The following is a 115343-nucleotide window of genomic DNA, read 5'->3' as shown; positions in this document are numbered from 1 at the left end:
GCTCCTTTTCTAAATCGCTGGGGTAAAAGAAATCCGGTCCCTCCCACTTTCGGGGAATCAACTTACCATCCGCTATCCGGCGATAGTACGTTCGTTCGCTGACGCCCAGATACTTCAACACTTCGGGCAGGTGCATTTTAGGTTCATCCTTCGGAAAAGTTCGGCGGATGAAGGCAATGAGTTCTGGCAGGTATTCGGTCATTTGTTCCAGCAGGCCACTTTCGATCAGCATTCGGGCTGCTTGGTCGAGGTTTACAAGGTGAAAGTTAATGTTGCTGAGATTACTATTCAGATTTTCAACTAAATTTTTCATGAGGTTTGGTGTTTTGCACCATCTCCATGACAGAAACCCGGCAGCCCGATAGGGGTACCCTTCTAATGTTCAGCCAAACAGTTCCCGTACATTGCTACCCTGCCAAGCATTGCGCTTCCACGCAGATGGCAACCGTAAAACAATTAGTACCACAAAGATATACTTAATCACTAATATGAATACAGACCTCCACACGGTAACGGCCGGAATCGTCCCTGCCGTACCGGAATTGATACTGATGGGGGTATTTATGTGCCAGCCGGGATTCGATAAGTTTCTGGCCGAGTCCGGTGCTGATCGTTTCGCGTTCGGCAGACGATTCGGTTATGTGATTAAGCGTAATAATATGCAAACCATCCGAATTTGCACAGGGTGATACCCGGAGCAGCGCCGGTGCCGTAGGATCGCCTAACACACCGTGTTTCACCTGGTTTTCCACCAGCATGAGCAGCAACATGGGAACGATCCATACAGACAATGCCTCCTCGGCAATGTGTACCTGGATGTAGAGTTTCGACCGCCCCAGTTCCTGTAAGGCCAGGAAATTCTTTACCTGCACAACTTCTTCCGCCAGCGGTACCGCTGCTGCGGTGGGCGGAATGGAGCAATAATACTGCATGATGGCGATGACCCGGTTTATGGCCTTCCACAATTCTTCCGGATCCCTTTGGCTCATCAGCCGGATGCGCGATAACAATCCGGCTATCAGATGCGGATCCAGCTGAAGACGGAGCCACTCCAGCTCCAGTGCCTGTATCGTTGTGCGCTTCCGGTCCAGCAACTTGCGGAAATTTTCCCGATGCCTGTACAAGACGATACCCTGCGCGACCAGTTGGTACGTGATACCAGCCAGGCCGGCTAGGTAACAGGTAGCTACCGCCACGGCAGAAAGGTTGATGATATCGCTGACCCAGTATCCCCGTTCATCCCAGTGAAATCGCAAGGCGCCCGATCCTAGGCTTATGGCCAGCAGGAAGCACGAAACCAGCACAAAATCAAGGACAAGGTAGGCAATCAGCCACCCGCCCGTGGCCCACGGCCCCCGTCGATAGCGAAAAGCGCGGGGAAGCAAAAACAGGATGGCCAGGTAGAAACAGAGAAATTGGGCCGCGACGATGACCACCCTGGTGGCCAGGTCGGGAGCGGCCATGGCATCCAGCCCCAACAGAAACACATATCCCGGCACAAAAGCCGCCACAAATGCCAGATGGGCCCACAACGGCACGGGATGCCGCCGTTTGAAGCGCCTGTACCAACGACGTATCCGCGGCACCGCCGCCATCATCCAAGTTGGTTCAGGTACAACTTGAATGCCTCTTTGTACGGTCCGCTGATGGGAAAATGGTGACCGGATTGTACCTTTACCAGCCCTTCGTGTTCTGATACAATCGCATCCTTTGCTACCAGGGCACTTTGGCTGAGCTGAATAAATCGTCCCGAATACTTTATACGTTTGTACATCGCTTTCAGACTACCATAAACAACGTTAACCGTACCATCTTTGCGGATCACTTCGAGGTGATTTTTTTCAGTTGAATGCGTACATAAACAACAGATCGCATCCATCTCCACGAATACCAACGCACCCGATTTGACGTCACGTATCAATAGGTGGCTCGGGATTTCCTTCTTCTCCTTCCGTAGCCGTGTCATCCACGTCAATCCCTCTGTGATTTTCTCGGGTTGAACCGGCTTTAAGAGGTGACCGGCAACCATCGTATCGATGGCTGCAATGCGGTATTCCGGATGGCCTGTAAAGAAATAAAACAAGGTGCACCACGCTTTGAGTTCCGTAGCCATGCGGATCCCCTCCAGGTCATCGGGATTACCTGTCCCTTTCAGGTCCAGGTCGCAGAAAATTACATCCACCGGCCCATGAAGATGCAGGTAGGCCAGCGCCTCAATGGCTGTCAGGTATGTTTTAATCAATACAAGGTCCGGTATGTGTTGGATAACAAGTTCAAGGTCATCCAGCGCAAAGCGCTCATCATCTATAGCAATTGCTGTGTAGGTCATGGCAGTCGGTTTGTGAATGTAACGAATTGTAAAATTAACAATAATTCCTAAAACGATTAAACCAATTTCCTGCAAAACGTACCGAATTTCCCGCAATACCCCTCCGAAAATCCCGATGCCATTGGCCTCCCGTGCCGTATTGTCCATTTTTAGGCAAGAAATCAACACATCACAAATCATGAAAAAGATCACGAATTTCACCCCTGCAATCGCATTTGCGCTCTTACTATCGGCCGCCCTGATGGTGGGAATCCCCCCGGTACAACCGGTAGCCAAAGCCACTGTGTATGCGAAAGACAAAGAAAAAGACCCGGAGGAACCTAAGCGGATTTTTGACCGACGCATCGCCTGGGGGCCCATGCCGGAAGCGGCTGCCACCTGGAATCATGTGTTGGCGCGGTATGGCGAATAACAAATTTACCGGCCGGGTGCGGCTGGCGGCAGCTGTCGCCATCCTCTTTCACCTGACCGTGATCGGCATCCACAATATGTGGGCTTCGCTGGAGGGGTGGTGCCGCATCCGGGAGGCCACGAATGTACCGGCGATGGTTACAGCCGTGCGGGAGGCATTGCAACAGGCCGCGCTTTCTCCGCTTATCCACGGTTATGCCCGGATAACCGGGCTGAATACGGGATACACGTTTTTCGCCCCGCAGGTAGGCAGCTTCTATCACTACGAAGTGGCGTGTCTCTCTCCCGATGGCTCGGACGGCCGTGTGGTTTCCCGCCCACCGTTATCCGGCGCCCAGGGGTACCTCCGGTATCAAAATTTTCTGGAACTCTTTCATGTGTTTCACTCCGACGACCCCGCCGAAAATGCCGACAGGCGCTACGCACGGGCTGTCGCTAAGAGTATGGCCAGGCACTTGCTGCCTGCGCCTTGCTCCCGCTACCGCATCCAGGTAGGCGTGTATACGCCAAAACAAACGGTATATACGCTCTATGCCGACACCCTGACCGCCAAGCCTTTGCCATGACCCGTTTCTACCGGTTTTTATTCCATTTTCATCCGAGCCCTATCTGGACGGATGCACTCCGTATTGGCGTATGCACGACCCTTTTGGTTGATATGCTGCTGCTGAAGGCTGATTTTCCGGCACTCTATGGTGCAGACCACTTCGTGGATATGCCCCTGCTGGCCCTGAAGCAGGACTTCCCTGCCATCCAATTGGATCCGCTGTCGCAGCACCTCGTGTGGGTGGCCTACGTGGGAAGTTGCCTCGCCGTGATCTGCCGCTACCGGCCGCGGATGGCACTTGTGCTGCTGCTTATCCTGCACCAACTTATCTTTACCGGTCATACACTCTTTGCTTATGGGTTTGACTATCTGGCGGCCAGCGCTTTGTGGTATGCCGTGTTCGCACCTACCACCCGCAAAAGTCCCTGGCACAGCCCCATCCTCCGTACGCTGCAAATGCACCTATGCGCGGTATATGCCGTAGGCGGCATCAACAAGGCTTTCGGTGCCGGGTGGTGGGATGGCCATGCGCTTTGGAAAGCTGTGGTACAGCCCGGTTATCCCACCGGCATTCCGGTTTCCCTGCTGGAGCAGTTGCCCGAACCTTGCTGGGCAGTGGGCGGCTGGCTGGTGATTGCCCTTGAGCTTACCTATCCGGTTTTCATCTGGTGGCGCCCCACACGGCGTTTTTCCCTTTGGGGTATCATCGCGATGCATACAGGTATTGCGCTGATGATGGGCTTGTATCTGTTCTCGGCGCTGATGATGGTACTCAATTTAGCGGCGTTTTATTACCCCTATCTTCCTTTTTACAAACAGTTGTTACCCCGTATACCCTTCATGGTTAAACCCCTCCGCACGCATGCCCCCCGTAGTGAAACCCCTGCCCAAGCAAGCGCAGCGGATACAAAACGTACGGAAAATGCATGCTAATGTACATGCGATCTCCGGCCCCATCCGGCCACCCTGAATAGACAGACCATGAACCGATTCATTAATTACATCCACCAACGCATCCCGTTATCGGCCCCTGCCAAAGCTTTTATACGGCGACACAGCCGGGTATTGGTGTATGACCGCTTCGCCCATTTCATGACGCCCGAAGTACGCATGCCTTATTGGTGTGTGGTATTGGACGGGTTGGCGTGCGGATACACGCTGGATGCCGATGGTCAACGGCACATCCGTTGGTTTGCCAAGGAAATGCAGGGCTTTGCGGGCCTACGACACCTGTACACGCCCAAACAAGCCGAGCATTACATTCAGTTTACGGAAGTGACGACCATTTTATGTATTCGCGCGTCGCATATGCGCGAGGGCAAGGAGCGCTTCACCGAGGTGAGCGAATTGCTACACTTGATGAATCAGCGCTATAAGGAAAGACAGGATAAGCTGATTAACGTATTGCAACAGACCTTAGCTTATGACCGCTATGTCCGTTTCCTGACTGACTTTCCGGAACTTGCCAAACGCATAACCCCTGAACAACAAATGGATTTTATCAACATTGCCCGACCGACTTACTTTCGGGTGCAAAAGCAGTATCTGACTGATAAGTAAAAGTGGATTATTGATTTTTTGGGTTGATATATTCCAGCGAAGGAACTTTCAGAAAATCTTTATCATTATCTGCTATTAACACCAAATCATTCACGATTGCCGTCGCAGCAATCAGTGCATCGGGAAGCTTGATTTTATGAATTTTTCTCACTCTTATTGTTTCGGCTATAATATCATCATCAACTCCAATAACAATTGAATTGGAAACAAACTGCTCGTATATCAATAGGTCATCGGGATTTTCGGGTGTCCAAACCTGAAGCTCGATTTCGGAAACAAATGAGAGGTTACTCTCCACATCAACAATACCATCGATAAAATCCAACGCAGGTTCCGGAAACGTACCGTTCAGATATTTGATTACGGCTGATGTGTCTATTAAATATCCCGATGCCATTCGCTACGCAGTTCAGCTAATTGTTTATCAATTGCCGTCTCAACCATGGGAGTTTTTACGTTTTTGCGTAATGAAGACATTTTCACCGGCGTTTTCACCACACGAATCAGCTGTAAGTCTTCCAGCTCTTTGAGAAGCCTATAAGCCTTTTGGTTCGTTAATTCGATAACTAATGTTTGCATGCCTTTGTATTTTTGCACTTAAGACAAAGATACTAATCCTTTTCCACTATTCATTCTGAGGACCACATAAAACCCAAAATTTCATTTTGTCTCATATGAGATTGTGGGCGTTTGGCGAATGTCGGTCCTTTGCTTTATGAATACAGTAACACACGAAACACCGCACGGTATTCCGCTCGTCGTCCAAGTGATCGCTTATGTCGCTATTGCGCTTTCCGTAGAACGACAGGTTGAGTCCTTCCCTATCCGAGCCTCCGTTTACATACCCTGTTCGTGTCCTCCGAGCAATCAAGTACCTGTCTTGATTGCCGCTTTACGGAAAAAGAAAGATTGCGCCCAAAAGGACGCACTACCGAACCGACCGGACCCGCGCGTCCTGAAATATCCGATCGGCATGGCAGCAGACGAACTAGAATCGGGAGGATATCGTTATGGCTAGTCGATTGGCTGTCCACATCTCCACGCACAACCGCAGAAATGCCCTGTTTCGGCGCAGGGCCGTGGGAATTAGCTTTTGGATGTTTCCGCGCCAGATACCGGGGCATTCGCGGTGTAGTCAACCGATGACCGACTAACAAACGGTTATTTAACAAACAGTTATTTCAAACATTAAACGGTAAGCATTTCCGTATCGAAAAATGCCTTTACGATTATGGAAAAGATGAAAAACATAATCACAGGAGTATTGTCAGTTGCGGTGCTCTTCATTGCCTTTCAAGTGGGTGTAGCTAACGAATCGTCCACAAACAAATCAACGTTTCTGAAGAAACACACCCAGTCATTCCTTACCGATTTTACTATCCAAGGGGATACCCTGTGGTTTCCGGTAACGATTAATGGACTGGATGATATGGATCCTGCCAGCCAACAGGTATCCGATCAGCCAACCGACCAGCGGCCGAGCGGCGATTGTGACCCGGACAATTCCGGAAAAGTATGCTCGGTGAAATTGGACATTTCGGGTATAACCGACGAAACCGCTTATAATGAATTAAAAAGTCGGATCAATGATTCCACAAACCCAGCCACCATCCAGGATTTCCTGGATCTGGGAGCAACGGCTGAGGAATACTCTCACGAACTTGCGCCCTAACCAAATTTGTAACCCGGCTGGCACATTGTACCAGCCGGGTTTGCTTTATCGTTCATTCTGTTCGTATCCGCCTACCTGGATTGCTTCCAACGGAATTGGCCAGATGTACCGATTACTACCTGGCTCGAGCGTAAACGTACGATCTCCCAAGACCCGCGTCAGTGTTTTTGCATATTTGGTTTCCTTATTCAGTCGTCTCAAATCTTCCCAACGCACCCCCCTGAATACCAGTTCCCGCCTGCGTTCCGCCAAAATTCGATCGAGCAATTCATCGGCATCCCGAACATCCCATGCCACGAATGTGTCTGGCAAAAAGCGGTGTTTTCGTAGGTTATTCACCGCCGCCAGCGCCGTTGGAATGTCCCCTAATCTTACTGCACACTCCGCCTTGGTCAGATATACTTCATCGGTAGCCATCCCCGTAAAATAAGAATACGACGTTGCATCATAGCTCCCTTTAAAATTGAAATTTTCGTCGCTGTTTTTGAGGAAATAAGCCTCACGGCGAATGTCCCCATCTTCGTAGCTGTTATACAGATCATTATCTACGAGCATATAAGTGGTAGTCAGCATGCGTAAATAAATAGTCATTTGACCGGAAAGAGTAGTCAAAAACAGCACTTCGGGATTGCCTACTGCCAGGGGCGTAAATGTCAATGGCTTGTTTACATCTACCGTATTGTAATCCAACAATTCGTTGGACAGTGCAAGGCATTGGTCAGCATATTCATACGCATGCTGATAATCATCCATTTGCAGGTAAATACGGGAAAGCAGTGCAAGTACAGCTGCCTTATTAGGTCTATAGGTGGTAACGGCGTTGACCGGAAGTAATTCCTTGGCCACATCCAGGTCTTTGATAATTTGCCGGTACGTATCCTTCAAACTCGAACGCCCAATCTTAAGGGTTAAATCAGGCTCCAGCCTGAGCGGTAAACCCAGCGATTCCGAAGCCGAACTTTCCTCATATACCGGGCAGAACAACTGTGCCAGGTTATAGTAATTCCATGCCCGGTGGAAGAGAGCCATTCCTCTCGCCTGTTCCGCAACCGCTTTGTCACCCGCAGACAGGGATAAATTACCGATTCCATCCAGTACCAGATTCGCCCACAGGATGCGCTTATACCCGTCGTTCCAGTCCAGCTTAGACGATTCATTCCCTTCAAATATTTGCTTCTCCCACGTGTAGGCTCTTTTTTGGTAATTGTGATTGACCCCCGTTGGGAACGTATTGTAAGACGGTTCGGTGAGGTAAAGTTCGTCGCTACCTATCATACCCAAGGCATGGGAAGACACACTCATTGTGCCCGTATTATCCAAGAGCGCGACGTAGTCTGCTAGAGACTGAGGGACGCGCTGCCTTACCGAGGGTCTGATATCCAGAAAACTTTCCCCGCAGGCACACAGCAGGCACGCGGATAGCGTAAAAAAGAAATATTTCATTTTACAATTTTATTAAGTTGATGTTCCATTAAATCGAAAACTGTAAACCCAGCGCAAAGCTTCTTGGGGCAGGATAGTCTGCAGACGGAAACTCGGGGTCGACGCCCGATTTGTTGGCACGCCAGAGAATACCGAGGTTACGCGCATAGAGTGAAAGGCTGATACTCCGGAACGGCAATCTGCTGAAGGTGTTTTTATTCAGCGTGTAGGAAACACCGATATCCCGTAGCCTGATCACATCCCCCTTATCGATCAGTGCAGCAGAATAACGGTAATAATCAGATATCCCCAGGTCGCTTACCCCAATCGCGGCGGGCACATCGGTGAAGCGTTCATCCCCGGGCTTTTCCCAGCGCTTGAAATAATCCATGTGGTAACGCGGAATAAGTAAGTTAAGATATTCGTCGCCCGGGCTCATCGACGTTCGGCGGAACACGTGTCCAAAGTTGTAGGTAATCAGGAAATCCAGTTTGATCCCTTTCCATTGGATGTTATTCCGCAATGAGCCGAAAAACGGCGGCACGGTCACTCCAACCTTAGCCAGTTCATCATAGCTAAGCCCTAAAACGTAATTTGTATACGCACTGACTTCCGTTGTCGGCTTGCCATCCACATACACAACCGGCAGACCATTATCCGCGCTTAAGCCATTCCACGGCGTAGCATACAGCAGATCAACCGACTTTCCCACTTCGGGAATAGACTTCGTGACGAACTCATATGCATAGCGCAACACCGGCCTCGTGAGGTGCGTGATCTCATTCCGGCTGTAGCTTAGCATGGCTGTCGTATTCCACGATAGCGCCCCTGTCAGGTTACGGGTATTCAACTGGATGTCCCACCCTACCGTTTTCAGGCTCCCATAATTTACTTTGTAACTTTGGGAAGTCGGTATGCCCAAAGTAGGGTCTACCAGATCCGAACCCAGCAGGTGATTGGCCCATTTGGTGTAATACTCAATACTGCCATTGACCCGCTGCTGTTTGGTCCGCCAATCCAGCCCTACGTTCAGCGTATTTACGCGTTCCCACCGAAGGGATGGGTTTCCCGGGCTGGTGAGGTTTGCATACGTGAGCGAGGTATACCCATTGGTGTTCAGGGAAATGGTTGGGTAATGACTTTGTGTTTTATCGATGTTGCCCGCGCTTCCGTAGGTAGTCCGTAGCCTAACATAGGGGAAAGCCGACAGCCGGTAAAAGGGTTCCTGGCTAATCTCCCAACTGCCACCTGCCGACCAAAGCAGCGTGCCCCGCTGGTTTGCTTTCACGCCCAGCAGATTGCTTCCATCCCACCGCATGCTGGTGCTCATTGTATACCTTTCCAGGAAGGTATAACTGCCATTCCCGAAATAGGACAGATACCTATTGGTTGTCTTATCGGGTAGGCCGACGCCCGCGGCAATCGACGAGGAACCGCTGGGTCTGGTCGGAAACCATGTGCTGTGGTCCAGTTGGCCTGTGCCGGTCCATACATCCTTGTCAAAATTGTACAGCGTTACCCCGGGTGTCAACCGGGTGATTGTTTGCCTCACTTCCGCACCACCCAAAACCGATACCGCATGCTTATCCCTAAACGATTTGCTGTAATTGAGCTGCAACCGGCCCGAATGGGCCTGACCGCCAGACGTTGCGTTGTAGTCCATGATGCCATTATAGGGAATAACGCGGTTTCCTGCCTCACCGGTAAACCGGTTCACCAAATCGCGCACATAGTAGCTTTCCTTATCGTGATATTCAGAGCCACCCGATTCACTTACCAGGTATTGATAGCTAAGCGCTGCCTTGACATCCCGCAAAAAGGTGTAGTTGACAGCGCCGTTGAAACGTACCGTTTGCGCGCTCGTCCGGCTATCGTTCAGCCTGATCTCGTCAAGGGGGCGTTCCATCCAATCGAGCAGCCCCGACTCTTCGGCCCTTTCGTGATAACTGCTGCGGTACCTGCTTATGATGCTGCGAGGGTTGCCGTTTTCATCCACAAGACCTTCGTAAATGGAGGCTGCTTTCAAATGCCCCCGGCCATTGTTTTTATCGGACTGCTTGGTATACCAGATGGCACCTGTTATTTCGAGGCCTTCAAGCGCCTTGTAGCTATTCTGCATCCCCACGTTGATCCGCTCATCGCCATTCCCCACGCTGACGCCCCGGTTGCGGTTGTAGCCGCCCGAAAACGAATAGCTGTAGCGCTCACTGCCACCCCGCACGCTCAGGCCGTACTGCTGGGTTATGGCCGGTTGATACAGGTATTGAAGCGACTGGCGGCGGAGATCCGTCTGTTTCATCGCGTTTTCAGCAGCATTAAAATCGTTGTCCGCGATCAAGCCATCACGCTGTTTGATCAGCAACTCCACGTAGCCGGGCAGGAAGGTACGGTCATCTTCCCGGTAAGCCCCGCGCTCGAAGAGTTCCTTTTGGATATCCATCACCGTGGCGGCGGGCAGATATTGCTGGCTGTAAAATAGATCCGGCTTGGCAACCACATTGATGTTGCTGTTGAACGAAATGCGTGCCGGCTGGTTGTACCGTCCGTGTTTGGTGGTGATCACGATGACACCGTTGCCTGCCCGGGCTCCCCAGATGCTGGCCGCCGCAGCGTCTTTCAGCACGGTGACGCTCTCCACATCATTCGGATCAATGGTGTTCACATCGCCCTCAAACGGGAAATTATCCACCACGATCAGCGGTTCCGAATCGGCCTCGATGGTGCTCAACCCCCTTACCCGCAGCCTCGGTTTGCCGTTGATGTCCTCGCCGGACAGGTTGCTGCGGTCAAACAGCAGGCCGCTGGTTATCCCTTCCAGCCGGTCGAGTATGTTGGGGCTTACGCTGCGGTTGAGCAATTCGTTATCAATGTGCGTAAACGAACCGGTGGCACGTTCACGCGGCACGGCGTAATAGCCGGTGTTCACTTCGACTTCCTGCAGCATGCCGGGATCCACTTCCAGCACGATCCGCAGGGTTTTGGTGCCGGCATCGATGGGCACTGTTTTGCTGAGATATCCCACGTGGGTAAACAGCAGGGAATCCGGTGCCTGCGGGCGGCGGATGGAGAAGTTTCCGCTGGCGGTTACCCGGATGGTCCTGCCATTGCCCAATAGCTGCACAGAAGTCTGGGGCAGCGGATCGCCCTCTTTATCGGTCACGTTTCCGCTGAGCAGTTCCTGCGCCGCAACCGGGCCGCAGGAAAATAAAATGAATAGGGTAAAAGTTATCGCTGTCTTCATATGAAAATGGTTTAGTTTGGTTACCGGGTTGGCTGGTTACCGGCACGCTGCGGTTGCCTGGCTTCCAGGGGAAACGCTTCGCGATGACCCGCCAGGACCTTCCGTATGTTTTCGGCCGTGAGGAATTTCGATTCGGGGGTTGCATACACCCGTCCGTCTTTAATCCAGGCCGTATTCCGGAAACTGCGGCCCGCGAATGCTTCATACAGCACACTGTCTGCAATGATGGAAGTCATGTTCCATTGAAACCGCCTCAATATCCGCTGCGTGGTTTCCAGGGTTTGGTAAGTAAATGGAATGACCACGTAATTCTCCCCCTTCAGCAGGGGCTGTATGCTATCGCATTTGATGAAGGAGCGGATGCAGGGACTGCATCCATTAAACCAGAAATAGAGGATGACCAGTTTATCCCGGTAATCCTCCAGCTTGACGGTAGTGGATTCGCCGGTTGTCAGGTCCATGGCCGGATGCACGGTACTGAAAAATTCCTCCGGCAGGCTATCGCCCACCGAGTAGGTTTGCGCATGCGTGTACCCTGCCTGAAACAGCAGCAACAGCATGACCATACTGAGTTTGATTTTTTTCATCATACATTAAAAGATTTGGTGTTGTAATTGATTAATAAGCAGTTCATCGCCCTCCCGTTGCAGGAGGGTGCATAGGTTTGAAATCGTTTCCCGGGCAACGAGCTGTTGCGGTGTGGGTGCCTCCCCGGCCTTCGTGTTTTCAGGGAACGCGATCTTTTTGAGCTGCATGGCGAACGTCCACCGGAGGGATGTACGGTACCGGTTGTCCGGTTCCGGATTGCCTATCGGTTGCCCGAAAATCCATCGGCAGAGCCGGTCCGGGTGATCCGGGCTGCCATCCGCAACCGCTTTCACCAGCAGCGTCTCCATCAGCCGTTCGTGTAGTTTGGTGATGTCTGCCATGGGGTCCAGGCCGATCCGTCCGGTTGCCGGGTTATCCAGCAGCCATCGGGGCGGGGTGATGAACCTGTCGCGCAGGAACTCCAATGCCCGGGTCTGGTCATCGGTTGATACCCGTACATTATTCCACTCCCCTTCCGCCGTGCGGATGCGGTGGTACCTCCCACCGATCCATGCGGTTACGGAATTCAGGTAATTGCCGTATTGACCGATGACCTCACGGTACACTTCGGTGGCCTGCCCGGGATGGGGATACCATACGGTCAGGCTGTCCACCATCCGTTGCAGGTTGTTGATGCCATACGTGGCTGCAAGAATGGGATCGTCCCCCAAATCCTCAGCCTGGCAGCGGGGATCGGTGGATTGCCGTTCCTCTGCGCCGAACCAGCGCATGCCGCTGTCGCCCGTTTCCGCTGTCCAGTTATTCAGCCGTTGGCGGTCGGCTTGGGTATCGCCGGATGAAGGCCGGTAGCGGTACCCCCATTCGATGGCCCACCGGTCATACGGGCCGATGCGGGGAATCAATCCCGGTAGCGGCACCTTATCCCCGGGCTGCGCCACGTAATTGACGCGCACGTAATCCATAATGGACGGGCTGATGGGGTTTTTGGCCAACCAATCGGAATCCCGGAGGTTTTCCACGGGCACCACGGACGACGCCCCGAAATTGTGCACCAGACCGAGGACGTGGCCCACTTCATGGGCAATGATTTTTCGGATCATGGCGCCCATAAAGGCCGTATCCGTTTCATTGCCCCGCAGCATGGGCCGGTGTACTGCGCCCATCATGCGTCCCCATTTGATGATGTTCCGGATGTGCCCATGATGCCAGGCGATGTGCGCGTTGAGTATCTCCCCGCTTCGGGGATCGGTAACGAGTTCGGCCGTCGCATTCCGTACACGGCTCGGTTTATAGCAGATCATCGGATAGCGCGCATCGCCCACCATCCGGCTTTCCATTCCGGGGGGCACACGCTCGCCGCGGATGGCGTTTTTGAAGCCCGCCTGCTCCAGGGCAGGCTGCCAATCGTTAATGCCCTGTATCATGTAGGGTACCCACTCCTCGGGCATGGCCGGATCGATGTAGATGACCACTGGTTTGGCGGGTTCGACCGATTCGCCCCGGAAATAGGCTTCCCGGTCCTCCGGGCGTGGCTCCATGCGCCAACGCTTTACCATCCGCAAGTCTTGTTGCGGGGTGTAGGGATTGCTGTAATCGGTGGCCGACTGCGTATAATACCCAATGCGATGATCGGGCTGCCGGATTTCATAAGGGATGATGGGCAACAGGAACCATACCGAACGCATGCCCAACCGTACCCTTTCGCTGTTGTAGCTATAGGTTTTGATGCTGCTTGTAATCAGATGGCTATCGGTTACTTCCACTTCCGAAATTGCGGAATGCTGCGGCTGCATGGCTCCTACCTTAAATTTGCGGCGCAGCGAACTGGAAAAGGTCATGATGGTATTATCCCCGGATAGGAAATCCGTGGCATCCACCAGTGAGCCGTCGTCTGCGCGATTGCGGCATAGCACCGGAAAGCTGTGGAGAATCGGTAAAACATCGGCGTTAGCGGGCGCCGCCAGTTTGCCATCATCTGCGTGTACCCGGTTTGAATAATCGAGCGGATAGATGACGATGGCGTCACCCGATTCCCTATCGAACCGGAACAGGCTTTCGTTCGCGAGATCGCCACTGTAACCGATGAAATTGAGGAATGGGTCGAAGGGTTTGTCGCCTGCCCAACCCTTCGCCAGGCGGTTTATCGTCAGGATATCGCGGCCAAGGAGTGAGTCGGGAATCTCCAGATAGATCTTCCCTCCCATTTCATGCACTCCCAACATGCCGTATTGGGATTTCGCATCGGAGGCAACAATCTCTGTAAATGATTTATTGCCCGACGGCACAGGCCCCGAAGATTCGGGGCGCTGTGCGTGGGCTTCCAAACACATGATCGTTGCTAAAGCCAACAGGCTGAAATGTCGTATATACGTGCGTTTAAGTTTATGTTTGGAAAAGGCATACCCCTCCCTTATGCGTAAAATTCGCTCCATTTAATTGCTTGATTTTAGGTGTAAGAAAATTCTCTAAAAGGTGTCTTAACCCAATTCAAGCTGGCTTAGCAATAATTGCTTTATAAAGATTGGCAGTGGAAATCTTCCACGCTTTGGAAAAAGCGGCTTCCCCCTTCCCTATTTGAGATCGGAAGCCATTGGGGAGACGTAAAAATAAAAAACTCGTTTTCATATGGTTAGTTGAAAACGAGTCTCGTAATATATTAGGACGGTGCTACTATAGCGAGCCCTAAGATACCGTCGTGCAGGCTTCCGAGGGCCTTAGGAACAGTACAATAGGGCCCATAATGCTATAGCGCATACCAAAGGTACGCAAAATATCACTATGGGCATTGATCCTATTGCCTCGTCCGTCAAAGCAAACTCGGAATTCGCACGCGAGACTCTATGTCAATACCAATGCTTAAACAATATCGAGATAAGCATCCTAACAAAGATACAAATAAATATTACAATAAAAGTAAATTAATGATAATTTTTAGCGTAAATTGATTTATCCCTTTGCGGGATGAACACCGATAACCAAGAGTATTCTAAAGCGATAGCTGGCAGAATACAAACTATTATGAAAATCACCGGTTTAGATATTGCTGGATTTGCTGAATTTTTCAAAAAATCCACTTCCCACATTTATGGAATATTAAACAGTACGAGGGCACTTAGTGAAGTCTTTGCAAGAGAAATTGGAGACAAACTGGAATTTGATGGTGCTAAGATTTTTAACCTGAATTCAAAGATACCTCCTTCTATCTCAAAAGCTGAAGCTCTGATAAAATTTAAGATCGATCACAGAGATAACCCAGAATATTTTCTAAGTACGAAATCTAAAAGAAGTCCTAATTCATTCGTTACGGATGTGCTCCTTAAATCAGATTGTTTTAAGGACGGTTATAAGTATTTAAACGAAGTTGCGGAATACTGTAAGATTGAACTAAACAAAGAGTTTGTTGATGACCAATTATCAAAAGCACTCCAGTACGCTGTGAAAACAAAAGTCCTCAAGTCAATTAAAAAGCCGATAATGCTAAAGGGTGGAGGTTTTGGCAAACGCCTGGTTGATGTTTACTACCTTTAAGTCTGAAAAAAAGACAAACACCTATAGCCAACATTTCGATCAAATTCAAAAATCTTTGCGGTCAAATAGGTAAAATCCTCTGATAGGAGTGTTGATAATGACTATTGACCGTAGCCCCATGAAGTAACTATTTGTCCCTGAATAATGCATTTCGTCCCTGAAGCCGGTCGCACGTTGGTCATTCGTCCCCATATATGGTCTTTCGTCCCACGAAGTAACCATTTGTCCCTGAATAATACATTTCATCCCTGAAGCCAATCGCACGTTGATCATTCGTCCCCATATATGGTCTTTCGTCCCATGAAGCACCCATTTGTCCCTGAATAATGTACTTCGTCCCTGAAGCCGGTCGCACGTTGGTTATTCATCCTCATATATGGTCTTTCGCCTCATGAAATAACCATTGTCCCAGAATAAGAGTTTTCGTGCCTAGACAGGATTTACTTATCCATTCGAGCCTTAAAATAAACAGTAGCAGCGATGGCGAATAAACGAAATCGGAAAGTGTACTGAAAAAAGAAACCCGTTACCTCGTAAGACAACGGGTCCGCCCCAATGGGGTTAGGGGCTATCAACCTAAACCTAGTACCTAAACGTCGAGATCCCCTATTTGTTTTATTGGGAACCTGATTTATGAAATAAAAAAGATTTCCGTATACATCGGCTACCTATAAACGCCGTTGCCTATTAGCCACTTTAGATGCAGTGGACGCGGGATTTTCCGTTAACGCTGACGGACTATTGATAATACGGACCGAATGGTTTACCTTTATCGGGATTGTAGTAATCAACTAACAGTAAAACGTAACCGAACCAGGATGATAAACCGGACATTAACAAAATAATAACGAATACGCGGCCGGTGCGATGCCGAAACGGCACTGGTAACCACCCGTTTTAACTTACGGGAAACCGTATGGGACCGTGGCTGGGTTTGGCTAGTTTTGGCAGGCAGGAAGGGAGAATTATCCGAAATGCGCAGTGCGCATATTGGATAACCAAAGAGGCAGCGCATGAAAAACTAATACGGAATGCGCAGTATGGGAGCGAAACGTAAATTGCTGATTTAAATACGAATAACAAACAATTGATTAAAAACCTTAAATAAAGGCAATTGCGCATATTAAAGAGTTGGCAGCAAGTGTAAAGGACGACCCGACAACAACAAACAGACAACTAAAAACAGAAAAAAGTAAACCATTTTGACAGGTGACCAAAGACATAGAAACGATATTACAAACGGACAACGAGTAAGCCGACACTCATTGCCGACCCAATGTTTTTTATTTTTTTCCCATTGCACATTTTTTAAAAACAATTTTAGCCAGCCCGCAAGTGGCACATTTGGCTTTGCCCCACCCGCAAGCCGACCTTTCGCAAAGCCAAAATAGCCACTTTTTTGCCTACGCACACTTCGTGACAATGTGTTATACTTGTATAAAGCAGAAAAATTAAAATTAGATTGAGACCTAATACAGAAATATCAGGATTTGAATTAGAATTCACCGAAAAATTCGGAAGGGGATCTGTTATTGAAACTACAATAATAGCTATTGTGAACCCCTCTCAAATTATAACGGACTTTTATCAAGACTTTATTGGTCGTTTATCAATTTTAAATTTGTCTTGGTGCCTCCCTTCAGGAGAAGCAGAATTCAAGAAATTTAAAGTTGGTGACCGGATTCAATGTGTTGTATTAGATATTGATTTTCCAAACAGACAGGTAATTCTCAGCCAAAAGCACCTTGCAAAACCAATAAGCGATACACTAACTTGGGAAAGAATAGAAAGAGGGGATGAATTTAATGTTGAGATTGTTGAATCTTATAACAATACCACTTTAGTAAAGACCAAAGAAAATTTATATGGTATTATAAGTAACAACTTCATTAATGGCTCCTCGGATAAAATTAGAGTAAAGGTAAATTCCAAACTTGACTACAGTGATTTATTCTCTTTTGTTCCCGCTTCCTTAGATGTTGAAATTGACGAGGCAGATGAATATGTTGACCCCGAAATCAATTTTATAGAAAATGAACTAGTCTCCTTCTATAATTTTAAAAATTCTATACTGGGCGTCTATGCTACAAATGAACAATTATCAATAATAAAAGAGGGTTTTGAACAAGATGATAGAATATTTTCGAAGGAATTTAAAACCAATTTCACACTTTACATCCAATTTGAATTAGGTAATGCGAGCTATGAAACTACTTTTAAACAGAATGCTATCCCCTATTTTCTTAATGAAACCGTAGTTTCATTAGAAAATGAAAATAAACTTTTAGAGCTACTTTCAAATCAACAGCACTATTGGCTTAAAATCAATACAAGAGGAAACAGCGACAAAATAGATTTTTCACTTTATAATGAGGATGTAAATTTCTTTGGTGAAGTGATTATCGGTAAGGATAAGAAAGAAATCAAGTTTATCATAAAGAATTTCTCTTTTGGTCATTCACAGTATACCTCAAGTGAAGCCAAAAAAAGAAATTCAAAATATGGATCATTTCTATTTAGTAACAAAATAAAAATAATCTCACCTTACGGCACACTTCCGTTTGATAATTCACAACAATTATTTCTCGACTATGCTTTACTTAAAACACAATGCTTTGAAACGGTAAATCATTTAAAAACAGAAGCAGGTGAAATTTTAAGACAAGAAGGGAGAACGCTATCAATCATTGATAAATTTCTAGAGTACCAAATTAGTTTAATTGATAAAGAAAAAGAAAATGCTGTTTTTGTAGAAAAGTATGACAGAGTGCCAGCAGCTAATCAGGGTGTGGCAATTAAGATTTCAAGAAGCATCGGAGATAGTCTTGAAACTGATGAAGATACTGTTGTAAATATCAGATTAAAAGAAGATGACAAACTAATAAAGCTCTCGGACGGTATACTTTCTTATTTTAATGATGTTTACATTATAACTTTTCACAAACCCATAAAACTTGAGCTTCTAGACAAAGGATTCTATATAGACAAAAGGATTTCTAAAAAGCAATTCCAAATACAAAGAGAAATTATTCAAGATTTCCTTGACAAGAAAATAAAAATTGACCACATAGAAGCCCTACTTGTAAAACCAGATAGGGTGAAAACTCCAATTTTAAAACCTATTCAGTTTAAAAACGAAGATTTATCAAGGACGGAAAAAGAAGACCCCACAAACAATCAAGTCAATGCGGTCAAAAAAGCCGTAGGTAATCAGAATATATTTTTAATACAAGGTCCTCCAGGAACGGGTAAGACTACAGTAATAGCCGAGATAATTCAACAGTTAGTAGAGAAGGGTGAAAAGATTCTGGTATCAGGTCAAAACCACGTAGCAGTAGATAACGTGTTGGAGAAACTTTCGCAATTTCCGAAGCTAAATCTCTTAAGAGTTGGAAACCCTGACAGGATTGATAAGCAGTTATTAAAATATACAATTGACAATTTAGTAGAAGATTACAAAATTGATTTCAAAAAATTTATTTTAAATCAGCTTTCAATAACTGAAGAATATACTAGATGTAAAGAACAAGGTTATGATAAAAATGAGTTTAGAACCCAATTAAATCAATTCATTAATTCACTTGTAAATCAATATGGAGTACTGAAAGATGTGTACAAGCAACGCCATTTTATACTTCTTGACGGACTCACAGGCTTATCCAAAACGGAGTTAAATGAAACAACAGAACTACTAAGAAAATGGTTAGACGAATCTAACAATGAGTATGAAATTTTATTAAAGCCACTCATATATAATTCTATTGATGTCGTTTTTGCAACTTGCATAGGTATTAAATCAGATGAGGTATTTAAAGAAAAGAATTTTAAGTTTGATACTGTCATTATTGATGAAGCTGGAAAGGCAAACATTGCAGAATCTTTAGTAGCCATCGAACTTGGACAAAAAGTTATATTGGTTGGTGACCAAAAGCAACTTCCGCCTTATATGGATAGCTCCTTGATTGATAAAGCAGATAATCAAAGCTTTCCTAATTCTGTTTATGGTTCAGAATTTTTAGAAGAAGAAATTTTACACGCTCTTAAATCATCTTTTTTTGAGTTTATTGTTAACCGCATAAATGCTGAACAATTTCCAAAAGACAATATGGAAATGTTAAACTATCAACATAGAATGCATCCCAATATTGGGCAGTTTGTTTCTGAATCTTTTTATGATGGTAAGGTAAAAATGGGTAGTAGAACCCATTTGAACAGAATTGAAATGCCAAGTCCGTTTAATAAGGAGGTTGTATTTTTTGACACCTCAAATTCAAAAAATCCTTTTGAACAGAATGATGGTTTCTCTGCAAAAAACAATACAGAATCAGAAACAATTTCAGAAATAATATTGCCAAAATTATTTGAAAGCAACATTAATCCATCCAGTATTGCCATAATAGCCCCTTATAAATCTCAAGTAGCAAACATTAAAAATCAAATAAACAAATCTGAATCCTGTAAATTCAAAAACATTGATGTTTCAACCCTTGACTCTTTTCAAGGAAAGGAATATGATATAATCGTTTTCAGTTTTACACGTTCATCCGACCACAATAACGCTCCTTTTGAAAATGGGAAACGAAAATATAGTAAAGTTGGATTTCTTGATGATGCAAGAAGGTTAAATGTTGCATTTAGCCGTGCCAAGAAAAAGCTAATTCTTATCGGAAATTCTAAAACCTTGACTGATTCTAGGTCTCACTTTGACAAAATATTTAACTATACTAACCTTTTTAGAACTCTTGTTAAACTTAGCAACAAAGAAGATATTGGGAATTTTGTTAATGTCGCTGATTTATATGATTTCAAATCTCCCTTTGAGTTGTTCTTAGAGAAATACAAACAGGGAGATAATGCAGTTGGAAAATTTAAATCCATTGGGAAATCTCCAAAGGGAATTTTTGGGTTATTCGTTACTGTCGATGGTGTTGATGGTCTAATACCGTATTCTATGATGTCCAAGGATCTCAAAGAAAGTGCTGCAAACTTACAAGCAGGTACTGAAATGGATGTTTCAATCTATTGGATTGATGTTGAAAACAAACGGATTACTTTGAACTTAAACAATAGAAAGAAAGGCACTGCAAAAAATAAAAATGAGTGTTGGGAAAACACTATAAGAAAGTACAAGAAAGGAGACAAAGTAAAAGGAATTATTACCAAAGAAGTAAACTTTGGATACTTCCTTAAAATTGATACTGGCTTTGAAGGTTTATTTCACAAAAATAATATAGGTAGAGGAAAAGTGCCGAAAGTTAATGAACCTTTGGAAGTCAGAATTATTAAAATTGATTTAGAAAAAAAACAAATAGCATTTTCATATTAAATGAGCAATTTCAGTATTGACATAGAAAAATTTTACGAAGAATTGTCAGGAATGGGAAGACAGCTAAAAGGTATCTTTTGTCTTCAATATCCAATTTTTTGTATCCATTCTGAGATTTCAGATTCGACACCAGACCCACTTGACAACCTAGATAAAGTAATTGTTGATTTCATTAAAGTAAAACCTGATTTTAATTCGTTCCAAATTGGCAGTATCATAGGTACTTCCAAAAGCTTAATAGAACTAAGAATTGAAAAACTCATAAGTGATGATTTGTTAACTAAACAAGGAAATAAACATCAACTAACAGAATATGGAATTTCTGTGTTTGAAACAAAAACACAAGTAAGACTTCACAAACAATCATATGATTTCTTCATTGATGGTATTACATTAAAGCCATTACCACGTATTTTTTATAACTACTATAAAAGCAAACTCATAAGTGAGAATTATTCCTACCTCTATACGAACAAAAGAGGTGAAACTAAAATAGCACGCCCTTTTGCTCCAGACATCGTTCATACCCCACCTGAAAAAAGTTTAATAGCAGATCAGATTTTTGCTGTAGAAAGAGAGGAGCGAGAAGCATTTGGAATTCCTATCGGATTACAAGGCATTGACGAAATCTCGTTTACCAAAATGAGCTTTCAAGTACTTGTTTCAGTAAGTAAATCAAATAAAGAATTAATTAAAGAGCTTATAGATGGTTACGCTATCTTTTCTTTACGAGATGAGTTATCTTACTATCAAACACTTAGAGAAAATGTAATTTTCTTTGAGCAACAATTAAACGATAGAATTCAAAATATAGAATTCAATTTAATGGTTCCCTTTCAGAAGAAAGATAGTAATGAAAAACCTTATCCTTATTTAACAACAAATTGGCCTGAGATAGATAGATACAAAGACTCAAACAATAAGTGTTATAATTTTAGCAGTGAGGACTTAATCAATTTCTTAAAAGCGGATATGCCATTTGGCTTTGGCATCAAGGAAATAGAAGCTGAGAATATTATAAACGATGAGGACAACCTAATGATTAATATAAGGGTGAATCATCTTTTAAAAAGTATAAACAGACAGAAACTGCTTAGTGACTTAATTAGAAAGCGTGACTATAAGATTTTCAACAATAGCCTTGAAAGAAATGTGTTCTTATTTTTCATCAATTATAGTACAGATGACCCAGTAGTTAAAGAGTTAATTGAGTTTATTGAATTAATTAAAGAATATCAGCGATTCCCATTTTCCCGCTTTATTGAAAGTCATCCAAAATTCGCAAACAACATTAGACGCTTTCTCTTATTAGCAGGTGAATTTGACTTACTGGAGAAATATGATATTGAAAACCATATGATCGATTTAAAGTAATGGAAACAATAATTCGAAATACCGATATTTTAAATACTGGAGTTTTTGTTATAAACAATGATAGGAAAGACTTTCATCCATTTAACCACTACAATTCGTTGTTTCTTACACAAGAAGGAAACTCATCCTTAAAAAATGAAATACTACGTATAATAAATGAAGCAACTTCTGTTCTTAAAATATGTTCTTTTATCATTACAGATAAAGAAATATTTAATGCGATTTTAAACAAAGCGAAAGAAAGTCAAATTGCTGTTTTCGTTTTAACTCAACTAGATCAAGATAAATTAAAAAACGATTTATCTTTAATTGATTTCATTACAGAAGAAGAGATAAAAGAAAATCCAGCGCAAATTCACATTAAATTTATACGGAAACTTTATGATAATGGTATTCACGTAAGAGCTTCTCTTTCCGCACATTCTAAATTTATAGTATCAGACAGAACTAATGGATTTATTACTAGTGCTAACTTTACAACACCATCATTAACTTTTAATACTGAATCAGGTGTGTATCTCGATGAAAACAGTAGTAAACAGTTAGATAGGCTTTTTGATGTTATTTTTCTTCAAGGTACAACCTTCAAACAATTTTTAGGAACTAGAAAAAAAGGCAAAATGCTTGTAGTGCAAACTGAAGCCACAATAAATAGTGATTTGCTTCCAGTACCAAGTCAATCAAAATTGAGATATACCTGCGAATCTTATGAAAACAACCTGCTTAATGAGATAATAAAAGTAATTGACGAAGCGAGTGATTACATTTATTTGTCTGCATACAGTGTTGTTGGTTTAAACTCTTTACCAAATTTAATTCAGTCATTAAAAAATGCAATAGGGAGAAATGTACCTGTTTCATTATTTTGTAGAGGGATGAATTATAGGAATGATCACCTAAGCGGTGTTTCTGAGCTTGTTGAGATTGGGTGCAAAGTATATGCTGATGTTTACAACCATTCAAAAGGTGTTATAAATGAAAAAACGGGTTTAATATTCACAGCGAATATTGACGGGAATCACGGATTAACCAATGGCTTTGAGGTTGGATATATTCTTAATGAAAATCAACGCATTGAATTTCTGGATTTTCACAAGAAACTAATTGAAACATCATTCTACGTTTATGACAGCAAGCCCACAAGAAATGAATTATTTCAAACATATATTGCATACGAAATGATTAAGGGCCTAAATGCACCGGTATTTCCCCAGAACTTGATCCTTTCATTTAATAAATCTCATAATGTAAATTTAGAAGAGTTAAAAAGCAACGTAATCTTTTATGGAAAATCGAAAGACAGCGAGTTCCTAGTTATGGGAAATTCATACTTAAAGTGTAGAATAAAGGACAACGTCATTCAAATTATAGAATCAGTAAAACCAAGATTTGATCTTGAAAAATATGTTCTTAAATTTTTTGAACTTAAAATCAGCAATAATCAATGAAAAATAAAATACCATACCTTCAAGAGTGGCTTGATTTAGCCAGTTCAGGCAAATTTGAACGTGCTCAAGAGTTATATTTTGAAAAACTTTTTGAGGCAGTCATAAATAATTTCTGTAATGAATATAGTAAAACATTACCATCAGGTGGCACATTGTTCTCAGTTTTAGGTTTTTCGCCCGAACCAATAATTCTAACTGCAAAAGCAATTCAGCCCGAAACTCACATTATTTTCACGACAAATAATCAAAAAGTAGATAATAGCTATTTAGAAAAATTTCTTGATTCTAATTATGAAATTATATACCTAAATGATGAAAGCTTTGAATCAATGTATAAAGCAATGAAAGAACAATTAGTATTAAATCCTGACCCACAAATTACAGTAGATATAACTGGAGGTAAAAAGTCAATGGTTGCATCGGCATCCATTTTTGGAAAAGATTATGGATGTAGAATAGTTTACGTTGACTTTTCGGATTACATTAAAGATTTACGAAAGCCTATGCCTGGTTCAGAAATACTTAATGTTGTATACAATCCATTCAAAAATCAACCAGAAATATTTTTAAAATGAAGCATCAAATTAATTTTCTTGGTGGTCAATTACTTCCGATTTACATCGGAATAAAAGAGTTTATGCCCGACAAAATTCATTTTATTGCTTCGGATGAATCAAAAGAAGGAATAAAAATATTAAAAGATATTTTTCCAGGTATAATATTTAGTGAATTCATTTGTGACCCTTTTGATTTTTATTCCATCAAAAAACGAATTCGAAGTATCATTGAAAAATTAGATGTACAAGACGATGTATTGATTAATTTAACTGGTGGCACTAAAATAATGCTTCTTGCAGCACAATCGATTATTTCTGAAAGTAATCTCAAAGGTTTTTACGTAAATCAAGACTATAGTTTCATAGAAGTCCCTTCATATGATAAAAAACAAATAACTTCGGAATTATCAATTCAAGATTTTTTCGGTTTAAGTGGTCACAAAATATTTTCAGCAAAAACTCTAAGCGACTTTACAGAGAATGATTTAAGAGTCTCCAGTCAGATAGAATCTTTTGCTGCATCAAATAAATTATATTCTAAGGTTACAGATTTCTTAAGAAAGAAATATAGAGTCTTACCAGAAAAAGGGACAGAATCAACAGCAGGTAATTCTGTAATCAAATGGGATGCTAGTATCGTTGATATCCATAGTAACAATAAATCTATTGCTTGTTTCAAAGGCAATAATGCCCGTGACCTTTTCTTCAATGCAACTTGGTGGGAAATAATTGTAGCATCAGAAATTGGTAAATGGGCTAAAGCAAAAGAAATAATTCTTCATTGCGAGCTACCTTTTAAGACTGATAATAAAGCCTTGAAAAATGAAATTGACATCCTAATCAATACAGGTAATAAACTGATTTTTGTTGAGTGCAAATCGGGCAATATAAAACAAGAAGACATAAACAAAATGAAGGTTATCAAGCAAACTTATGGTGGTCTAATATCTAAATCACTATTAGTAAGTCGATATATGCCTTCACAATCAATAATGGAGAAGTGTAAAGAACTAGATATCGAGGTTTTTTATGTATACGCATTTCAGAGAGTGGTTAATCCGCTAAATGACATTTATAAAATATTAGGCAAGCTTGAGAAAAAAACATCAATATAAGCCAAACATTTTGCAAGCACATTGCCAAAGCCGCACAAGCCCAAGCACAGTCCAAAGCTTTGTCAAAGAGCTTGCAAAGCCAACGCAAGAAAAATTGTTTTTAAAAAATTCCCCGACCCTTCAAAAAAATAAAAAACGCAACGCACAACCCGACACAGACAGACCAATAAGCAAACAGACAATGACACTCAAACCCAATACTGACAATGGTTTACAAGGACGGACGACAGAACACCAACTGCCAACAGCGGTTTTGCAAAAGTGGCGGTGCAGTGCTTCGTATGACAGTGAAGTGGTTAATCAAAATTTAGTGCTTCGATTGAAGTTTAGTGGTGATAATCGCCACCTTCGCAAAGCCGCAAAACGTTAGGGCACATGCTAAAAACCCGACCGCACAAATGGCACATTTGGTTTTTGCCGACACACGAACCAACGCTTCAAAAAACCAAAAGAGCCATTTTTTTGCCAACGCACGGACGGACAGAGCGACAATAATTCAAACACCTTTTATATTGAAAAATGAGATAAAATAAAAATAAAACCTACTTTAGCAGCCTGACTCTTTATTGAAATGAACAGAATAAAAGAAGTACTTGACGAGAAGGGAATTAAGCAGACTTGGTTAGCTGAGAAACTCGGTAAGAGTTACAACATGGTAAACGGCTATGTGCAAAACCGACAACAACCAAGACTTGAAGTACTTTATGAGATTGCAAAAATCTTAGATGTGGAAGTGAAAGAGTTGCTGATTGAAATTAAAAATGACAAAACAGGAAAATGAGTTTTCAAAAGATACTTAACAAATACAGAAAAATAGCTTTTTCGGAGCGTGATAAAGGCGACCGCTTTGAAAGGTTAATGCAAACCTATTTGCTGACCGACCCAAAATATGCTTTCCTGTTTAAGAATGTTTGGCTTTGGAATGAGTTTCCAGGGAAATTAGACTTAGGTGGTGGAGACACGGGAATTGACTTGGTTGCTTTGACACATGAAGGCGATTATTGGGCAATTCAATGCAAATGTTTTCAGGAAGGTGCGACTATAGACAAACCAGCCGTTGACAGTTTTCTTTCCACATCAAGCAGAGAATTTAAGAATGAGCAAATGCAGACAACTCGCTTTGCTCACAGACTTTGGATTTCGACAACAAACAAATGGGGACCAAATGCAACAGAAGCCATTCGCAACCAAAACCCGCCAGTTACAAGAATCAATCTTTTCGACCTGATAGAAGCTCCCGTAGATTGGGAGAAATTAGAGCAAGGTATTCACGGTGAAGAATCACGAACGCCAAAGAAAACACTTCGCAATCACCAAACCGAAGCACTTACCAAAACTCACGACCATTTCAAAACGGCTGACCGTGGTAAACTTATCATGGCTTGCGGAACAGGTAAAACTTTCACCGCTTTGCGAATTGCCGAGAATGAAACAGAAGGAAAGGGATTGATTTTATTCCTTGTGCCAAGCATTGCCTTATTAGGACAAACTTTGCGTGAATGGAGTGCAGATGCCAACGAACCAATCAATGCAATTTGCATATGCTCTGACCCTGAAATTTCAAAGAAGAAAACCAAAAACGAAGATGCGGACACATTTAGCGTAGTGGATTTGGCTTTGCCAGCTTCCACCAACACCGATAATATTCTGCATCAGTTTCAACAGATAAAAGAAAAAGGTCTGCCCGGAATGACGGTAGTTTTTTCAACCTATCAATCCATTGAAGTAATATCAAGAGCACAGAAAGTATTGCTCAAAAACGGCTTCAAAGAATTTGACTTAATCATCTGTGATGAAGCCCACCGCACCACAGGCGTAACGCTGATGGACGAAGATGAATCTGCATTTACCAAAGTGCACGACCCTGAATTTATCAAAGCTAAGAAACGGCTGTACATGACAGCAACCCCCCGACTGTACAGTGACGACATAAAAAGCAAAGCCGCCCAATCGGAAGCAGTTTTATGCTCAATGGATGATGTGGCTTTGTATGGCGAAGAAATTTACCGCATTGGTTTTGGTGAAGCCGTTGAACGGGATTTGCTCACCGATTACAAAGTGTTGATTCTTACGCTAAATGACAAAGACGTTCCACCTGCCGTGCAACGCATGATTGCAGACAAGGAAACAGAAATCAATACAGATGATGCGTCCAAAATTATTGGAACTATCAACGCATTGTCCAAACAGTTTTTGGGTGACCAAGGCGTAACCAAAGACGGAGACCCTGACCCCATGCGAAGGGCAGTTGCCTTTTGTCAAAGTATTGCGGTTTCAAAAAAAATCACCGCTACATACAACACAGCTACCGAAGCTTATTTGGATTCACTCCCTGCCGAGAAAAAGGAACACATGGTTTCCATTGCTTCCAAGCATATTGACGGAACCATGACCGCCCCACACCGTGACGAGTTGTTGGGTTGGTTGAAAGCGGAAACAACCGACAATGAATGTAGAATCCTGACCAATGTACGCTGTTTGAGTGAAGGTGTGGACGTGCCTTCTTTGGATGCCGTGCTTTTCCTTTCTGCTCGTAACTCACAGGTGGACGTGGTTCAATCCGTTGGTCGTGTGATGCGTAAATCGCCAGGCAAAAATTTTGGTTACATCATTATTCCTGTGGTTGTCCCATCTGATATTGAAGCAGAAAAAGCCCTTGACGATAACGAACGCTACAAAGTAGTTTGGACGGTGCTGAACGCCTTGCGTGCACATGACGACCGTTTCAATGCCACGGTAAATAAAATTGAACTCAACAAAAAGAAGCCGACCAATATTCTCATTGGGCGACCTGAATATACTTTTGATAGTGACGGAAATCCGTCTTTGGTAAATGAAGATGCACCTGCATACGAAACCAACAAAGATATTGGGCGACAAATGGCATTGCAGTTTGAACAACTGCAAAATGTGGTGTTTGCCCGAATGGTTCAAAAAGTGGGCGACCGCAAATATTGGGAGCAATGGGCAAAAGATGTAGCCATCATTGCCGAACGCCAAATTGAACGCATTCAGTTTTTAATCACTGAAAAGAAAGACCAACGGGAAGCATTTGAAAAATTCCTTTTGGGATTGCAGAAAAATATCAACCCAAGTATTTCAGAAGCACAGGCGGTTGAAATGTTGGCGCAACACATCATTACCAAACCGATTTTTGAAGCCTTGTTTGAAGGATATTCTTTCGTAAAACACAATGCCGTTTCAGTTTCTATGCAACGCATGTTGGATGAGTTGGAACCGCAAACTTTGGTAGAAGAATCGGAATCACTTCAAAAGTTTTATGCTTTCGTAAAACGAAATGCTTCGGGTATTGACAATGCTAAAGGCAAGCAGGAAATCATTATCCGACTGTATGACAATTTCTTTAAAGCTGCTTTTCCTAAAATGGTGGAGCAATTGGGTATTGTTTATACGCCTGTGGAAGTGGTGGACTTCATTATTCGTTCGGTGGATGATGTATTAAAGAAAGAATTTGACCGCAGTATTTCAGACGAAAACATTCACATTCTTGACCCCTTCACAGGAACGGGAACTTTTATGACCCGACTGCTGCAAAGTGGCTTGATTAATCAAACCGACCTTGACAGAAAATACCAAAATGAACTTCATGCCAATGAAATAGTATTGTTGGCTTATTACATAGCTGCCGTAAACATTGAAAATTCGTACCACGATTTACGCAATGATGGAAACGAATACGAACCATTCGAAGGCATTGTACTGACCGACACTTTTCAATTGGGCGAAACAGACGAAAGCCAAAAACTTTTCTCTGAAATGTTTCCCCAAAACTCAGCAAGGGTAGCACGGCAAAAGAAAGCTCCTTTGCGGGTAATTATGGGAAATCCGCCTTATTCCATCGGGCAGAAGTCAGCAAACGACAATGCGCAAAATCAGAAATACGAAAAGTTGGATAGCGACATTGCCAAAACCTACGCAAAGCTATCTTCCGCAGGTCTGAACAAATCTTTGTATGATGCTTACATCAAAGCATTTCGTTGGAGTACTGACCGTTTAGACCCCAAAAACGGTGGAATCATTGCCTTTGTGAGCAATGGAGCTTGGTTGGATGGCAACAGTACGGACGGTTTCCGTAAATCATTGGAAAAAGAATTTTCAAGCATTTGGGTGTTTAATCTTCGGGGCAACCAACGCACCAGTGGCGAATTGAGTAGAAAGGAAGGCGGTAAAATCTTTGGTTCAGGTTCACGAACACCAATAGCCATCACGCTATTGGTGAAAAATCCAAACGCAACAAACAAACAAGCGACTATTCATTATCACGACATTGGCGATTATCTGAGCCGTGAAGAAAAGTTAGCCAAAATTGCCAAATTTCAAACCGTGGCAAATACTGCCATGACATGGAAAACGCTTGAACCCAATGCCGAAGGCGATTGGCTCAATCAACGGAATGATGTGTTTGACACTTTTATTCCAATGGCTCCTGAAAAGAAGTTTGACACGAAAAGTGAGTCGTTTTTTGTAACCTATTCAAATGGGGTTGTTACAAGTAGAGATGCTTGGGTCTATAATTTCTCTAAAAACGAAATCAGGGAAAATATAACTCGTATGCTTAATTTTTATAATTCACAAAGAGTCAAGTTTCAGGTAGAAATAGAAAAAAAGAACCCAAAACTACTTGAACTAATTGATAATGAACCAACCATGATAAGTTGGTCGGTGAATCTAAAACGAGATTTAAACAAAAACATTAAGCATAATTTTGATAGCAAGTTTATTTCGACTTGTCAGTATCGTCCTTTTGTTAAACAGAGATTATTTTTTGATAGAAATTTCATAGAAAGACCAGGCTTTAATGACACGTTCTTCCCTTTGAATAAAAATGAGAACATAGCCATTGGAATAAATGGGTTGGGAAGTAGTAAGGACTTCTTTCCACTTATAACGAAATCAGCATTTGATTTCCAAACATTAATGAATGGGTTGATTTTTCCACTCTACTTCTACGAAGAACGCAAAATGAACAGCCCAAGCCTTTTTGATGCCGCAGGAGATAGCGAATACATCCGTAGAGATGGTGTTTCCGGTTTTATATTAGCAAGAGCCAAAAAGCAATACGGTAAAAACGTAGGCAAAGAAGATATTTTCTACTATGTCTATGGCATTTTGCACAGCCCCGATTACCGCACAGCCTTTGCAAATGATTTAAAGAAAATGCTGCCCCGTATTCCTTTGGTTGAAGACGTTCGGGATTTTTGGAAGTTCAGCAAAGCAGGTCGGGCATTGGCAGAATTGCATATCAATTATGAAAGTGTGCCGCTTTTTGCAGGTGTACAGGTAACGGGAGAAAGCAGTGGTTTCTTTACTGTAGAAAAAATGCGTTACCCCAAAAAAGGGCAAACTGATACCATTATTTACAACAGCAAGATTGTGGTTTCAAACATTCCTACCAAAGCGTATGAATATGTGGTAAACGGAAAATCTGCCATTGATTGGATCATGGAACGCTATGCCGTAACCATCAACAAAGATAGTGGCATTAAAAACGACCCCAACGATTGGGCAAAAGAAGTCGGCAACCCACGCTACATTTTGGATTTGCTATTAAGTGTGATTAATGTAAGTGTGCAGACGGTGGAGATTGTGGAAGGTCTGCCGAAATTGGAGTTTGAAACCGTAATAGAAGAAGCATAATGTTTAGTAAAGGAGATATATTGTTGCCTTCGAGCAGAGTTGCCAAAAGGGATTGGCTAAATGGCTTGTTTCATCCTGCTGTAGTTTGGGATGATTCGTATGATGGAACCAGTGACTTTCATGGAATTATGCTAACACATACAGCACCCAATGGACAATTTGACAATATCCTGATGGCTGCAAACCATTTTGAAGATGGACATGAAGTTGTATTTTCAAATACTCATTTTGTGAATCAGCTTTTTATAAAGTTTCAGGGATGGGGCGCTTTTGAATTGGTTGGCAGATTGACAGCAGAAGGAATTGAGTTTATTGAAACCCATTTGAACACGAATTCTCATCCAATTGAGTTTATTCAATACAGGCAATTAGTAACCAGATAAATGAATGATAATATCCATATCAATGTAAATCATGAAGTCCTTGTTTGGGCAAGGGAATCGCTTGCCTTGAATCGTGCACAGACTTCTGAAAGTACGGGTATTTCTCCAAAGCGTTTGGTGCAATTGGAGACAGGCGAAAAGCAGCCCACATTAGAAGAATTAAAGGCATTTTCCAAAACCTACAAGCGCACCATCGCAACACTCCTATTGAATAAACCACCAAAGGAAAAGCCACTTCCACAGGACAGACGAACCGTAGATTCAAAAGAGCTTGGACACTTCCATGAAAAAACCATCATGGGCGTGCGTAAAGCAAGGGCATTGGCTCAATCGTTTGTTGAATTACGTGAAGAAATGGGCATGTCATTTCCGAAATTTAATTTATCAGCAACTCTTCAAGACAACCCCAGAGAAATTGCACAGAAAATTAGACGGCATTTACAGTTGGACGAAATAAGGGAGGTTGAAGATATCAGAATTGCTTTAGAAGCTTACATCGAAAGAATCGAATCTTTGGGGATTGCTGTCTTTCAATTAAGCCTTACACAGGATAATGTAAGGGGTTTCGCCATTGTAGATGATATTGTACCTATTATCGGTATTAAAAGAGGCGGCGAGCAAGCTCATTCAAAAACATTTACTTTATTCCATGAATTAGGACATATTTTATTAAACGAAGGTGCAATAACTGACTTGTCATTAAATCCAACATCGGAATTAGAAAAATGGTGTAATGCTTTTTCAGCGGAAGTTCTAGTGCCAACTTCTGAACTGCTTAACATGGCAATAGTTATTGATTACCAAAGAAGGGAAGAAAGAGAATGGAAACTTAAAGATTTGGTTGAATTAGGTAAATATTTTCACGTTGGGCCTTTGGCAATATTGAGAAGTTTGTTTGAACAAAAGCTTACAACGAAAAAATTCTATCAGGAGAAACACGCACAATGGAATAAGTCTAAAGGATTTGGAAAAGCAAAGGATCCTAAAGGTAGAGAATTACACAAGGAAGCACTAACAGAAAAAGGCAGAACGTATGTTTCCTTGGCATTTAAGGCTTATGACCAGAACCGAATTAATTTAAAGGACTTGTCTGATTTTTTAGGCGTTAAGTTGTCCTATATCCCAAAAACAAGACAACTTCTCAATGCTTAAAGATGGATTTATTCAGCGAAGGAAATACGGTTTATGTAATTGATACGAGTGGACTTATCATGCTTGAATCAACCTTTAAGAAGGATAATCCGGTATTCGCTGCTATTTGGGAAGAAATTGAGGATTTAATAAAGCAAGGATGTTTCAAGACAATTGACTTTGTAGAACAAGAAATTAACGACTATGAAGGCAAAGAGGATTTTTTAAAAAAGTGGGTTAAAAAGTGGAAAAAGCATTTAGTGGTTGATACGGATGCAGCAAGTTTCAACGAAGCAATTCCAATTATAAATGCTGAGTACAATACAGGCTTTCTAAATGCTCGAAAGCAGGCAGAAGGAAAAGAAGAAGCAGACCCTTACTTAATTGGTTATTGCAAGGTGCATAATTACACGCTGATAGCTAGTGAAAGTAAAATCAAAAACAATAAGATTCCAGCGGTTTCAGAGAGGAATGGGGTTCGCTGTATTGACATAAATGACTTTCTTATTGAAAGAGGATTAAGAATGGAAAGAAAAAAATAAAATGTGTTTATAATTCCCCCCGAAAACAGGACAGCAGTTTAAGTTAGATTTTTAGATTAAATTTGTTGTATTATGAGTAGGCGAAAGTTCACATCGGCATTCAAGACGAAGGTAGTATTGGAAGCTTTATCGGAGCGTGTGACGATCCAGGAGCTGGGTCAGAAGCACGGGATCCACCCCACGCAGATCACGACGTGGAAGTCTCAATTTTTGAAGCAGGCCCCTGCGGTCTTTGATCGTCCGGTCAAGGACGCCAAGAGCGAGGCTCAGGAGCGTGAGGAGCAATACCTGAAGACCATCGGCCAGCAGAAGATGGAGATTGATTTTTTAAAGAAAGCCTTGTCATGAAAGAGACATCAGCACAGCGGAAGGCGCACGTTGGCAAGGCAGCGGGGCTGAGCATAGCCCGGCAGTGCGAATTGGTATCGGTATCCCGGAGCAGTTTTTACTATCAACCTGTTGGGGAAAGTTCACTGAACCTGGAGTTGATGCGGTTGATTGATGAGGAATACCTGCAGCACCCCTGGCTGGGCGTTCCCCGGATGACCACCTGGTTGCGCAGGGAAAGGCTACCGGGTCAATCCCAAGCGCATCGAACGGTTGTACGGGATCATGGGTTTGTCGGCAATGGGTCCCAAGCCGAACACATCCAAGCGGGGCAAAAGTAAGGGGCACCGGATATACAAGTATCTGTTACGGGGTCTGGATATCACCTGCGTGAATCAGGTATGGGCTATGGACATCACCTATATCCCCGTACGGGGCGGTTACCTGTATCTGTGCGCCATTATCGATATATACAGCCGGTATGTTGTGGGCTGGTCGCTGTCTAACACGATGACCTCCGGCTGGTGCCGGGATACGCTGGAAGCGGCGATCGATGAACACGGTGCCCCCGAAATACTCAACACCGACCAGGGAAGCCAGTTCACCGCCCACGAATTCTGCAACTGGGTGACCGGAAACGGCATCCGGTTAAGCATGGACGGCAAGGGCCGCGCGATTGACAATATTTTCATCGAACGGCTGTGGCGGAGTGTAAAGTACGAACATGTGTACTTGTTTCCAGCTGCAGATGGCCTGGCCTGTTACCAAGGTCTGCAAACGTATTTCGGGTATTACAACAACCAAAGGAGACACCAAAGCCTGGAAGATGAAATCCCCGGTGAGGTCTACCATAGCCTCAAGCAAAAGGAGGTCGCATGAAGCTGAGGAAAACAGGTGCCTCCGGCGGGCGCTCGCCGCGCAGGCAGGTTATGGTTGATGTTTGGGGGTGGGATAATAGAAATATCTCACTTAGTTTATAAAAAATCTGTCCAACGATTGGGGGGAATTATACTTGGACAATGCGAAGCACATCGTGACATTCGAAAAAAAGCAGTTGGAGGGCGAGCAGGATATTAGAAATTATCTAAAGCGAGAGATTAGAGAACGGTTAAATAAATAAGAATAGTTACGCATTTTCAAAAAAGTAAATGTATTAGCAGTTTTCTAATAGTCTGTAAAAATTACTCAATACTGGGTATTTTTTATTAGAAATCCTTGCGTTATTTTTAAATCGCGTATAGTTTTAGGAAGCGGCGCCACATAAACAAAGGCCTTCTTCCGACATATTAGTTTTTAATATCAGATCATCTAACTTTTAAATCTAGATAATTATGAAATCAATCTTCCTTCCGTTATTTCTGATAATACCGGCGTTCGTATCTGGCCAGATAAAATTTTATGGAAAGGACGGTACGGTAGTCAACGCCATCGGTGAACGTACAACCCTTACTTTTAGTAAAAATGAATCATTGCCAGTTCCACAATGGGAACCGGCCGAAGAAGGATTTACGGTGACCACGATCGCTGCGCTCCTTCCTTCTGTTATAGATCTAGGATTCAAGATCACCTCAAATGTAATGGAGAAGAGATTGAAAGAATATGTAAATGAATTTTCAGCGCGGAATACCTATACAGATAATAACAGCTATATAAGCGGCTTCAAAATAGAGAGAACCCTTGTAAGAGAAACTGCCAATAATTCCGGCGATGCAGCATTCTCCCTATCACTTATTCCCTTACCAGTCGACACCAACACATTTGTATTTGCCGTCGACGGAATTTCAGTAAATTATAGCGGAGCGCGGACTAAAAAGGGGTATAATCTAAATGATTATCTGATTGAAATTAAGGTGTCCTATTATGACGGTTCGGAGAAGAAAGAACAGGCATCAAATCCGATTACACTTCAGATGGTAGGTTTTGGGGCTATCGATTATGCGTTGTCCGGACCCGACGGAACAAGGTTATACATTACCGATAAATTCCCCTTGAACCCTGACTTGACAATTTCTGAGGTGTCTGTAAAAGTAGTGGAGACGAACACCGCCAAAGCAAAGGTGGAAAAGATCAAAGCAATTTCCGATAAGTATAAGGAAGATGCAAAAGAGGGAACAAAGAATATTATAAACCTTTTTATTGAACAACAGGAATCAACCGATGAAGACGAATCTGAATAAAAAAGCTAGGGTATATAGTTATTCCATGGCTTTGCTGCTTTTTACCTTAGGCTGTGGTTCTGGCACCGAGTCACAAGAGAATGGAGAATCCCAAATCACCCAATCCGACTTTTCTTCCGACGCCGTTGCATTTGAAGAATATGCACCCGACACCATCGGTATTTCCGATGGATTCTTGGACTTCGAAAGCTATAAATCACAATTTGATACGGTAGGGATTGACGGAACTGTTTACTATATCGTTGAAGGGGACTTACTGCTTGATGACAAAGAACTTCACCAACAATTTTATCGCGTGAATAAGCCACAGGACAGTCAGAAGCTTGTCGGCATTACGAGAAACGGGAACATATTGAGAATTGAAGATCCAACGGACATCAAATATGCTATAATTAAGAAGTCGTTCTCCTCTTCGGAATATGAAAAGCTGGTTGTATATCTAAAAGATGCAACCGATGATTGGTCGCGGGTTTGCAATGTAGCTTTCAACCACGTCTCTAGGCTCGACGCGACACTGGAGGTAGATGATAATCCCGAAGAGGTGACCTTCATTGTCCGAAAAATGAGAACATCGAAGCGCGGTTTGTTAGCCAGTGCATTTTTCCCATACGATCCTAAGCCTGAGAGAAGAATGTTGATTACGCCTGCTTTCTTTCAAACCTCCTTTGAAAAGACCGGCATACTACGCCATGAAATTGGTCATATTCTTGGCTTTAGACACGAACACATACGATCAGGAGCCCCAGCAATTTGCCCAAAGAATGAGTCAGTGGATCATACGATTGAATTGACCGATTACGATCCACAATCGGTAATGCATTATTTCTGTGGTGATGCAGGGACTAGAGAGCTAAAATTAACCAAAATCGACAGTATTGGTGCCTCATTGGTATATCGCTGAGCTAAATAAAGTCTATCGGAGTTTGTATCCAAACTTCTGGCATTAAAAGTTTGCTTTCCTGGTCTATTGACACGGAGATCAGAATTCTATTCCAATTATTTCTTTCACAGCTCGGTAAATCTTGGTTATTTCAGGACAAGATACTAGCAACTATTACAAAAACAAGTAACAATGCTCATACTCCAATTAGCGTATTAGAAGATAGAGCGGTAATTTTATATATAAACCCCATAATTGGCGTATTTACCAATTATGGGGTTTATTTTTATCTTTGCTTCATAACTTTAAAAGTGGCGGCAACACCATAAATACGGCAACAGAAATTATGATACAAGCAAGATTTGCAGATGACTTTACTATTGAAGTTATTGCTCAAGACGGAGAGAAATTCATTTGGAAAACTCTTTTTTCGACTCCTAAACAAGATCAACAATACTATGCAGAAAGATTAGCGTATTATTTTGAAAGGTATTTCAAAGATAATATTGGCGATAGTACAGGGATGAGTATGCAGTATTGGATCTGGATACGAATGAATTATGATGAAGGACTTGCAATTACTGGGGGCAAAGGTGACAGGGATGAGGAAAGAATTTTCCTTCATGAAGAAAGAGTAAGAATTGGAGCCAGAATACGTGAGTTACGAAAAGAAAAAAAAATGGAAGCTAAAACTCTAGCTCAAATTGCTAATATAGACGCGGCCAACCTTAGTCGAATAGAGCAAGGACGTTATTCTGTTGGTCTAGATGTACTTTCGAAAATCACTCTTGCTCTTGGTGCTAAAATCGAATTGATTGATTTCGTTGACTCTAAAAAATCTTAAAATCATGGTTAATGTAAATCACTTTGAAAAAGAATGCGAATGCATTTACAAAAACGAACGTTATTCGGCCCGTGATAACGGTGCAGTATTACGTTTCCCACGTGACACAGGGAGGCCAAGGCCAACCGACAACAAATGGACGTTTGGCAAATTAAATAGTAAAACGGGCTATTTAGAAATCGTATCAGTACCTATTCATAGAATAGTTGCGACTGCATTTCATAGCCAGCCAACCAAAGAGCACGTTGTTGATCATATAGACACAAACAAACAAAATAATCGACCCGACAATCTACGTTGGGTAACAAGGTTGGAAAACATCTTGCTTAATCCGATAACTGCGAAACGTATCGCCTATATTTGCGGCAGTGTAGAAGCATTTCTTACTAATCCTTCACAATTTCGAGATAAATTTCAAAATCCTGACTATAAGTGGATGACAACAGTCAGTGCTGAAGAAGCACAAACTAGCAAAGAAAGACTATTGGCTTGGGCGGAAAGTGATAAACCATTGCGGGGAGGTTCATTAGGCGAATGGATTTATAATCGAAGTATGACAAGTCAATTTGTCGACTATGCTGAAAATGAATTGGAGATTATAAATTCTCTAACCCCAAATGCAGTTCAAAAAGTCGGAAATTGGAAAACCCCGAGTGAATTTCCTTGTTGTCCACAGCAAAACACTCATAACCCAATAGCTGACTATGCTGCAAATCTAAATAAAGGGAATGTATTTTCTAGAAACCAATATACGAGCTCGATTATTGAAAGTTTTGCGATCTCCAAAGACAAAAGTACGTTGTGGATTATATGTATAAGTGGTGACGAAAACCCAATTAAACCTTATTCTTTAGCAGAGATCACTTATCAAAAAGATGCCTTCGTCCATAACAGTCTTGGGACCTTTTTCGAGAAAGAAGGAGTTGAAAAACAATTTACCGTTATACAAGGACTTGAATGGAAAGGAGGTGACTCTATTGATGATTATTGTTAAAAGTAAAGTCACTATAAACAAAAAGTCCATAAGAACATTTGGTTTATCACGTATATTAGCCAGCGCCGAATCATATGGGAATAAATCCATTCAATCGATCGCTGACGTATTTAATTGGAACCCTCCCCTTTTTGGACAGCTGTTTAAGCGAGAAAAATCGGTAGTGTAACGTGAACTGTCATCCGGATCAACATAAACCTAGGATTTGGATAAGAATTATCTCGTTAAACTCAAAACTCGTTCAACTATTCTCGCCAAAATAGCATAATACAATTATTTTCGAGCCATTACGGTAAACCGTAATGTAACACCACTTGAAATTAGGACTTTCGGGCTTGGGTTACTTCATGCAACACAATTATTTTAAAAACTGGCTAATTAGCCATTGACAGTACGGAGCAAGGCGGATATCTTTACATTCTACAGTGGCCAAACACACGTGAACTTAATTTCGATTTAAGGAAATGGCTGGTGCGTAGCCATTTCCCTTATTGAAGTTTGGATTTTAATATTTTAGTTTTTACTTTTAGCGAAACCAATTGTGACCTTGGCCTGAAGTAAGTGGAAATTTGGTCAGAAACGGAGTTTACGGTATTCAATCGTGCAGAACGCATTTGCCGAAAGGCAGCCTCAGATGAGACTTAGATAGGAATGGCTTCTGGAATAAAAATTTGAACTTAACAATTAAAAACAAATAGTTATGGCAAATAATAAAAAAATCACATCTGACAAGGTCGCATCTTTAGCGGCTAAGGTTTTAGGTAATCCTAACTCATCCGAAATCGCAAAAAAAATGGCTGGCTCAGCACTATCTCAGAAGCAATCAAAGCACCAAACCGGCAGTGAGATAGAAGACAGCGCGTCGAAAGTATTGAAAAGCGATAAATATAGTGAAACCACGAAGACATTGGCTGGATCGATTTTGTCTCAATCGAATAAGAGCAGATAACCATGAAGTCAATTGTAGTATTTAAAAATAAGGGTGACGTAGGAGAGACTACATTACTTGCAATCGGGCTTTGCTTATTAAACTGAAGAAAGAGAAAGGTTATCATTGTGGCTTATCTCCAGCTTAATAACTCAACTGATAATATGATTCATTTTCATTATAGTGCTCCAAATATCGGATTGGTTGATATTCACTAGAAAACGGCGCGCTCAACCAGGCTGTAAAGAGAAAGCCCCAAAGGTTTCCCGAACACTTCATGTCTCAACTCACGAAAGAAGAATGGCGCGATCTTATCACAATCTGTGATGCGTCTCCGATAGTGTCAAACACAGTCTAATCACACGCACAAAACCATTAAAATTGAAACACTAAAGAAATATGAGTACATCTCCAAATGCTAAAGAATTTGCAGAAAAAATTCGTAACGGAATAAAAAACAAAGCTGATAAAAATAAAAACTTCTCTACATTTCTTTTTCTAGTAGTATTAATTGCAACCGTAATCACCCCGGTACTAATATTAATATCTAACTGCTTTTTTATCTCTAAAGTCGTTCCTGCTTTTTTATCGGCGTTCGCAGCTTTAGCGTCTTACTGGATTCAATTACGCAAACCCCACGAGCGATGGTCTTTATACCGTACAACCCAAAGAAAAATAGAGTCCGAGATAAATAAATACGATTATTCGATTGATGAATATAACGGAGAAGAAAAAGAAAACTTATTAGCAAAACGAGTTAACGATTTAGCTCTAAAATTACACTACGATTGGATGCCTATGGTACCAACAACTAAAGAAATTCAAACTATCAAAACCGCAGGTAATGTATAAAGTATCTCAGTGTGAATTAAACACACATTATGGAGTTTTCGATTTTTTTTGCTTTAATTATGGCAATTGTGAAAACGACAACGTGCTTGTTATCAAGAGTAAAAAGGATGTTGAAATTCCGACTATCAGAATTCAAAGTGCATGTTTTACATCAGAAATATTTAGAAGTAAAGATTGTGATTGTCACGAACAATTAGAATCTTCACTAGAGATAATCAACAAAGACGGCGGTCTACTAGTTTATCTATTACAAGATGGAAGAGGGGCTGGGATTTTCTTAAAGGTCCAAGGCATGCATTTAAGTCAAAAGAAAAACTTAAATACGGCTGAAGCCTATGACAAATTGCAAATCTCTAGAGACCCCCGACAATACGATAGAGTCATCGGCATTTTGAATTATTTCAAAATTACAAATATTAACTTACTAACTAATAATCCCAGAAAAATCAATGGAATTACTAAAAGCGGAATTGTTGTAAATAGGGTACCACTTGAGATTGAACCTACACAACATTCCGTTGAATATCTAAAATCAAAGAAAAAAGAGCTTGGGCATTTATTTGAAAAATATATTTAGGGGAGATCAGACGCTTAATTCCAAATTATTTAGCAGTGTTGCAATGTTCATAGAAAGTCAGGTCAGAAAGCCGAATCCTCTACTTTAGGATGACTCGGAATTCGGAAGGAGGTCAGACGTATCGGGTGGCGGAGAACTAACAATTTTAAAATGGCAAATCAATCGAAATTGGAGGCGCTTACGCGGTTCTTTGAGGCTATAGATGGGTTGCGGGACCAAGGAATCGTAATCAACCAAAAGGATTTCACTGGGCAACTTGGAGAATGGCTGGTTGAAGTTATCCTCAATGGAAAACGTGCAACAAATGCGTGTCAGGGAGGATGGGACGTGGATGTGAACGGATGTCGTGTTCAGGTTAAGACACATGCTAAAGACGATACAAATCGTACTGCTTGGACATCTTTAGCGAACCCGTCCTCTGAAATCGCTGACGAATTAATCATTATTGTATTCACCAAAACCTATAAATTGAAAGCGTTCTATAGGGTTCCGTGGGACCAGGCCGTGTCATTGATTCGAACAACCACTGCAAGAAAAAATGACAGGGAAATAATAAGACACAAAATTCACTGGAAAGACATTGTTATGTATTCGCAAGATATCGGGATGTTGCCTAAACAGGATATAATTTCTTTTTTCAAGTTATAACCTGCCAGACTGATTCATATGAAGACAATTACAAGATGGGTGGTACCCTGTTACTTTACCGATGCTGAAAGAAGCACTGACGTATTCGAAATGGATCTCACTGGACATCTTCGGTCTATGCTTACAAATGAGGTCTGGAATCGGAAATTTGCTTATAATTTTGGCCAGGCTTTGCAGAGAACAGATTCTGCAACTATCGAAGCTGCCACAGTTAAGGTCTTCCCGCGGTTTATCTCAGGAATGGTAAACAAGTCACGATTACAGAATATCGTTCAAGAAGAATGCGGACGCATATACTCTGCTTTCAATATCGAATCATACAAAACATGGCCTCACCGGTTAGGTTTGACAATCTTCGAAATCAGGTATAACATCAACACGCCGACCATTCCGTCAAGAAAAGACCTGACAGGCGATATCATTCCCCATTTTAAACAAGCATTCATAGAAGAGTATCAACGGCTATTGGCTTTATTACAGGAGCTGGGTTCATTTTTTTTGGCTGGCCTGCATTTGACATTCCCGACAAGCTCATTTATGGAGTTGGTGAGGAATGACATAGTCGATGGTTTCTGCCAAATAAAGTCGCTTAAGCGGTCTTTTTTTGAAAAGAAACCTACCGATGCCTTTATGCATGAGATACTTATCGAACGAAGTAAGCAAGCAAATCTTGAAATCAATCTCAAGGGATTGGCCAATGTATGGCATTATGACCTTTGGCCGCTTAACAGGTACCTGAAGGCGGTTGAGTCGGACAGGGTCTCAATGGATAACCTTTTGGATTTGATATTTGCACTTGAGGGTATGTTCAAGGACAATGTTTCTTCGGAATTCGTAAAAATGGTGTGCATATTGAATATGTGTAAAGATAGAAAACAGGCGCGGTCGATGAAATCACTTATGGATGTCGCCTATTTCATCCGTAATAATATTGCACATGGCTCAATCTCATACAATCCATATGACCGAATAAAACTTGAAAACAACGAAGTAATGGTACAGGACATTTATTGGGAAATGAAAGGGTTGGTCGCTTCGATGTTGATAAAAGGTATTTCCAAATTACTGCAAAACCCCAATATGCGTAATCTGAGGTTTACAATGGATGACTTTATTCACCTTTTGTTTCCGAAGCGATAGTGTCGGCTAAACTGGGAAACCTAATGTTATATCATTCCGCTATCTCGTCCGGAATTTTTGATAGAACGTATAATACGCTCCCGTTCTTCTGGACTTTTGCTAAAATGGTCTAATTGAGATTGGCTTATGCCCCTAAACTTTTCAACCAGCAGCTCGGTGCGTGATTCGCCTAGCACCTCACTGAGATCCCGAAATGACCTGATATTGCGGTGTCCGTTATATGCCTCAAAAATTTCATATGCAAACTTCCACTCGATGCCCAGGATTAATTGTTTTTCGTCAACTGTGGCATTCCGGAGAATTCGTTCCAAGCAAAAAGGGAGGCACCTTTTAGGAATAGGCACTCTGGTACAGTGTAGCTGATAGTTACATTCAGCGGAATAGCTGTAGTCTTCCATAGTATTTAGGCATTCAATCTAAAACAAACATTCAATTTTTTCTCCCAAAATCCACCAAACCAAATACAAAACTAACCATATTCCGAAAATAACGAGGGAAATATTGAAATGCAGTAGCTGTCCACTGTAGTTTCGGTTGCACTGTTCAAAGATTAGGCGCAAGGTTTGGCGGTCTTCCCTGTGCAAGTCTGAAGCGATGCTACGTCCCACGATCATACGCCCATTGTAAAGCGAAAAAGCCATAAACAACCACCCAGGAATAAATAAAAGATAAATGTATTTGACCTTTTGCGAATCCATTTGCAAAAATTCATTGCTTAAAATGGTGAGAAGGGTGCCTCCAGCGATACTTAAGCACCATGTTGTGATACGGTCGGAGCCTTCCCGTATGGATCGAATACATTGAAAAAGTCTGTCGCATGAAGTGTCCGGTGGCGCTGCCGACAGTTGGCCGATCTTCAATTTCAGCAGTCTATGGATTAGGTTAAACATATTCGTACATATTGTTTTTACAGCGGCGGTCGCAATTCGGATATATTTTCTTGCATAATCGGCCTGCGACACCAAATCTACCTAACAATGGGAAAAAATGCAAATTCCAGTAACGAACGAAAACACACTGAGCGGAGTGATCAAATCGTATTTAAAGGAAGATATTTTCGAAGATGCAGAAGCACTGCAAGCATTTATTCAATATGTTGCTTGCTATATGAACATTCCGGAAGAATACGATAATTACGATTCATATGGCGAGAAAATAGATACTGAGAAGGGCATTGATTTCCACACATTAAAATCAAAATGTGAACCGCTGAATATGGTGTCGAAAGCTAAGCATGACACGATACAGGGCGAAAGGGTGAAAAGTGTGGAGGAACTCATAATAGCGAATTTTTTGTACCTCAATGGAATTGAGTATGAATATGAGAAACCCTATCCGCATGGAGATGTTATGTATCGTCCTGACTTCTATCTAAGGGATTATGATATCTATCTGGAGCATTTTGGGGTGGATGAGCATAACCGCGCCAAATGGCTTAGTCCCTTTAATGAACAGAAGTATGTCGAAGAAATGCTCCTAAAACGGGAATCCCACCAAACCCATCATACGAAGCTGCTAGAAACATACTCCTACTATAACAGGGACAACATTTTATTGCAAAAGCTACAGGAAATGTTGGAAGCCGAACAGGTTGCCTTCAAGCCGAGGGACACCAAAGACATTTATGAGAAAGTATCGAACAATGACCAAAATTTTGGTAAAGAACTCATTGAGCTCCTTGAAAGCTTTATCAACCTAAGCAAATCGAGAAGATTAAAACATAATGACCTGATCAGGTTATTTTCGGACAAACGTAAAATCCAGAATGAGTTCATGTATGAACGACAGGAAATGTTCTTACAATTTGTACTGCCAATTCTCGAAAAATACGATAACACGTTGATGGAAAGAAATGAGGTTGATTTCAACGATATGATTAACCTTGCAACGGAACTCATAAGCGAGAACAAGCCGACTTATACCTATAAATACATCATTATTGATGAATATCAGGATATCTCATTTTCCCGGTTCAATTTGATCAGAGAGATTCGGAATTTGTCGGGTGCTAGGTTAATTTGTGTGGGAGACGATTGGCAATCGATTTATCGCTTTGCAGGAAGTGACATCTCGCTATTCAGCAATTTCGGAAAATATGTGGGAAAGTATGAACAGTTATTGATCGAACAGACTTATCGGAATTCCCAACCTCTTATCGACATCAGTTCAACGTTTATTCAAAAGAATCCAAGACAGATCTCCAAGCATCCGAAATCCAAGAAAGAGCCGTTGGAAGTTCCTATTAAATTTGTGCAGTACGATGACGGGGAAATAGAGGACGCGTTTATCAATGAAATAGGTCTACTCGTCAGCAAATATGGGAACAAATCAATCCTGGTTTTGGGCCGGCACAGCTTTGACATTCACGATTTGATTGCACTGACTCCAAAAAGTAGGGTGAAATACTTTGAAAGCACAGGTAAATTGGAAGTAAAAGGGTTTGAAGAAATTGACATTAACTATTTAACCGTTCATAGGTCAAAAGGCACCGAGGCAGATAATGTGATCGTGTTAAAGCTCAGCAACCATTTACTCGGCTTTCCCAACAAAATGACGGATGACCCCCTCCTATCGCTTTTGCTAAGTGATAACGAGGAATACCGGTTTGCAGAGGAGCGTAGGTTGTTTTATGTTGCGTTGACGCGGACTAAAAATGAAGTGGTGTTGCTTACTCCGTCAGAAGCGTCGTTGTTTGTGGAAGAGCTGCTGAAAGACAACAATTATTTGTTAACTACGACTGACGGGGCTGTGAACGCTACAGGGTGTCCATATTGTAAAACAGGGAAATTGGTGATCAGGCAGCATACGGCTAATGGCAGTCAATTTTTAGGATGCTCGCATTACCCCAGCTGTAACCAGACGTTTAAAAACGTGGAAATTTTAGCGGACAGTATATTATGTCCGGGTTGTGAAAGTGGCTTTATGGTTAAAAGGAGCGGTAGATTTGGCGACTTCTTGGGGTGTACGAATTATCCTGGGTGTACGAATACGATAAAGTTGAGGTGATACGGCAATAGAAGATGAAAGCTACTCAATGAGTCGTTAGTGCATTACCTTGCTTAAAATAAGTTTGCTATCTTTGTGTATTATGAAAACTGTGACATTAGATATTTTGAACGATAAGGCGATGAACCTACTCAAGGAGTTGGAATTGCTGAAGCTCGTCCGTGTTCGCAGACAGACCTCGACCGGTAAAGAATTGAAGAAAGATCTCATCGCTAAATACAAAGGGGCAATGACTCCCCAAAGTAAAGATGAGATAGATCGTCAACTTCAAGACCTGCGCAACGAATAGACTATCTGTGGGATACCAATACGGTTATCTATTACCTACAAAGTCAGTTTCCCCCAAATGCCGAGCGGTTTATGGATGGCGTATAGAAAGAAACCCGCCCAATTATATCAGCGATTACGGAGATTGAATTACTTTGTTGGAAAACGGCCACTACTAACGACATCAAGGTTCTCAAAAAATTCATTGGTGATGCCTACGTCATCGAGTTGGAACAGCCTGTTAAGGATTTAACCGTAGATATCCGAAAACGTTATAACCTAAAACTGCCCGATGCCATCATTGCGTCATCTGCATTGGCAAATGACTTGACATTGATTACCCGCAATACGAAAGATTTTGAGCGAATTAATAAGCTTAAATTAGTGAATCCATTTGATGCCCCGAATTCGAGGAATTGAACATTTAGGACGGATACTCCAGGTGTAATCTTACCCTAGCTAGAATCAGACTGGCGCCAGCACCAAAAGCTATAGCGCCGATAGTTATGGCTAAGATGCACAATTTCGCCCGTGCCCTTCGTTCTGAAGTGCCGTGTATAAAATTTAAGAGGTGAAAGCTAGAAAATAACCACAATACTTATTATCTTTATTGTAACCAATGATTGCAGTAAATGAACAAACAATAAAATTGTGCAACCCACGATGCGATACTGGACCGGATCGTCAACTCCTCACACCGCATAGACCTGAAGGGCGAATCGCTCAGAAAAGGAATATTGAAACAGGAATAATAACAACTTTTTTATATCATTGTATGATCTCTCAAAGTGGCACGGTTTGACCGAAACAGCTGGCACTATCCCTCCGAAATATCCAGCTCGCTCAAAAGGGAGAAGATATACCTGAATCCACCAAACGGAGGGGTTGATTTATACAGACAGGTAAAGGATTATGTAAACTTCTATAATACCGAAAGACGGCATAAATCCATCGGTCGGGTAACACCCGATCAAAGGTTCTATCAGCAAATCAAAAATGTGTCGTAATTATATCTTAAATTAGTGCAAAAGTTGTCCAACAAATAGGGAGTATCATAATTTCAAACATTTACCTTTTCGGAATTTAGTTTCTTGGATTAATTCCCTCCACTTTATTGTGGTTAATATTTGTAATACAAACAAATTATCCCTACCTTTGCATCGAGATTCATCTTTCCCATGGAAGAAGGAATTCGGAAAACGCCTGTCCCAGATGACTGGCGTTTTCTGCTTTACCATATCACAACTCCTTCTTTTCCCCTTTTTTCGCATTTATTCATTAAGTTGCGATAACGGCTGTCCTCCAAATGATAGGCTGTAAGCAGAAAAAAGGCCTGTAACTTTCGCAATGGCTCTAACACCACCACGTATCGCTCTGTTACATCCAATACGTATACCCTATTTTCATTGAGAACGGTAAACACTCGTATCACGTCCTGTTTGCGCTCCTCTAAATGGTGCTTTACCCAGTGAATCCGGATGGAGCGTGCTGTTTCAAATTCACGTTTCTTTACCGCTTGGTCAACAACAACAGTTGTGAGATGTCGGAACACTCGATCCATCGTGTCTTCATTATCAGCAGGCGTAGGATGAATCGGATATTGACGAAAACGAAAGGGGAAAACAGCAAAATCCCTGTCAAATACTTTACGGATTGATTGGACATTATCCCGATGGGAAATGTACAGCAACTCTAGTAATTGATTATATACTTTTAATAGGTTTGAAGGCATGGCTTATTGTAGGTCGATGAAAAATAGATTAAACTTATCGGAACTTTTCGGTGTACTCCTATCCAATGGGAACTTCGCATGTGCAGTGATTTTTTCGATAATCTTATTCTTTGCTATGACCTTGTGCTCCCCACGTAGATGATAACTGATAGCCCCCATCAACAAATCTGTCAACTGCATAAGCACACTTTCGTGCGACCGGATGTTTTGCACCGTGCGGATACTGCTGTACTTGAGGTTTAGGATTTCTTTGAGCCGCCGTACCTTCCATGCACTCAATGTGTCTTTGATGTCCAAATACACGTTGTAATTATAATCCATGCATATTTTGTGGTGCAGCAGCTGATAGTACATCTTGTAATAGAAATCGTCAAAATTGTCTGTGCTAACTTTTTCCTTAGCTACAACGATGGCTCTGAATTGCAAGTCGCTCGAAAAGAAATATTCGACCACATCCAAATAGAATTGTGCCTGCGAACGGGATATTTTTGTCCACTTGATCTCACCGAAGCACTTGTGCTTTTCACGAAGGGCCTTGATGTTGGCTTGGTGCAGCTTCACTTGATTATATGCTGAACTCACATAGGCGATCAGCATATAGGGCATACCGTCCCTTTCCAAATGGCAGCTTTCATCACAATAAAAGTTAAAGGTTTTACTCATTGGGGAAACTGGGTTTGTTAGGTCTTTTGTATTTCGGTTAGTTTAATCGAAAAACGTAAATTCGTTACATCGCTAGATTTTAAAGTTGTGGTAAAGCTTTTTCTTTCAGTCTGGCTTACACATGCAAGGTAAAAACAAAATTGAGGATGTCAAAATTTTTGACAGAAATTGGATTTTGTTCTAATCATGGCAAAGTATTCGATTTGGTGTAATCTTCCCGGAAATCAGCTACAAATAAGGGGGAGATTAAGGGTACAAAACTAAGCCAATTCATGGGAATCTTTTCCCAATAATGACAATGCCTCATCAGCCAAAACCCCAGTAAGCCCAACGGAGCCGCTGGGCTGGACGACCCTTCGCCTTAAATAATCCGGTAACGCGTTTAAGGATTTATCATCGTCAATAATGAGAAAATCTTCGTTCATTGACCTTTTACCAAAGTATTTCAACAATTCATCCTTTCGGTTGAGTGCTGCAGAATTTTCAGACAACCGGTTAATTCGGTTCACAGAAATACCCCGTTTGCTGAATATATTACGCCATTGAGTGGGGGTATACTTACTTGTGGGAAGTGGTCAATACAATCCTTGCCCCCGTAGAATCAATGATTCTTTGAAGAGCCTTGGTCGCATTCGGAGAAAACGCGGGAAAACCGTCATCCAAAATTTCGGGCCTCCTCCACGAGTTCGCAGGAACCATTACACCATCGATTGCAAATATAATCCATACTCGCTATAAAGTCTCTAAAAACAAAGCCCCGAAACGGGGAGAATCGGGTTGTGCGCGGAGACCCCCGGATTAAAACAAAATCAGACAAGCCATTATTTGGAATTCTCATTTTTCAAACGCGTGTAAAGGCACTATATTTACCCCACCATTTTATATTGAATTTATAAACGTAAAACATTGATTATATAAACCGATGAACGATTATCATAATAGAAGAGGCTTTCTGAAAAAAAGTGCAATCACAACTTTGGCAAGTCTTGTAGGCACAAAAATAATGTTTGCCGAGAATATACCAGCACGTGTGACACCGCTTCCCTTATTAAGTGACTCGGTTGACGGGAAGGATCCGGAAATGACTGTGCTAAGCGACCGCCCGATGAATATGGAGGCACCAGCACACCTTTTGGATGACCCAGTGACTCCGATCAACAAGATGTTCATTCGTAACAATGGCCTTCCTCCTGTGAAAGAATCAATCGATCGGTCCGCCTGGACACTCACCATCGATGGCGAGTCGGTAAAGCAAAAACGTACGTATACCATCTCCGAGCTTAAACAACGGTTCAAGCCCCACACCTATCAATTGGTATTGGAGTGTGGCGGTAACGGAAGATCGGGTTATTATCCACCCGCTTCGGGCAACCAATGGAGCCAGGGTGCAGTGCACTGTGCCGCATGGACCGGCATAAGATTGAAAGATATCCTTGCTGATGTAGGCCTCAAGGACAATGCTGTTTACATTGGCTATTATGGAAAGGACATCCACCTAAGCCGCGATGCCAAAAAGGTCGTCATTTCGAGAGGTGTTCCCATAAAAAAGGCACTGGAAGACGAAACCCTTATTGCTTGGGCGGTGAATGGCGATGATATTCCACTATTCCATGGCGCTCCGCTCCGTCTAGTGATCGGTGGTTGGCCAGCGTCGGTATCCGGCAAGTGGCTACATACCATTTCGGTACGGAATATCGTACATGATGGGCCTAAAATGGGAGGGTCTAGCTATCGTGTACCGGTTATACCCGTCCAACCCGGCGAAAAGGTCGAGGAAACGGAGGAAAACTTCCGTATCATCGAGTCTATGCCTGTGAAATCGTTGATTACTCACCCAAAATCCGGAGCGGTCCTCTCTTCCAACAGATCGCTTTCAGTAAGGGGCCACGCGTGGGCTGGAGACCTCGAAGTAACGGAAGTTAACGTATCGATCGATTATGGCTGTACCTGGCAGAAAGCCAACCTCAGTGCACCGAAAAACAGGCTCGCCTGGCAACAATGGTCTGCAAAAATCGACTTCCCCCAAAATGGGTATTATGAAATATGGGTAAAAGCCACCGATAGTAAGGGGGTATCGCAACCGATGGTGATGCCTCAATGGAATCCGAAAGGCTACTTAAACAATGCCTGCCACCGAATAGCTGTAAAAGTAGTCGTATAGCCATGAACGTACGTAGAGTCACCCTCGCTGTAGCAGCATTCTTCGTAATAGCCATGGGTATTACCTGTGTATCGGATTTACGAAATGACCAAACGACTACGGACACCACTGCGACTACTTCGCTGGTGGATACACTCAACTATGACCCCCACTCCGGACTGGTAGTTGATACCACCTTAGGCCTTGTCGTGGCCAATTGTTCAGGGTGCCATTCAACTGAATTGATCCGAAAAAGCCGTTTCACAAGAGACGGATGGATTGCCAAAATACGATGGATGCAAAAAGAACAGAATCTGTGGGATTTGGGGAAAAATGAGAAAAGCATCCTGGATTATCTCGAAAAATACTATTCGCCTTCAAGCCTCGATGCACGGGCCCAGATGAGACGAGAACCGCTAGACGATATACAGTGGTACGACTACCAGTAGCGAGAGACTTATGGCGTTCGCCTGTTTTCACCTCACATCCGGCAAGAAAACATCCCGCCATCCAAAACAGAAAGGGGCCGCCATTTTAGACAGCCCCTTATCTTCATTCGTTAACGGGCAGGTATCAGGATGAGCTACGCTGGATGTCCCTCAACCGCATCAATGCTTCGAGGTAATAATAATCTGCGTAATTAATGGACACATCGATTTCACTCGTTTTGGATCCGGTGGAATGCAATAGAAAGGCGCCGTTCCGTTCATTGCTCCGGTAGGCTGGTGATGAGAGCGAACGTAACATCCGAACGCCCCAATCACGGTAGTATTTCTGATCATCGGCCTGGTCGATACACCGGGATAAATCCAGCAACGCCGATGCGGCAATGGAGGCCGCAGAGGCATCCCTCGGTGCATCGGGAATGGCGGGGTCGTCAAAATCCCAATAGGGTACCGCATCATCCGGCAGGCGAACGAGGTAAGCTTCTATCAACTTTTTGACGAAATCCAGATACCGCACATCGCGCGTTTCCCGATACATCATTCCATAGCCATAAATGGCCCATGCTTGCCCACGTGCCCACGTAGATCCATCGGAATAGCCCTGGAAGGTCCCGGCTTTTACCCTTTTTCCAGCCATATCGTAGGCAACAATGTGATACGAGGTGTAATCGTCACGGAATTGGTTTTCCATCGTAACGGCCGCATGCCGGTTGGCGATGTCACAAAGGCTATCGGTGCCTCCGTTTTTACAAGCCCAAAGCAGCATCTCCAGGTTCATCAGGTTATCGATGATCGTGTTGTGCGGCCCCCATTGCTCCGTCCGGAATGGCCACGAGAGAATCGTGCCTACCGAAGGATTGTATAGCGTTGCCAGGGTATCGGCCGTACGCAGAATGACCGATTTATAAAATTCATCTTTTGTGAGCCGATAGCCATTGCCAAAGCTGCAATACACCTGAAACCCAAGGTCATGGTCTTTGGCCGGATTTTCGGAGAGCGGAATCAGGTACCGTGAATACCGGTCGGCCGCAGACCGCCAAGCGCTGTCGCCGCTGTATTCATATAGGTATCAGAGCATCCCCGGCCAAAATCCACTGGTCCAATCGGGCACGCCAACGTATCGCCACGCGCTATCTCCCGGAGCAATCGTACGGGGGAAAACGGAATCCTTGGGAATGTCTGCCAACGTCTTTTCCGCTTTTACCAGGCAATATTGTAAAGACGCTTCCACATCAAAATCGGTGTTTTCCGTTGTTTCGCCCGGAGGCTGGCACCCCATGATACATCCACACAGCCATAGCAGAATCAATCGCATCCCTGTTTTCATTTCTCTATATTTTTTACCGTAAACGATAGCCCGCCATTTGTCTTCTGCTCGGTCATCTCAAAAACCAATCGGTGCAGTTCCGGCCCCCAGGCATTTGACAACTTGTTGTCGTCTATTGCCACCGTCTCCACTTTCGCAGACACCTTTTTTGGATCGTAAGTTAAAGATACGGCAAAATCAGCCCCTTTCAAGATCATCAATCCCGGCTTTTCCAAGTGGCTCTCCAGATCCGTCACAAAGTTCACACTGCCCCCTGCCGCTACCGAATTCAGCCGGTAGCGGTCTGAGATTACGAACTGCTGTTTCGCGCGTTGCAGCGAATACGAGCGCACCCAACTAGCTACATTTGCCTCAGCCGGGTAGGCTTGGGCGATATCCACGGAAAAGTCTACATTGTTTTTTTCCGCGTTGAATTGCGCGCCTGTTGCTTTAAACTTGCCCCCTTCTTTCTGTGCCACACCATTGATGGCCGGCAGGTTGTGATAAAGTGACTGCATCGTCCAGATATCATACCGCTGGGCGCTGAAGGTTTTGGCCGTGTAGCTGCCAACGCCGGCATCTACAAATACGGGATTCCCGTTGTAAAATAAGATGAAGGATCCTACGTCGTTGTGGTTATGTTGTTCGCCGTTTGACCCTCCCTTTGCGGCAAAATAGAACCCATTGTTGCTATCCTTGTGTTCGCGGCCGATAGCGATCTGCATATCTGGGAAATAATATGAATCGATAAGGGGCTCTGCCGGGGTTACCGCATCCCATCCCGATAAACTGAATATATCTTCCAGCACGGGATACATGGATCCGGCGGGCGCCGTCTCCCCAACGTTGTACTTGTTGAGTAAGAAAGCACCAAAAGCCTGCATAGCGCTATCATCAATGGCCTGTCCGTACCGGTAAATCAGGCCGGCCCGGGCATTCATACGGGCGGGAGCGTCGGCAAAATTCACGAAGTTATTTCCGTTGCCTATGTATACTCGATAGATATACCGGCCCATGTTTTTGACAAGTTCGTTGTCAAAAATATCGACATGGCCATCGGTCACTTTTTTCAGCAGGTCGAGGTACTCAAACATCTTTGCGCCTGCTGCACCCCAATACGAGGGTCCTTCGCTACAGGCACCGTCATCCTCGTAAGAGTTCAGGAACAAATCCACGGAACGCATGGATTTGTAAATTCCCTTTGCTTTTTTTTCAGGGTCATCTTCTACAAGGAGAATGCATTGCAGCACGTTTTGATTGCACCACGGGGTCCAGTTATTCACGGCTCCCCTGCCCCATCCTGTAATCCACCAGTAGTCATCCCGCGTGTAATACGGTTCGATTACTTTTTGTTTCAATTCGGCCACAACGCGCTTCGAGATGATGGGACTTACCTTATCAAATTCATCCTTGAAGAAGTACCACGCCCACGCCAAGTCGGCCGCCACCTCGCCAACCCCCAGGTCAATGATCGGGTCGTCGATATTCGGCAAGACCGTAGTGGGATGTGCCACGGGGGGTGGCGATCCATCCGGATTCCGGTAGAGATAAAAATGCGCGGAATACCCCCAATACGTCTGCTCACAATAGGAAAAAATGCCATTGATGATGTCGTCGAGAAAACGTCCTTTCCCTTCTGCCAGCTCGGCCATCACCAGCGACTGAAAGGCCTTTCTGCGCTCGTTGAAAATCTTTTCCTGAGCCGCACGGTTGCCGGTTCTTGAAAAGTCGAGGTAGACTGTGGCATTGACTGCCGGCCAGTCATACCCCAGATAGGCCTCTCCCCGTTGGATATAAGCAGAACGGTAGCTGGCAGACAGCTTATTCCAGCCTTCCCGGTCTGCATAATCGGGAAACCGAACCCAGTTATCTCCCTGGGCCAGGTGCTTCAATACATCCTGCTCCGAGTATGTCTGCAGCAGGATGTTCCGTGGTTTGGCGTGTACCGACCAAACGGCACACAACAGGCAGACCATCAACGTGGTGCCAATTGCTAGGGTTACTTTTTTCATCCTTATCTACTTATTCCCATCCGGGGTTTTGCGTCAAACTGTTATTGATATCTATTTCCTGTTGCGGTATGGGCCACAGGTAATCTTTTTCCGTAAATACACGTTGGTACAGCGGCTGGCCCCTGAAATCCAACAGCATACCATTCAGCCCGAAGATGGGATCTCCGGTATGCGCGGTACGCCACCTACGCACGTCGAAAAAGAGCTGCCCTTCGCCCGCAAACTCCTTCAGCCGTTCTAAACGGATTGCCTGGCGCAGCTGTTCTTTCCCAAGGTTTCCCTCCAGCGGTGCCACACCGGCACGTTCGCGTATCCGCTGCACCGCTTGGTAAGCCTCGTTTACCGGACCGCCAGCCTCGTTAACGGCCTCGGCATACATAAGCAGCACATCGGCAAACCGGATTAACGGCACATCAATGGGCGAATCGCTGCGAAGTGTATTGGCATCGCCCGTCATGATCATTTTACGCCACGAGAATAACGCATAGGAAGAGAATTCGATCCGGTAAGCAGGAATTTCGTCGTTCGCATGGGCGGTATAGGGCCAATTAACCTTGTAGGTGAGGTTTTCGTTTCCGACGATGGTGTATCCCGGAATAATTATGTTGCCGTGTGCCCGCACATCGGCATCTGCAAATTCATTTACGTACCAATCAATCAGGTCGGCCCCGTATGCCACCTCATCTGCATAGTCGGCTTCCGCGGGCATCCCGGCAGGGTCGATGGGCGAACCATCCTGATGGGTATACGAAAATACGGTGGTCCAAGATGGCTGGCTAAACGATTCGCCGTATGACCGGATGGAGCGGCCGCCATACCAACGATCGTAATAGGAGCCTAAATTGTTTTGCATCACCGACTGCAGGGAGAATACGATCTCTTCGTTATTCTCATGCTGATCGGTAAACAAACCGGCATAATCAGCAAACAAACCGTAAGCATAAGGCGGCGACAGCAGTTGCTTGAGCTGGGCGGCAGCTTCGCTCCATTGCTCACTGTACAGATACGTTTTGCCCAGCATGGTGATGGCGGCCCCTTTGGTTATGCGGCCGATGTCTCCGCCGGTGCGGACGACGGGCAACCGTTCAATCGCATCCTGAAAATCCGCAATGACAAAGTCCCTTACCTCTTCCGCCGAATTGCGCGGGAGGTAGGTATCTGCGGGATCCAGCGGTTGGTCCAAAATAATTACCCCGCCATAAAGCTGCCACAGATAAAAGTACGATAGCCCCCGCATAAACTTAGCCTCTCCCAAAAGCTGGCTGGCCAGCTCCGGAGTGAGGTGGGTATTGTCTGTCAGATTGGCAATGGCATCATTGGTATATTTGATGACGCGGTAAAGCCCCTTGTACGTATTGAGATACAGACCCGTCCGGTTGGTGGAAAGGCCCCGCTGGATGCTTTCGTCGCGGAAATAACCGTAGCCATCGGGACCGATGTTTGTAAAAATATAAAAATAGCCCGCGAGGTTATCGTCGCTGTTCATGGCGTTGTAAATCCCGTTGATGGCTATCGTGGCATTATCGTCAGATATCCAAGCGTTTTCACTCGACAGCGAGTCGTAAGGCTGCCTATCCAGAAAACCGTCCTGACAGGCGGTAAGCATCCCTACCAGCAAGAAATAAACTAATTTCTTCATTTCAAACAAATTATATGTTAAAACCCAAAATTCAATCCGAAAGACAAGGTCTTCATCTGCGGGTAGGTAACCCCGCCCGACTCGGGATCAAGTCCTTCCCACCCGGTAAACGTAAAGTAGTTTTCCAAATTGACGTATAGCCGCACATTGGAAATCTTAGCCCGTTCTACCCATGTTGTGGGCAACGTGTACCCCAGCTGAAGCGCCTTAATACGGAAATAGCTGGCGCTCTGCAGGTAATAATCGGATATCTGGTTATTTTTCGGGTCGCTGTTATACAGTTTTGGGATGGTGGTACTCGGGTTGTCCTCGGTCCACGAATCCAGGAATTTAGGCGCGGCTAATACCCCGTTGATCGGGCGTAACAGCGTAAACGTCGGAGAAGTTAAGTATTTGTCCCAACCCGCAACACCGTTAAACTGCGCGAGCAGATCAAACCCTTTGTATTCGGCATTGAGCGTACCGCCATACGTAAATTTGGGCAGCGGATTCCCCATTAGCGTCCGGTCGTTGTCATCGACTGTCTTGTTTCCGTCGGCATCCCGGTATAAAAAGTCGCCCGGGCCGGGGGTCGAAGGGCGGAAAACCCATCCGTCGTCAACCAGCGCATCGATTTCGGCTTGGTCCTGCACAATGTGGTCTACCTGCCTCAACCAAAACTTTCCGATGGGCTGGCCTTCCGTCCAGACCCCTTGGCCATGCGGTTCGAGGTAGTCCCCTTTATAACTTTCAATCACGTTGTTGTTGAGTGCACCGTTTAGCCCAACAAACAGCGAAAACGCATTAAACTGCTTCTGGAAGCTTACCTCGGCTTCGACCCCGCTGTTACGTACCTTTGCACTGTTTATCAGCGGTGCTTCCAACCCCCCGTTTACAAACGGGATAGGCACACGCGCCAGGATGCCGTGGGTCAATTTATTATAATAGTCTACACTGAGGCTCAGTGATTGGAACAGGCGCATATCCATACCAATATCCATTACATCAGTCGTTTCCCAAGTAATGTCTGCGTTCGCAAATGCGGTAGGTGCGAGCCCTTTGGTGATGGTACCGTTGAAGCTGTAATTGGCCGCACGGTACACACTTTGCCAATCGTAGTTGCCGATTCCGTTATTCCCGAGCCTGCCATAAGAAGCCCGCAGTTTGAACTGGTCGATGGTTGCCTGCAACGGTGCCCAGAAAGACTCGTTAGAAAGGTTCCATCCCGCCGAGGCCGAAGGGAACGTACCCCACCGGTTGCCGGGGCTGAAGCGGGAAGACCCGTCAGTCCGGATATTGACTTCCAGGAGGTACCTGTCATCAAAACTATAATTCAGACGCCCGAAATACGAGCGCATGGCAAAGTCATTGGCATTGCCACTGGCAGACTGCACGGTAGCTGCCGCATCCAACACCGGTATGTCCAGGCTATACAGGTCGATTTTGGAAGCACTGAACGCATCCGTGCGGTAATATTCCTGATTATATCCAGCCAGTAGCGTAAAGTGATGGTTTCCGAACGATCGTTCATAATTGCCGAAGAGATCGACCACTGACCGGCGGTTTTTCGAGAACGAGTTGCCGATTCCGATGGTGGGCGATGCGGCAAGCCCGATGGTGTTGGTCTGGAAATCCCAGGTATCAACCGGCCGGTTGCTCGTCCAATTGTTATAGTTATAAAAATCGACAAAGTAACTTCCGGTAAGGGTTAATCCTTCCAGTGGTGTCAGTTTTGCGAAGAATTTGCCTGTATAGCGCTGCGTCGCATTCTCGCCCAGCTGGGTTTCTGCAGCACGCAAAGGGTTATTGGCAGAAAATTCGGAGCCTCCGGTCATCGATAACCCATACCGTCCGTCCGGATGTTTCGGCAAGGTACCGGGTGTGAGCGTTTCGAACCACTGGAAAATAGAACCGTCTGTACCGGGATCACTCTCGCTATACAGTGCGGTGAGGATATTTCCCAGCTCCAGCCAATCGTTTACTTTGTAAGAAAGGTTATTGCGGAAATTGTACCGATCCATTCCGGTATTGGGAATGGTACCCCCATTTTGCAGGTAGCCCATGGAGGTGAAGAAATTAATACGGCTGTTTCCGCCGCGAGCAGATAAATTGTGCGTCTGCATGATTCCGCTGCTAAGCAGGGCATCCCACCAGTTGGTATTGGGGTACAGCAGCGGATCGGAAATTGACCCTTCCCGCCATTCATTGATCCGCTCATCGCTGTAGGAGGGCTGGATGCCTGAATTCCGTTGCACCAGATTGATGAGTTCCATTTGATCTACCGTATTGTCTATGATATCAAATACACGGGCGGCATCGGTTTTCCCTACATTTCCGTTGTAGTTAAAGCTCACTTTTCCGTCGCTGTTTTGTCCGGTTTTCGTGGTCACGAGAATCACCCCGTTAGACGCCCTTGAACCGTATATAGCGGCAGAAGCAGCATCTTTTAATACGGAGACCGAGGCTACGTCGCTCGGGTTCACCGCGTTGATATCGCCCACCTGCCCGTCAATGACAATGAGCGGATCCTGGCCTGCATTCAGGGAGCCGACCCCCCGCACTTTCACGGAGGCAGGTGCGCCCGGATGTCCGTTACTGAGGTTCACGTTGAGCCCTGCCGCCATCCCGGCCAGCGCCGAGGAAACATTCTGCAGCGGCCGGGATTGCATGCCTCCTTTTTCGAAATTGACCGATGAGACCGAACCGGTGAGGTTTACCTTCCGCTGGGTGCCGTAGCCTACGACCACAACCTCGTCCAAATCTGCAGATTCGGGCAAAAGCACCACATCCATGGCCGACTGGCGGCTTGCAGCAATCGTTTGCACACCGTAGCCCACTAATCTGAATACCAAGACCTCATCGGCGGCGGCGGCGATCTGGTATCTGCCCCCGCTGTCTGTAGCGACTCCTTTTGATGTACCCTGGACTAACACCGACACCCCTTCCAATGGCGTACCCAATGAATCGGTGACCTGCCCCTGCACAACCCGTTGTAGGTTATCGCTTGCCACCGGGTCCGCCCCGGAGGTTGTTTTTGGGATCAACGTAATGATATCGCCTTCGATCTGGAAGTTATACGGTTGATCGGCAAAAATCAGCGAGAGTGCTTCCTCGATGGATTTGTCCTGAATGTCAACGGTTACAGGTTTAGTATTCTTGAGATACCTGTTATTGAAGAGGAAATTATATCCACTTTGCCTTTGAACATGTTTCAATATATCCGCCAGCGACGCTTCTTTGACATGAAGATTGATACGTTGTGCATACGTGAAGGCAGACACCTGAAAGGTAAAAGCCAGTATCAGCAACACTGTTAATTTCATCATTAAGATATAATAAACGTTTGGATGCCTACATCCAAAGCCACTATGCGGATTGCCCTCACGTTTTGGGAGCAATCCCGCATGCAATTGACCATGCATAAATTTTCGTTATTCTCGATACGCAACGTTACGGCGCCAGCCCTGTGTTATCCTTTTATCACCGGGTTTTTAGTAAGTTTGTATCGCAGGTTAAATAATTCAGTTACTAATCGGTTTTTGAATATTTGCCATGTATCACGCCGGGGGTGATAGCAGCACTTCCGGCATTTTTTTGGCAAAAAATTTCTGTAATTAATGATGAACCATAATGTGCCTCCCTTCTCTAGTAAATTTTAACGATGTATTCAGTGCGATTACATGCAATATCTGCGAAAGCATTACCTCGCGAGACACAGTTCCCCACAGCTCCACTTCCTGAACCGGTACGGTGATTTCAAAAGACACGTCGTACCATCTTTCTATCTGCTTGACTAATTCGGGGAATGATGTTCCATAAAAGACAAATTGCCCTTCTTTCCAGGCGGTATAGTCACTCACATCAACCGTAGTAATCCGGATGTCTCCATTTCTATTCGTCAATTGCTGGCCGGGCGCCAGGATTCGGGGCGGCTTTTTATCGGCCGTTGAAACCCCTATACGCCCGTTTACCAAGGTGGTCTTTACGGCCTGCTCATCCCCATAAGCCGTAATATTAAATTCGGTACCCAGCACTTCTACTTCCTGGCCGTTAGTGATAACCCGAAATGGCCAAGCGCGCCCGGATTTACCGGCCGGGAGACCGTCCGCGTGCTGTACGTCAAAATATGCTTCGCCGGTTAGTTCCACGACCCGCTCGCGTTCGTCAAATTTGGAAGGATACTTCAAGGTAGACGCCGCGTTGAGCCACACGTCGGTACCATCGGGCAACCGGATGCGGTAGGTGCCCCCCTTTGGAGTCGTCAGTGTTAATTGCGAAGCGGCGGGCACCACACTTTTCTTATTGGGTTCCTGCCCTGCCACCAAACTGCCGTCTGCATAGGAGATTTCTTCATCCATGACAATACCGGATTGGTCGGTACTCAAATCAATGGTTCGCCCATTGGAAAGTGTCAGTGTAGCCCGATTTGAGCCTGGGGCGATATCCGCTTCCAAGGCCGCCAACGCTGCTTTCTTTCCGGCTGGCTGATTCCAGAAAAACCAGCTCAGCCCCATGAAAACAATCGCTGCGGCAGCGGCGCTGAGCCACCACACACGACGGAAAGTCTCTTTTGAACGGCCGGCAGCGGCCGGCAGATCCGTTGGCATCGTCTCGGCAAATAGTTTGGTCTCCACTTTATCGACGATGTCTTTTAACGACGTATCATCGATCGCTGTATCGTTCAATTCCTGCTGGATGAGCGGGGTAAGGTCGTCCCCCTCCTGCGACTTCTCGAAATACAGTAATAACTCCGTCAATTCCGCCGGACGGATGGTCCCGTTCAGGTATTTAATGAAAAGCCCGACGATATGCGTTTTATTGGCCACTTTATTCGTTACTCGTTTTCTATAATACGCACCTGTACGCCTAAGCAGGTGCTGCGCCAAGCAAAAAAAATACAACAAACTGTAAACCAGTAAAATATTTTTAGACCAATGGGTACAACAAGCACCATACCAGCAGCATACCGCTTAGCTCGGCGTGCTGTGCCAAGTGACGGCGTAAAAACGAGTTGGCTTTCTTGATGTGGTCATTTATAGTACCGGGGCTGATTTTGAGCAGTTGGCCAACTTCCTCGTAACTCTTCGATTCCAGTTTACATAGCCTATATACCTCACGCCTCTTTGGTGGCAGGAGGTCTATTGCGATGCGCAGTTCTTCTGCCAACTCGCTCGAAAGCAGCTGTTCTTCTACATGACGATAGGCATGCCCCATAACGTGCACGAGCTCCTGCTGCATCTGTTGGCTCCGGGCGGTCTGTCGGAACACATCGCGCACCAGGTTTTCGGCTATCCGAAATAAATAGGCTTTAATCGGGCGCTCCGGGTCGATTTCCGCTCGATGCACCCACAAGCGCATGAAAAGATCCTGCAGCACTTCTTCCACCCAATCTGGCGATTTCAACATGCGCAGCAGGCTACCGGCTAGACGAAGTTTATAACGGTGGTAGAGAGCCTGAAATGCCTGATGATCGCCTTCCCTGAGCCGGGCAAGCAAATCACGCTCTTCCATATGTTGCCCTGAAACCATATACACATAATAGATTTATGTCTGCAAATATAGCTTTTTAAGATATGTTGTAAAGTTTATCAGATAAATGATAATGAAGAAAATAATTAAAGATTGCCACCCGTTGATAGGCCACTCAACTGACCTAAACATTATTAATTTCCCGACGGACATCATTAGGAAGCACCTGGAATCCAATTTATCGGAATTTTATGTAATTTCGATTGGTAGTATTACGTAAAACAAACCTTTTCAATTGTAGATCCGATGAAAGTTAAGCATTCACTCTTAATCGCTGCCATCTTCGTTTCATGCCTTACTTTCGGGCAAGAGCCGTGCAATTGCCTGGATAACCTCCAAGAGGCCATTCTAAAAACCGAAGAAAATTATGCCGGTTTCCCCGACAAAATAAAACCTGCAAATAAGACACCGTATGATCAACTAAAAAACAATCTGAAAATAAAGGCAATCGATACGGATACACCCTTGGATTGCTATTTATTATTGAAAGAATACGTGAATTTCTTTTATGACAAACACTTTAGGATTGAATATAACGCCGAAATCGATAGTTCCGTAATTAGCGACATAGACCGAATGGATAGCCGATTAGGACAAACTGGTGATCATTCAATTGAAGGTATTTGGAGAGATGTCAACAACACGGAAATCTCCATTATCAGGCACGGGGAAAATACCTATAAAGCTGTAAAACGGTCTTCGGAAAACGACCATTTCCCGAAAGGTTTTGTTTACTTTACGTTGACGAAAAATAGAAATGATTTTTCAACTAAATTATACAACCGAAATATCAACATCGATATCCCGGCAAAAAAAACAGGCAATTTACTGAGAATATGGAATTTCCAACTTTGGGCAAAAACAGGCGCGGCCCTCTCCAAAGACGAGACCGAAGAACTTGAAAGTTGGCGTGGGAATAACAACGGGCTGCTGTTCAAAAAATTAAATGCCGATTTCAGCTATCTTAAAATCCCGACTTTCGAAAACAACGAAGGTGTTATTCACCAACTTGTTACGGAGAGCGATTCAGCCATCAAAAACACGAAATATCTTATTATTGACCTCAGGGGCAATGGCGGCGGCAGCTCAGGCTGGGTGAGCTTAATTCCCTATTTAGCCACCAATCAAATCGATCAGGGAGAAACCTACCTCCGGGTTTCGAAAGAGAACGTATCCAAGAAGCTTCAGGATCTAGATGCCTTTGCTAACCATCCGATACCCGAAGACTACAAAAAATACTTTCCCGAAGAAATACTGAACCGGTATAAAGAGACTTACAGGGAATTGCCGGAAACCACCGAAACATTCTACCCGCTACCCAGCGTAAGCTTTCCGTTGGATTCCGTCCTAACACGACCCGCAAAGGTCGCAATACTGGTAGATGAGTTCGGTGGAAGTTCAACGGAATATTTCTTCTATTTAGCTAGGCAAAGCAAAAAAGCGATCACCTATGGTCGGCCTACAATCGGGATGATGGATTATGCGGGTATGTCAAATCCCACAAAACTTCCATTTGACGCGTTCCGTCTTTACATACCCATTGAAAAATCCGCTTGGACGGATGAGAATCCGATCGACAAAACAGGGTTTACTCCACAAATTATGATCAACAGAGAACAGGAAAACTGGATTGATTACGTTATGGAGGATTTACCGAAGATGTAATCTGGGCGTATTTCAAGTCGGTAAGCCGGCCCGATACGACATAATTTCCGGGCTTTTTGTAATTGGCTAATATTGCGTTCCACCGAACGCTATGGGCTATCTAAGCTATACCTACTGCAAATATATTCATCATCGCCTGTCGGTTGCTAACCACGGCATCATTCTGTCACTCCGCAGACGACAGCCCCTTTCGGGTAAATCAACGGACTTAGGTAAGGGATATTGAGGTTAGCCCCACGCAATAGGAACCACCCGCCCATTAATAGGTAAATCAAGGGCAACCAAAATGCGAAGTTGAACCGGATACGGGATTTGGTGAAGCTACCCAGTAAGGATACCGACAACATGGCCGGCCAGGTACCCAATCCGAATAGCAGCATAAACAGCCCTCCGCCCCCCACCGAGTCGGCGCTCAGCGCAGCTGCTAACGCCATATACACCATACCGCAGGGCAACAGGCCGTTCAGCATCCCTACAACAAGATGCCCACCCGGCCGATAAAGCCAATGGCCGACCCACCGTATCAATGGATTGACCAAACGCTGTTGCAAGCGGGCAAATCCGTGAAGTCGTTTACCAAAAAGTAAAAATAATCCTATGCCGACGAGCAAAAACCCGGTAACAAATGTGATCCCCCGTTGCCAGCCTTTAATAGCAAGCAAGTGGCCAACGACACCGATGGCCAGCCCAAGCAGCCCATACATTACGACACGCCCTACTTGGTAAAGTACTTTATTAGCAAGCACCTTCCCGGGTGTACTGGGCTTTCCGGCGGACAACGTCAAGACCAACGGTCCACACATCGCCACACAGTGAAGGCTACCAAACAGTCCCATAAAAAATGCCAATGTGTGATAAGTCATATTCGTTTACTGCTTGGGTGCAACCAACACGGTATCCCGATACGGATACATGGAATCCGTGCTACGCAAGCGATCGTAATTCAAACCGCGCTCGTAATAATCCTCCGCGACCAGCGAATCGGTATCCTTGCTCACCATGTAAACACCAAACGACACAATCAATGCCATGAAGAGTGCCAGTGCCAATGCTATTTTCGTTCCCCAGTTCATTTTTTATATTCAAATCCTTAAATCTGCACATCTTTACATCGCCACACCATCAGACTATTTCGGCGGGGCTACAAAGGTGGTTTTCATCGTCTCGATTACTTTTCCGTTGGATACCACACCGATTTTCACATCGGTTTTGTAAGTCTTCACCGACTGCTGTGGACTAACAAGAAAAAAAGTAAGTTGTGCCGTGGCGCCACTCTTGAGTTCAACCAGCGGATTAACTACCCGAACGGTCATATTTCCGTCCAGTGCGTCCAATGTAAAGGGTATGTCACTACTGGTTTTATTGATCAGCTCCAAGCTATAGAGGTTGCTCACCGTGCCATCTTCATGGACCTGATAGCTGCTGCCTTTTGCACGCAACAGCGTACCGTCGACCTGCGAACGACTGAAAATAAGCCATCCAAACACCGTCACCAAAACGGCAAGTACCACGGTATAGGCAATGGCGCGGCCATTTCCCGATTTTTTTCTGCTGCCTTCAATTTCACTTACGGAATAAAAGCCGATCAGGCGCTTGGGACGATCTAATTTTTCCATGACCTCATCACACGCATCGATGCAGGCCGTACAGCTTACACATTCCATCTGTAAACCATTCCGGATATCAATGCCCGTTGGGCATACCTGAACACAAAGGTTACAGTCTACGCAATCGCCGATGGTCTGTGTAACTCCCTTTCTCCGATGACCGCGCGGCTCACCCCGACGATGGTCATATGCAATGGTGATGCTTTGGTCATCTAACAGCACACCTTGCAGCCTGCCGTACGGACAGATCGTCGTGCAAACAATTTCCCGTAGATAAGCGAATACGCCATAGAACACCAACGTAAACAAGATAATTGAAACAAATCCACCCAGATGCTGGCTCACCGGATCTGCCATGATCTTCCAAAGCTGGTCAACACCAATGAGGTAGGCCAGGAAAATATTGGAGATCAAAAAAGATATGAACAAGAAGACCGTATGCTTCGTGATTTTCTTAACATATTTGACAGTCGTATTGGGCCCCTGATTTAACTTTTTCTGCTGCAACCAGTCGCCCTCAATCCAATATTCGATCCGCCGGAAAATCAACTCCATGAAGATGGTTTGGGGACAAGCCCAACCGCACCACACGCGACCATAAACCACTGTAAACAGGACGATGCATACCATAGCAATCAGCATCCCAAACACGAAAATATGCAAATCCTGCGGCCAGAATACATTTCCGAACAGCACAAACTTACGATCAACAATATTGAACAGCAAGAACGGCTCGCCACCTATTTTGATGAAGGGTGCGGCAATAAAAAATACCAAAAGCGAGTAGCCAAACCACTGCCGGCGATTGAACCAGCTGCCAGCCGGTTTCTTGGCATAAATCCAGTTGCGTTTGGGTTTTGACCCCGTGACTGTTGTCCCCATGACGTTCCTTCCCCTCGTTTATCCGGCTGTTTCGGCAACTTCCGCTTCCGCATCGCCCTGCTTTGCGCCATACTCCACCTTGTTTCCCTGTGGTTCCTTTGCATTCGGTGGGTTTGTCCCGCGGAGCGTAAGGATGTAATTAGCTACCTCAGCAATCTGAGCCGGTGTTAGGCTCTGTTCCCAAGGTACCATACCTTTATCCAATACACCGTACTTAATCACTTTAAATATGTCCTGTACCTCGCCGCCATGAAGCCAGTAGTCATCCGTTAGATTTGGCCCGATCCCCCCTTCTCCCGCGCCCCCATGGCAGGCAATGCAATTCTGGGTAAAAATGGCCATTCCGGCCGCGACGGTCTCGGGACTTGCGTCTATCGCCACGGTGTTTTCATCGACATTGTCCGCTGCCTGTGCCAGCCACTCCTGTCTGGCTTGCTCCGCCCGTTCCATCTCTTGGGCATATTCCTGGTCTTGATTGGGCCCCCAGCCAAACACATGGTACACACACAAATAGACCGCAGCAAACACCATACTGCCATAAAACATACCATTAAACCAGGCAGGAACCGGATTATCTAGCTCTTTAATGCCATCATACTCATGGTCAATCACCAGATCTTTTTCTTCCGCTAAGGGACGTAGCCCCATCAGCTTGTTCCACCACTGCCGACGCCGATTCCGCCGGGCGGTCTTAGCCTCGGTCAGGTTAGACTTTTCTGCTTCCAACGCATGCGGAATTAGGATATGCAGCATGGTACGCATCGCCCTTAACACCACCCATGCTGCAGCCAATACAACGGCCATTACCACAATGAGCGCAACAATAAGGATATCGTTGGAAGAATCTATGAAAATTAGTTTCATGGTCTGCTGCATTTAGTTTGTTAAATCATCGTTTGGCTTCTCCGCTTCATCCACGGGCAATCCTTTCATGTAGTTGACATCCTCTTTCGGCATACGGAACAGCATGATGCCCACTGCTATGAAGAAGACGAGGAAAATCCACAGCGACGCAATGAGATACCACTCATTGCCGCTTAAATCCGTTATTTGCTTAAACATCGTTTGTATTTTAGTAGGTTATTCATTTGTTGCCGTTCCGACGGGCACGTTAATATCCGTTCCCAGTCGTTGCAGGTAAGCGATCAACGCAATGATTTCACGGTCTGCTCGCACGTCTACACCCTGCTGACTGAGGTCTGTGGCAATGCCTTCGGCCTGCTCCCTGAGATCGGCATTCGCAGCGTTGATATCCGCATCCGTGTACGGTACTCCCAATAGCCGCATCGCGTTCAGCTTGGCTTTGGTTGCAGCCGTGTCCAATCGCTGCTCGATCAGCCAGGGATAGGGAGGCATGATACTTCCCGGTGAGGTAATGGTAGGGTCGAGCATGTGGTCGAAATGCCATTTATGAGGATATTTTTTGCCTATACGATGGAGATCTGGCCCCGTCCGCTTTGACCCCCAAAGGAACGGATGGTCGTAGACAAATTCGCCGGCCTTGCTATAGTCCCCATAGCGCACGGTTTCTGAGCGGAATGGACGGACGGTCTGTGTATGGCAGTTGACACACCCCTCACGGATGTACAAATCACGGCCCTGTAACTCCAATGCGGTATAGGGCTGTACGCTGGCGATGGTGGGTACGTTGGATGAAATCATAAATGTAGGCATCATCTGTACCATGCCCCCGATGAGAATGGTAATCAATGCCAATGCCATAAACAAGATGGGCTTGCGCTCCAGTCTGCGGTGCGGTGCGCGTTCGTTGACTACCACCGGCACTAGTTCGGGTGCTTCTGCCGGTTCATTGGCCAATAGTCGTCCCTGTCTCATGGTTTTCACCAGGTTATAGGTCATCAGAATTACACCGGACAAGTAAAGTGTACCACCTATGGCCCGCAATAAATGCATGGGAATGATCTGAAGGGTGGTCGCCAGAAAATTTGGGTATTTCAATACACCTTCAGGTGTAAATTCTTTCCACATCAGCCCTTGCACCACAGCGGCCCAATACATCGGAATCGCGTAGAAAAGGATACCCAGCGTACCGATCCAGAAATGTGCGGAAGCCAGCTTTTTCGAATACAGCTCGGTTTTATAAATCCGCGGTATCAGCCAATAAAGGATGGCGAACGTCATGAAGCCGTTCCATCCCAGCGCTCCAACGTGCACGTGTGCCACGATCCAATCGGTGAAGTGCGCAATGGCATTCACCTGTTTCAGCGAAAGCATCGGCCCTTCGAAGGTGGCCATACCATAGGCGGTAAGCGCTACGACCATGAATTTTAACGTCGGATCGGTACGCACTTTATCCCAAGCGCCGCGCAGCGTGAGTAGCCCATTGATCATGCCGCCCCAGCTTGGTGCGATGAGCATCACTGAAAATGCTACACCAAGCGATTGCACCCACCCCGGCAATGAAGTGTATAACAGGTGGTGCGGGCCGGCCCAGATGTAGATGAAAATCAGTGACCAAAAGTGTAGAATACTCAGTTTATACGAGTAAATCGGCCGGTTGGCCATCTTGGGTAAGAAGTAATACATCATACCCAGGTAGGGTGTCGTAAGGAAAAATGCCACGGCATTATGCCCATACCACCATTGTACCAATGCGTCCTGTACGCCCGCATACAGGTAATAACTCTTCCACATCGAAACGGGCAGCTGTACCGAATTGACAATGTGCAATACCGCGACGGTGACGAAGGTGGCGATGTAAAACCAAATGGCTACATACATATGCCGCTCACGTCGCTTGATGATGGTACCGAACATATTGATACCGAAAACTACCCAGATAATGGTTAGGCCGATATCGATGGGCCATTCAAGCTCTGCATATTCGTGGGAGGTAGTGAGACCCAAGGGCAATGTGATCGCTGCCGCGAGGATGATGAGCTGCCAACCCCAGAAATGCACCCGGCTCAGGAAGTCGCTATACATCCGGGCCTTGAGCAGCCGTTGCAACGAGTAATACACCCCCATGAAGATGGCATTGCCCACAAATGCAAAAATGACGGCATTGGTATGCAGCGGGCGCACACGCCCGAATGTGGTGTATTGCAGTTCGAAGTTCATGAACGGCCATACCAGCTGTATGGCTATCAGCAGGCCCACAGACATCCCGACAATACCCCATACGATGGTGGCGATGCCAAAATTTCTGACTATTTTGTTGTCGTAATTGAATTTAGTTAGCTGCATTGCTCTAGTTGTTTTTTCATCTGATTTAATTTGTTCTTTTTCGGTGATAAAGCTTGCATGAGCCGTTTTTAATCATTTTTTTTTGAACGGCAGCTCATGCAGGTTCCGCCGCAAAATTAGCGTCATGGCAGTGTCAGTCGAGTGATTGGAATTGGGTTTAAAAGTAATGGTGATCACTATTTGCATTAAAATTTCTACCTTTGGATGGTAGCGAACTCGACATGAACATTGACACCTTCAACGAATCCTTAAAACAGAATTTGCCCCCAATAGGGCTTACCGTACAACAGGAAGCCTTATGGTACGATGGTAAGGGCGATTGGGAGCATGCTCACGATCTCGTCAATGATCTGGATGACCGCCAGTCGGCACACGTACACGCATACTTACACCGGAAAGAAGGTGATTTATGGAATGCAGACTATTGGTACCGACGGGCGGGACGACAGCGGCCGGATGTAACATTGGAAGAAGAGTGGACCGCATTGGTAAATCTATTACTATAAACCTCAAGGGTTTGCTTTAACTTTCCTTCGGTAACGTCTCCGTCTCTTCCTGTACTTCGTCCTCAAACAGTATCCTTACCGAAGGCGTATACGTATCATCGTGCTGCCCGGTCTTGTTGGCCCAGAAAAAAGCTACCAAAAAAATGAGTGCGATAAAGACACTGCAACCGATGAGGAAAAAAATGGCACTCATTGTCTCTTAATTAATTGATTTTTTGTTGCATACAGGTGCGTGGCAACGGTCGTAAAACCGATAATAGTGACCGTACTCAATGGCATCAGCACCGCCGCAAACAAAGGCGACATGGTTCCGTTCACCGCAAAACTCAGTCCGACCAAATTGTAGGTAAGGGAGATGCCAAAGCTCAGGTGAATAATCTTGACTGCGTCTTTGGCAAACCGTAAAAAGCGGGGTAGTTTTACAAACGACCGTCCGTCGAGGATGGCATCGCATCCCGGCGAGAAGTTATTGATGTCATCACTTACCGCAATTCCCAGGTTGGCCTGCTTTAGTGCTCCGGCATCGTTAAGTCCATCGCCCAACATGCATACGCGATGACTTTGTGCCTGCAATGACTGGATGTATTCCATTTTTTCGACGGGCAATTGATGAAACAACAGGTCGGCCTGCGGCGGGAATATACCGCGCAACAGAGCTTTTTCTTTGTCGTTGTCTCCGGAAATCAGGTGCAGGTGGCACCCTGCCGCTAGTTCACCCAATACTACGTGCAAGTTTTCCCGCCAGGGCTGCTCTGCCAGAAAACATCCCTTCACCTCATCGTCTATCGACACATAGACCCTGCTTCCCGTTCCTCCACCGCTAGGCACCCCTGTAAATGCAGCATTTCCGACGCGTACACTGCGATTTGCCACGACGGCTTCGATACCCCTGCCCGCAACCTCGCAGTATTGGTTCACAGGCACAGATCCAGACACGTTGGGAGCAGCCCATTTGACCAACTCCCGGCTCAGCGGGTGATTGGAGTTTTTGCACGCGGCCACCACCAGGGCCAATTCGTCGGTCAACAGATTTCCCTCAAACCGCATCCGCGATGCCGCGGGCGAAGAAATGGTCCCCGTCTTATCAAACACGATGCAGTCTATGGCTGCCAATTGTTCGATAGCCGCTGTATTTTTTATGTAAAATCGGTTTTTGTCGAATATACTCAATGCAGCAGAAAGCGTAAACGGGCTGCTCAATGCCAACGCGCAGGGGCATGCGATGATCAATACCGCGGTAAACGCTCCCCAAGCACGAGCCGTATCGCCCGCAAAAACCCAAAAAACCATGGCAGCGAAAGCTACTCCCAGCAACACCACCGTAAAATACCGGCTCACCGTATTGCTGAACGTGCGGAAATTCAGTTCATGCGGTTTGAATGCTTCGTTATTCCAAAGTCGGGTTAGGTAGCTTTGTGAGACCGCCTTGACCACTTCCAGCTCGATGGCCTCGCCGGTTTGCCGCCCGCCCGCATAAATGATCTCGCCGAGCACCTTCTGAACAGGTTCCGATTCTCCGGTCACAAAACTGAAATCGACCGCTGCTTGCCCATTCAGCAAAATGGCATCTGCCGGCACGATTTCGTTGTTACGGATAAGCAGGCGGTCGCCGACCTGAATATCCGCCAGAGGTACTGGTTTCGGTCCGTCTTCGCTGAGCCGTGTCACAGCTACCGGGAAATACGAGCGGTAATCACGCTCAAAGGATAAGTGATGATAGGTCCGCTGCTGTATCCATCGCCCCACCAGCAGAAAAAAGACCAAGCCGCAAAGCGTGTCGGCAAAACCGGGCCCTGAAACAGACAACACTTCCCACGCCGTCCGGGCAAACAGCACCGCAATGCCGAGCGCCAGGGGGACATCGAGGTTGAGTGCCTTATGCCGCAGACTTTGCCAAGCAGACCGGAAATAATCCCGCCCGCTATAAAGCAATACGGGCAACGAAAAACCCAGGTTCATCCAGCCAAAAATCTTGGCATAGTGTGCTTCGAAGGTTCCCATGCCAAAATACTCCGGAAAACTCAACATCATCGAATTCCCGAAGCAAAACCCGGCCACCGCAATCTTGGCAATCAACCCTTTTTGCGAAAACTTCTGCCCTTCCTTGATTACATCCTGAAGCGTAATCTTGGGTTCGTAACCGATATCCACCAGCAGTTCCACCAATCCACGCAGCGTGAGCTCCGTATGCTTAAACGTAATATTTACCTGTTTTTTCAAGAAGTCACTCCGCGACACCACGATAGCCGGATTAAGCTTATACAAATGTTCGAGTAACCAGACACAGGAGCTGCAATGAATGGATGGGATATAGAAGGTTGCGATCGTAATTTCATCGTTTCTGAAGTCGATCAATTTATCGGTTAGCGTTGCCTCGTCGAGGTATTCATAACGTGTGGAAACCTCGCTCTTTTTCTTTCCGGGGTGACGGTTGTACCGATAATATTGCTGCATATTGCTGCTACTCAGAATCCGATAGACGCTCTGACACCCCAGGCAGCAGAACCGATGCCCATCGGCTTCAAAAACCGTATGGGACACTGCATCGCCACAGTGGTAACATTGGGTGGTGTTAGATACGATCATACAGCTTTACTGAAAACAGGCTGTGTATACTGTTTTTTATGCAGGCGCTCATCGAAGGCCATACATATATTGCGCAGGAATGCCTCTCCCTGTTTGGTTACGGTAATCCGATTGCCATCCTGTTGTACCAATTCGTCATCGAACATTGGTGCCAGCCGGCTCAATATAAGAGCGGACTGGGGAATAGACCTATCGAGCAACGTGGTTCCGCGGCACATGACATCCAGAATATGGTTCCTAACGGTTAAGTCGCCCGATGAAAGAACATGCCCTTTGGTTACGGGGAGCTTGCCGGTATTGACCAACGCCTGGTATTCTTCCACAGTTTTTACGTTTTGCGCAAACGCTGTCCACGAGTCGCTGATCGATGAGACACCGAGTCCGATTAGCAGCGGCGTATAGCGGTCAGTATAGCCCATGAAGTTCCGGTGTAACTGCCCTGCATTTGCGGCCAGGCAAAGAGCATCTTCCGGCAGGGCGAAATGATCCATCCCCACATCCCGATATCCGGCCTGCACGATCAGTTCCTTACCCAACCGGTAGAGATCCAGTTTGGCTTTTCCAACAGGTAGATCGGCCTCCGTATAACGTCGTTGACCGGGTTTCATCCAGGGCACATGCGCGTAACTGTAAAACGAAATACGGTCGGGCCGCATTGCCAGCGCTTTCTCAACCGTGCTGCACACACTTTGGGGGGTCTGCAAAGGCAAACCATAGATCAAATCAAAATTGATGGAGGTGTAACCGATACGGCGGGCATTTTCCATCACCCGCCATACGTCGGCTTCGGTTTGTCTGCGGTTGATGAGCTGTTGTACACGGACATCAAAATCCTGTATACCCAGACTCAATCTTCTGAATCCCTCATTGTATAAAACCTGCAGATGTTCGGCTGTCGTGTTTGCCGGATGTGCCTCGAAAGAAAATGCAGCATCTGCCGGCACACAATTGCTGCGCAGCAGTCCGTCAATCAGTCGATGAAGTTGCGGTGGCGCAAAGAAGGTGGGTGTTCCACCTCCCAGATGGAGCTCACGGATGGGGATTTCCTGCGATCCGAGATAATTCCGGTAAAGGAGCCACTCGTCCAGCAATGTATCGATATAAGGAGCTTCAACACCGTGATTTTTGGTGATCCGCGTATTGCAACCGCAGTAGGTACATAAACTTTCGCAAAACGGTAGGTGGACATACAGACTGATGCCCTGTCCGGATGATGCATCGAACTGCGCCCGGACATGCTCCACCCAAAGATCGGGATGCCACGTACCTTGATCCCAGTAAGGCACCGTTGGGTAACTTGTGTACCGCGGAGCCGCTACATTGTAGCGTTGTATTAGATCCTCTAATTTATTTGCCATGTCTGCCCTATCGATACGATGATTTGCCTCCAACCTCCGCTGCGGAGCAAGCGCCCTGACAACAACATGCTCTTCCCACACATTTTCCTGATTCCCAAGCACTCAGATTACGAATGGTCTGTTTAGCGATATTCGCTACAGATTGATCGTCGTCTGGTGCATTGGCTACTTTCAGTCCCATGCGGGCAGCTTCTTTCAGGTCAATGTGGGTGGTATTCCGGCAGCGGGTAATGATATTTTTCACGCCTGCGTTCTTCAGTTCCCATAGCATTTCGCGGTTCAGGATATCGTAGGAAGATACAATCACCACCTCTTTGCCCTGAGCATACGACACCGTCTGAATATTTAATTCATTGGAAATCAATGTCAAGTCGTGTTTCTTCCCGTTGGCTATTGCCAAATATTCCTTCTCTTGTGGTTTTATGCTGTAGGCGATAGCTTTCATTCGTCCATTTGTATATTCAGGAATGTTACTCCCCGTTAAATTCATCTGTCACAAAGCTACGCCGCGATGGAACATCATTAGCTGAAGGCCATCAGTATAAAAAGTGATTTGGATCACTTTATTTAGTTTGCTTGTCCTTCGCAAACAGCTATTTGTGGGTTAACCCATCATCCCAAACCTTACTGCTTGATATTTCGAAGTTTTGTTAGGGAAAGGATTCGAATGGAATTCCCCTCTTTGGCGATAAGTTTTTCGTCTTTAAAATCGGCCAGCATCCGGCTGATAGTTTCATTGGCAGTACCCGCAAGTGAGGCCAGGTCATCACGTGAAATGCGGATTAGACACTCGTCGTCCGTGGTTTCGGCCGACGTCTTCTCGGCCACATGAATCAGTGCGTTAGCCACCCGCTTGCGGACGGAATCGTAAGCGAAGGCCAAAAGCTGAACCTCCTTGCCCCGAATATTACCTGAAAGCAACTTGATAAACTTGCTGGCGATGCCGGGCTTTCGGTACAGGAGCTCGAAGAACTGCTCCTTTTCAATCAGGGCCAGTTCCACGTCTTCCAGCGTTTCGGCGTTGTCACTGTAGCGCTCCTGACGCAAGACCGCACCGTAGCCAAAAAAGGAGTCGGCCGCATGGATATCGGTTGAAAGCTCCCGCCCATCCAGGTAGTGCAGAAACCGCCGTACTTTTCCTTTTTTGACATAGTATACATATAATGGCGAATCGCCTTCTTGGTAAATAAACTGTTTTTTCCGGTATACCTTTATCCGTGAAGCACTTACCAGCTCCTTTAGCAAAACTTCCTGCTCTTTCTCGCTCAGATACAGGTTTTTCAGATGGTTACTTTCTGGCCCCAGTTGCTTACGTTTTTTCAGGCGGGTCTCAATCGCATTCAACAACTCGATGTCGTCAAACGGTTTGGTCAGGTAATCATCCGCTCCCAGCTCCATCGCCTTGCGCATGTCTGCCCGTTCGGATTTGGCCGTCAAAAAAATAAAGGGTATCGTCGCCGCTTGTGGATGTTTAGATAGCATGTACAACACACCGAATCCATCCAGCTCGGGCATCATGATATCACATAGGATAACATCCGGTAAATAGTTGAGTGCCAATTCAACGCCCGTTTTACCTTCGGGCGCATCATAGACCTGATAGCCGGTGAGTTCGAGGATCTCCTTGGTGTTTTCGCGGATGTCATCGTTGTCTTCGATGATCAAAACAGTTGTTTGCTTAGTTGCCATTTTTCCCTATGCTATGGTGCGGAATGTAAGCGTAAAAATAGCGCCCTTATCCTGCGCGCTTTGACAGGTCACCTCCCCTCCCATCAGTGAAACATATCTTTTCACGATGTTGAGTCCCAGACCGGTACCCGGAATGTTGCCGGTGTTGTGGGCCCGGAAAAACGGCTCAAAAAGGCTTTTCTGCTCGTCCTCGGGGATGCCAATCCCATCGTCTTTTATAATGATTGTACAGGTATTGTCACTGATTTCCGTATTAAACTCGATAAATGTATTCTCCCCCGAATACTTAATCGCATTGGAAATCAAATTAATAATACTATTTTTCAACAGGTTGGCATCCAATGCAAATTTCCCGGCAGAACCTGTATGCTGATACACGATGTGCTGATTTGCTTTACAGATTAGCTGCATCTCTTCCGTGATTTCTTCCGCAAGTTCTACCAGGTTTATCTCCTCGTTTTTTGCCAAAACTTTGCCGGCTTCGAGCCGCTCTAAGGAAAGGAAATCATTCAGGATGCTGGTGAGTAGCTGTACCGAATTTTTAATCCGAGTGGTATGTTTAAGTACATTAGCTAGATCGGGCTTTTCTGCGTACTTTTCAATCAGCGAGGCTGATAATTGAACGGCACTAAGCGGCGTCCGGAATTCATGCGACGCCATCGATACAAAACGCGATTTAAGTTGGTTCAGTTCTTTTTCCTTTTCCAGCGACTGGCTCACTTCGGATTTGGTCTTTTCCAATTCGGAAACCAATTTAATCAAATCCTTTGTGCGGTTACTGACAGTAGCCTCCAATTCCTCCATGTGTTGGATCAGCTTCTCCTCCGCTTCCTTTTCTTTCGACAGATCGTGCACAAAGCCCGTAAAGGCGATCTTGTTTTCATAATGCACTTCGCTTACGGCCAGTCGAAACGGAAATGTGGTCCCATTTTTTCGCAGCCCCCTTACCTCCCTGCCAATACCGATGATTTTCTTTACGCCGGTTTCCAGGTAATTATGGATGTACTGGTCGTGCCGGCTGTGGTCAGGTTCGGGCATCAACATCGACACATTATGACCGATTACCTCGTGTGCCTCGTATCCGAAAAGATTGGATGCCGCAGGATTGATCGAATCCACGATACCGTGGCGGTCGATGGTAATGATTCCATCGATGGCGTTTTCGATAATCGCCTTCAGCAATTTGGCGGTATCCATCATCCCTTTACCAGTTTTTTGTACCGGATACGTTGGGGAGCCATATCGCCCAGACGCTTTTTGCGATTCTCTTCGTATTCCGAATAATTCCCTTCAAAGAAATACACTTGGGAATCGCCTTCGAAGGCGAGGATGTGCGTACAGATTCGGTCAAGGAACCATCGGTCGTGCGAAATCACCACGGCGCAGCCGCCAAAATTCTCCAGGCCTTCTTCTAACGCCCTTAGGGTGTTCACATCGATGTCGTTGGTTGGTTCGTCAAGCAGCAGCACATTGGCGCCTTTTTTCAGGGTGATGGCCAAGTGAACACGGTTGCGTTCGCCGCCGGAGAGTACACCGACCTTTTTCTGCTGGTCGCCACCATTGAAATTGAATTTAGACACGTATGCCCGGGAATTGACCATCCGGCTGCCCAACGAAATATTCTCGTTGCCGCCGGTGATGTTTTCCCACACCGTTTTTTCAGGATTCAAGTCGTCGTGCAATTGATCCACATAACCCAATGCCACGGTTTCGCCCACGCGGAATGTCCCGCTATCGGGTTGCTCCTGACCGGTTATAAGCCGGAAAAGCGTTGTTTTTCCAGCTCCGTTGGGGCCAATGATACCCACGATACCCGCCGGAGGCAACGAAAAGCTCAATCCTTCGAAAAGAATCCGGTCGCCATACGCTTTACTTACCTGTTGAGCTTCGATCACGACGTTGCCCAACCGCGGACCGGGAGGTATGAAAAGTTCCAGTCTGTCTTCCCGTTCCTTAGTCTCTTCAGAAGCCAGTTTTTCGTAGTTGTGCAAACGGGCTTTGGATTTGGCGTGACGGGCTTTCGGGGCCATGCGCACCCATTCCAATTCGCGTTCCAGTGTTTTCTGCCGTTTACTTTCCGTTTTTTCTTCGTGGGCAAGGCGTTTCGCTTTTTGATCCAGCCACGAAGAATAGTTCCCTTTCCACGGAATACCCTCTCCGCGGTCGAGCTCCAGTATCCAGCCGGCTACGTTATCAAGGAAATAACGGTCGTGGGTAACGGCAATAACGGTTCCCTTATACTGTTGTAAATGCTGCTCAAGCCAATCGATAGACTCCGCATCGAGGTGGTTAGTAGGCTCATCAAGCAAAAGCACATCCGGTTCCTGGAGCAATAAGCGACATAATGCCACCCTGCGGCGCTCGCCTCCTGACAATGTGTCCACCTTCCGATCCGGTTCAGGACAGCGTAAGGCATCCATCGCACGTTCCAGCTTGGCATCCAGTTCCCAGGCGCCCACGGAGTCGATTTTGTCCTGTAACTCGCCCTGCCGAGCCAGCAATTTGTCCATTTCGTCTGCGTTTTCGTACACTTCAGGCAATCCGAACTTCTCATTAATCTCCTCGTATTCCTGCAGGATCGCGGTGATTTCGGCTACTCCTTCTTCGACCACTTCCTTTACCGTCTTATGGGGGTCCAGCTGAGGTTCCTGAGCTAGGTAACCCACGGAATAACCGGGCGAAAACACCACCTCTCCCTGATAGGACGTATCCAAACCGGCAATGATTTTAAGCAGCGACGATTTCCCCGAGCCATTAAGACCGATTACACCGATTTTGGCCCCATAAAAAAAAGAAAGGTAAATGTTTTTAAGCACCTGCTTTTGAGGCGGATACACTTTATTTACCCCCGCCATGGAAAAGATGATTTTCTCGTCTGACATATTTCGTTTTTGCGTAATTGCGTTTTTACGTGCAAACTTAATTAACTTACCCTTGATATGCAAGTTCGCGCTATCGCCGCGTAGGCGACTTCTTTCTGCTTGACCAGAAAGAAGCAAAGAGTCAAGGCTGTGAAGCCTCGGTCGCAGGTTGATTGCAAAGCACACATAGCGCGGATTGCAGCCGCTCCACTTCCTCAATCCGCCTGTTTCTTGCTGATACGCAGGCTCCTGCACATGCTTTGCTGCTCCCTGCTTCCCGATCCTTCAAGGCCGATTCCCCTTCGAACGGAGATGTATTGCAACACGAACAACCATTCCCCTTCGAACGTCCATTCCATGCGTTTAGCACCTCCTTACCGTATCCCGCCCATGCCGCCTTATCCGGCCGCAGCTTGCACTGGGATGCACTACCGTGGTAGCGGCAGGATACTGCGGCGAGTTTTGGGTACTTTTGCGGTCAAAAGTACCGAGCCTTTGCGGCGATTGAGCAAAACCCCTCTGCGGCTTGAGCAGAAAGTCACAATGATGCAATAAATACTTTTATCAAAACTGACAAAATGTTATATTTGTGTCTATGGCTTAATTGTTGATAAATGTTACACAAAATAATAAGGCACAAGCGATAATTTTTTCTACATTTATCGCATCCTTAGCATACAAAAAGAGAAAGGTAAACATTCATGGAAGCAAAATTTTCGCCTCGCGTAAAGGATGTGATTTCATACAGCAGGGAAGAAGCTATCAGGTTGAAACACGATTACATCGGCACAGAGCATTTGTTGCTGGGTTTAATCCGTGAAGGAGACGGTATGGCCATCAAGATATTGAAACATGCAGGGATCGACACGACCGAGCTACGCAAATCGATCGAGGATGCCGTAAAAGGTTCTTCGATGTCACGCGCTCCGATCGGCAATATGCCGCTTACGAAACAAGCGGAGAAAGTGTTGAAAATCACGTATCTTGAAGCAAAAATCTTTAAAAGTGACGTCATTGGCACCGAACACCTGCTGTTATCCATTCTGCGCGACGAGGAAAACATCGCCTCGCAAATCCTGCAGCAATACGACATTAATTACGACGTCTTCAAAGCAGATGTAGAACAGCATAAAGCAGGCATTACCGATCAGGCCTCCGGCTCAACAGCTGGGGATGATGACTTTAAAGAGGAAGATCATTTCAATCAACCTAAGAAGGTATCGGACATCAAATCAAAAACCCCGGTACTTGATAACTTTGGCCGCGATCTCACTAGGGCGGCAGAAGAAGGACGACTGGATCCGATCGTAGGCCGTGAAAAGGAAATCGAACGGGTTTCGCAGATTCTTTCACGACGGAAGAAAAACAATCCCATCTTGATCGGCGAACCGGGCGTGGGTAAATCCGCCATCGCCGAAGGATTGGCATTGCGCATCATTCAACGGAAAGTATCGCGGGTGCTGTTCAACAAACGGGTAGTTACGCTGGACCTTGCCTCGCTGGTGGCAGGCACAAAATATCGCGGGCAGTTTGAAGAGCGGATGAAGGCAGTGATGAACGAATTGGAGAAATCACCGGATGTCATCTTGTTTATCGATGAGATTCACACCATCGTCGGTGCCGGGGGTGCCTCTGGATCATTAGACGCCTCCAATATGTTCAAACCGGCGTTGGCTCGTGGAGAAATCCAATGCATCGGTGCCACTACCCTTGACGAGTATCGCCAATACATCGAAAAAGATGGAGCACTTGATCGCAGGTTCCAAAAAGTGATGATCGAACCTGCTACGCACGACGAGACCGTTGAAATACTGAATCGCATCAAGGACAAGTACGAAGAGCACCACAACGTCAATTATACACCGGAAGCCATTGAGGCTTGTGTTACCTTGACCACGCGGTATATCACCGACCGGTTCCTGCCCGACAAGGCGATCGATGCAATGGACGAAGCCGGATCGCGGGTGCACCTCACCAATATCCACGTGCCGCAAAGCATCATCGATATTGAACAGAAAATTGAGGAAATCAAAGTCGAGAAAAACAAGGTAGTCCGCAGCCAGAAATACGAGGAAGCAGCTAAATTGCGTGATACGGAAAAACGGTTGTTGGAAGAACTTGAGCAAGAAAAAACGGCGTGGGAAGCGGAAACGAAAACCAAACGGTATACCGTAACGGAAGATAATGTGGCCGAAGTAGTTTCGATGATGACGGGCATACCCGTGCAGCGAGTAGGTCAGTCTGACAGCCAAAAGCTGTTGAACATGGGCGAATCGATGAAGGGGCGAATCATCGGCCAGGACGAAGCCGTAAAGAAGCTCGTCAAAGCGATTCAACGTACCCGTGCGGGACTGAAAGATCCGAAAAAACCAATCGGCTCCTTCATTTTCTTAGGTCCTACCGGCGTCGGCAAAACAGAGCTGGCAAAAGAGTTAGCCCGTTTCATGTTCGACAGTGAAGATTCACTCATCCAGATCGACATGAGTGAATACATGGAAAAATTCGCGATCTCCCGTCTCGTCGGTGCGCCTCCGGGATACGTGGGATACGAAGAAGGTGGACAACTGACGGAGAAAGTACGGCGGAAACCTTATTCAGTAGTCCTGTTGGACGAAATCGAAAAAGCACATCCCGACGTATTCAACTTGTTGCTGCAAGTATTGGATGAAGGACAGCTGACCGACAGTTTGGGCCGCCGGGTAGACTTCAGGAACACCATCCTGATCATGACCTCCAATATTGGAGCCCGCCAGTTGAAGGACTTCGGACAAGGAGTGGGCTTCACCACCGCAGCAAAAACGGAACAGGCCGAATCGCATTCGCGCAGTGTTATCGAAAATGCACTTAAACGAGCCTTCGCTCCGGAGTTCCTGAACCGTATTGATGATGTCATCGTCTTCAATTCACTGGATAAGGAACATATCTTCAAAATTATCGATATTGAGTTGAAGTCGCTTTTTGTTCGTATCCAAGCATTGGGATATAGCATTAAGCTCACCGAAGCCGCCAAAGAGTTTGTTGCCGAAAAAGGATTCGACAGCAATTTCGGAGCGCGTCCACTCAAACGGGCGATCCAGAAATACCTGGAAGACCCCATCGCCGAGGAAATCCTGAAAGGTGAGGTTAGTGAAGGCAACACGCTGGAAGTTGATTACGACAAGGATAAAACTGAAATTGTAGTCAACGTACAGGCGGGAGACGGTGGTTCTTCCAAGCCTTCGGATGTGGCCGAAGAGAAAAAAGACGAGTAATTTAACAGGTTATTTCATAAAACAGGAAGCGCCATGAGATAGAATCCCATGGCGCTTCTGGCTTTTGCCTCTCGCTGCAAATCATGGGTTCAATTCGACAACTGCGCTGATCGGCAAATGATCGGAAAGACCAATCTGGTAAGTTGTTGCCCCTATTTCGGACCATTTGTCTTTCGGATAACAGAAAATGTAGTCAATCGTGTGACGAGGTGCATTGGCCGGTATGGTCGGCTCTCCATTGGAGACCGTTTTCCAAGCAGCCATCCCTTCGCTGATTTCCTTGGAATCCGGTCTGGCATTGAAGTCGCCTGCTACGATCACCGGGTGGGACTGTGCCAATAGCACTTTGTTCAGCTTTTCGACTTGTACTTGGCGCTCTTCGGTATTGGTATAATCCAGGTGCGTACTGGCAAACGTAATATATTCCCCTTCTCGAAACTCGACATCGGCAACCAAAATAGCCCGCTGCTCCTTTCCATTTTCCGTTTTAGGCAAATAGATACGTTCGACTTTGGCCAGCGGATACTTGGACAAGATGGCAATGCCATAATAACCGCCGGCATAAGGAATGGTTTTACCGTAGGCGGCAATCATGCCCGTACGGAAACCCAATTCAGTAGCGAAATCCTTACCGTGCTGCTGGGGTGCCCGATCGCGGTTGGTACGGCAATCTACCTCCTGCAAAGCTACAATATCAGGATTCTGCTCGTTAATAAACGCAGCTAACTCTTCCAGTGATGCAAGTTCGCCGAAACGTAAATTGTAAGACAGTACCTTCAGCCGCGTGGGCGGTTCATGGCTGGCTGTAGAATCGGAAAAAGCCCACACTTGGCAGCAAGGCACTATCAGGAAGATGAGATAAATGATTTTTTTACAGTTCATTGTCATTGCTAATTAATGGTTAAAGAAAACCCCCTTTTTCAACAGCAAATTTTGTTGATTTCAGGGGGTTTTCAAATTTTAATTTACGGAAAAATCAGTTCTTTAATTCCCATCATTTGTCGCTCCATTCTCCCAACCTGGATTTTGCTCCAATTGCGGATTCAGGTTCAATGCACCAACCGGAATCGGATAGAAATACTGCTTAGGTCCCCATACTTTCTTTGAGTCGTTGTTCGTAAACCATGCCAGGTAATAGCCGGTACCATTGCCGGCTGCATGTACCTGAATGATTTCTGCGGCAGGATCGGTACTTACCCGCACCCGGTATAAGCTGGTATTATTTGCAATTGCTTCCGCTGCAGCCAACCCGGCATCATCGGTGTAGTAAATTACATCGTGTGTGCCATTGTGATCGACGTCCAGCGGTTGGTTAATACCCGATATGTACATGCCGGTCCAGCTCATTTTAAAGAGATCGCCTGATTTCCAGCGACGAAGGTCGTCAAAGCGGAACCCTTCGAGCAGCAATTCAATGGCTCGCTCACGGCGGATTTCCAGAATTACGGGATCGTTAATATCGGGAAAATAGGTAGCTCTTAGGTAACTGTCCACGACGGTCGGCTTCGTATTCAGTCCGCCGGTAATTCCTGCACGCGCCCGCAGCGCACCGATGGTTGCGGCCCAGTCCGCATCGGTAAGCGTACCCTGCTCGGCTTTCGCTTCGGCATAATTCAGCAATACTTCGCCAAACCGGACCAACTGAATGGCATGCGTGCTTTCGGTTTGGCTATCGCCAATAGTTGCGTCTACACAGAGTTTCATTGGCTGATATCCCAACCGCGCATAGCCACTGAATACGGGCAGAGCAAGCTCCCCTTCGCGTGTATATCCCGGATAACGGAGCGAAGCGTTCAACCGCTCGTCACGATTCTGGAATTCATCGTAGAAATCTTCATACTGCCATCCCGCCCGGTCAGTATAAGGAGTCCCGTCTTTTTGCAGGTAGGTGCATACAAATGGACGGATCAGGTTCAGACCGGTACCGTAGGTTTCCGATGTCCACCGCCAATTTGCATTGTGCTTAATGCCCAGGGAGGCACTTGATGCAATCGCCAATAATGTTTCCGATGCGGGCGGATCATCGCTCGTAAATAATGCACGATAATCGGCATTTAATGATTTACCTGACTCCTGCATCACCACATATGCGGCATCTTCTGCTCTTTTCAGCCACGTTTCGGGCGAAGTAGTCAGATTCAGATTATGATATTTGCGGAATGTTCCTTCAAACAAAGACACACGCGAAGTGAATGCATAAGCTACCCATTTCGTTACCAATGAGGACTGCGCGGCGTCAGCGGTTCGGGTGATGTTTTCGGCGGCAAACATCAGGTCTTCGTATACTTTCTCCATGACCAATTCCCGTGAATCGCGGGTGCCATACAGCGCTTCTTCTTCACTTGGATCCAACGGATGATCCACCCAAGGAACATCGCCAAACCGCCGTACCATTCCGTAGTAAAACCAGGCCCGGAAAAAACGGGCAAGACCGATGTAGTTGTTCCGCGCCTCTTCGGGAACCGCCGGATCGGTACAGTTCACAATAAAATAGTTGACATTGCGAAGCTTTGCCCAATCGTCAGCGTCCCAGCCCGAAGAATTATTTTCGCTGTATGAATTCCGCAACGTAAATCCGCTCAGCGTATTGGTAGCGCCATAGTCTACCAGCGATTGTTCGACGATGGCCTGATCGGATGCATTGGGAAACATATCGTAAAATGAGATGGAATAAGCCCTTAACCCTTCCTCCGAACTGAATATGGCGTTCCTATCCGTCTGGGTGACCGGCGGTTCATCCATTTCACAGCTGGAAAATAGAAGAACTGTAGCCGCTATAAACAAGATATACTTTCTCATGTTTTTATTTTTTGAAGTTAGTAGGTGAATGAAAGACCGAACGATACCGTTTTTAATAGCGGATAGCTGTTGCCATCTCCCTGATTATACGAGCTGTTCAAATCCGAATCTTTATCACCGATAGCCGATGACACATCCATGAAGTTCTTGGCCCGCTTGTAAAGCGGCGACCAACTGGCTAGATTTTCGCCCGTGGCATAGATACGCGCATTCCGTATACCAATTTTCGACATCCATACTTGTGGCAGTGTATAGCCTATTTGCAGGCTTCTCAACCGTAAATAGGATACCCGTTGCAAATAACGGTCGTTGGGAACGTGATTGGAATACCCCAGTGTGCCGTTGTACTGTGCATACCGCGGCAGGTATGCATCGGGGTGATCTTCCGTCCAATAATTGCCCAGGTGCCATGCCGGCATCTGATTATACCCCCGGTTATATTGCCCCCAGAAGGCCGTCTCCGATCCTGGATACCAATCTTGCTTGCCTACACCCTGTAAAAATGCCGAAAAGAAGATTCCATTCCAATCGCCTCCTAATGTAAACGCGTATTGGTACCGCGGCTCGGTATTGCCGATGATTGTCATGTCGCCCGGGTTATCCACTGTTTGCTCACCTTTCGTGATCATATTGTCAGCACTTCCATCGCGGTTGCGGATTTTCAAATCGCCCGCACGCCATACGGCATCTGCTGAGGCATTAAAAATCGTATTGATGTATTCGCTGGGATCGGGATCCGATTGGAATAAGCCGTCGGTCTCGAATCCCCATAGCTCACCGATAATCTTTCCGGCATAATGATCAGTAAATCGCTTGGTTGGATTGTAGAATTTGTCGATTGTCGACACATAATCAAATAGCGATCCACGTACCTGATAACGGAAAGGTTTGTTACCCAGCGCGAACTGGTCCTGCCACGTCAGCGTGGCTTCGAACCCTTTAGTGGTCATGTCGGCGAAGTTACCCTTGGGCGACGTCGCTCCGAATATATCGGGCAACGTAGGTCCGGCTACATACATGTCGGTGGTTTTCCGCACGTAATAGTCGCCGCTGAAGCGCAGTTTACCCTGCACCATACCGAAATCCAGCCCGATATCGCTAGTAGTCGCTTTTTCCCAGGTAAGTCCGGCAGGAATGGGAGCCGGTGCACTGGTTTTTTTATTAAGTGCACCGTCCAACACGCGTCCCGAACTGCCGATACTCAAAAGCTCCAAAAAATTATACGGTGCGATGTTGCCATTGCCCAATGACCCATAGGACCCACGGAACTTAATGTCAGAGAAAATCTTTTCACTCACGTTCCAGAATGGTTCTTCAGACAATCGCCATCCCGCCGAAACCGATGGAAAAAAACCCCACTGCTGATCCACGGGAAAACGGGATGAACCATCATAACGTCCATTCACTTCCAGTAAATAACGATCGCGGTAACCATAATTCAACCGGAAGAAGGTACCCGCAGTTTTCCAGTTTGTTACGCTGGCACCCGGGATGATGGATTCGCCGGTGGCCAACTGGATGCTTTCAGCATCCTCAAGGAGCAATTGATTACGTTCAATACTGTTGGCTTTATAAGCCGACGTCTCGTAGTTCCAGCCGGCCATCGCTTTTACATAATGTTGCTCAGCGAAGGTATTTTCGTATTCCGCATACAGATTGGAGGCAGTATACATGGTGTGTCCCATCCATTCGTAAATCACACCATTCACATCTCCCATATACGACGGCGATTCGGCATTGGCATTTTGATAATACGGAACCTTCACCCGCTTCCAAAAGAAATCGCGGTTATCATACCGGAAAGTAAAATCGCCATTGATGCGGAAGGCGTTGTCAAAGAAACCGGTGTTGAATCCTACGGTATTCCGAAATAGATTCCGATTATTATTCTGGTAATTGTTACCATCCGCAAAAGCACCCAACGTGGCTGCCCCGCCGCGGGTATACGAACCATCCGGATTGTACATCGGCAAACTCGGGAATGCATTTACCTCAATATATCGCTGGATGTTGGCGCTCCTGCCCTGCGCTGAATAAGGCATGTGATAATGGTTATTTGAAAATTCCATGTTATTGGTAATCTTCAACCACGGATAGGCTTGCAATGATCCTTTTGCCCGGAGATTGTAGGAGCGATAGGTATCCGGATCGAAATTGTACATGCCATCGAAATCATAGAAACGTCCCGACACATAGAAATCGGCCTTCTCATTGCCACCGGAAATATTCAGGTTATGGTCCTGTGCAAACGACTGGTCCTTAAAAAGCATGCCCATCCAGTCCACATTGGCGTAATATTCATAATTCCCATTGGGTAGTATTTCTGTTTTTGGTCCTTCGCCTGACGCCTTCCACGCCCTTAGCCGCTCCAGCCACTCGTCGCTGTAATACTGCGTGTTGTTATTGATCGACGTAGGCACCGTCCCCTGACGATTGTAATAGGAATCCCTGAAATGCTCCACCCAGGTTACTGCATCCGTTACAAATTCGGGCGTTTTTGCCAGCGATCGGCTGGATAGATTACCGCTATAAGTAACGGTGGTTCGGCCCTTTTGCGCCCGTTTGGTCGTAATCAGCACCACACCGAAAGAACCTCTGGCACCATAGATTGCCGCTGAAGCCGCATCTTTCAACACCGTTACACTTTCGATGTCGTTCGGGTTGAGGAACGAGGGATCGCCCTCTACGCCATCAATCAAGATCAGTGCGCTTCCTTCCTGGCCGATGGAGGTATGACCCCGAACATTGAACGAAGCCGACCGTGCTGGCTTACCGTCCTCCAACGAAATATTCAGGTTGGGCACCGCTCCTTGCAGTGCCTGCGTTACATTGGTTGTGGAACGGTTCTCGAACACTTCGCTTCCCACCGTTTCAACGGCACCGGTTAGGTTTACTTTCTTCTGTGTACCATACCCCACTACCACGACTTCTTCCAAGCTCTGATTATCCGCTTTTAGCAGCGCATTGATAACCTTATTACTGCCAACAGCTTGTTCGACGGTCGTGAAACCTACATACGAAAAAACAATCACTGCCTGTTCATCAGCAACGGATATCACATATTTACCAAAAGCATCTGTAACTACGCCGCTAGTACCACCTTTTACCGCTACGCTTACCCCGGGAATGGGATCTCCAAACTCATCTGTAACGGTTCCCGTGACCGAGATATCCTGTGGTGGAACTCCATCTTCGGTGATGATTACTATACCATTGTCAGCGATCTGATAAGACAGGTAATGACCTTTAAGCATCTGTCGCATGACCTGTTCGAAACTCTTGTTTCGCGCTTTGACCGAAACCCGTGTGTCCATCGCGGCAAGGTCGTCACTCATGAAAAATCGCTTTCCACTTACTTTTTCGACTTGTCGCAGCGCATCGCGCATGGCCAAATCCTCGATATCAATACTGAACTTTGCATTTTGCGAATATACACTGGCGTGCGCCGAAAATAATCCAACCAACATCAGAAGTAAAGATAATCTCATAATACGGCAAAATTTGGTTTCCCACAGCATGGGAAATTTGAGATAATAGTTATTATGCATATTTTTAACCTGTTAATTTTCACGAATTAATGTATGTCCTTCACGGACGTTCCAATGCATAGGGGGTGTGTGGCGCATCCCCTTTGCTTCTTAGTTTTCGCACGTTGTTTGTTATTTTTCCATAGGCATTTTTTTATTGGTTAGTAGTTTAATCATGCGTCCGTATAATCAGGGTTTCTTAAAATATCGATTCTCGGAAAAGACCACCGTCTTACCCTGTACTGTATAACGGATAGGCGACACCATACTCATTAAGTTTAATACTTGTTCCAATGGTTGGTCGGGTAAGGTACCGTTGTACCGAAGCGACTTGAGATGTTCATCCACAAAAACGATATCTACGTTATACCGCCGCTCCAGTTTAACAGACAATTCCTCCAAACTCTCTCGATAGATCACCCATTCGTCATCCTTCCAAGAGATATCGGGTGCTGGATCTACCCGTTCCTCTTTGATGATATTGCTCGTGGGCTTGGAAATCTGATGTTTTTTCTTTGGGATCAGGGATTTCTCCCGAGCATCCCTGTTAGCTGCCGAGGCGATCATCTCCTTGGCAACAATCAGCTTCTGATTTGGGAAAAGGGACACTTCTCCGGAGATGTTCGATAAGTCGCTGGTATCGCTCACCACCACTTTGCCCGTTATTAATGTAGTCTCAATTTTATTTTCAGTGGAATAGGCTCGAACGTTGAATTCTGTCCCGACTGCTTTTATCCGTACGGTACCCGAATGAACGATAAACGGAACCGGTGATTTGTTAACGACAAAATAAGCTTCGCCATCCAGCCATATGTTGCGCTGCTTTTTTCCGAAATCCGTGCTGTAGCGCAAGGTTGTGCCGGCGTTTATTGTAATCGTTGAGCTATCGGGCAACCGGATTTTCGAACGCGACCCGTTGGGCACAATGATCTCCTGATACGCGACGGTCGTCTGCCCATCGACCGATGAACGCACGAAGTGCCTCAGTGCTATGCCTCCTAATAGGGCAACAATCAGTATTGCCGCAGCCCACGGATAAGATAGGGCCACTTTCTTCGTCTTTCGAAGCAATGGAATAGCGTTTTTCTCTTGAAAACGCTCAAATGCAGCTTGGCTATTAAACTGGAATTTTTCACTGGCCAGATTTGAGGCCAACCAGATTTCGCGTATTCTGTCAAATTCCAATTGATTTTTATCCGACAAATTAATCCATGTCTTCAATTGCTGATATTCACTGCCCGAAATGGTACCATTTAGGTAGTTTACGATTAACGATTTGATGTTATCCAATTTGTCCATAAATCAGGAGTACTAAATTAGTAGATGCAAAAAACGATGCCGCGGGTGATAACGAAAGAAAAAATTACACCCGCCCGTTTGCCAGTAAAATCAGAACGATCGGGAGATAGTCGCGCAATGCATTCCGTATGCGTGACAGCGCCGTTTTCAGCTGTGTTTTAACCGTGTTCTCGGAAATCTGCAATGCCCCGGCGATTTGCGAATAACTCATTTCGTCAATGCGGCTTAATTGAAAAACTTCGCGGCATTTAGGGGGAAGTGTCTCAATTGCTTGGGCTATCTTATCAGACAGTTCCTTTTCAAAGAGTTGTCCCAGCGGATAATCGTCGCTCCAGGGAATATGCTCCCACTCTGTTTCATCCGAAATGCGACGTATCTGTAATTTCTTTTTCCGGAGATACTGCAAGCAGGTATTTTGGGTAGATTTAATCAGATAGTTTTTGACCGACGTGGTAATCTCAAGCGATTCACGTTTTTCCCATAGTGCAAGAAATGTATCCCCAACCATCTCTTCTGCTAATACCTTATCCCGGGTGTATTCGTACGCAATCATGCAAAGCATGGGGTAATATGCTTCATAGCATCTTCCAAAATCTGCTGTACTTTTCAATGATCCGTGTAAAGACATGTCAATAAGTTCGGCAAAATTATTTTCCTGCTATTAAATAACTATTGCCTATCGTGTTAAATTACTGCAAACTTAACATGCAATTTACCTACGATTATTTTTCCAGCCAATCAGATTCAATCCGCTTTACCCGATGTTTTTCGTTGTCAAATAAAACCCAACGCGTTCGTGAATCCACCACCAATTCATCGTGACGGTAAAATTCTACTTTTCGGGGTTGTTTTATACCCTCAGGTGGTAAAGGGTACGTCTTTATCGTTAACGTTTCACCGAGATAAACCTGCTTTTTGTATTGAATGTGATGGTCAAAAAGCAGCCAATAATCGGTTGCATAAGCCGTCTCGTGTTTCAGGATTTCCCAATGTTCAGCGGCTATTTCCTCCACCCAATATACAAATTGCACATTATTGACGTGATTGTTTTGGTCTAAGTGTTCGTTAGTTACCTGAATTTGTTTGGTATAGATTTTTTTATCCGTTAGCATATCTTTCCTCGTAAAAAACAAATTTACAAGATTTCTTCTCGTATAGGTGCCCCACTTCATGTGGCGATCTGATCACGAAGATATCTTTTGAGATTCTTGGTGCAATTATTGTGTTAAACCTTTTCAAGTCTTCAGTTGTCATATAAGAAAACGAGCAAACATAGTCATTGAATTATTTACCCAAAACAAACGTATATGAAAAAGCCCCTTACTTTAGTCGTCGGATTCTTAGTGGTTCTCGGCGTGTCGTCCTGCACGAAAGAATACTACGACGTCGTCCCGAACAAAACGTTCATATACACCATCAAACCAAATGATTGGAAATGGGATGAAGGTGTCAGCCATCAAATCTATCATGACATTGACCTTCCGGAGTTAACCGACTACTACATTACCCAAGGGAACGTCAGCGTAGCGATGAGCGATAACGGTGAAGTTTCTTACGACATCCTCCCTTCTACGTTTGGAGGCACGGCATTTTCGGTAAGGTATACGGCAGGGTTTGTAACCATTTATGCAGAAGATCCAATTGCCGATCCGGAATACGAAGTACCTATTCCAACCGCTACCATGACAGTCAAGATCACGTTATCAGATGCAGAGTACATCCCATAAAAAAAGCGGCCTTGAGCCGCTTTTTTTATGCTTAGAAGAAAAAATCGATTATTCCCCTACTCCATTAATCACCGCTTCGCTTACACCGGTAAATGAGAAACCTCCATCGTGAAAGAGGTTTTGCATGGTCACCATCCGGGTTAAATCCGAAAATAAGGAGACGGTATAATCCGCACATTGATCGGCTGTAGCATTTCCAAGAGGAGACATTTTCTCGGCGTAGGAAATAAAATCACCGAAACCTTTTACGCCTGATCCGGCGGTTGTTTGGGTGGGTGATTGGCTGATCGTGTTCACACGAACGTGCTTCTTCACACCATATTGGTAACCAAAGTTACGGGCGATGCTTTCCAGCAATGCCTTCGCATCGGCCATATCGTTGTAATCCGGAAACACACGCTGTGCAGCGATGTAGGTCAGTGCAACCACAGAACCCCATTCGTTGATCGCATCCTTTTTTAGCGCTGTAGCCAATACACGGTGAAGGCTGATTGCAGAGATATCAAATGCCTTATGCATGAAATCATAGTTATTTTCCGTGTAATGGATACCCTTACGTACATTGATACTCATGCCTACGGAATGCAGGATAAAATCCACGCCGCTTCCAAAATGTTCCAACGTTTGGTCAAATAGGTTTTCGATATCCTCATTGCTGGTTACATCGGCCGGAATAACCGGCGCATTGTTGCATTCTTCGGCCAACTGCTTGATCGTTCCCATACGCAACGCTACTGGCGCGTTGGTCAGCACAATTTCGGCCCCTTCCTGTACGCAGCGTTGGGCAGTCTTCCAGGCGATGGACTTCTCATCCAGCGCACCGAAAATAATTCCTTTCTTTCCTTTCAGTAGGTTATGGGACATAGTTTATTTATTTAGTCAAACGTAAAAATCGGGTAAAAGTAATGCTTTTTTGTTATTTCCCCAACAGCTCCGCAGCATGTTGCACGGCCGCTTCCCCTGGATTCGTTCCGCTGAGCATCTCCGCAATTTCCTGTATCCGCTCCGGTTGCGCTAATTGGGTGATGGTTGTTGCCGTCTTGTCTACCGACTCGATTTTATATACCTTAAAATGCGTATTCCCCTTGGAGGCAATTTGTGGCAGGTGCGTAATGGCAATGACCTGCATATGATCTGCCAAGCGTTCCATGATCTCCCCTACTTTCAGAGCGACCTCTCCCGATATTCCGGTATCGATTTCGTCAAAAATAATCGTTGGAAGGGCCGAAGTTTTGGCGATCAGCGATTTAATGGCCAGCATCAAGCGCGAAAGCTCGCCGCCCGATGCTACTTTACCCACCGGCTGTGGGTCCTGCCCCTTATTAGCAGTAAACCGGAATTCGATCCGATCTCGTCCGCTCGCCCGTACGGATTCTTCTTCAAATAGATCAAGGACAATATACAGTTGGCTGTTTGGCATTCCCACGGTGCGCAGCACGGCACTTACTTCATCCTGCACATGGGGAATCACCGCTCGTCTGCTGGCACTGAGTTGGTCTGCGAGCGTGAGCATTTCCGCTTTCAACCGGCTAACTTCAACTTCCAGTCGCACAATTTCTTCGTCGTCCGAAGACAATGCCGCAAGCTTCCGCCCCAATTCCTCGCGCAATGCAACGAGACCTTCCACATTGTCCACCCGGTGCTTCTGCTGTAAGGTATACAGTAAATCAAGCCGTTCACTAATTGTCGCCAGCCGTTCCTCATCCAACGTAATATCCTGTTCAATGCGGCCGATCTCAGTCCCCAGATCCTTTATTTCAATGAACGCGCTCTGCAATCGTTCCACCTGAGCGGACAGGGAAGGCATGTGCCGTTCGGCTTGTTGAAGTTGACTCAACGCTTCCTTTAGGAGTACCACAGCATTGATTTCCTGCTCCTGCAAGACATGTGCTGCTCCGAATAGATTCCGCTTAATTTCTTCGGCGTGTTCGAGCTGCTGCTGTTCGATTTCCAGCTGCTCCTGCTCACCCGGTTCGAGCTTCGCGTTCGCGAGCTCATCAAACAGGAACTGCTGGTAATCAGCTTCTGTTCCGGCTTGTTTCGCATTCGCTTTGAGCGTATTCAGCCGTTCCACCGTTGTCTTATACGTCCGATAAGCCGCTACGTATTGCAGCCGCAGGGGCTGGTTTTGTGCAATGCTGTCCAGCGTGAACAACTGAAAAGATTCCGTGTTGAGCTGGAGTGTCGCATGCTGGGAATGGATGTCGATCAGTTTCTCGGCCAGCATCTTCAGCACATTGAGTGTCACCGGCGTATCGTTCACAAATGCCCGGGATTTTCCATCCACACTTATTTCACGGCGCATGATGGTTTCGCCATCATAATCAAGATCCTGCTCCTCAAAAAATGCTTCCAACTGGTAGCCGGACACATCAAAATACCCCTCGATGATGCACTTTTTCTCCTGATTAAAGAAATAACGGCTTTCGATCCGCTGTCCCAATATCAACGATAGTCCCCCCATGATGATAGACTTACCGGCTCCGGTTTCTCCGGTAAGAATATTCAGTCCCTTGTCAAAATGGATGTCAAGTGAATCAATTAGGGCATAATTCTGAATGGAAAGACGACTCAGCATAGTTTACTATCGGCTGTTACGTAAAGATTCATACTTATTGGCGTTGGCCGGATCCACTTCGGCAAGCACATTATATGCCTGTACCCGCTCTTGGGGCCCCATTCCTCCGAATACACCGATTAATTCATCCGATTTGGCAGTAAAAAACACCTGGTTAAATACGGCCCCCTGGGCTAATCGGTCCACCTTTTGCAGCATAGGCAATAATCCGAGGATAGTTTTGCGGGCTTCTATTGCATTATCAGACATCTTGTCCAACCCTTTCAGGTAGAAGCTGTAAAGAAAGTCGCGGAGCGGTTTGTACCGGCGATCCAACAGGTTGTTAGCCAACCAATACCGGTTATCCGTGCCTTCCATCGACCGCCAGCCGTTGAAACCCGTATTCTGTGCGTTGTTGACAATATTTTGTGCAGCGGTAAAAAAAGGGGTACCGCCGTTGCTTTCGAATGTATCGGCATCCAATCCCACAATAATATACGCGTAGTATGCAAGCAACGAAGTCAGGTTGTTCATAAATTGCTGATCCGAATAATCCATCAACTGGCCTTCTGTATAGCTGAAATTAAAATTATTGTCGGACATACTCAGCACCGGACTGTTGTACGAGGTATTGAAAACCGGCCGGGTGGATATGATCTGCGCCTGCGCCGTAAAATTGGATGACCCGTCCCACGAATTGATGGTAATGACAAAACTGCAATCGATACGCTCCTGCGGTTGTACTTCGTTGGCGCTCCAGGTGCGGTTATTGAGGAAATCGGAAATAGCCTTCTCCAGCACGTCCAACGCCCGTTTGTTGGTATTCTGTACCTGTGGCGAAAGAATCTGTACACGCGCATTTAGGTCCTGCGCCTGGGCCGCACAGACCACTCCTATGAAAAAAAACAGGGTAATTCCCAACCGTTTAACCATATCCTTCCGAATCATGCCCAAAGATATGGATAATGAATTAAAATTTTTAGGCCGGACCTAATCTCGGCATCCAATAGATCTCTTTGCTCATGTCTGCCTGCATCGCACGGTGCATCAGCTCCATACGCAACTGCTGGTGCTTTTCACTGTTCCAAAGATTATGAAATTCCTTGGGGTCGGATTGGAGATCGAACAGTTCGCCTTCATCGCTATGCATATACCAGGTAATCTTGTACCGTCCTTCAATGTAGGTCTTCTGATAAAATTTAGTGGGTTGGAAGTGGTTTTCGGCAATCACCCAGTCGCGTATTTTATCGGTCTTACCGTACCAGAGTTCGGTAACGTCTAACCCCGCCATGGCCAACGGCTTGTCACGACCGGCAAGCGAAAGGAACGACGGTGCCAGGTCTACCACCGAGAGCAGGGCATCTGTACGCTTACCGGCGGGAAAATGATCTTTCCAGGAAACAACAAATGGAATACGAAGGTCTTCCTCAAAAGCAAATCCGCCCTTCGCATACAGGTTGTGCGTACCCAGGTGGTGTCCATGATCTGTGGTAAAAACGACGACCGTATTACCCATCTTTCCCGTTTGTTCCAAGTGGTCCAGGATGACACCGATGTACTTGTCCATCATGGATATCATCCCATAATAAATGGCCATATCCTGCTTTCGTTTGTCACGATCGCCGAGGTGGCTATGCAGCCCGTGTATACCCTGGCCGTCCTCCACATATTTTGCCGCCCACCCTTTCTCTGCTGTTTGCGTCATCCGATAGTGGTAGGGCATGTCGTCGAGTTCGTCGGCAGGCACCTCAGGGAGTACCATATCCTCGGCCTTGTACATAGACGCCCAAGGTTCGGAAACGAGGTAGGGTGGATGTGGATCGAAGAAACTCGCCCAGATGAAAAACGGTCGCCCATCGGCAACAGCCGAATCAATCTGCGCATTCGTTTGTTCGGCGATCCACGCATTAAGGTGGTATTCTTCGGGTACGTTCCATGCACCGTACTGTGCCTCCCCTGTAGCTGCATTTGCCTCCAAAATCGGTCGCATCCGGGAATTAGCTTCTTGAAACTTTCCTTTGGGCGGCTTCCGGAACCATTGTTTCCATTCGTCCGGATCGCGTCCTTCGCGGCGCAGTTTATCCGACATCCAGATGGCGTAGTGTTGTCCCACGTGCGCCTCATCTCCATGGGGACGGGCCAATTCGGCAGACTCAAAACCATAAAAAGGACCGTGATATGCCCGCCAGAAATCTAAATCCTGCAAAATCGGGTAAGCCTCCAGCGAGGGATAATCTGCATTCCCTACCAACGGCATAAAATGTGCCTTGCCTACCAACGCGGTTTGGTATCCCAGCTCCGTAAGGTAATCTCCGATAGTCGGAACCGTTTCCGGTAATTTGGTACCCAATGCATAGGCACCGTGCTGCGATGGATAGAGGCCCGTTATCATGGACGCCCGCGTAGGCGTACATACCGGATTACACGTATATGCCCGGTCGAAAATTAGGCCCGACTTAGCCAGTCGATCCAGGTTGGGCGTTTTGATGGCCGGATTGTTGTATCCCATGCACATCCAATACTGCTGATCGCTGGTAATGAACAGAATATTTGGTTGGTTGTCTGTATTGGGCTGGATTGGATCTGGCTTTCCGTACGCTTTGACATACTCTTCCTGTACCACCGGTAAGTCGTTCTGGAATACACGGGGAATGATGGATTGGGCAAAAACTCCGTTGCAAGCGACCAATAAGATCATCAAGCACCATCTGCCGGTTCCGGTTCTATGTATCGTCTTTTTATTTCTTTCCATGGTATTTAATCCTTTTTTTCGACACTGTTTATCCATATCTGATCACCGTTCACCCGAAAAGCAACTTTAGAGGTTTCGGAAATTAAATCAAGCAAGGTATTGACGGTTGGATACCGCTTTAAACGCCCGGTAAAACGGTAGGCTTTTGCAGCTGGATCTTCAAAATGAACGGTTAAACCGTACCACGTTGCTAATTCCCCCATCAGCTCACCAAGCGGTTCATTTTCAAAAATGAATAGATTTTCTTTCCAGGCAAGCACTTTGGATGCAACCATACGCCGTACGGAAATATCCTGAACATCCGACACAATGGCTTCATAACCCGGCGTTAACGCAGATAGGGTACCACTGCTTTTTCTTTGTACATTTACGGATCCTGTGAATAAGGAAGTCCTGTCTTCAACTTCACCCGGGTATGATCTTACATTAAATTCCGTTCCCAAAACACGTATGTAGGATTTGCCTGTAATAACCGTAAAAGGTTTATCGGCGTCCTTTGCGACATCAAAATAGGCTTCCCCCGTCAAAAACACCTTACGTTCTTCCCCTTCAAATGCAACGGGATACCGGAGGGAAGAGGCTGCATTAAGCCATACGTTGGTGCCGTCGGACAGTTCCACTTGATACGTATTTGCAACTGCCGTCTTAATCGTATGATGCGGGGATCGGTGACTCCCTTTCCATTTCAGCGCAAGCTTTTCCAACTGGTAAGAATGAATTTGCTCACCTTCCAAAGCGATTTGCTCGCCCGCATCGGTAATCAATACCACCCCCGCAGAAGAAGCAACGGTCGCCTGCCCCCCTGTCACATTGGGTCCGATCTGGGTGATTTCCGCTGCTGTTCGATCCACAATGTTCGGTGTGTCAGCGAAATCATACCAGCGTACGGCATATAGAACAGCCACCAACAATACCGCTGCAACAGCTCCGATTCGCCAAATACGTCGTTGAAACCTCGCGCGATTGGTGCGCCCATGCATTTTACTCCACAACGCTGCAGACTGAGTGTCCGTAGGCCATGCCTTTAATCGTTCGGCCAAGTATTGCTTATCGTTCAATTCCTGCCACAAACGTAAATTACGGGAATCCTGCGATCGCCAGCGTTCCAACACGATCAGCTCTTCCGAAGTAATTTCGTCACGCAAATATTTGCCTATTAACTCAGCAATCTGAAAATCTATGGAATCGTCTTGATGCATTACTTAACCATTAAAAGCAACTCTATCAGTAGTGCCATACCGACCGAAAGCGTCCTGAGTTGTAAACGAAGCGACCTAAGCGCTCTCATTTTTTGTGTTTTTACCGTATTGACCGATATGTTCAACTGTTCGGCCACTTCCTGGATGCTCATTCCTTCAAAATACCTAAGATGCACCACCTCCCGGCATCCTGTCGGCAGTTTTTCGATGGCATGGTACAGACTTTCCATCACTTCCGCTTCAATAATCTTAGACAGTACGACATCATCCTCGATCGGTTCGCCTTGCCTTGCCCGGTATTTTTCAATTACCTTTTCGTGTTTGTAGTGGTTTCTGCATGCATTTTTAACACTGAGGTAAAGAAATGCCCGGATGGATTGCACTTCGTTGAAGTGAACTCGTCGGTCCCATAGCTTCCAGAACACTTCCTGCACAATATCTTCAGCCAGATTACGGTCATACACAATTCCCTCGGCCACGTATAACAGCCGTTTATTGAAACGGTCGAAGAGCGCCTTATATGCCGCTTCGTTGCCCGCTTTAAATTGAAGCACCAGTTGACTGTCGTCCATTTCTTAAAGGTTCCCCTATTTATTCGACGGTTCGAAATCACTTTCGTTAACCCAACCGGCGTGCATATCTTCGCCCGCCGTAAACCGTTCATAGAAATTCCTGGATCGCTCTTCAGAATAGATGTATTGATCGAAAACCGCACCGTTTCCAGCAATCCTGGGGTCGCCTTCCGCCTCCAGTTCCTTCGTTAATATTTCGTGTAACTCCGTCTTTAATTGCGCATATTGTATGTCTTTGGCAAGATTGTTCACACAATCTGTATCGGTGGATAAATTATATAATTCCTCTTCGGGGCGCATACCAAAGTTGAGCTCCCAAAACGTATGTACCCCATGATATCGCCGTTGGTTGAGGATAAAACTTTTGGTAGGTGCTCCATCGGTGTTCAGGTATCCGGTTTCTGGATTTCCTGCTGGCCAGCGGGTGGGTTCGAAATTGCGGAGATAGAGGTAATTATCTTTTAGAATGCCTCGTATGGGGTACCCCCAGTCATGCGGGCGCCCTACATCATGCCTTTCCTTGCCAATAACCATATAATCTCTCACATGTGCATCTTTGCGATCTTCCAATACGGGTTTCAGGCTATTTCCTTCAAATGCCGCCATCCCGCTGCCGGCAGTATCGATCCCCGCGACATCCAGAAAAGTAGGCGCAAAGTCCGTGAAACTCACATATTGCTGATATTGACGTCCGGGATTGCGTACGCCTTCCTTCCACATGACAGCCAATGGAAGGTGGTTGGACCGCTCGTAAGCCTGCCCTTTGATTCGTGGAAACGGCATACCGTTATCCGCAGTCACCAAAATCAATGTGTTGTCCAACTCTCCGGTTTCCTTTAGGATTTCCAATATGTTGGCCAATTGCCGGTCGAAGTGTTCAATTTCATAGGCATAATCCAGCAAGTCCATCCGCACCGAATCGTCGTCAGGCCAAAATTTATAAAGTTCATCAATCTCATCGATGTTTTTCCCACCTTTATCGCGTCCCGAACCAAATTCATAAGGCCGGTGGGGCTCCGTTGCACCAAACCAAAAACAAAACGGTTGGTCAGCGTCCTTTGAAGCCATAAATTCCCTGAAATTAGCGGCATAGTCAATTGCAGAAATCCGCGAAGTAGGCGGAGTAAGTTTAGCGGTATTGAACGCCGGACCGAGCAGTTCGCGACGGTGGCCATCCACCGTTCCCGGATTGCCCGGCGCCCAGCCCTTCCCGGTATAGCCAATGGCATAGCCGTGGCTTTCCAACACTTCTGCATAGGTTTTAAACTTCGCCGGAAAAAACGGCGAATGGTTGGCCGCTTCTTCCAATTGCCAGGAGTTTCTACCTGTAAGCAGGCAGGAGCGCGACGGTGCGCACTTTGCATTGGGTGTATATGCATTAGCAAACAAAATCCCTTCACGGGCCACCTGATCAAATGCAGGTGTCTTAATCCATTTGGTACCGTAAGCTCCCGCATGCGGATACGATTGGTCATCGGCGATACAGACAAGGATATTGGGGCGTTTCACCTGTTTGGCAGGTTTAGTCCCACATCCGGATAACAAAAGCATGAGTATTCCGGTCTGATAAACAATCCTCAATGTCATGGTCTTATTGGTTTTGACTTTTTACTTCTCAACTACAATTATAACGGATTTTGAATTAAATTGGGATTTAAAGTGATCTCTTCTTCCGGTATCAGGTGAACAATGCTATTTTCTTCCGGTAAAATGATTCGTTTGGGACCCGCCCAAGCGAAGGCAGGAACGTAACTTCTGTCGACCCCTCTGCCATTCCGGAAACAGTCAAATGCACGGTGGCCTTCCCAGGCAAGCTCCAAACGCCTTTCGTCCAACACGATATCAAGCACAGTGGCATATCCCTGTAAATGATCCATGGTAAACAATTGCGATCCGGTCAGGCCGGCCCGCTCCCTGATTATATTGACAAGTTGCAGGGCTTCCTCTCCCCGACCGCCTTTGGCACATACTTCCGCCTTGATCAGGTATAGCTCTGCAAGCCGGATCACCACCGGTGAGGACAGCATCTGTACACCGCCTTCGTTGGTGTATTTATTGATAAAATATTTCGGTTGGTTATCCCGGATATTAACTTTGTATCCTGCATGTTCGTTCGGATCGGGTATGCGGTTCCCATTGCCATCGAGCGTATATTCGGGATCGATGAAATGGATGCGGGCATCGTTTTCGTTTTTATAGATCAGGTCTCTAAACGGCTTAGATGCAAATATTTCGCCCCAACCGCCGACACCGTGATACATGGATCCAATGGAGGTCTTACCCATATTTTCAACCTCCCGCAATTTAATGGCAAAGATCGTCTCCCGGTTGTTTTCAGGAAGGAAGGTGAAATAAACGCGGTATTGGTCGGTCGGCAGTAACTCATATTTTCCCGATTCAATGACTTTGTCTGCATATATCTCTGCCTCGGTATAATTTTCCATGTATAGATAGACCCGTGCCAACAACGCCCATGCAGCTTCTTTTGACGCGAAAATTGCGGACTTATCCACATGCATCAGCTCGGCGGCCCGCAATAAATCGCCGACAATAAAATCATACGTTTCCTTTACCGTACTCCTGGAAGGTGGTGTCGGCTCTTCCGTAGTCGATTTAATCACAACGCCCAAATTGGTCTCGGGACTTTGATTAAACGGGCGTGAAAACATTCGCAGCAAATCGAAGTGCATCAGTGCCCGCAGAAACAAATTTTCCCCTTTCAGTTGTAACAGGCTTTCACTTGCATCATCGGGAATCTTTTCGATCACTGTATTCGCGGAATAAATTCCATAGTAAGCTTGTCGCCAAAAATTAAGTGAGATACCTGAATTGACAAGGTGCTGGTAATTGTAGGAATATAACAGATGATCGCCGGTGGTTTTGCACAATACGATATCATCACTCGGATATTCCTGCGATACATGCCGGTTTCTCATATATTCTCGTTCCCTCAGCCGGCTGTACGTGCCCATGGTAAGATTGCTCAACAGTTCCGCTGATCCGCCGATGGTCTCGTTGTCGATCTGGTTGATAGGTTTATAATCCAGGTCATCACACCCATTCGCAAAGACCGAAAGGGTGATGATCATCAGTAGGTTTGAAAGTTTATTTCGTTTCATTCGTTCGTTCATTTAAAATTCTGCATTCAGTCCGATGAGTAGTTTACGCGTTGGCGAATACCGGGCGCTGTTGGCGCCTTGGTTAATCACCGGAGATTCCATATTTACGTCGGGGTCGCCACCACTGAATCCGGTAAAGACCGCAACATTATCCATACTCGCTTGCAGCGAAAGTCTCGACAACCAATTAAATCGATGTGGCACGGTGTAGGTGAGACCAATATTCTGTACCCGGAAATAGCTGGCATCTTCGATGTACCGCGACGAGACATTATTCGACTGGTTGTTTCCACCGTTAATCAATTGTGGATGGGTAGCCTTGTCTCCCGGCTTCTCCCACCTTACCCAGTCATCATCCGGCACCATTTGGTTGTGCGACGGATGTGCCCCATCGGAATCGATCTGCATGCGTTGCCCGAAAAAAACATGCTGCCCACTGGCATAGGTACAAAGCACACTCAGCGCAAAATTCCTGTACTGGAAATCGTTTCTGAGCCCACCCGTAAAGTCTGGATAAGCAGAATGAATAAATAGATTGCTAGCTTCGTTGTAAACTGAGGTGGTCGTAACATGCGCCGGATTATCGCTATTTGCTCCATGCAGGATGTTTCCGTTTTCATCTTCCCAACGCACCCAAAGCGGCTTGCCGGTTTCACGATCCACACCGGCCCATTCTTTCATATAGAAATACCGGAGGGGCAGTCCCTCACGGATCCGCATATTATTACCAGACGCAATATCCTCCCCGTCGTTTAGATACATCACTTTACTTTGGTTGATGTTGATGTTAAAAGCCGTTTCCCATCGGAAGGCACCGGTTAGGTTGGTGGAAGTCAAATTTACATCGATACCGCGGTTGCGCACCGCCCCGACATTGCGCTGCTGTCCTGAAAAGCCCGTCGTCGCCGCCAATGGGACATTTTGCAGCAGATCTTTGCTGCTCTTATTGTAAGCATCCAACTCTACCTTAAATCGGCCAAACATGGCAAGTTCCAGACCGACATTTGCGGTTTGAGCGATTTCCCAAGTCAGATCCGGATTAGCAATCCGAGCGGGCCTCGCGCCGGAGTTACCGTTATATCCCGATACATCGGAGAAAACAAATGTTCCCAACGATAAATAATTGGCAATATTCGCATTTCCTGTCGTACCATAACTCATCCTCAATTTCAACAGGTCCAACCATGCCTTATCCGCCAAAAACGATTCTTCACTGAGCATCCAGGAGGCACCCAGGGAATAAAATGTTCCCCACCTGTTATTGGCACCAAATCGCGATGAGCCATCCGTCCGGAGTGAACCCACGAAATAATATTTACGGTCATAGTTATAGTCAACCTGCCCGAAAAAAGAAGAAAAACCGGTTTCCACGGTATTGCCATCCACCGATTTCGGACTGCCCGCAGCACCGATTGCCGAAAGACCCAGCGGCACATCCATACCCACGGATTGTGTAAACCGATTTTTAATGTAGTTATATTCCTGTCCGAGGATACCCGAGAGATTATGCTTCCCGATGTGATGACTAAGGTTAAGCAGGTTGGAAGTAATAAATGAGTTTTCATAGGTATACTCCTGGGTAATCCGCCCCTTCTCAGCCACCGCCAATACGTGGTACTGATCCAATAGCTGCGTCCAATCAACCCCCGAAAATCCCCACCTATTCGAGGTGGAAAATGACATCCAATCCGTTAGCTTAGCCGTGAGTTTGACATCGCCGTTCAGATTTAGATTTCTGGTGAGGTCTGAGTAATGATCCCGATCATAAAAATAATTTGACTTGGCGTTTCCCAGCCATTCACTACCAGGCTTCATGGGGTTATAAGGAGTCACACCGTCCGCTTCATACGGCGAATCCCAGGGCATATTGATGAAATATTGGGCATTTACACCTTCCTGCCCTGTCAGCACCTCGTTTGGCAACCTCTCGTTCGTACCATTGACCCGAAACAACAGTGTAAACCGGTCGGATATATCGTGTTCGAGATTGGCCCGGAATCCCGCGCTTTTGAACGAAGTATTAATCAGCGTTCCGGTTTCATTGTACAAATTTCCGCTGACATAAAACCTTGTTTTTTCGCTACCTCCCGACAATGCCAGCTGGTGCCGGTTCAACGTCCCCCTACGCGTCAACATATCCTGCCAATTGGTATTCGTATGCATCCGCGAACTTGGGAGAACCGACTCAAGGTAGTCCTGGAAAGAAATGCCCGTAAAATTCGGATCCTCGGCCGCGACGCGGGCATTGTAAAAATTCTCAAAAGCGTTCGATTGGTGTGCATACAATTGATTTCCATCCATCATCCGCAAATTCCCATCCTGGTGCTCAGCAAAACCTAACGTTCCGGAATAACTTACTTTGGTCTTCCCGCTCTTCCCACTCTTGGTGGTGATGATGATTACCCCATTTGCCGCCCTAGAGCCATACAGGCCGGTAGCGGCGGCATCCTTAAGTACGGTCACTGATTCGATATCCAACGGATCTGCCGATCCTCCAATGATACCATCAACTACATACAAAGGTTGATAGCCCGCTCCGATGGACCCCACTCCCCTTACGACCACATTGGTTGCTTGGCCGGGTCTTCCTGAACTATTCGAAATCACCAGCCCCGGCACTTTACCCTGCAACATGGATCCGAGGTTTTGGGATGTCACTCCTTTTAGCTTTTCGCTATCGACAACCGCCACAGAAGAAGATAATTCTGAGAGACTTTTTGAGCTGTATCCCACGACAACAACTTCATCCAGGTCACTGACAGATTCCTGCAATGTAACGTTGATGGTGGCTGAAGCTGTCACCGGGCGTTCTAACGTTTCATATCCTATAATGGTAAATACTAAAGTACCTTGCCCCCCCGGAACGGAAATCCGGTAGTTTCCCTCGTCATTTGACGTGGTAGCAACGGCCGTTCCTTTAACCGCAACGGTTGCTCCGGCAAGCGGCATACCACGGTTATCTGTTACCCGACCGGTAATTTCCCGAGGCTGTGATTGTCTTAACCGCGAAACAACGATCGTATTGTCGCGTATCTGGAAGCCGAGCCCCGTATGCTCAAACCCCATTTGAAGAATTTTCTCAATCCCCAGGTCTTTTGCATCAATAGTTACCAATGGTGCTTTTGCCAAATCTTCATTGTTGTAAATAAATTGATAATCAGTCCGATTCTGAATGATCAGAAATAATTTTTCAAGTGTTTCGTCTTTCACCGAAAATGTAAACTTGTTCTGTGGATACGCCGACGTAACAAGGACTGATAAAATAATCAGTTGCAGCGCGGCATAAACCCGGATGGTTTGCTTCAGGTAATGGTAACGGCTTTTCATCTTCATTAATCATGAACGTTTAGTATTAATAATTGGTCAACCTTCGATGCGTTCGTTGGAATCTTTCTAGAAACAACTTCTTTTTATAAAAGGATGACATGAAAAAAAAATAAATTTTACAGCGACATAACACCACTGTTTCGAGTTGCGAAATTAATCGGGAAAATTCACATAGAATATGCAGAAATCATGCGTAACAAGGGTACTATTTGTACCTAATTAGAAGGTTTAGTTAAAACTGCCACCGTAACTGCACCCGTACATCCGACCGCTGGTTACCTTCAATCGTGTCCAACCCACTTCCTACCTCCTCTGCTCCACGGTAAACGAACGTTGCAAACCGCAACCATACATCCATCCTGCGACCGAATCGATAACGAAGGTTAAGATACGTGCGGATGCCATCGTTGTGATAGAGCGGAAAGGAGTACGCATACAACACATTGTTTTCAAAGGCATATATGCGCGAGTTATATCCCGGTGTACCAAACAACGCGATACGTGCGTTACCGCTTAGCTTGCCAGCCATCGGTTTGAAGATAATGTCCTGATAGACCATCCACCCAATCTCTGTCGCATCTCCTTCCTTCCGATAGTGGGTCAATTCCACGCGGTTCCGCATTCGCCATGCATCGCTGATTTTATACTGCCCGCTTATACGCAGTTGCTGCCGCAGCACCTCAACCACCCGATTATGTGGCAATTCCATCGAAGCATTTTCTTCGCGTTGCCTATATCGGTAACGAATGGATACATCCGCCTTTTTATACCATGTATAGGTGAATTGCGTAAGCAAATCGACTCCTTGGGAGGGTGCGTCCACCCGATACCGCAACCAGGGAAAGCGAAAAAAATCGCCATACAATACCCACTCGACGGCCCGGCTCGGATGGTATACCAGGCCGGAGTAGAGTCCCCGTTCATTGGATGCGACGCTTCCCTCCGCAATGCCTTGGTTAAAAAACGAATGATAATCACGTTGGTAATTCCGATAATGCAGTGCCACGGAAAGATGGGAATGCAACGAGGCGATCATTCCATTTGTGAAAGCGAAACCGCTGCCGATGCTATGCGCTGCTTCGCCATATAGGTATATTCCCTGCCAGGAATAATTGTAATACAGACTGGTATTCCACAGGCTGGCACCCCGGAAGGCATATTGATTACGCAGGAGATCCTGCGGCTGAATGGCCGCACCGAAGTGAGTGTGATACGCCGTTGCGCCAATCCGGAAACGTCTGTATTCATACTGTGCATTTGTGCCGTATACCCATTGGGCCACTGCACCCCGGTTGGCTATCTCATTCGGTGTACGATGCAGCCCGGTCTGACCGATTGAACCTATGGAAAGCCTACCATCGGTGTATGACACCGATCCATCAAGGCGACGTTTGGAAACAAACGGCGTGACCGAGAAGGGTCCTCCTGCGATCGTAGCGGCGGCTCCACGCAAAAAGGGCACCTCGTTGGAAGACGTATAGGGTCGCAAACCCGTGGATTGTCGGGCCATGCCCTGAACCATGGAACTCTTGCCAAATCCCAAACCATTCCACATGGCCAATCCCTGACCGAACTGCAGGGCATAATCTCCTACAACCAAACCTTTTAACATCCCCTGATTACGTACATAAACGCTGCCTGAATAGAAATCGAAGCCACCGCGTTGTGCTTCGCCAAACAATGCTTCTCCGGCATCCTTTTTCATGTTAAAAGCAACTTGTAAATCGCGGCCAAAATGATACCGGTATCGAACAAATAGTTGATCGGGCGTGCCCAGGTATCTGGACCGACTGGTATCGGTAATGGTATATCCGCGTCGCCGCTGAAGCGTCCGCCCGTACCGGACCATCAAATCGTGTGTCCCCTCGTTCACCAATTGGTGCGCACGGATCCCCGATAACGAATTCGGGGCATTAACCGTAACGTAAGGTACTATCAGCCGAAGCAATTCCGTATCCACGCCCTCAATTACCTGCAGTTCGTAGCGGGATACAAATCTTCCGGATCGATTGCGATGATCCAATAAATTATCAATAAACAACTGGGGTATAAATTGCAATTCTTGTAATTCGCTGCCATCCGTCCGGTTCAGGTCGATCGGATGCCGTGCATAGTACTCCAACCGCTCTGCCAATTCTGAAAAGTCAAACCCCTCTGTCTGCTCCTCGGCTACAAACTCCATCAACCGCTCCACGAGTAGATCTGTTTCCGATTGACCGTATAAATCGCACGCAAGCAACAGCCCTATTATCGAAATGACGTATCGATCAAAACGCATAGCTGATTCCTATTTGTGGGGTTGTTCCTAACCGGGGGTGGAAAGTAGCTGCTGCATCCAATATGAAATGCTGCCAACGCAATCCAAATCCGGCGTGTTGTTGAAGCGGATTAACAGACACGCCCCCGCGCAGAGATAACAAATCCGCGATTGTGTATTCGACGCCGAAATGTCCATCCAATGCATGATGCGTTAAGCGATATTCCATTTCTGCGGCGACCACGACCTGGGGCCACGGATAGCTAATTCCTGCTTTCACGTAAGCAGGGATCGTCCCATATACCGCCTGCCGATAGGTTGCTTTACCCACGTTGGTATACTGCATCCCGATCATTATGCCTTTCGGAAATCGATACTGCATTCCTACATCTACCGATAGTGCAGACACATTTATGTAGGACGGGATATGAAGCTGGTGGTAGCTGGTAGAAAGGCCGAGCGCTAGCTGGGGCCCTAGGCGCTTAGCGAAAGAGAAACTGGCTTTCAGATCGTTATAAGCAGCCTTCAATCCGAACCGATTCAACGCCAATCCGAAAGATCCAAGATGTGTAGGCACCCCCAACAATGCAGCCTGTGTAGTCACATCGTTGGAAAAAAAATGATGTTGATGGTTGACACTGGCCGTAGGACGTTCCACACCCACCAGACCGGCCGGATTGGCCGTCAGACTGTAAATCCCCTCGAGGGCAGTACCCGTAGAACCCATGGCTTGGTAGTTTGGGCCGATGTAGGTTTGGGCGAGGCTTTCACAGGAGATTAGGAGGAGTAAAAGACACCTTCCAATCATGAAGGTGAAGATAGGATAAAAAAGTAAAAATGGAAAAATAAAAAGTAAAAAAGCGCGCATCCAATCGGGTCGATTGGATACGCGCTGTTACCATGTATAACGGACTTTTACACTAATACCCTGTGTTCTGCGTCCACTGTTGGTCGATGTTCAAGTCAATCTGGTCCTGTGGTACCGGCCACAAAACATGATAGTCTTGAATATTCAATCCCGGATTCAACGGATTGTTGTTGTATTTGCGCACCCGCTCAATCAGTTTACCGGTACGTCGGAGTACAAAATGGCGACAATCCTCCCCATAAAGCTCCCTTGCCCGTTCATCAAGCAGGTAATCGATGTCAATTTCACCAGTTTCTGCGGGCTTTGCATGGGACCGGGCGCGGACGCTATTTATATCGGCTTTCGCCAAATCCAATTCGCCGAGCCCGATGTATGCCTCAGCACGGAATAAGTAGGTCTCCGCCAGCCGCATCGCATATAAATCCTTATACGAAGCACCGTTTCCTGACGTGGCCTCGTTATCGAGCACGTTCATTGGGTCTGCAAATTTCAGAAAATACGGATAGATGTATTGACAGGTGTCCCGGATGGGATCCCTGCCTGCTGAGGAAGGATATTTGGAAAAATCTATCTTCTGACCGTCATATGCCGATCCGGGGCTATCGTAGTAAAAATCCCGCTTGATCATATGTTTCGCATTCCGGATATCGTTGTTCCAATTGCCTTCCCAAAGTGTATAGGCGCTGAGATTTGTGGGGCGTATCCAGGAAACACCCCGGCCGAGGGAATCGGAATAGCCCGTATAGGCCCCGTTTACCAATTCACCCCGGAAAGCCGGCTTTCCATCGGGTGTATTTCCCATGCGGAAATATGCCGGACCGAAAGCCCGGGTCCATCGGTTGTTGGAACCGCCGATCACCGTAGATGGCTCAAATTGAATGACCCAGATGCCCTCCTTATTCTCCTTGAGATTCTGATTGCCATAGGCAAATAAATCCGAATACGCATCGCCGGATCCAAATACGTCCGGGTTGGAACCGAACCGTTCCGTCATCAGCTGGTATCCGAAGTCGTCGATTACATGCGTAGCCGCCTGTACCGCCTCATTGTATTTGTGCTGCATTAGATATACTTCCGTAAGCAAGTGATAAGCTGCCCCCTTTGTGATCCGGCCGGGTGCCTCTTCCGAACCCGGGTTGGGAAGGTTTCCGATGGCGAAAGTAAGGTCTTCCTCCATTAATTGATAAGCCATCGTGGTAGGATCCCGCACGAAATCGGTTTTTGCAAAGTCGATCGTTTCTGTTACCACCGGCACGTCGCCGAAGAAAGATACTAGATGCCGGTAGGCATACGCACGGAAAAACAATGCTTCGGCAATCAAGGCATTCCTTTCTTCCGGCGTAAATAACGATTCATCTGCCGTGTTAATACCTTCCACCAACAAATTAACCTGTTGGACTAGTTTATACGGGCGGTCCCAGTATTCCTTTACGTATTCGGAGGAAGGTGTGAGGTAATTCACGTAATTGCAAAGGAACCGGGTACTGTTGGGGTCTTCACCGTGAAAAGCGATATCCGTACCCAACCCCTTGTATATGGCACCCACATCCTGAAGTTCTTCTCCAAAATACCAGTCGTTCCGTACGCGGAAATGGAGACCGGTAATCCCTTGGCTGATTCCTTCTTTGGTATTATACGCATTTTGAGGCGCCAAGAAATCCTTCGGCACTTCTTCGAGAAAGTCCAGGTCATTGCAGGCAGAAAAAACTGCTATTGAGGTCAACAGGCATACAGCCCATCTCTTCGTCATAAATTTTATCTTCATCGTTCTCATGAGTTTCATATATTCGTATGCTGTCCATTATAAAGTCAATCTCAACCCGAGGGAGACATTCCGCATCGCCGGATAGTTGGCATTTGCAGACGCAATTTCCGGATCCCATCCCGACCACTTGGTCCATGTATAGATGTTCTTTCCGGAAAGAAATACCTGTAGGTTACTGATTTTTCCCATACGGGCCAAGAGGTTGTTACCGAATGTATACGTCAGCGATATATCTTGTATCCGCACAAAACTGCGGCTTTCCAGAATCCGGCTTGTTATAGCCGCCGAATTGTATACACCCGTAGCGTTGTCGACACCGTTATCCGGCGTCCAATACGGCCGTACGGCAGACTGATTCATACGCAGTACATCATCCGACCGGCTGTTGACGTTTACAACGGTGTAGTTATCACGCAGATAATACCCGTTTCCACCCTGTATGGAGTTAAGCAGCACATAGAGCGACAGGTTTTTCCAGGTAAGGGTATTTCCAACGCTGAAACGGAAATTCGGATCTTCATAGCCGACAATCTTCCGATCGTTCTGTGGATCAATGCGGTTATCTCCGTTCAGGTCAGCGTATTTATATTGTCCCGGATACCAACCGGTATATGTCCGTCCGGCATACAGATCGTCTTCCATCCATAATCCCCCCAGCATTTCATAGTCGTACAAGGCGGAAATCGGCTTTCCTACAAACCATTCGTTCCCCACATCAAAATCATTTGCGCCACCGTACAGTTTGGCGATTTTATTCCGGTTGATGGAGAATACAACATTGGTCTTCCAATTCAGGTTTGTATTACGGATGTTTTCAGAAGTCAGCTCGATATCTAATCCTTTGTTATCAAGCGCTCCGATATTCGACCAAATGTCCGGATAGCCCGCGGCACCGGGCAGCTTGCGTCTGACCAACACATCGGAAGTCTTGGCCAAATATCCGTCGACGGAACCTGAAAGGCGATTATTCCAGAATCCAAAATCAACCCCTAAGTTTACCGATGAGGTCTTTTCCCATCGCAACGATGGGTTACCGATGGTATTGGGATACAACGAAATAGCGGTATTTCCATCATACACATAATAGTTGGTACCCATTTGGGCAAAACTGCTGTAACGACCGATACCCTGATTGCCGTTTTGGCCGTATGAAAGACGCAACTTGGTATAAATCGACGATCCTTCTTTCCAGAAAGGTTCTTCCGAAACAACCCAGCCAAGGGATACCGAGGGAAGCGTAACGAATTTGGAATCCGGTCCAAATCCGGAAAAACCATCTCGCCGTACCGTACCGGTGATCATGTATCGCCTTTTATACTGGTAGTTCAGGCGGGCCATGTAAGATACCCCCTGTTCCTGCCAAGCCTTTTTCGGATCGTTACTTCCTGGTTCCACAACCGTTACTACCGTTCCCATATTGAGATTATTGAAACCCAGGAGCGGATTTTCAAAGCCCTCTACACGCAGAATATAGGATTGACCAAAGTATTTCTCCCGGCTGTAAAGCAAGGTGCCATTGATGTCGTGATCGCCGAAAGTCCGGTTATAGGAAAGGATGTTATTGAAAATCCATTGGCGGGTTTCCTCAGGACGGCGTTCCGCCCGTCCGTTGTTGGTATTTCCGTTTTCAATGGACACCGGCCAAAATGTATTGTTTTTCCGGTAATTGAACGTGTTTGAAAAATTGAAATCATACGTTAAACCTGCTACATAGGGGATTTCAACTTTTGCATTTGCAACGAAAAATAGATTATTCCGGATGTCCTCGTTGGTCGCTTTCGTCTGACCCAATGGATGGGGCATATACCCCTCATTGGTCAAGAACGTTACGTAGTCATCCGGCGAAGCCAGATCATTATTGGCGAGCGGACTGGCCACACGGGCATCTTCCAGGCTCGCATTCACACCCGAATAGTCGCGGTATGAATAATTCACATTCAGCCCCAGGGAAAGCCAGTCGGTCAGCTTACCATCGACTTTCGAATTGAACGTATATCGGTCAAACTGATCGTTTTTCAGGATTCCCTCCTCCCGGGCGATGGATCCCGACGCGTAGTAGTTGACCCGCTCGGATGCCCCCGAAAAGCTGGCATCGTAATTCGCGATGGACGCTCGGTCTCTCAAAACCTGGTCTACCCAGTTGATCTCATTTCCCGCCAGGTAATTTTGCCGTTCCTCTTCGGTACGCAGACGGGCCGCCACGGTTTCTCTGTTGGTTACGTCAGGGCGAGCCGGCCTACCGGTATCGCTTGTCGGGTTAGTCCGGTACCAGTTATACAATTCCTGCTGATAGAAGTAATCCACAAGCCGGACCGCGTATTGTTCGGCATTCATCACCTTCATCGGATTGTTCGTCATGCCTTGATATCCGTAATTGGCATTGAAGCTGATCCGCGGTGCGCCGGTTTTTCCCTTCTTTGTCGTGATAATGATGACACCGTTTGCAGAACGCGATCCGTATACAGCGGCCGCGCTTGCATCACGGAGGATGTCGATGTATTCAACGTCATTGACATTGATATCAGAAAGTGATCCGTTGAAAATGATACCATCCAACACAATGAGTGGATTATCGTTCGCCGAAAGCGACGTCTTTCCCCGTATGGACAGCGATGCCTCGCCACCTGCTAAACCGTTTTGTTGGATGTTGACACCGGCAGATGCACCGGATAATGCCTGCGTAAGATTGACATTGGGCACCGGCTTGTCTTCCAACGCAACGCGTGTCACCGATCCCGTCAAATCGCTCTTTTTCATCGTGCCATAACCCACCACAATGATTTCATCCAGATTTTGGACGTCCGGTTGGAGGACAACCTCGAGGGGCAATTGGGCACCGGTTAACGCGATTTCCGCATTTTGATACCCTACCGACGAAAACACCAAGGTGGCGCCCGAAGTACTCACCGAGATGCTGAACCTGCCGAGCGAGTCAGTTGTTACCTGTGTCAACGTTCCTTTTTGTATCACCGTTACACCAGCCAGCGGCCCCGCGAGGGAGTCGCGAACGGTACCCGTGATTGTTGATCCCTGCTGTGCACGGCCGGAAAATCCAACGAGGATTCCTGCCAGCAGAAAAACAAACGCCACCCTGCTTCGCAAAGGTGGCAAACAGATGCTTCTTTTTATTCTCATCATATCATAAATTAATTAAGTTTATAAAATCCCACGAACTTCTCCTTCGATCAAGCCGATGGTGTTTCGTTCCATTCCTATAAACACGGTACACCTTGGAGAAATGGTCTCTCCTCGGTGGTTAAAATTGGTTTTTTGAGGTCACTGACCTCCTTTTGGTTTGCTTCGGTAACGAGCGTTTGTGTGTTTGTTTGTGTGTTTGGTAAAAGGAACCGCTTTCACAGCGGCTCCTTGGTGGTCTTACCGTTAAACTTGGTAGTATTGCTCCCACCCCTTGCGCGGCGGCGGACCTACCAGCAGTTCATTGGCTATTTTGTTGTTGGTAATTATTTTTTTCTTCCGGTCAAACTCCAGTTTTGTCTTCAGTTTCTGAGATAGGACGCCGAGGCAAAATACCTGACTAAGCGGTCCGGAAATCTCAAAACGCGACCGCGTCTCTTCCTCTCCTTTGCACGCTTTCAGGAAATTGGCAAAGTGGTTAGACGGGCTTTCCGGTACTTCCGGCAATCGAGAAGCCATTTCCTTCGCTTTTTCTTCCGGGATAATGGAAAGTGTGCTCCCGTGCGATCCGCCTTTGAACGTCAGCTCTTTGCTGTAAATGATTTTACCGGGATTCAGCTTCACCGGTTCCAAGTCGCCCGTGCTTGGCGGCGGAATGTTGGGATCCAACCCCGACACACCATATCCTTCGGGGATTGGGGGTAGATTGTCCAATCCATCGTACCATGTGATATCCAATGCTGGCATGCGCTTACGCTCAGGAAAACGGAATACAATCGTTGAGGACATCGGATAAAAGAAATCATTGTGACCCGTCGCTTTTGTACATTCTACTTCATAGGGAAGTCCCAGATCCAGGAATTGATGCGCGGTATCGATGATGTGCGCTCCCCAGTCGCCCAAGGCTCCCATCCCGAAATCATACCAACAACGCCATTGGCCATTGATGTAGTCGTGGTTATAGTCGTGTTGCTTGGCGACAGCGGAATGCCACAAATCCCAATCCAATGTATCCGGGATTGACTCGGCAGGCGGAAACGACTTAATATTCGGATCCCAACCATGCCAACGGCGCGGTGAATTCATATGTGCCGTGATCGCGGTGACATCCTTGATGATGCCCGCTTCCACCCAAGTTTTAAACTGGAAATAATTTGCCTCCGAATGCCCTTGGTTACCCATCTGCGTGACCACCTTCTTATATTTTCTAGCGGCTTTCATCAGCAGTTCGGATTCCTGGAATGTGCGGCTCAATGGTTTCTCTACATACACGTGTATGCCGAGTCCCATGGCGTGCATTGCAATGGGGAAATGCGAAAAATCAGGCACACCGATGGATACGGCGTCTATCTGGTTGCCCATTTTATCAAATAGTTGCCGGAAGTCCTGAAACCGCGGCACATCGGGGAATTTCTTTAAGATATCCACGGTATGGGGTGCCCCCATATCCACATCGCAAAGCGCAACGATATTGCATAAACCTGTGTTATACAAATCATTAATGATCTGTGCTCCCCGGTTTCCAATCCCGATACAAGCAAGGTTAACCCGTTCATTCGCCGCCGCCAATTTGGGCCGGGCGGATAATAAACCGGGGGAAACGGCTGCCACCGCCGAAGCCAGCATCGCCTGTTTGATAAATATTCGCCTTGAATATGAATTTTTGTCCATTTATAATTGATTTTGAAATACTTTTTTTAGGCAATTACTAAAAAAAGTGTTTATTACGATAATGAGTCAACAACTCCCTGAAAATATCCCTTGCACTCGGCCAATCCAGCTAACGGATCGGTCATGTCCTTCTCAAACTCCAGGCTGCATTTCCCTTGGTAACCTATCTTCTGCAATGTCTTGACGAATCGGGGAATATCGATCACTCCCCGTCCCAATTCGCAGGTTTTACCGTCTTTTGTCGCTGCCGTGACGTTCTTGAAGTGGATATCAAATATCCGATGTTGGTAACGTTCTAGGTCTTTGATGGAATCCTGGCCATCCCGCGTGTTATGCCCCATATCGAAACACAACCCCATACGCTCGTCCAGATTTTTCACCGCTTCAAATACCGTTGTTGCATTTGGATACAACTTGTCCTCCGGACCGTGGTTATGGATGGCGTACCGAATATCATACTCTTTAACTTTTTCGGAGATGTAAGGTAAATTATCCTGTGAGGGAATACCGACCATCAGCTTTACGCCTACCCGTTTTGCATATTCAAATCCCTTATCGATTTCCTCCTTGGATTTTGTCATGTAAATCGGTCCGACGCCATATCCTGTTACGCCTGAATCGGCCAGCTTTTTATGGAATGCCGCAATTTCAGCATCGGTACTGGTAAGCGGTAAATGAAAATCCTTGATACATAGGTAACGGACTTCCATGCGCTTCATCATGGCCAGCGCGTCATCCAGTCCGAATTTAACAAAACTATACCCGGCGATCGCAAGGTCAAACTTGAAACCCTTGGCCGAGTTGGTACGCGCCTCGTTCTCCGGCTGTGCCGATGCGAACGCACGGCCGGCTAACCCCGCCGCCGCAATTCCTAACAATCCTTTCTGAACAAACTTCCTTCTTGTTTCCATCTAATATGAATTTATTTTGAATATATTTGGTTAAACGTTATTCCTCGTTTCGCAATGCGCCAAGCGAATTTCCCTGGCCTCTTGCCTTTTTCTCCACGCAAAGCAGCTTTTTCCTTATCTTAGCCCAATGGATCACAAGCGAGCCACGATCAAGGATATTGCTTCGGCACTTAAACTGTCTCCCTCTACCGTTTCCAAAGCCCTGCGGGACCACCCTAATATCGGCATAGTCACCCGGGAGCGGGTGAAAAAACTGGCCAAAGAGCTTCATTACGTTCCCAATCAAACCGCGATCCGATTCAAACAACAGAAATCGTTCACACTTGGGATTGTCATTCCCAATATGCTCGACCATTTCTATGTGGCCGCCGTGGAGGGTTTTGAGAAATTCGCTTACGACCATGGCTACCATGTGCTCATTGGCCAAAGCCACGAAAGCCTCCAACGGGAAAAAGAGTTGCTGCTCACCATGCAAAGTAACCGTGTAGACGGTTTGGTGATCGCTATCTCCCGGGAGACTGCTGACACTACGCACATCAGTGAGTTTGTCTACTCGGGTATCCCTGTTGTTTACTTCATACGCAAACCCATCAACGAAGAACTTCACTGCGTTTGCAGCGATGTATACACAGGTGCTGTCGATGCGATAAGCTACTTTGCATCCCGCGGTCATCAACGCATCGGCTTTATCAATGCTTCGTCCTATTGGACCACCAGTCGGGACCGCTTCCTTGGCTATCGCGACGGCCTCATTCAACATGGTATCCCTTTTGACAAATCTCTTGTTCAGGAAAGTGATTTCAGCCAAGAAAGCAACCAACAAGCGATACGCCGCTTAATGCAACTCGAAGCTCCACCTACCGCCGTCCTGGCTTTTAAAGATCAGGTTATGCTCGATGCATTGAACTGCCTGCGTCTCGAATTCAACATCCAGACCGACAAGGTCGAACTCATCGGCTACGGCGCGAACCCGATGATCCAGTACCTGGAACGACCTCCACTTGCCTCTCTCAAAGAACAACCCTACGAAATCGGGCAAAAATCAGGCTTATTACTTTTAGACCTGGTTAACCATCCGCGCACAGAATATGAGCCCCAACTGATTAAACTTCCCTGTAAACTAAGCATATTCAGCATGCATCAACAAAGATAGTGAAAGACATCTCCAATTTGCCCGTTCAAACGCCAAACACACCCTCTACCCGATGTGTAAATTTAAAAAAGCGTTCTGGTTAACCTTTTCAAACGGTGTACTGGATTTCCGACCGTCAACTATCTGCTTTCGGCTTTCGGATTTCAGCTATCAACTAGTAACCCACGTTATGTCCGTGTAATGGTTTCTTCTAAATTGTACAATCCGTGGATCA

Annotated in this window: 95 protein-coding genes and 2 pseudogenes (1 of these 97 running past the window's edge); 42 read left to right on the top strand and 55 right to left on the bottom strand. The window is 45.9% G+C overall.

Annotated features, from left to right (window positions below; all coding sequences use genetic code 11):
- The 3 genes from BMZ56_RS00475 to BMZ56_RS00465 form a co-directional block, all read right to left on the bottom strand.
- Positions 1–313 carry the 5' portion of a hypothetical protein gene (locus tag BMZ56_RS00475; RefSeq protein ID WP_090622510.1) on the bottom strand. The gene continues 32 nt to the left of window position 1, outside the view, so the window shows 313 of its 345 coding nt (coding positions 1–313); the start codon lies at positions 311–313; its stop codon lies beyond the left edge, outside the window.
- A gap of 163 nt (positions 314–476) precedes the next feature.
- Complete coding sequence (locus BMZ56_RS00470; RefSeq protein WP_090622508.1) at positions 477–1598, bottom strand: histidine kinase; 1122 nt, start codon at positions 1596–1598, stop codon at positions 477–479.
- On the bottom strand, positions 1595–2476 hold the full coding sequence (locus tag BMZ56_RS00465) for a LytR/AlgR family response regulator transcription factor (RefSeq protein ID WP_177194992.1): 882 nt from the start codon (positions 2474–2476) through the stop codon (positions 1595–1597). The genes BMZ56_RS00470 and BMZ56_RS00465 overlap by 4 nt, the downstream gene beginning before the upstream one ends.
- Positions 2477–2507: 31 nt before the next feature.
- Between BMZ56_RS00465 and BMZ56_RS25530 the strand changes: the two genes are divergently transcribed.
- Genes BMZ56_RS25530 through BMZ56_RS00450 form a run of 4 tightly spaced genes read left to right on the top strand, consistent with a single transcriptional unit; the run spans position 2508 to position 4847 of the window.
- Positions 2508–2741, top strand: coding sequence for a hypothetical protein (locus BMZ56_RS25530; RefSeq protein ID WP_177194991.1), 234 nt, complete (start codon positions 2508–2510; stop codon positions 2739–2741).
- Positions 2731–3306 carry a hypothetical protein gene (locus BMZ56_RS00460; protein ID WP_090622502.1) on the top strand — a complete coding sequence of 192 codons (576 nt, stop codon included), beginning with the start codon at positions 2731–2733 and terminating at the stop codon, positions 3304–3306. The genes BMZ56_RS25530 and BMZ56_RS00460 overlap by 11 nt, the downstream gene beginning before the upstream one ends.
- Positions 3303–4220: an HTTM domain-containing protein gene (locus BMZ56_RS00455; protein WP_090622498.1), complete on the top strand. Its 918-nt coding sequence runs from the start codon at positions 3303–3305 to the stop codon at positions 4218–4220. The genes BMZ56_RS00460 and BMZ56_RS00455 overlap by 4 nt, the downstream gene beginning before the upstream one ends.
- A 48-nt stretch (positions 4221–4268) precedes the next feature.
- Positions 4269–4847, top strand: coding sequence for a Crp/Fnr family transcriptional regulator (locus tag BMZ56_RS00450; protein ID WP_090622495.1), 579 nt, complete (start codon positions 4269–4271; stop codon positions 4845–4847).
- Between the two features lie 7 nt (positions 4848–4854).
- Here BMZ56_RS00450 and BMZ56_RS00445 read toward each other — a convergent pair whose 3' ends face one another.
- Both BMZ56_RS00445 and BMZ56_RS00440 read right to left on the bottom strand, forming a co-directional pair.
- Positions 4855–5244, bottom strand: coding sequence for a type II toxin-antitoxin system VapC family toxin (locus tag BMZ56_RS00445; protein ID WP_090622488.1), 390 nt, complete (start codon positions 5242–5244; stop codon positions 4855–4857).
- Positions 5226–5426, bottom strand: coding sequence for a hypothetical protein (locus BMZ56_RS00440; RefSeq protein ID WP_090622484.1), 201 nt, complete (start codon positions 5424–5426; stop codon positions 5226–5228). The genes BMZ56_RS00445 and BMZ56_RS00440 overlap by 19 nt, the downstream gene beginning before the upstream one ends.
- A 136-nt stretch (positions 5427–5562) precedes the next feature.
- On the opposite strand from BMZ56_RS00440, the gene BMZ56_RS00435 reads away from it, so the two are divergent.
- Complete coding sequence (locus tag BMZ56_RS00435) at positions 5563–5865, top strand: hypothetical protein (RefSeq protein WP_090622480.1); 303 nt, start codon at positions 5563–5565, stop codon at positions 5863–5865.
- Positions 5866–6087: 222 nt separating this feature from the next.
- On the top strand, positions 6088–6519 hold the full coding sequence (locus BMZ56_RS00430; protein ID WP_143072806.1) for a hypothetical protein: 432 nt from the start codon (positions 6088–6090) through the stop codon (positions 6517–6519).
- A 45-nt stretch (positions 6520–6564) separates the two neighbouring features.
- Here the strand turns inward: BMZ56_RS00430 and BMZ56_RS00425 are convergent, their stop codons facing one another.
- Genes BMZ56_RS00425 through BMZ56_RS00410 form a run of 4 tightly spaced genes read right to left on the bottom strand, consistent with a single transcriptional unit; the run spans position 6565 to position 14163 of the window.
- A complete protein-coding gene (locus tag BMZ56_RS00425) occupies positions 6565–7962 on the bottom strand; it encodes a RagB/SusD family nutrient uptake outer membrane protein (protein ID WP_090622473.1) in 1398 nt (465 codons plus the stop codon).
- A gap of 28 nt (positions 7963–7990) precedes the next feature.
- A complete protein-coding gene (locus BMZ56_RS00420) occupies positions 7991–11182 on the bottom strand; it encodes a SusC/RagA family TonB-linked outer membrane protein (RefSeq protein ID WP_090622469.1) in 3192 nt (1063 codons plus the stop codon).
- A 20-nt stretch (positions 11183–11202) separates the two neighbouring features.
- The gene (locus BMZ56_RS00415) at positions 11203–11772 is read right to left on the bottom strand and encodes a redoxin domain-containing protein (protein WP_090622465.1); all 570 of its coding nucleotides are present in this window, start codon (positions 11770–11772) and stop codon (positions 11203–11205) included.
- A 3-nt stretch (positions 11773–11775) separates the two neighbouring features.
- Positions 11776–14163 carry a zinc-dependent metalloprotease gene (locus tag BMZ56_RS00410; RefSeq protein ID WP_090622461.1) on the bottom strand — a complete coding sequence of 796 codons (2388 nt, stop codon included), beginning with the start codon at positions 14161–14163 and terminating at the stop codon, positions 11776–11778.
- A 529-nt stretch (positions 14164–14692) separates the two neighbouring features.
- Between BMZ56_RS00410 and BMZ56_RS00405 the strand changes: the two genes are divergently transcribed.
- From BMZ56_RS00405 to BMZ56_RS26065, 29 genes and pseudogenes are all read left to right on the top strand, one after another.
- On the top strand, positions 14693–15259 hold the full coding sequence (locus BMZ56_RS00405; protein ID WP_090622458.1) for a hypothetical protein: 567 nt from the start codon (positions 14693–14695) through the stop codon (positions 15257–15259).
- Between the two features lie 1462 nt (positions 15260–16721).
- Positions 16722–20585, top strand: a complete 3864-nt coding sequence (locus BMZ56_RS00400; protein ID WP_090622455.1) for an AAA domain-containing protein — start codon at positions 16722–16724, stop codon at positions 20583–20585.
- Positions 20586–21959, top strand: coding sequence for a hypothetical protein (locus tag BMZ56_RS00395; protein ID WP_090622453.1), 1374 nt, complete (start codon positions 20586–20588; stop codon positions 21957–21959). It begins immediately after the preceding gene.
- Positions 21959–23407 carry a phospholipase D-like domain-containing protein gene (locus BMZ56_RS00390; RefSeq protein WP_090622449.1) on the top strand — a complete coding sequence of 483 codons (1449 nt, stop codon included), beginning with the start codon at positions 21959–21961 and terminating at the stop codon, positions 23405–23407. The genes BMZ56_RS00395 and BMZ56_RS00390 overlap by 1 nt, the downstream gene beginning before the upstream one ends.
- Complete coding sequence (locus tag BMZ56_RS00385; protein WP_090622445.1) at positions 23404–23982, top strand: hypothetical protein; 579 nt, start codon at positions 23404–23406, stop codon at positions 23980–23982. Before BMZ56_RS00390 ends, BMZ56_RS00385 begins: the two co-directional genes overlap by 4 nt.
- Positions 23979–25079, top strand: a complete 1101-nt coding sequence (locus tag BMZ56_RS00380) for a Card1-like endonuclease domain-containing protein (RefSeq protein ID WP_090622441.1) — start codon at positions 23979–23981, stop codon at positions 25077–25079. Before BMZ56_RS00385 ends, BMZ56_RS00380 begins: the two co-directional genes overlap by 4 nt.
- The gene (locus tag BMZ56_RS00375; protein ID WP_090622437.1) at positions 25057–25449 is read left to right on the top strand and encodes a hypothetical protein; all 393 of its coding nucleotides are present in this window, start codon (positions 25057–25059) and stop codon (positions 25447–25449) included. Before BMZ56_RS00380 ends, BMZ56_RS00375 begins: the two co-directional genes overlap by 23 nt.
- Positions 25450–25650: 201 nt before the next feature.
- Complete coding sequence (locus BMZ56_RS00370) at positions 25651–25860, top strand: helix-turn-helix domain-containing protein (protein ID WP_090622434.1); 210 nt, start codon at positions 25651–25653, stop codon at positions 25858–25860.
- Positions 25857–30737: a DEAD/DEAH box helicase gene (locus tag BMZ56_RS00365; protein ID WP_090622430.1), complete on the top strand. Its 4881-nt coding sequence runs from the start codon at positions 25857–25859 to the stop codon at positions 30735–30737. Before BMZ56_RS00370 ends, BMZ56_RS00365 begins: the two co-directional genes overlap by 4 nt.
- Positions 30737–31120 carry a hypothetical protein gene (locus BMZ56_RS00360; RefSeq protein ID WP_090622426.1) on the top strand — a complete coding sequence of 128 codons (384 nt, stop codon included), beginning with the start codon at positions 30737–30739 and terminating at the stop codon, positions 31118–31120. Before BMZ56_RS00365 ends, BMZ56_RS00360 begins: the two co-directional genes overlap by 1 nt.
- On the top strand, positions 31121–32272 hold the full coding sequence (locus BMZ56_RS00355) for a helix-turn-helix domain-containing protein (protein WP_090622422.1): 1152 nt from the start codon (positions 31121–31123) through the stop codon (positions 32270–32272).
- 2 nt (positions 32273–32274) lie between these two features.
- Positions 32275–32793 carry a DUF4411 family protein gene (locus tag BMZ56_RS00350; RefSeq protein WP_090622418.1) on the top strand — a complete coding sequence of 173 codons (519 nt, stop codon included), beginning with the start codon at positions 32275–32277 and terminating at the stop codon, positions 32791–32793.
- A gap of 72 nt (positions 32794–32865) precedes the next feature.
- On the top strand, positions 32866–33141 hold the full coding sequence (locus BMZ56_RS00345; RefSeq protein ID WP_090622413.1) for a transposase: 276 nt from the start codon (positions 32866–32868) through the stop codon (positions 33139–33141).
- Positions 33138–33461: a hypothetical protein gene (locus BMZ56_RS00340; RefSeq protein ID WP_090622409.1), complete on the top strand. Its 324-nt coding sequence runs from the start codon at positions 33138–33140 to the stop codon at positions 33459–33461. The genes BMZ56_RS00345 and BMZ56_RS00340 overlap by 4 nt, the downstream gene beginning before the upstream one ends.
- Positions 33406–33999: an IS3 family transposase gene (locus BMZ56_RS00335; protein WP_090622406.1), complete on the top strand. Its 594-nt coding sequence runs from the start codon at positions 33406–33408 to the stop codon at positions 33997–33999. The genes BMZ56_RS00340 and BMZ56_RS00335 overlap by 56 nt, the downstream gene beginning before the upstream one ends.
- Positions 34000–34451: 452 nt before the next feature.
- A complete protein-coding gene (locus tag BMZ56_RS00330; RefSeq protein ID WP_090622403.1) occupies positions 34452–35297 on the top strand; it encodes a hypothetical protein in 846 nt (281 codons plus the stop codon).
- Positions 35278–36198, top strand: coding sequence for a matrixin family metalloprotease (locus BMZ56_RS00325; RefSeq protein ID WP_090622399.1), 921 nt, complete (start codon positions 35278–35280; stop codon positions 36196–36198). The genes BMZ56_RS00330 and BMZ56_RS00325 overlap by 20 nt, the downstream gene beginning before the upstream one ends.
- A gap of 325 nt (positions 36199–36523) precedes the next feature.
- Complete coding sequence (locus BMZ56_RS00320; protein ID WP_090624367.1) at positions 36524–37021, top strand: helix-turn-helix domain-containing protein; 498 nt, start codon at positions 36524–36526, stop codon at positions 37019–37021.
- 4 nt (positions 37022–37025) lie between these two features.
- On the top strand, positions 37026–38015 hold the full coding sequence (locus BMZ56_RS00315) for an HNH endonuclease signature motif containing protein (RefSeq protein ID WP_090622395.1): 990 nt from the start codon (positions 37026–37028) through the stop codon (positions 38013–38015).
- Between the two features lie 700 nt (positions 38016–38715).
- A complete protein-coding gene (locus tag BMZ56_RS00310) occupies positions 38716–38964 on the top strand; it encodes a hypothetical protein (protein ID WP_090622391.1) in 249 nt (82 codons plus the stop codon).
- Positions 38965–39163: 199 nt separating this feature from the next.
- Positions 39164–39301 (top strand): annotated as a pseudogene (locus BMZ56_RS26070) (ORF6N domain-containing protein); the annotation flags it as partial.
- Between the two features lie 41 nt (positions 39302–39342).
- On the top strand, positions 39343–39795 hold the full coding sequence (locus BMZ56_RS00300; protein ID WP_090622387.1) for a DUF4231 domain-containing protein: 453 nt from the start codon (positions 39343–39345) through the stop codon (positions 39793–39795).
- Positions 39788–40372 carry a GTP cyclohydrolase II RibA gene (ribA, locus tag BMZ56_RS00295; RefSeq protein ID WP_090622384.1) on the top strand — a complete coding sequence of 195 codons (585 nt, stop codon included), beginning with the start codon at positions 39788–39790 and terminating at the stop codon, positions 40370–40372. Before BMZ56_RS00300 ends, ribA begins: the two co-directional genes overlap by 8 nt.
- Before the next feature lie 150 nt (positions 40373–40522).
- The gene (locus tag BMZ56_RS00290; protein WP_090622380.1) at positions 40523–41020 is read left to right on the top strand and encodes a hypothetical protein; all 498 of its coding nucleotides are present in this window, start codon (positions 40523–40525) and stop codon (positions 41018–41020) included.
- An 18-nt stretch (positions 41021–41038) separates the two neighbouring features.
- Positions 41039–42160: a hypothetical protein gene (locus BMZ56_RS00285; RefSeq protein ID WP_090622376.1), complete on the top strand. Its 1122-nt coding sequence runs from the start codon at positions 41039–41041 to the stop codon at positions 42158–42160.
- 987 nt (positions 42161–43147) lie between these two features.
- The gene (locus tag BMZ56_RS00270; RefSeq protein ID WP_090622365.1) at positions 43148–45166 is read left to right on the top strand and encodes a topoisomerase DNA-binding C4 zinc finger domain-containing protein; all 2019 of its coding nucleotides are present in this window, start codon (positions 43148–43150) and stop codon (positions 45164–45166) included.
- 82 nt (positions 45167–45248) lie between these two features.
- Positions 45249–45455 (top strand): hypothetical protein, encoded by a 207-nt coding sequence (locus tag BMZ56_RS00265; RefSeq protein WP_090622362.1) that lies wholly within the window; start codon positions 45249–45251, stop codon positions 45453–45455.
- A gap of 101 nt (positions 45456–45556) precedes the next feature.
- Positions 45557–45853, top strand: coding sequence for a type II toxin-antitoxin system VapC family toxin (locus tag BMZ56_RS00260; RefSeq protein ID WP_090622359.1), 297 nt, complete (start codon positions 45557–45559; stop codon positions 45851–45853).
- A gap of 368 nt (positions 45854–46221) precedes the next feature.
- On the top strand, positions 46222–46440 hold the full coding sequence (locus BMZ56_RS26065; protein WP_090622355.1) for an integrase core domain-containing protein: 219 nt from the start codon (positions 46222–46224) through the stop codon (positions 46438–46440).
- A 224-nt stretch (positions 46441–46664) separates the two neighbouring features.
- Here the strand turns inward: BMZ56_RS26065 and BMZ56_RS00250 are convergent, their stop codons facing one another.
- The 4 genes from BMZ56_RS00250 to BMZ56_RS26060 all read right to left on the bottom strand — a co-directional run bounded on the left by BMZ56_RS00250 (position 46665) and on the right by BMZ56_RS26060 (position 48527).
- Positions 46665–47165: a hypothetical protein gene (locus BMZ56_RS00250; RefSeq protein ID WP_090622351.1), complete on the bottom strand. Its 501-nt coding sequence runs from the start codon at positions 47163–47165 to the stop codon at positions 46665–46667.
- Between the two features lie 3 nt (positions 47166–47168).
- On the bottom strand, positions 47169–47828 hold the full coding sequence (locus tag BMZ56_RS00245; RefSeq protein WP_090622348.1) for a DUF3800 domain-containing protein: 660 nt from the start codon (positions 47826–47828) through the stop codon (positions 47169–47171).
- Between the two features lie 260 nt (positions 47829–48088).
- Positions 48089–48337: an HAD domain-containing protein gene (locus tag BMZ56_RS25800; RefSeq protein WP_218146413.1), complete on the bottom strand. Its 249-nt coding sequence runs from the start codon at positions 48335–48337 to the stop codon at positions 48089–48091.
- A 49-nt stretch (positions 48338–48386) separates the two neighbouring features.
- Positions 48387–48527 carry an HAD domain-containing protein gene (locus BMZ56_RS26060; protein ID WP_218146412.1) on the bottom strand — a complete coding sequence of 47 codons (141 nt, stop codon included), beginning with the start codon at positions 48525–48527 and terminating at the stop codon, positions 48387–48389.
- Between the two features lie 223 nt (positions 48528–48750).
- Here BMZ56_RS26060 and BMZ56_RS00235 point away from each other — a divergent pair, with 223 nt between their 5' ends.
- Positions 48751–49989 carry a sulfite oxidase gene (locus BMZ56_RS00235; protein WP_090622344.1) on the top strand — a complete coding sequence of 413 codons (1239 nt, stop codon included), beginning with the start codon at positions 48751–48753 and terminating at the stop codon, positions 49987–49989.
- A gap of 2 nt (positions 49990–49991) precedes the next feature.
- Entirely contained in the window at positions 49992–50417 is a 426-nt protein-coding gene (locus BMZ56_RS00230; RefSeq protein ID WP_090622340.1) for a hypothetical protein, read from the top strand.
- A 124-nt stretch (positions 50418–50541) separates the two neighbouring features.
- Here BMZ56_RS00230 and BMZ56_RS00225 read toward each other — a convergent pair.
- The 7 genes and pseudogenes from BMZ56_RS00225 to BMZ56_RS00200 form a co-directional block, all read right to left on the bottom strand.
- Positions 50542–51468: pseudogene (locus BMZ56_RS00225) on the bottom strand (glycoside hydrolase family 88 protein); the annotation flags it as partial.
- A gap of 15 nt (positions 51469–51483) precedes the next feature.
- Positions 51484–51741, bottom strand: coding sequence for a hypothetical protein (locus BMZ56_RS25790; protein ID WP_218146411.1), 258 nt, complete (start codon positions 51739–51741; stop codon positions 51484–51486).
- Positions 51738–53732 (bottom strand): heparinase II/III domain-containing protein, encoded by a 1995-nt coding sequence (locus BMZ56_RS00220; RefSeq protein ID WP_090622337.1) that lies wholly within the window; start codon positions 53730–53732, stop codon positions 51738–51740. The genes BMZ56_RS25790 and BMZ56_RS00220 overlap by 4 nt, the downstream gene beginning before the upstream one ends.
- A gap of 10 nt (positions 53733–53742) precedes the next feature.
- Positions 53743–55371 (bottom strand): RagB/SusD family nutrient uptake outer membrane protein, encoded by a 1629-nt coding sequence (locus BMZ56_RS00215; RefSeq protein WP_090622334.1) that lies wholly within the window; start codon positions 55369–55371, stop codon positions 53743–53745.
- A 17-nt stretch (positions 55372–55388) separates the two neighbouring features.
- Positions 55389–58676: a TonB-dependent receptor gene (locus BMZ56_RS00210; RefSeq protein WP_177194989.1), complete on the bottom strand. Its 3288-nt coding sequence runs from the start codon at positions 58674–58676 to the stop codon at positions 55389–55391.
- A 288-nt stretch (positions 58677–58964) separates the two neighbouring features.
- The gene (locus tag BMZ56_RS00205; protein WP_143072803.1) at positions 58965–60176 is read right to left on the bottom strand and encodes a FecR family protein; all 1212 of its coding nucleotides are present in this window, start codon (positions 60174–60176) and stop codon (positions 58965–58967) included.
- Positions 60177–60276: 100 nt separating this feature from the next.
- Positions 60277–60861 carry an RNA polymerase sigma factor gene (locus BMZ56_RS00200; protein ID WP_177194988.1) on the bottom strand — a complete coding sequence of 195 codons (585 nt, stop codon included), beginning with the start codon at positions 60859–60861 and terminating at the stop codon, positions 60277–60279.
- A gap of 264 nt (positions 60862–61125) precedes the next feature.
- On the opposite strand from BMZ56_RS00200, the gene BMZ56_RS00195 reads away from it, so the two are divergent.
- A complete protein-coding gene (locus tag BMZ56_RS00195) occupies positions 61126–62544 on the top strand; it encodes a S41 family peptidase (protein ID WP_090622315.1) in 1419 nt (472 codons plus the stop codon).
- A 158-nt stretch (positions 62545–62702) separates the two neighbouring features.
- On the opposite strand, the gene BMZ56_RS00190 is transcribed toward BMZ56_RS00195, so the two are convergent.
- From BMZ56_RS00190 to ccoN, 6 genes are read right to left on the bottom strand one after another with little or no spacing between them, the layout of a single operon-like run.
- Positions 62703–63407 (bottom strand): sulfite exporter TauE/SafE family protein, encoded by a 705-nt coding sequence (locus tag BMZ56_RS00190; protein WP_090622311.1) that lies wholly within the window; start codon positions 63405–63407, stop codon positions 62703–62705.
- A gap of 6 nt (positions 63408–63413) precedes the next feature.
- Complete coding sequence (locus BMZ56_RS00185) at positions 63414–63617, bottom strand: FixH family protein (protein ID WP_090622308.1); 204 nt, start codon at positions 63615–63617, stop codon at positions 63414–63416.
- Positions 63618–63671: 54 nt separating this feature from the next.
- The gene (gene ccoG, locus BMZ56_RS00180) at positions 63672–65033 is read right to left on the bottom strand and encodes a cytochrome c oxidase accessory protein CcoG (protein ID WP_090622303.1); all 1362 of its coding nucleotides are present in this window, start codon (positions 65031–65033) and stop codon (positions 63672–63674) included.
- Between the two features lie 18 nt (positions 65034–65051).
- The gene (locus BMZ56_RS00175; protein ID WP_245893018.1) at positions 65052–65897 is read right to left on the bottom strand and encodes a cbb3-type cytochrome c oxidase N-terminal domain-containing protein; all 846 of its coding nucleotides are present in this window, start codon (positions 65895–65897) and stop codon (positions 65052–65054) included.
- 12 nt (positions 65898–65909) lie between these two features.
- Positions 65910–66095 carry a hypothetical protein gene (locus BMZ56_RS00170; protein ID WP_090622296.1) on the bottom strand — a complete coding sequence of 62 codons (186 nt, stop codon included), beginning with the start codon at positions 66093–66095 and terminating at the stop codon, positions 65910–65912.
- An 18-nt stretch (positions 66096–66113) separates the two neighbouring features.
- A complete protein-coding gene (gene ccoN, locus BMZ56_RS00165) occupies positions 66114–68240 on the bottom strand; it encodes a cytochrome-c oxidase, cbb3-type subunit I (protein WP_090622293.1) in 2127 nt (708 codons plus the stop codon).
- A 221-nt stretch (positions 68241–68461) separates the two neighbouring features.
- On the opposite strand from ccoN, the gene BMZ56_RS00160 reads away from it, so the two are divergent.
- On the top strand, positions 68462–68746 hold the full coding sequence (locus BMZ56_RS00160) for a hypothetical protein (protein WP_090624365.1): 285 nt from the start codon (positions 68462–68464) through the stop codon (positions 68744–68746).
- Between the two features lie 16 nt (positions 68747–68762).
- On the opposite strand, the gene ccoS is transcribed toward BMZ56_RS00160, so the two are convergent.
- From ccoS to BMZ56_RS25525, 8 genes are all read right to left on the bottom strand, one after another.
- Entirely contained in the window at positions 68763–68939 is a 177-nt protein-coding gene (gene ccoS, locus BMZ56_RS00155; RefSeq protein ID WP_090622289.1) for a cbb3-type cytochrome oxidase assembly protein CcoS, read from the bottom strand.
- Positions 68936–71332 carry a heavy metal translocating P-type ATPase gene (locus BMZ56_RS00150; RefSeq protein ID WP_090622285.1) on the bottom strand — a complete coding sequence of 799 codons (2397 nt, stop codon included), beginning with the start codon at positions 71330–71332 and terminating at the stop codon, positions 68936–68938. The genes ccoS and BMZ56_RS00150 overlap by 4 nt, the downstream gene beginning before the upstream one ends.
- The gene (gene hemN / locus BMZ56_RS00145) at positions 71329–72690 is read right to left on the bottom strand and encodes an oxygen-independent coproporphyrinogen III oxidase (protein ID WP_090622281.1); all 1362 of its coding nucleotides are present in this window, start codon (positions 72688–72690) and stop codon (positions 71329–71331) included. The genes BMZ56_RS00150 and hemN overlap by 4 nt, the downstream gene beginning before the upstream one ends.
- Positions 72691–72697: 7 nt before the next feature.
- Positions 72698–73135 (bottom strand): Rossmann-fold NAD(P)-binding domain-containing protein, encoded by a 438-nt coding sequence (locus BMZ56_RS00140; RefSeq protein WP_090624363.1) that lies wholly within the window; start codon positions 73133–73135, stop codon positions 72698–72700.
- 179 nt (positions 73136–73314) lie between these two features.
- A complete protein-coding gene (locus BMZ56_RS00135; RefSeq protein WP_090622277.1) occupies positions 73315–74379 on the bottom strand; it encodes a response regulator in 1065 nt (354 codons plus the stop codon).
- A 6-nt stretch (positions 74380–74385) separates the two neighbouring features.
- Positions 74386–75576 carry a PAS domain-containing sensor histidine kinase gene (locus BMZ56_RS00130; protein WP_090624361.1) on the bottom strand — a complete coding sequence of 397 codons (1191 nt, stop codon included), beginning with the start codon at positions 75574–75576 and terminating at the stop codon, positions 74386–74388.
- Entirely contained in the window at positions 75576–77261 is a 1686-nt protein-coding gene (gene ettA / locus BMZ56_RS00125) for an energy-dependent translational throttle protein EttA (RefSeq protein ID WP_090622273.1), read from the bottom strand. Before ettA ends, BMZ56_RS00130 begins: the two co-directional genes overlap by 1 nt.
- 194 nt (positions 77262–77455) lie before the next feature.
- Positions 77456–77599, bottom strand: a complete 144-nt coding sequence (locus tag BMZ56_RS25525) for a hypothetical protein (RefSeq protein WP_177194987.1) — start codon at positions 77597–77599, stop codon at positions 77456–77458.
- A gap of 342 nt (positions 77600–77941) precedes the next feature.
- On the opposite strand from BMZ56_RS25525, the gene BMZ56_RS00120 reads away from it, so the two are divergent.
- Positions 77942–80491 (top strand): ATP-dependent Clp protease ATP-binding subunit, encoded by a 2550-nt coding sequence (locus tag BMZ56_RS00120; protein WP_090622269.1) that lies wholly within the window; start codon positions 77942–77944, stop codon positions 80489–80491.
- Between the two features lie 81 nt (positions 80492–80572).
- On the opposite strand, the gene BMZ56_RS00115 is transcribed toward BMZ56_RS00120, so the two are convergent.
- From BMZ56_RS00115 to BMZ56_RS00090, 6 genes are all read right to left on the bottom strand, one after another.
- On the bottom strand, positions 80573–81373 hold the full coding sequence (locus BMZ56_RS00115) for an endonuclease/exonuclease/phosphatase family protein (RefSeq protein ID WP_090622265.1): 801 nt from the start codon (positions 81371–81373) through the stop codon (positions 80573–80575).
- Positions 81374–81475: 102 nt separating this feature from the next.
- Complete coding sequence (locus tag BMZ56_RS00110) at positions 81476–83290, bottom strand: RagB/SusD family nutrient uptake outer membrane protein (RefSeq protein WP_090622262.1); 1815 nt, start codon at positions 83288–83290, stop codon at positions 81476–81478.
- Positions 83291–83307: 17 nt separating this feature from the next.
- On the bottom strand, positions 83308–86778 hold the full coding sequence (locus BMZ56_RS00105) for a TonB-dependent receptor (protein ID WP_177194986.1): 3471 nt from the start codon (positions 86776–86778) through the stop codon (positions 83308–83310).
- Positions 86779–87006: 228 nt separating this feature from the next.
- Positions 87007–88116, bottom strand: a complete 1110-nt coding sequence (locus BMZ56_RS00100; protein ID WP_090622257.1) for a FecR family protein — start codon at positions 88114–88116, stop codon at positions 87007–87009.
- Positions 88117–88180: 64 nt separating this feature from the next.
- Positions 88181–88744 (bottom strand): RNA polymerase sigma-70 factor, encoded by a 564-nt coding sequence (locus BMZ56_RS00095; RefSeq protein ID WP_090622253.1) that lies wholly within the window; start codon positions 88742–88744, stop codon positions 88181–88183.
- Positions 88745–88838: 94 nt separating this feature from the next.
- Entirely contained in the window at positions 88839–89228 is a 390-nt protein-coding gene (locus BMZ56_RS00090; RefSeq protein WP_090622249.1) for an acyl-CoA thioesterase, read from the bottom strand.
- A 195-nt stretch (positions 89229–89423) separates the two neighbouring features.
- Between BMZ56_RS00090 and BMZ56_RS00085 the strand changes: the two genes are divergently transcribed.
- Entirely contained in the window at positions 89424–89843 is a 420-nt protein-coding gene (locus tag BMZ56_RS00085) for a hypothetical protein (RefSeq protein WP_090622245.1), read from the top strand.
- A 48-nt stretch (positions 89844–89891) separates the two neighbouring features.
- On the opposite strand, the gene BMZ56_RS00080 is transcribed toward BMZ56_RS00085, so the two are convergent.
- The 15 genes from BMZ56_RS00080 to BMZ56_RS00010 all read right to left on the bottom strand — a co-directional run bounded on the left by BMZ56_RS00080 (position 89892) and on the right by BMZ56_RS00010 (position 113976).
- Entirely contained in the window at positions 89892–90707 is an 816-nt protein-coding gene (locus BMZ56_RS00080) for an enoyl-ACP reductase FabI (RefSeq protein ID WP_090622240.1), read from the bottom strand.
- 52 nt (positions 90708–90759) lie between these two features.
- Positions 90760–92421: a DNA repair protein RecN gene (recN, locus tag BMZ56_RS00075; protein WP_090622237.1), complete on the bottom strand. Its 1662-nt coding sequence runs from the start codon at positions 92419–92421 to the stop codon at positions 90760–90762.
- Between the two features lie 6 nt (positions 92422–92427).
- On the bottom strand, positions 92428–93348 hold the full coding sequence (porD, locus tag BMZ56_RS00070; RefSeq protein ID WP_245893017.1) for a type IX secretion system protein PorD: 921 nt from the start codon (positions 93346–93348) through the stop codon (positions 92428–92430).
- Positions 93349–93379: 31 nt separating this feature from the next.
- Positions 93380–95152 (bottom strand): sulfatase-like hydrolase/transferase, encoded by a 1773-nt coding sequence (locus tag BMZ56_RS00065; protein ID WP_218146410.1) that lies wholly within the window; start codon positions 95150–95152, stop codon positions 93380–93382.
- Positions 95153–95157: 5 nt separating this feature from the next.
- A complete protein-coding gene (locus tag BMZ56_RS00060) occupies positions 95158–96351 on the bottom strand; it encodes a FecR family protein (RefSeq protein WP_090622234.1) in 1194 nt (397 codons plus the stop codon).
- Positions 96351–96923 (bottom strand): RNA polymerase sigma factor, encoded by a 573-nt coding sequence (locus BMZ56_RS00055; protein ID WP_090622230.1) that lies wholly within the window; start codon positions 96921–96923, stop codon positions 96351–96353. Before BMZ56_RS00055 ends, BMZ56_RS00060 begins: the two co-directional genes overlap by 1 nt.
- A gap of 15 nt (positions 96924–96938) precedes the next feature.
- On the bottom strand, positions 96939–98510 hold the full coding sequence (locus BMZ56_RS00050) for a sulfatase family protein (RefSeq protein WP_090622226.1): 1572 nt from the start codon (positions 98508–98510) through the stop codon (positions 96939–96941).
- A 38-nt stretch (positions 98511–98548) separates the two neighbouring features.
- A complete protein-coding gene (locus BMZ56_RS00045; RefSeq protein WP_177194985.1) occupies positions 98549–100042 on the bottom strand; it encodes a RagB/SusD family nutrient uptake outer membrane protein in 1494 nt (497 codons plus the stop codon).
- 12 nt (positions 100043–100054) lie between these two features.
- Positions 100055–103375 carry a SusC/RagA family TonB-linked outer membrane protein gene (locus BMZ56_RS00040; protein WP_090622222.1) on the bottom strand — a complete coding sequence of 1107 codons (3321 nt, stop codon included), beginning with the start codon at positions 103373–103375 and terminating at the stop codon, positions 100055–100057.
- 226 nt (positions 103376–103601) lie between these two features.
- A complete protein-coding gene (locus tag BMZ56_RS00035; RefSeq protein WP_090622218.1) occupies positions 103602–105647 on the bottom strand; it encodes a helix-hairpin-helix domain-containing protein in 2046 nt (681 codons plus the stop codon).
- Complete coding sequence (locus tag BMZ56_RS00030; protein ID WP_090622215.1) at positions 105637–106434, bottom strand: PorV/PorQ family protein; 798 nt, start codon at positions 106432–106434, stop codon at positions 105637–105639. Before BMZ56_RS00030 ends, BMZ56_RS00035 begins: the two co-directional genes overlap by 11 nt.
- A gap of 112 nt (positions 106435–106546) precedes the next feature.
- Complete coding sequence (locus tag BMZ56_RS00025; RefSeq protein WP_177194984.1) at positions 106547–108259, bottom strand: RagB/SusD family nutrient uptake outer membrane protein; 1713 nt, start codon at positions 108257–108259, stop codon at positions 106547–106549.
- Positions 108260–108295: 36 nt separating this feature from the next.
- Positions 108296–111397, bottom strand: coding sequence for a SusC/RagA family TonB-linked outer membrane protein (locus tag BMZ56_RS00020; RefSeq protein WP_090622208.1), 3102 nt, complete (start codon positions 111395–111397; stop codon positions 108296–108298).
- A 243-nt stretch (positions 111398–111640) separates the two neighbouring features.
- Positions 111641–113065 (bottom strand): Gfo/Idh/MocA family oxidoreductase, encoded by a 1425-nt coding sequence (locus BMZ56_RS00015; protein WP_090622204.1) that lies wholly within the window; start codon positions 113063–113065, stop codon positions 111641–111643.
- Positions 113066–113118: 53 nt separating this feature from the next.
- On the bottom strand, positions 113119–113976 hold the full coding sequence (locus tag BMZ56_RS00010; protein ID WP_090622199.1) for a sugar phosphate isomerase/epimerase family protein: 858 nt from the start codon (positions 113974–113976) through the stop codon (positions 113119–113121).
- Positions 113977–114103: 127 nt separating this feature from the next.
- Here BMZ56_RS00010 and BMZ56_RS00005 point away from each other — a divergent pair, with 127 nt between their 5' ends.
- Positions 114104–115129 (top strand): LacI family DNA-binding transcriptional regulator, encoded by a 1026-nt coding sequence (locus tag BMZ56_RS00005; RefSeq protein WP_090622194.1) that lies wholly within the window; start codon positions 114104–114106, stop codon positions 115127–115129.
- The last annotated feature ends 214 nt before the right edge of the window (positions 115130–115343 follow it).

The sequence above is a fragment of the Parapedobacter indicus genome (assembly GCF_900113765.1).
Lineage (GTDB): Bacteria > Bacteroidota > Bacteroidia > Sphingobacteriales > Sphingobacteriaceae > Parapedobacter > Parapedobacter indicus.
Note: the sequence above shows the minus strand (reverse complement) of the source record. Positions and strands in the feature narration are given on the sequence as shown.

Bases quoted from the DNA above. Each gene is read 5' to 3' on its own strand.
- BMZ56_RS00470 (WP_090622508.1), bottom strand. From the start codon at position 1,598: ATGATGGCGGCGGTGCCGCGGATACGTCGTTGGTACAGGCGCTTCAAA.
- BMZ56_RS00465 (WP_177194992.1), bottom strand. From the start codon at position 2,476: ATGGACAATACGGCACGGGAGGCCAATGGCATCGGGATTTTCGGAGGG.
- BMZ56_RS25530 (WP_177194991.1), top strand. From the start codon at position 2,508: ATGAAAAAGATCACGAATTTCACCCCTGCAATCGCATTTGCGCTCTTA.
- BMZ56_RS00460 (WP_090622502.1), top strand. From the start codon at position 2,731: ATGGCGAATAACAAATTTACCGGCCGGGTGCGGCTGGCGGCAGCTGTC.
- BMZ56_RS00455 (WP_090622498.1), top strand. From the start codon at position 3,303: ATGACCCGTTTCTACCGGTTTTTATTCCATTTTCATCCGAGCCCTATC.
- BMZ56_RS00450 (WP_090622495.1), top strand. From the start codon at position 4,269: ATGAACCGATTCATTAATTACATCCACCAACGCATCCCGTTATCGGCC.
- BMZ56_RS00445 (WP_090622488.1), bottom strand. From the start codon at position 5,244: ATGGCATCGGGATATTTAATAGACACATCAGCCGTAATCAAATATCTG.
- BMZ56_RS00440 (WP_090622484.1), bottom strand. From the start codon at position 5,426: ATGCAAACATTAGTTATCGAATTAACGAACCAAAAGGCTTATAGGCTT.
- BMZ56_RS00435 (WP_090622480.1), top strand. From the start codon at position 5,563: ATGAATACAGTAACACACGAAACACCGCACGGTATTCCGCTCGTCGTC.
- BMZ56_RS00430 (WP_143072806.1), top strand. From the start codon at position 6,088: ATGAAAAACATAATCACAGGAGTATTGTCAGTTGCGGTGCTCTTCATT.
- BMZ56_RS00425 (WP_090622473.1), bottom strand. From the start codon at position 7,962: ATGAAATATTTCTTTTTTACGCTATCCGCGTGCCTGCTGTGTGCCTGC.
- BMZ56_RS00420 (WP_090622469.1), bottom strand. From the start codon at position 11,182: ATGAAGACAGCGATAACTTTTACCCTATTCATTTTATTTTCCTGCGGC.
- BMZ56_RS00415 (WP_090622465.1), bottom strand. From the start codon at position 11,772: ATGATGAAAAAAATCAAACTCAGTATGGTCATGCTGTTGCTGCTGTTT.
- BMZ56_RS00410 (WP_090622461.1), bottom strand. From the start codon at position 14,163: ATGGAGCGAATTTTACGCATAAGGGAGGGGTATGCCTTTTCCAAACAT.
- BMZ56_RS00405 (WP_090622458.1), top strand. From the start codon at position 14,693: ATGAACACCGATAACCAAGAGTATTCTAAAGCGATAGCTGGCAGAATA.
- BMZ56_RS00395 (WP_090622453.1), top strand. From the start codon at position 20,586: ATGAGCAATTTCAGTATTGACATAGAAAAATTTTACGAAGAATTGTCA.
- BMZ56_RS00390 (WP_090622449.1), top strand. From the start codon at position 21,959: ATGGAAACAATAATTCGAAATACCGATATTTTAAATACTGGAGTTTTT.
- BMZ56_RS00385 (WP_090622445.1), top strand. From the start codon at position 23,404: ATGAAAAATAAAATACCATACCTTCAAGAGTGGCTTGATTTAGCCAGT.
- BMZ56_RS00380 (WP_090622441.1), top strand. From the start codon at position 23,979: ATGAAGCATCAAATTAATTTTCTTGGTGGTCAATTACTTCCGATTTAC.
- BMZ56_RS00370 (WP_090622434.1), top strand. From the start codon at position 25,651: ATGAACAGAATAAAAGAAGTACTTGACGAGAAGGGAATTAAGCAGACT.
- BMZ56_RS00365 (WP_090622430.1), top strand. From the start codon at position 25,857: ATGAGTTTTCAAAAGATACTTAACAAATACAGAAAAATAGCTTTTTCG.
- BMZ56_RS00360 (WP_090622426.1), top strand. From the start codon at position 30,737: ATGTTTAGTAAAGGAGATATATTGTTGCCTTCGAGCAGAGTTGCCAAA.
- BMZ56_RS00355 (WP_090622422.1), top strand. From the start codon at position 31,121: ATGAATGATAATATCCATATCAATGTAAATCATGAAGTCCTTGTTTGG.
- BMZ56_RS00350 (WP_090622418.1), top strand. From the start codon at position 32,275: ATGGATTTATTCAGCGAAGGAAATACGGTTTATGTAATTGATACGAGT.
- BMZ56_RS00345 (WP_090622413.1), top strand. From the start codon at position 32,866: ATGAGTAGGCGAAAGTTCACATCGGCATTCAAGACGAAGGTAGTATTG.
- BMZ56_RS00340 (WP_090622409.1), top strand. From the start codon at position 33,138: ATGAAAGAGACATCAGCACAGCGGAAGGCGCACGTTGGCAAGGCAGCG.
- BMZ56_RS00335 (WP_090622406.1), top strand. From the start codon at position 33,406: ATGGGTTTGTCGGCAATGGGTCCCAAGCCGAACACATCCAAGCGGGGC.
- BMZ56_RS00330 (WP_090622403.1), top strand. From the start codon at position 34,452: ATGAAATCAATCTTCCTTCCGTTATTTCTGATAATACCGGCGTTCGTA.
- BMZ56_RS00325 (WP_090622399.1), top strand. From the start codon at position 35,278: ATGAAGACGAATCTGAATAAAAAAGCTAGGGTATATAGTTATTCCATG.
- BMZ56_RS00320 (WP_090624367.1), top strand. From the start codon at position 36,524: ATGATACAAGCAAGATTTGCAGATGACTTTACTATTGAAGTTATTGCT.
- BMZ56_RS00315 (WP_090622395.1), top strand. From the start codon at position 37,026: ATGGTTAATGTAAATCACTTTGAAAAAGAATGCGAATGCATTTACAAA.
- BMZ56_RS00310 (WP_090622391.1), top strand. From the start codon at position 38,716: ATGGCAAATAATAAAAAAATCACATCTGACAAGGTCGCATCTTTAGCG.
- BMZ56_RS00300 (WP_090622387.1), top strand. From the start codon at position 39,343: ATGAGTACATCTCCAAATGCTAAAGAATTTGCAGAAAAAATTCGTAAC.
- ribA (WP_090622384.1), top strand. From the start codon at position 39,788: ATGTATAAAGTATCTCAGTGTGAATTAAACACACATTATGGAGTTTTC.
- BMZ56_RS00290 (WP_090622380.1), top strand. From the start codon at position 40,523: ATGGCAAATCAATCGAAATTGGAGGCGCTTACGCGGTTCTTTGAGGCT.
- BMZ56_RS00285 (WP_090622376.1), top strand. From the start codon at position 41,039: ATGAAGACAATTACAAGATGGGTGGTACCCTGTTACTTTACCGATGCT.
- BMZ56_RS00270 (WP_090622365.1), top strand. From the start codon at position 43,148: ATGCAAATTCCAGTAACGAACGAAAACACACTGAGCGGAGTGATCAAA.
- BMZ56_RS00265 (WP_090622362.1), top strand. From the start codon at position 45,249: ATGAAAACTGTGACATTAGATATTTTGAACGATAAGGCGATGAACCTA.
- BMZ56_RS00250 (WP_090622351.1), bottom strand. From the start codon at position 47,165: ATGCCTTCAAACCTATTAAAAGTATATAATCAATTACTAGAGTTGCTG.
- BMZ56_RS00245 (WP_090622348.1), bottom strand. From the start codon at position 47,828: ATGAGTAAAACCTTTAACTTTTATTGTGATGAAAGCTGCCATTTGGAA.
- BMZ56_RS26060 (WP_218146412.1), bottom strand. From the start codon at position 48,527: ATGGTTCCTGCGAACTCGTGGAGGAGGCCCGAAATTTTGGATGACGGT.
- BMZ56_RS00235 (WP_090622344.1), top strand. From the start codon at position 48,751: ATGAACGATTATCATAATAGAAGAGGCTTTCTGAAAAAAAGTGCAATC.
- BMZ56_RS00230 (WP_090622340.1), top strand. From the start codon at position 49,992: ATGAACGTACGTAGAGTCACCCTCGCTGTAGCAGCATTCTTCGTAATA.
- BMZ56_RS25790 (WP_218146411.1), bottom strand. From the start codon at position 51,741: ATGAAAACAGGGATGCGATTGATTCTGCTATGGCTGTGTGGATGTATC.
- BMZ56_RS00220 (WP_090622337.1), bottom strand. From the start codon at position 53,732: ATGAAAAAAGTAACCCTAGCAATTGGCACCACGTTGATGGTCTGCCTG.
- BMZ56_RS00215 (WP_090622334.1), bottom strand. From the start codon at position 55,371: ATGAAGAAATTAGTTTATTTCTTGCTGGTAGGGATGCTTACCGCCTGT.
- BMZ56_RS00210 (WP_177194989.1), bottom strand. From the start codon at position 58,676: ATGATGAAATTAACAGTGTTGCTGATACTGGCTTTTACCTTTCAGGTG.
- BMZ56_RS00200 (WP_177194988.1), bottom strand. From the start codon at position 60,861: ATGGAAGAGCGTGATTTGCTTGCCCGGCTCAGGGAAGGCGATCATCAG.
- BMZ56_RS00195 (WP_090622315.1), top strand. From the start codon at position 61,126: ATGAAAGTTAAGCATTCACTCTTAATCGCTGCCATCTTCGTTTCATGC.
- BMZ56_RS00190 (WP_090622311.1), bottom strand. From the start codon at position 63,407: ATGACTTATCACACATTGGCATTTTTTATGGGACTGTTTGGTAGCCTT.
- BMZ56_RS00185 (WP_090622308.1), bottom strand. From the start codon at position 63,617: ATGAACTGGGGAACGAAAATAGCATTGGCACTGGCACTCTTCATGGCA.
- ccoG (WP_090622303.1), bottom strand. From the start codon at position 65,033: ATGGGGACAACAGTCACGGGGTCAAAACCCAAACGCAACTGGATTTAT.
- BMZ56_RS00175 (WP_245893018.1), bottom strand. From the start codon at position 65,897: ATGAAACTAATTTTCATAGATTCTTCCAACGATATCCTTATTGTTGCG.
- BMZ56_RS00170 (WP_090622296.1), bottom strand. From the start codon at position 66,095: ATGTTTAAGCAAATAACGGATTTAAGCGGCAATGAGTGGTATCTCATT.
- ccoN (WP_090622293.1), bottom strand. From the start codon at position 68,240: ATGCAGCTAACTAAATTCAATTACGACAACAAAATAGTCAGAAATTTT.
- BMZ56_RS00160 (WP_090624365.1), top strand. From the start codon at position 68,462: ATGAACATTGACACCTTCAACGAATCCTTAAAACAGAATTTGCCCCCA.
- ccoS (WP_090622289.1), bottom strand. From the start codon at position 68,939: ATGAGTGCCATTTTTTTCCTCATCGGTTGCAGTGTCTTTATCGCACTC.
- BMZ56_RS00150 (WP_090622285.1), bottom strand. From the start codon at position 71,332: ATGATCGTATCTAACACCACCCAATGTTACCACTGTGGCGATGCAGTG.
- hemN (WP_090622281.1), bottom strand. From the start codon at position 72,690: ATGGCAAATAAATTAGAGGATCTAATACAACGCTACAATGTAGCGGCT.
- BMZ56_RS00140 (WP_090624363.1), bottom strand. From the start codon at position 73,135: ATGAAAGCTATCGCCTACAGCATAAAACCACAAGAGAAGGAATATTTG.
- BMZ56_RS00135 (WP_090622277.1), bottom strand. From the start codon at position 74,379: ATGGCAACTAAGCAAACAACTGTTTTGATCATCGAAGACAACGATGAC.
- BMZ56_RS00130 (WP_090624361.1), bottom strand. From the start codon at position 75,576: ATGGATACCGCCAAATTGCTGAAGGCGATTATCGAAAACGCCATCGAT.
- ettA (WP_090622273.1), bottom strand. From the start codon at position 77,261: ATGTCAGACGAGAAAATCATCTTTTCCATGGCGGGGGTAAATAAAGTG.
- BMZ56_RS25525 (WP_177194987.1), bottom strand. From the start codon at position 77,599: ATGGAATGGACGTTCGAAGGGGAATGGTTGTTCGTGTTGCAATACATC.
- BMZ56_RS00120 (WP_090622269.1), top strand. From the start codon at position 77,942: ATGGAAGCAAAATTTTCGCCTCGCGTAAAGGATGTGATTTCATACAGC.
- BMZ56_RS00115 (WP_090622265.1), bottom strand. From the start codon at position 81,373: ATGAACTGTAAAAAAATCATTTATCTCATCTTCCTGATAGTGCCTTGC.
- BMZ56_RS00110 (WP_090622262.1), bottom strand. From the start codon at position 83,290: ATGAGAAAGTATATCTTGTTTATAGCGGCTACAGTTCTTCTATTTTCC.
- BMZ56_RS00105 (WP_177194986.1), bottom strand. From the start codon at position 86,778: ATGAGATTATCTTTACTTCTGATGTTGGTTGGATTATTTTCGGCGCAC.
- BMZ56_RS00100 (WP_090622257.1), bottom strand. From the start codon at position 88,116: ATGGACAAATTGGATAACATCAAATCGTTAATCGTAAACTACCTAAAT.
- BMZ56_RS00095 (WP_090622253.1), bottom strand. From the start codon at position 88,744: ATGTCTTTACACGGATCATTGAAAAGTACAGCAGATTTTGGAAGATGC.
- BMZ56_RS00090 (WP_090622249.1), bottom strand. From the start codon at position 89,228: ATGCTAACGGATAAAAAAATCTATACCAAACAAATTCAGGTAACTAAC.
- BMZ56_RS00085 (WP_090622245.1), top strand. From the start codon at position 89,424: ATGAAAAAGCCCCTTACTTTAGTCGTCGGATTCTTAGTGGTTCTCGGC.
- BMZ56_RS00080 (WP_090622240.1), bottom strand. From the start codon at position 90,707: ATGTCCCATAACCTACTGAAAGGAAAGAAAGGAATTATTTTCGGTGCG.
- recN (WP_090622237.1), bottom strand. From the start codon at position 92,421: ATGCTGAGTCGTCTTTCCATTCAGAATTATGCCCTAATTGATTCACTT.
- porD (WP_245893017.1), bottom strand. From the start codon at position 93,348: ATGATTCGGAAGGATATGGTTAAACGGTTGGGAATTACCCTGTTTTTT.
- BMZ56_RS00065 (WP_218146410.1), bottom strand. From the start codon at position 95,152: ATGGAAAGAAATAAAAAGACGATACATAGAACCGGAACCGGCAGATGG.
- BMZ56_RS00060 (WP_090622234.1), bottom strand. From the start codon at position 96,351: ATGCATCAAGACGATTCCATAGATTTTCAGATTGCTGAGTTAATAGGC.
- BMZ56_RS00055 (WP_090622230.1), bottom strand. From the start codon at position 96,923: ATGGACGACAGTCAACTGGTGCTTCAATTTAAAGCGGGCAACGAAGCG.
- BMZ56_RS00050 (WP_090622226.1), bottom strand. From the start codon at position 98,510: ATGACATTGAGGATTGTTTATCAGACCGGAATACTCATGCTTTTGTTA.
- BMZ56_RS00045 (WP_177194985.1), bottom strand. From the start codon at position 100,042: ATGAAACGAAATAAACTTTCAAACCTACTGATGATCATCACCCTTTCG.
- BMZ56_RS00040 (WP_090622222.1), bottom strand. From the start codon at position 103,375: ATGAAGATGAAAAGCCGTTACCATTACCTGAAGCAAACCATCCGGGTT.
- BMZ56_RS00035 (WP_090622218.1), bottom strand. From the start codon at position 105,647: ATGCGTTTTGATCGATACGTCATTTCGATAATAGGGCTGTTGCTTGCG.
- BMZ56_RS00030 (WP_090622215.1), bottom strand. From the start codon at position 106,434: ATGATTGGAAGGTGTCTTTTACTCCTCCTAATCTCCTGTGAAAGCCTC.
- BMZ56_RS00025 (WP_177194984.1), bottom strand. From the start codon at position 108,259: ATGAAGATAAAATTTATGACGAAGAGATGGGCTGTATGCCTGTTGACC.
- BMZ56_RS00020 (WP_090622208.1), bottom strand. From the start codon at position 111,397: ATGATGAGAATAAAAAGAAGCATCTGTTTGCCACCTTTGCGAAGCAGG.
- BMZ56_RS00015 (WP_090622204.1), bottom strand. From the start codon at position 113,065: ATGGACAAAAATTCATATTCAAGGCGAATATTTATCAAACAGGCGATG.
- BMZ56_RS00010 (WP_090622199.1), bottom strand. From the start codon at position 113,976: ATGGAAACAAGAAGGAAGTTTGTTCAGAAAGGATTGTTAGGAATTGCG.
- BMZ56_RS00005 (WP_090622194.1), top strand. From the start codon at position 114,104: ATGGATCACAAGCGAGCCACGATCAAGGATATTGCTTCGGCACTTAAA.